Source organism: Amycolatopsis sp. NBC_01488 (assembly GCF_036227105.1).
GTDB lineage: Bacteria > Actinomycetota > Actinomycetes > Mycobacteriales > Pseudonocardiaceae > Amycolatopsis.
Genome location: NZ_CP109434.1, coordinates 462,025 through 572,465 on the forward strand (window position 1 = coordinate 462,025; position 110,441 = coordinate 572,465).

Here is a 110,441-nt window from a genome sequence, read left to right on the forward strand (position 1 = left end):
CAACAGAAGGAGCTCGTGCGTGGTGACGTCGGGGCGAAGCTCGCCTTCGCGTTTCGCGCGTTCCACTAGATGGGAACCGGCGTCGCGCATCGCGTGGCACGACGCGTACAACCGGGATGATTCGTCGCTGAGCGCGTCGGCGGTCAGCTCCACCAGGCCGCGGAACGTGCCGGTGGCGTCACCGAGCCCGGCCAGCCAGGTCTGCAGCGCGGGCAACGGCTCGGGATGGGTGAGCAGTTCGCGCGCCCGCTCGGCCTGCGCGTCGAACCGCGCGCGCAGCAGCGTTTCCAGCAGCGCCTCCCGCGTCGGGAAGTGCCGGTAGAGCGTGCCGATGCCGACCCCGGCGCGGCGCGCGATGTCTTCCAGCGACGCCTCGACGCCGTGCTCAGCGAAGGCGCGCTGGGCCTCTTCGAGGAGGCGCTCGTAGTTGCGGCGGGCGTCCGCGCGCATCGGCTTGACTTCGGTCATCGCCCTCCCGACCCTACCGGGTAGCCAATCGGAGGCTACCTCCGTATATTAACCGGAGGCAGCCTCAGATTACTGGAGGGACGAGGATGACCCTGATCGAAGACACACGAGCCCGGCTCGGCGCCCTCGGCGCCTGGCTGCCGAGCGCGCCCCTGCAACCGGCCCCGGCCGTCGAACGCGCCGCCACCAGGCGGCTCGCCGACGCCGGCTACCGCTCGATCTGGAGCGGCGAAGGACCCGGCATCCGCGAGGTGTTCGCCCACTTCGGCGACCTGCTCGCCTCGGTGCCGGACGTCGTGCTCGGCGCCGGCATCGCCAACGTCTGGGCGCGCCCCGGCCGGACCGCCGAAAAGGGCGGCGCGACCCTGGCCCACGCCCACCCCGGCCGGTTCGTGCTCGGCCTCGGCGTCGGGCACGCGTTCCAGGCGGCGAAGTACGGCGAGCAGTACCGGCCCCTCGACCGGATGCGCGAGTACCTGTCCGAAATGGACTCCGCGGCGACGGAAAACCCCGCCCCGGTAGCGTTTCCGCGGGTGCTGGCCGCCGTCGGGCCGAAGATGCTGGAACTGTCGCGCGAGGGTGCGGACGGGGCACACCCGTTCGCCCAGCCCGTCTCGCACACGCCGTACGCCCGCGAAATCCTCGGGCCGGACAAGCTGCTGATCCCGCAGCAGACCGTGCTGCTCGGCAGTCGCGAGGACGCCCGCGAGAACGTGCGGCGGCGCGTGGCGCAGTCGCGCGAAAACTCCGTCACGGCCTACGTCGCGGGCTGGAAGCGGCTCGGCTACACCGATTCCGACATCGCCGGCCCGAGCGACCGCTTCGTCGACGACCTCGTCCTCTGGGGTGACGCCGGAACCATCGCGAAACGCCTGGACGAAGTGCTCGACGCGGGTGCGGACCACGTGCTGCTGACGCCGTCCGCGGCCACGTTCGAGTCCACTGTGGACATTCTGCTGGCGCTGGCCCCGGCAGTGGTCCGATGAGCGTCGGGATCTGGCGGTTCTTCGACGGCGTCCCGATCTCCGAAGTGCGCGAGACCGCGGCCGAGGTCGAGGAGCTGGGCTTCGACGCGCTCTGGTTCGGCGAGTACGCCGGCCGGGACGCGTTCACGCAGGCGGCGTTGCTCCTGGCAGCGACGTCCCGGCTCGTGGTCGCGACGGGCATCGCGCGCTTCGACCGCCGCACGCCGATCAGCGCGGAAGCGTCGGCGCGGGCCCTCGGCGAGGCGTACCCGGACCGGTTCGCCGTCGGCCTCGGCGGCCACTTCCCGGGCGCGCGATCGCTTTCGGCGATGCGTGACTACCTGGCGGGCATGGACGACGCCGACCTGCCGGGCCTGCCGCCGCCGTCCCCCCGGCCGCGCCGGCTGCTCGCGGCGCTCGGCCCCCGCGCGCTCGACCTGGCGGCCGAGCGGACCGACGGCGCGCACCCGTACTTCGTCCCGCCGGAGCACACGGCGGCGGCCCGGGAGCGGCTCGGGCCGGGCAAGTACCTGGCGGTCGAGCAGGCGGTGGTGCTCGACGCGGCACCTTCGGTCGCCCGGGAACACGTGGACCTGTACGTCCGGCAGGCCCCGCACCACCAGGCCAACCTGCGCCGGCTCGGCTTCACGGAGGAAGACCTGGCCGACGGCGGCAGCGACCGCCTGGCCGACGCGATCGTCGCCACCGGCGAGCAGGCCGCGGCGGACCGCATCCGGGCCCACCTCGACGCGGGCGCCGACCACGTCTGCGTCCAGGTCCTGGCCCGCACGCCCGATTCCTACCGCCGCCTGGCCGATGTGCTCCACGGGGCATCACTCGTGTCCTGACGGGCATCACCTGTGATTGGCGGGGCATCACGCCGATGCCCCGCCAATCACGCGTGATGCCCCGCCAATCACGCGACAAGCCCCTGGAAACACGCGTGATACCCGTTTCCGCACGCCGGGGTAGGGTGGCGGGGCGCGGTGGGGGCCGCGTCCCGTCCGCGGAAAGGGCCGAGCCCACCCCTGCAGCACCGCACCACCAGCTCCGCACCTTCTTTCCTGCCCGGTGCCGGCGGACCACGGGCGACGAGGGAAGGAGGCATCATGGGCACGCTGCCCGCGAAACCCAGCCTGGACCAGCTCCGCAAGCGTGCGAAGGACCTCGTACGCGCCGAAGGCGTCAAGCTCGCCGAAGCGCAGTTCCGGATCGCCCGCGACCACGGGTTCCCGAGCTGGCCGAAACTGCAGGCCTACGTCCGGCGCGTCACCGAGCACGGCGAAACCCTGCAGCACCCGTACCACGAGGACGTCGAGTACTACGCCGAACGCGCGCTCGGCCTGCTCGCCTCGGCCGAAGACGACACGCCCGACGCGAAAGAGCCCTTCGCTCGCTGGGGCCAGCCACTCACCCGCGACGGCGCCCGCGTGGTCGTCGCGAGAGAACACGGATTCGGCTCCTGGAAAGCACTTCGCGCCCACGTCAAGTCTCTTGTGGACAGTGGCGAGCCCTTCGCCCGCGCGTACCGGGCGGTCGAAGCGAGGGATCTCGACGGCCTCGGGAAGCTGCTCGACGAGTTCCCCGGGCTCGTCACCGCCCGCGGCACCAACGGCAACGACCTGCTCGGGATGGCCGGCGCGACCTGCGACGAGCGGCTCAGCAAGATCCTCCTCGACCGCGGTGCCGACCCGGCGCGCGGCAACGTCCACGGCTGGACTCCCCTGCACCAGGCTGCCTACAGCAACCTGCCGCGCCTGCTCGACCTCCTGCTGGAGCACGGCGCCCCGGTCGACGTCGCGGCCCGCGGTGACGGCGGCACTCCCCTGGTCGTCGCCCTGTTCTGGGGCCACCGCGAAGCCGCGGAGAAGCTGGCGGCGCACAGCCGGGCGCCGGGGAACCTGCGCGTCGCGGCCGGGCTCGGCGACACCGGCTTCATCGACGAGCTGCTGACCTCGGGCGACCCCGGCGCGCATCGCGGTTTCTACCGCCCCCACAGCGGTTTCCCGGCCTGGCAGCCGACCGGCGACCCCGCCGAAGTCAAGAACGAAGCCCTTTCCTGGGCCGCGCGCAACGACCGCATCGAAGCACTGGAAACCCTCGTGGCACGAGGGGCCGACGTGAACGCGGACGTCTACCGGGGCACGGCGCTGACGTGGGCGGCGGCGCAGGGCAAGCTCGCCGCCGTCCGGACGCTGCTGGACCTCGGCGCCGACGTGAACCGTCGGGGCACGTTCGGCGGCCCGAACCACGGCGAGAGCGTGACCGCCCTGCACTTGGCCGCCCAGTCCGGGCACCTCGACGTCATCCGGACGCTCGTCGACAACGGCGCCGACCTCGGCGCCCGGGACGGGATCTTCCACAGCACCCCGGAAACGTGGGCCGACGTGTGCGGCCAGCCGACCGCCCGGGACCTGCTCCGATCCCTGTAGACAAACGGAGTCTATAGTCCGTATCGTCGAAGACGGACTACAGACTCCGTTTTGCTCACTGGGAGGATTCATGACCACACCCCGCGACGTGTTCGCCGCGCTGTCCGACGGCATCAGCGAAGGACGGTTCGGCGACCTTTCCGCGCTCTACGCCGAAGACACCGTCGTCGAGCACCCCCAGGCCGTGCCGCGGCCGGGGCGCATCACCGGCCGCGTCGCGGTCCACGAGCGGTTCACCGGCGCCCTCGCGGCCGCGGTCAGGCTCAAGCGCAAGAACGTCGTCGTCCACGAGACGACGGACCCCGAGGTGATCGTCGCCGAATACGACTACGACGCCGAGTCCGTCGAAACCGGCAAGACCACGCCGACGGCCAACATCCAGGTGCTGCGCGTCCGCGACGGCCTGATCGTCCATTCCCGCGACTACCACGACTACCTGCGCCTCGCCGCGATCCGCGACGGCGTCGACCAGCTCGCCGCGGCTTACGAGCAAGCGCCGCCGCGCGAGTTGTCACCGATCGGACCACGGACGTCGAGCGACCCGAAGAGCCGGCGTGGGGTGTTCGAGCGGCTCGTCTACGGCGTCTCCGACAAGCGCGGCGAGGAGCTGGCGGAGCTGTACGCCGAGGAAACGCACGTCACGCACCCGTTCCAGCCGGGGTCGGCCGTCGTCCGGACGCGCGAGGAGCTGCGGGCGCACTTCAAGCAGGCCGCGGGCTTGGGCGTCGACCTCGAGGCGACCGACCTGGTCACCTACGAGGGCACCGATCCCGAGGTGCTGATCGCCGAGTTCGCCTACCAGGGCGAGTACGGCGGCCGCCCGGTCCGCATCGCGAACATCTTCGCGATGCGGATCCGCGACGGCCTCGTCGTCGAGTCCCGGGACTACGGCGACCACCTCGGCATCGCCGGCGACACCGGGAAGATCCCGGAGCTGGCGGCGAAGCTTTAGGCCTCGGCGAGGTCCTCGGGCAGGTCGAACTCGCCGTCGCGGACGCCCTTGACGAACGCGTCCCACTCGGACGGCGTGAAGACCAGGATCACGCCGTCCGGCTTCGACGACTGCCGCATCGCGGTGTAGGTGACGCCGTCGGTGTGCTCGATGAAGGCGTACTCGACGCAGTCGTCGAGCGTGACGCCCTCCGGCTCGGCCCGGATCCACTCGGCCTTCGTAAAGTCGAGGTGGTGCCGGATGTGCGCCTTGTCGTCGACCGGCTGCTCACTCATGCCGCAAGCGTAGCGAAACGACCACCGAACGCACTGAAGGGGACGCCCGGAGCGGGCGTCCCCTTCAGCGTCTTGCGAGAAAAGACTCAGGCGGTCTCGGTGATCGGCCGGTCCACCCACGACATCAGGTCGCGGAGCTTCTTGCCGGTCGCCTCGATCGGGTGCTGGTTGCCCTGCTCCTCGAGCTTGGTGAAGTTCGGCCGGCCGGCCTCATCCTCGGCGACCCATTCGCGGGCGAACGTGCCGTCCTGGATCTCGCCGAGGATCTTCTTCATCTCTTCCTTGACCGCCGGCGAGATGACGCGCGGGCCGCGGGTCAGGTCGCCGTACTCGGCGGTGTCGGAGATCGAGTAGCGCTGGCGCGCGATGCCGCCCTCGTACATGAGGTCGACGATCAGCTTCAGCTCGTGCAGCACCTCGAAGTAGGCGATCTCCGGGGCGTAGCCGGCCTCGGTGAGCACCTCGAAGCCGGTCTGCACCAGCGCGGACGCGCCACCGCAGAGCACGGCCTGCTCGCCGAAGAGGTCGGTCTCGGTCTCCTCGGTGAACGTCGTCTTGATGACGCCGGCGCGGGCGCCGCCGATGGCCGCGGCGTAGGAGAGGGCGAGCGCCTGCGCGTTGCCGGTGGCGTCCTGCTCGACCGCGATGAGCGCCGGGACGCCCTTGCCGTCGACGAACTGGCGGCGGACCAGGTGGCCAGGGCCCTTCGGGGCGACCATGGCGACGTCCACGTTGGACGGCGGCTTGATCAGGTCGTAGCGGATGTTGAAGCCGTGCCCGAAGAAGATCGCGTCGCCGTCCTTGAGGTTCGGCGCGATGTCCTGCTCGTAGATGAAGCGCTGCTTCGTGTCCGGCGCCAGGATCATGATCAGGTCGGCCTCGGCCGACGCCTCGGCCGGGGTGAGCACGCGCAGGCCCTGCTCCTCGGCCTTCGCCCGCGACTTGGACCCCTCGGGCAGGCCGATGCGGACGTCGACGCCGGAGTCGCGCAGGCTCAGCGAGTGGGCGTGGCCCTGGCTGCCGTAGCCGATGACAGCGACCTTGCGCCCCTGGATGATCGAGAGGTCGGCGTCGTCGTCGTAGAAGATTTCCACTGCCATGGGGGTTACTGCTTCCTTTCCTGACTTACAAAGTTTTCAACGGGGCGAAGTCGCGGTGATGGAACGGGCGCCACGCCCGACTGCGACCATGCCGGACTGCACCAGCTCGCGGATGCCATACGGCTCCAGCATCCGCAGCAGCGCACCGATCTTGTCCGACGTCCCGGTCGCCTCGACGGTGAGCGCCTCCGGGGACACGTCCACCACCTTCGCACGGAAGAGCTGGACGGTTTCGAGGACCTGGCTGCGCACGGTGTTGTCGGCGCGCACCTTCACCAGCAGCAGTTCGCGCTGCACGGCGGTCGACTGCTCCAGCTCGACGATCTTGATCACGTTGACCAGCTTGTTGAGCTGCTTCGTCACCTGTTCGAGCGGTAGCTCTTCCACGGCGACCACGATCGTCATGCGGGACACCTCGGGGTTCTCCGTGGGCCCGACGGCGAGGGACTCGATGTTGAACCCGCGGCGGGAGAACAGGCCCGAGACGCGCGCGAGCACACCGGGCTTGTTCTCGACCAGGACACTCAGCGTGTGGACGCTCATCTCAGCGCTCACCTTCCCCGGCGGCATGGGCGGCTGTGTCTTCCTTGACCGTCTCGACCGAAACCTCGTCGTCGTCGAACAGCGGCCGGATGCCCCGGACCGCCATGATCTCGTCGTTGCCGGTGCCGGCCGCGACCATCGGCCACACCTGGGCATCCTTCCCCACGACGAAGTCGATCACGACGGGGCGGTCGTTGATCTCCATCGCGCGGCGGATGGTGGCGTCGACGTCTTCGCGCGTCTCGCACCGCAGCCCGGCACAGCCCAGCGCCTCGGCCAGCAGCACGAAGTCCGGGATGCGGTGCTTGTGCGTGCCGAGGTCGGTGTTGGAGTACCGCTCCGAATAGAAGAGGTTCTGCCACTGCCGGACCATGCCCAGGTTGCCGTTGTTGATCACGGCGACCTTGATCGGCGCGCCTTCGATGGCGCAGGTGGCCAGCTCCTGGTTGGTCATCTGGAAGCAGCCGTCGCCGTCGATCGCCCACACCGGGGTGTCCGGGACGCCGAACTGCGCACCCATCGCGGCGGGCACCGCGTAGCCCATGGTGCCGAGACCGCCGGAGTTGATCCAGGTGCGCGGGTGCTCGTACTTGACGAACTGCGCGGCCCACATCTGGTGCTGCCCGACGCCGGCGGCGTACACCGCGTCCGGGCCGACCAGCTGGCCGATCCGCTCGATGACGTACTGCGGCGACAGCGAACCGTCGTCGGGCCACTCGTAGCCGGCCGGGTAGGTCTTGCGCCAGTCATCGGCCTGCGTCCACCAGTCGGTGAGGTCGGGCTGGCCACCGTGCTCGAACTCCGTCGTCACCGCGGCGATCAGCTCGCCGATGATCTCCTTGCAGTCGCCCACGATCGGCACGTCGGCCTTGCGGTTCTTGGAGATCTCGGCCGGGTCGATGTCGGCGTGCACGATCGCGGCGTCCGGCGCGAAGGACGACAGCTGGCCGGTGACGCGGTCGTCGAACCGGGCGCCGAGCGCGATCAGGAGGTCGGCGCGCTGCATCGCGGCGACGGCGGCGACCGAGCCGTGCATGCCCGGCATGCCGAGGTGCTGCGGGTGCGAGTCGGGGAACGCGCCGCGCGCCATCAGCGTGGTGACGACGGGGATGTTCGTCAGCTCGGCGAGCTGCTTCAGCTGCTCGTGCGCGTCCGCCTTGATGACGCCGCCGCCGACGTAGAGCACCGGGCGGCGCGACTTCGCGATGAGCTTCGCGGCTTCGCGGACCTGCTTGCCGTGCGGGCGCAGCGTGGGGCGATAGCCCGGCAGGCGCAGCTCGGTCGGCCAGGAGAACGAGGTCATCTCCTGCAGCACGTCCTTGGGGATGTCCACCAGCACCGGGCCGGGTCGGCCCGTGGACGCCAGGTGGAACGCCTCGGCGATGGTCCGCGGGATGTCCGCGGGGTCCGTGACGAGGAAGTTGTGCTTGGTGATCGGCATGGTGATGCCGCAGATGTCGGCTTCCTGGAACGCGTCGGTGCCGATCAGCGCCCGGCTCTGCTGCCCGGTGATGGCCACGACCGGGACGGAGTCCATGTTCGCGTCGGCCAGCGGGGTGACCAGGTTGGTCGCGCCCGGGCCCGACGTCGCCATGCAGACGCCGACCTTGCCGGTGGCCTGCGCGTAGCCGGTGGCGGCGTGCCCCGCGCCCTGCTCGTGACGGACCAGGATGTGGCGGACCTTCGTCGAGTCCAGCAGCGGGTCGTAGGCGGGCAGGATGGTGCCGCCCGGAATGCCGAAGACCACCTCGGCGCCGACCGCCTCGAGCGAGCGCACGAGCGACTGGGCGCCGGTGACGCGCACCGGGGTTCCCGCCGGTGGCGCCGGCTTCGGACGTGCTCCGGGCGTTCCGGGCGTCGGCCCGGGTTTCGCGTCGCTGCGCGACGTGGCACTGGTCATCGGTTCTGCCTCGTGGGTCTCGGTGTCACTCGTTCGGGTCGGTTTTGTGCGGTGGGGCGGGGAATCTCTTCCCGTGGGCAACAAAAAACCCTCGCCGACCGTAAGGTCGCACGAGGGTTCGCGCGTCGACGCAGCGGAAAGTCTTCCCTAAGCGTCGACGCGCTTGGGAAGTACGAGGCCGGTCAGCGGTGTCACGACGCTGACGCTAGTCCGAAGGTCTCTCAGGTGTCAACTCTGCGGGACGACGTGTCCGCATCGTGGGCACGCGGCACACCCGCGCGACCCGGGTCCGGGCCGGTCCGGGCCGCGGTGCACCATTTCCGGGTGGCCGAAAAAGAGCAGGACGAAGGCCGGAAGGCCGTCTTCCGGATCCCCCGCACGTCGTTCATGGCGATCGCACTCCTGACGGTCTGCGTGACGCCGATCGCCCTCGGCGAGATCCCGTACCTGCAGTGGCTCTACCTCTTCCCGATCGGCCTCGCGGTGTTCGTGATCCGGACCCGCACGATCGCGACGCGCGAAGGCCTCGCGACCCGCACGATGTTCGGCCACCGGGACGTCCCGTGGTCGGCGTTGAAGGGGCTGGCGATCACCAAGAAGTCGCGCGTGCAGGCGGTGCTCAAGGACGACACGAAGGTGCCGCTGCCGACCGTCCGCACTCGGCACCTGCCGGTGCTTTCGCTGGTCAGCGAAGGTCTCGTCGCCGATCCGAGCGGCCTTCTGGACGCCGAGGACATCAAGCCCGCCGAGACCGAGGCGTCGCCCGGCGAATAGGCCCGCTGCCCGGCGCGCTAAATTGGTAGGACCAGTTTCGCCGGAGTGTCCCGGACCTCCGCCTGGCCCACCATCCGACCTGGGAGTTCGCCGTGCCGCCTCTCCGTTCCCGGACCACCACCCACGGCCGCAACGCGGCGGGCGCGCGCTCGCTCTGGCGCGCCACCGGCATGACCGACAGCGACTTCGGCAAGCCGATCGTGGCGATCGCCAACTCCTACACCCAGTTCGTGCCCGGCCACGTGCACCTCAAGGACCTCGGCGAGATCGTCGCCGGCGCGGTGAAGGAAGCGGGCGGCGTCGCGCGCGAGTTCCACACGATCGCCGTCGACGACGGCATCGCCATGGGTCACTCCGGCATGCTCTACTCGCTGCCCTCGCGCGAGATCATCGCCGACTCGGTCGAGTACATGGTCAACGCGCACCAGGCCGACGCACTGGTGTGCATCTCCAACTGCGACAAGATCACCCCGGGCATGCTGAACGCCGCGATGCGGCTCAACATCCCGGTGGTGTTCGTCTCCGGCGGCCCGATGGAGGCCGGCAAGGCCGTCGTCGTGGGCGGCGTCGCGCAGGCCCCGACCGACCTGATCACCGCGATCGCGGCGTCGGCGAGCCCCGAGGTCGACGAGGACGGTCTCTCGATCGTCGAGCGCTCGGCGTGCCCGACCTGCGGGTCGTGCTCCGGCATGTTCACGGCGAACTCGATGAACTGCCTCACCGAGGCGCTCGGTTTGTCGCTTCCCGGCAACGGTTCGACGCTGGCGACGCACGCGGCGCGTCGCGCGCTGTTCGAGGAGGCCGGACGCACGGTCGTCGAGCTGTGCCGCCGCTGGTACGAAAACGACGACGACTCGGTCCTGCCGCGCTCGATCGCGTCGAAGGCGGCGTTCGAGAACGCGATGGCCCTCGACATGGCGATGGGCGGCTCGACGAACACCGTGCTGCACATCCTCGCCGCCGCCCAGGAGGGCGAGGTCGACTTCACGATCGCCGACATCGACGCGATCGGCCGCCGCGTGCCGTGCTTGTCGAAGGTGGCACCGAACTCGGACTACCACATGGAGGACGTCCACCGCGCGGGCGGAATCCCGGCGATCCTGGGCGAGCTGTACCGCGGCGGGCTGCTGAACACCGACGTCCGGTCGGTCCACTCCGACGACCTCGACTCGTGGCTTTCCGCTTGGGACATCCGGGCTTCGTCGCCCTCTGCTGTTGCGCTTGAGCTGTTCCACGCGGCGCCAGGCGGGGTTCGCACGACGGAAGCGTTCTCGACGGAGAACCGCTGGTCATCCCTGGACACGGACGCGGCGGGCGGCTGCATCCGCGACGTCGAGCACGCGTACACGAAGGACGGCGGCCTGGCGATCCTGCGCGGCAACCTCGCCGAAAACGGCGCGGTGATCAAGGCCGCGGGCATCGACGAGGACCTGTGGCACTTCGAGGGCCCGGCGCGGGTGCTGGAGAGCCAGGAGGAGGCCGTGTCGGCGATCCTGAAGAAGGAGATCCAGCCGGGCGAGGTGCTGGTGATCCGCTACGAGGGTCCGGCGGGCGGCCCGGGCATGCAGGAGATGCTGCACCCGACGGCGTTCCTCAAGGGCTCCGGCCTGGGCAAGAAGTGCGCCCTGATCACCGACGGCCGCTTTTCGGGCGGCTCGTCGGGCATCTCGGTGGGCCACATCTCCCCGGAGGCGGCGGCGGGCGGCCTGATCGGCCTGGTGGAGAACGGCGACCGCATCCTGCTGGACATCCACGAGCGCCGGCTGGAACTGCTGGTGGACGCGGAGATCCTGGCCGAGCGCCGGTCGAAGATGGAGACGTCGGAGCGGCCGTGGCAGCCGAAGGAGCGCCAGCGCCCGGTGACGGCGGCGCTGCGGGCGTACGCCCGGATGGCGACGTCGGCGGACACGGGCGCGGTCCGCGACGTGAACAAGTAAGTCCTGATCAAGCCGCGAAGGCCGTCCCGCTTCCGGGGCGGCCTTTCGGCTTTTCGGGGCCCAGCCGTGAGGGGGGGCCCCCGATTTCAACGCTACCGGGGGCCACCGACAATTCCCCGACCCGGCACCGGAGTTGTCCCCAACCCCCGGCCCACACCGCCGAGTTGTCCCCAGGCCGCTACCTCGTCAAAACGATGACCACGACGGCCGCCGCGGCGGCCAGCAGCAGCGAAACCAGCCCCAGCGGCAATGGCCGCTTCCGCCAAGGCGTGTTCCGCTCCAGCGAAATCGGCCCGGCCCCGGTGAACAGCAGCCCCAGCGAGACGGCCCCCAGCAGCAGCTCGAGCTCGAAGCCCTGCCCCTGCCCTTCGAAGAACCCGCCGTGGAACTTCGCGTACACGGCGTTCGCCGCCACGCCGAGCAGGCCCGCCGCGGCCAGCGGCGTGAACAGCCCGACGACCACCAGCACGCCGCCGCCCAGCTCGGTGACGCCGGTGATCCACGACAGCAGCGTCGTCTGCTTGTGGTAGCCGAACGTCTCCAGCATCCGCGCGAACCCGCTGATGCCCGGCCCGCCGAACAGGCCGAACAGGTGCTGCAGGCCGTGGGCGCCCATGGTCGCGCCGAGCGCCAGCCGCAGGACCAGCAGGCCGAGCCCGAGCCCGCCCTGGCGCGGGGTGTCGTCCGCCCCGTCGTCCTCGACGCCCGACAGGAGGCTGGTGGGCTGCTGCGAAAAGTCGTCTCCACTGCTCACGCGCGAAGGGTAGGGGATCCGCACGGGCGTGGCGAGCCGCCGCGCTCAGTACTCGCCGTGTACCAGGTTGTCCGGTAGCTCCCCTCCCGCGTATCGCGCGATTTCGGCCGCGGCGACGGCGTACGACCGCCCCCGCACCCCGCGCACGGCCCCGCCGACGTGCGGGGTCAGCAGCAGCCCCGGCGCCGTCCACAGCGGGTGCCCGGCCGGCGGCGGCTCGGGATCGGTGACGTCGAGCGCGGCGCGCAGCCGGCCTGTGGTCAGTTCGGCGACCAAGGCGTCGGTGACGACGACGGCGCCGCGCGCCACGTTCACCAGCACCGCGCCGTCCCGCATCTCGGCGAGGAACTCCGCGTCGACCATCCCCCGCGTGCGCGAGGTCAGCGGCACCATCAGCACGACGGCGTCGTGCAGGCCGAGCAGCGCCGGCAGCTCCCGCACGCCGTGCACGCCCTCCCGCGCGGTCATCCCGACCATCGTGCACCGCGCGTCGAACGGCTCGAGCCGCCGTCGCAGGTGCTGCCCCAGGTCGCCGGCGCCGATCACGAGCACGCGCTTGCCCTGCAGCGTGTCGGTGCTCTGCCGCTCCCACCGGCCTTCGCGCTGCGCCTCGCCGAAGACGTCCAGCTTCCGGTACATCGACAGCAGCACGGCGACCACCCACTCGGCGGTGCTCCCGCCGTGCGCGCCCCGGCAGGTGGAGAGCAGGACGCCGTCGGGCACCTTGCCGACCCAATCCTCGGCACCGGCGGAGAGCAGCTGGACGAGCCTCAGGTTGGGCAGCACGCGCCACAGATCCTCGCCCGGCGGGTGCTTGCCGGGGATCAGCACCTCGGCCTTCGCGGCCTCCGGCGGCACCGGCTCGCCCCACTGGTGGCGCACGGGCAGCACCCGCGGCACCTCGGCGAGCACGGTCAGGCCCTCGTCGTCGGGCACCAGCACGGTCAACGTCATGATCCCCAACGTAATCGAGGAGTGCTAACCCATGGTTCACGCGCCGGGCCCTAGGCTGGTGAATCATGCGAACCCGGTACCGGACGACCCTGCTGGCGATCTTGGCCTGCGGCGTCCTGCTGCCCGCCGGGTGCGCGCGGTTCGACGACACCGCGGCGGGCCAGACGTTCAGCCCCGCGCCCGTGGCGAGCCCCGAGTCGCCGCCCGAGGTCCAGGGCCCCGGCGCGGACTCCGGCGGCGAAGACCACCAGGTCCAGCCCGGGCCGGCCACGCAGGTCCCGCCGCCGCAGGGCTGCAAGGACTTCGACCCGTCGGTGATCGCGACCTGCCTGGACACGGTCGCGGCGGTGGCCGGCCTGCCGGGTGACGGTTCGACGCCGAGCGCGCTCGCGGGCGAGCGCAAGAGCGGCCGGGTGCTGCTGGCGACGCCGGGCAAGGACGCCACCGACTTCGCGAAGCTCGACGTCCAGGCGGCCGGGGACGGCGGCTTGACCGGGCTCGCGCTTTCGCCGTCGTACGTCGAGGACCAGCTCGTGTTCGCCTACGTGACGACGGCGACGGACAACCGCGTCGTGCGCTTCGCCAGGGGCCAGGCAGCCAAGCCGGTGCTCACCGGGATCCCGAAGGGCGCCACCGGCAACCGCGGCACGATCAGCGCCGACAATCGCGGCGCCCTGCTCGTCGCGACCGGTGACGCGGGTGACCCGAACGCCGCCGCCGACCCGAACTCCCTGGCCGGGAAGGTGCTGCGGATCGACACGTCCGGCAAGGCCGCGGCGGGCAACCCGAACGGCGCGCTGACCGTGACGGCCGGGCTGCACGCGCCGGGCGGGCTGTGCGCGTCCGCCGACGGCGGCCGGGTCTGGGTCACCGACCGGCTCGCCGACAAGGACGTCATCTACCGGGTGCAGGCCGGGCAGCCGCTGACGACGCCGGCGTGGACGTGGACCGACAAGCCGGGGGTCGCGGGCTGCGCCGACTTCGTGGACGCGAACGGCTCGGTCTCGGTCGGGACGTCGCTGGCCGGAAACCTGCAGAACCTGCCCGTGACGGCCGAAGGCGCGATCAGCGGCAAGCCGACGGTGAGCCTCGACGGGAAGACCGGCAAGCCGCCGGAGACGTTCGGGCGGCTCGCCGGGATGAGCATGATCAACCCGCAGCTCGCGGTGGCGGGCACGGTCAACAAGGACGGCGGCACGCCGGTCTCGAGTGACGACCGCGTCGTCCTGATCACACCGGCGACCTCCGGCGGCGGCAACGGCCGGGACTGACCGGGCGACGGATTCCCTTTCGCTTCCACCGCGAGCAGCACCGCCACGACAGCGGACGTGGTCGCGGGCTGGCAAAGCAGCTGCGCATCGCCTGGCCCGGATGGGCTTCACCGTGTCCGTCGTGCCGGAGTCCGGTGACCCTTTCGGGCTGCCGTACGGCGCGCACTCGCCCCGGTTCCGCCGGGTCTAGGGCTTCAGCTCCACTCGTCGTCCCTCCGCCGACGACGCCAGCCCGGCCTCCGCGAGCTGCAACCCGCGGGCGGCCGAGAAGAAGTCGTAGCGGTGTTGCCGTCCGGCGACCACGTCGCGGACGAACTCCTCCCACTGCGCCTTGAAGCCGTTGTCGAACTCGGCGTTGTCCGGCACCTCCTGCCACTGCTCGCGGAAGGATTCGGTGGCCGGCAGGTCCGGGTTCCACACGGGCTTCGGCGTCGCCGAGCGGTGCTGGACGCGGCAGCGCCGCAGGCCGGCGACGGCGCTGCCCTCGGTGCCGTCGACCTGGAACTCGACCAGCTCGTCGCGGAAGACCCGCGTCGACCACGACGAGTTGATCTGGGCGATCGCCCCGGACTCGAGTTCGAAGATGCCGTACGCGGCGTCGTCGGCCGTCGCCGCGTACGGCTCGCCCTGCTCGTCCCAGCGACGCGGGATGTGCGTGACCGCCTTCGCCGTCACCGCGCGGACCGGGCCGAAGAGGTTCTCCAGCACGTAGTTCCAGTGGCAGAACATGTCGAGCACGATCCCGCCGCCGTCCTCGGCGCGGTAGTTCCAGCTCGGCCGCTGCGCCTCCTGCCAGTCGCCCTCGAAGACCCAGTAGCCGAACTCGCCGCGCACCGACAGGATCCGTCCGAAGAACCCGCCGTCGACCAGGCGCCGCAGCTTCCGCAGGCCGGGCAGGAACAGCTTGTCGTGGACGACGCCGTGGCAGATCCCGGCGTCGCGCGCGAGCCCGGCCAGCTCGAGCGCCGCCGGCAGCGTCTCGGCCAGGGGCTTCTCGGCGTAAATGTGTTTGCCCGCGGCGATCGCCGCCCGCACCGACGGTTCGCGCGCGGACGTCAGCTGCGCGTCGAAGTAGATCCGCACGTCGTCCAACGCCGAATCGACGTCGGTCGTCCACGCGGTCAACCCGTGCCGATCGGCGAGTTCCTTCAGCTTCGCCGCGTTACGTCCGGCGAGGATCGGCTCGAGCTGCACGCGGGTGCCGTCGGGCAGCTCGACCCCGCCCTGCTCGCGGATCGCCAGCACCGACCTGAGCAGGTGCTGCCGATAACCCATCCGGCCCGTGACCCCGTTGAGCAGCACTCCGATGGCGGTCTGGTTCATCGCCGGCCTTCCTGGTCGAGGGCGTCTTCGCCGGAGGGCGAGGTGACACCCGGGATGTCGTATTCCGCGCGGCGCCCGCACATGCCGTAGCCGTCCGGGTTCGACGGCGTCGCGACCCGGACGCCCGACTGCTCGAGGTGGCTCCCGTCGCCGTCGGCGAGAGCCTTGAGGTGCGCACCGGTCAGTTCGGCGGCCTTCAGAGCCCCGGCCTGCCAGCGCGGTACCCAGTCTCCGATTTTCGGCGACACCAGCGCGACGGCCGCCCGGTGGAAAGCCCGCAGCGGCTCCGGATCGCCGTCCAGCAGCGCCTCCCGCAGCGGCAGGTAGCCACCAATCGCCAGGTCACGACGTCGTTTGGCGGCGTCGTCGGATTTCGGCAACGCGGCGGCCTCGGCGTACGCGGCTGGGTCGGCGAGGACGTCGGGCGGGAAGGTGAACACGGCGTCGCCCGCCTCGGGCAGGCCGCTGTTCTGCATGAGGACGGTGACGCGTAGGCCGCCACGCTGCACCATCCGGTGGACTGTGCCCGGAGCGAACCACGCGATCACGCCGGCTTCGAGCGGCGTCTCGGCGTACCCGCCGGTGCTCAGCGTCTGGACGGCGCCCTCCCCCGCCGTGACGACGTAGGCCTCGGTACAGGCGAGGTGCAGGTGCGGGCTGCCGCCGCAGACGCCGTCTTCGGCCGCCCAGTCGTAGGCGCGCAGGTGCGATACGCCGATGCCGCCCGGTAGCGGGAATTCGTTCATGACCATCCGTGCCTGCCGAGGTAGTCGGTCACCTGATCGCGGTCCCAAGCGCCGTCGGCGACGACGATCCGGTAGCGGTACGTGAAGCTCTCTCCCGGCGGGAGGGCGAATTCTTCGAAGAACGCCCACGAGAAGGCCACCATGGGCGTGTCCTTGCTGCGGACGAACCAGTGCGACTCGTGGATCGCGTGGTCGTTTTCCGGCGAATGCGCGAAGACGAGCGTCGAGTGGGCGTCGACGTCGTCGTGCTCGCCGACGAAGGCCAGCCACGGCGCCTGCGCGCCCATCATGTCGTCACCGCCGAGACCACCGGGACCGAGGACGCGGCCGCCGCTGAAGTCGCGCGGGCCCCGCCAGTGCAGGCCGGTGTACCCGGCCTGCTCACGGCCGGCGGTGGTCGGGCTGCCGAACACGAGCGGCGCGTCGCGGACGTTGGTCAGCTCGATGCCCCAGTCGATCGCCCAGGCACCTTCGTCGGGCTCGACGGAGTGGACGACGATGTCGCGCCGTTCGCGCGCCCACTCGTCGCCGCGGTGGGTCACCCAGGTGAGCCGTTCGGTGAAGGTCAGCCGGTCGCCGTCGACGCCGAAGCCGGCGAACCCGTCGTGCCGCATCGAGCCGATCCGGTCGGGCAGGTCCTGGTACCAGCGGCCGGGGACGTAGGTGTGGCCACCCCAGAAGTTCTGGCCGGACAGGTGGCTCGACGTCATCTGCAGCCCCTTGTGCCACCGGTGGTCGGCAGGCCGGTACCCGCTGACGCGCCGGCCGCGAAGGGTGCGCAGCGGGTGGGTGTAGGGCTTGCGCGACTCGTAGGCGACGGGGTCGGGCTTGTACACATAGGACATCAGCTGGACCCCGGCGGCCTCGACGATCACCCGGTCGCCGTGCCGGTGGGTGACGGTGATCGCGGCGCTCATCCGGCTTTCACCCCGGCACCGGCCATGTCGCGGTAGAACGGGTCCCCGGGCCTGATCTCCCCACGGCTCACGCTCTGCCCGGTGGAGGCGGCCTTGTAGAGAGAGGCGACGAACTCCAGCACCCGCCGCCCGTCCCGGCCACTGCACGGCGGCCGCTTTCCGGCCCGATGGGCGGCCAAGACGGGCTTGAACGCGGCGGCGTGCGAGCTGCCGACGTCCTCAGCCGGCGTGGTCGGAATTTCGGCCACACGAGGCGCGGGGGTGTATCGCCAGTTTTCGGCAACGTAGCCGTAGAGGTGCGTGAGCTCGACGGTGGCGCGTTCGCAGTCGATCCGGATCCGGCTCACTTCGTCGGGCGAAAGGACACTGTTGACGACGGTGGCCAGCGCCCCGGACTCGAACCGGACGAGCGCGGCGGAGACGTCCTCGGTCTCGACGTCGTGCACGAGCCGCGCGGTCATCGCCTGGACTTCGGCCCATTCGGTTTCGCCCGCGAGCAGGTGCAGCAGGAGATCCATCTGGTGAATGCCGTGGCCCATGGCGGGCCCGCCGCCTTCGGTCGCCCACCGCCCCCGCCACGGGACTGAGTAGTAGGCGGCATCGCGGTACCAGGTGGTCTGACAGTGCGCGACGAGCGGGCGGCCCAGCTCTCCCCTCGCGAGCAGGTCACGGAAGTGCGCGGCGGCAGACCCGGACCGCTGCTGGTAGACGAAGGACGCGTACGGACCACCATCACCTTCGGCGGAGATCATGTCGTCGTACTCGGCCAGCGAACGGCAAGGCGGCTTCTCACACCAGACCCAGGCGCCGCTGTCGAGGACCTTTTTGGTCTGTTCGACGTGCAGACCCGGAGGCGTGCAGATCGAGACGAGGTCGGGCTCCTGCTCGACGAGCAGGGATTCGAGGTCGGGGTAAGGCTTGGCGTGATCGGTCGTTGCGCAGAAGGCGAGGGCCCGAGCCTCATCGACATCCGCGACGGCCACGAGGTCGACGTCGTCGCAGTGGGCCTGATAGGCGGCGAGGTGGCTGTCGGCGATGGCCCCAGCCCCGACGATCGCCACTCGCAAGCGCTTTCTCTGAGCCAATCCCGAACCGCCTTCCTCACCAAAGCCTGCGCCCCGCGGCTCCACTACCCCGTCGCCGCGCGACGCCTTCGCCTACGTACTCCCGGGTGCGTTGCGAAGATCGTGTTTTGCGACGTCCCCGCACGAACCCTCTCCGGCCGTTCCGCCATCCGAAGTCGTCTATCCTCGCCAACTCACCACTCGTCGGCTGTCTCCGGTTGCGGCCGCGCTCGCGCAACCGGTCAGCACGTCCCCTGCTGCCCCTGGATGTCGTTCGGCCCGGCGCCTCCCACCGGTCACCCGCTGCGTCACGCGGCACTCCTCGACCGTCTCAGAAAGCGCTTTCTCACGCAACGGCCGCCACCGATGTCAACGTTGTCACCACAGTCCCGCAACCGGAACGGACGACTCGCTCACACCACCGATCGCGAAGGCCCGCCACCAAGCAATCACCGAGCGAACGAGCCCGGCCACCCGACTGGCGAGTTCGCCAGAACCGGTCAGCGGCTCTTGCTACGAGGCCCGCGCTTGCGCGGCTGCCGGCTCTCGGCCCGCGCCGCCCGCATGTCCAAGAACGCGGCCACGCCCGACACGAGCGCGGCCAGCAACCCGAGGAACCGGCCGAAGCCGGGGCCGATGGCGATGCCGGCGGCGTCGAAGATGCCGCGCTGGTCGGCGTCGAACTCCCAGTCCAGTGTGAACCAGCCGATCACCATCAGCAGCAGCGCCGCCACGGCGACCACCAGCCACAGGTGCGGCAGGCCGCCGACCCGCGCTTTCCGGACTCGCCCGAAAACGACCACGACCAGCCCGGCCAGCAGCAACGGCAGCGGCGGGCACCACGCCAAGAAACTCGAGTTCCACGCGTCGCGGACGACGTCACCGTGCGGCAGTTGCCCCAGGACGACCTCGATGTCCGGCTTGTTGGTGCTCAGCGTGGTCCACGGCAGGAACGTCGAGCCCAGCGCGAGCAGCCCGGCCGCCAGGCCGAGCCACTCGCGCCAGGTGACGCTTTTGACCGAAAAGGACAACGCTACGAACCGACGCGCTCGATGATCAGCTCACGGACCCGCTTGGCGTCGGCCTGCCCCTTGGTCGCCTTCATGACCGCGCCGACGATCGCGCCCGCCGCGGCGACCTTGCCACCGCGGATCTTGTCCGCGACGTCCGGCTGCGCCGCCAAAGCATCGTCGATCGCCGCGAGCAGCGCCGAGTCGTCCGAGACGACCTTCAGCCCGCGCTTCTCGACGACCTCGCGCGGCTCACCCTCGCCGGCGAGCACGCCCTGGACGACTTCCTTGGCCAGCTTGTTCGTCAGCTCGCCCGACGAAACCAGCCCGATGACCTCGGCCACCTGCTTCGGCGTGATCGCCAGGTCGGCCAGCTCGACCTCGCGGGTGTTCGCCTCCTGAGCCAGCGTGTTGACCCACCAGCCCCGCGCCTCGTCCGGCGACGCGCCGACCTCGACCGTGGCCGCGACGAGGTCGACAGCACCGACGTTCAGCAGGTCACGCAGGGCTTCGTCGGAAAGCGACCACTCCTGCTGGATCCGCTTCCGCCGCTCGGTCGGCATCTCCGGCAGCGTGCCGCGCAGCTCCTCGACCCACTCGCGCGCCGGCGCGATCGGGACCAGGTCGGGCTCCGGGAAGTACCGGTAGTCCTCCGCGGTCTCCTTCGTCCGGCCGGACGACGTGGTGCCGTCGGCCTCCTGGAAGTGCCGCGTCTCCTGCTTGATCGACCCGCCCTCGGCGAGGATCGCCGCCTGCCGCGTCATCTCGTAGCGGACGGCCCGTTCGACGCTGCGCAGCGAGTTGACGTTCTTCGTCTCGGTGCGCGTACCGAACTCGGTCGCGTCCTTCGCCATCAGCGAAACGTTCGCGTCGCAGCGCAGCGAGCCCTGGTCCATCCGGACGTCCGACACGTCGAGCGCGCGCAGCAGCTCACGCAGCGCCGACACGTAGGCGCGGGCGACCTCAGGTGCCCGCTCGCCGGTGCCCTCGATCGTCTTGGTGACGATTTCGATCAGCGGCACGCCGGCCCGGTTGTAGTCGAGCAGCGAGTGCTCGGCACCGTGGATCCGGCCGGTGGCGCCGCCGACGTGCAGCGACTTGCCGGTGTCCTCCTCCATGTGCGCACGCTCGATCTCCACGCGCACGACCTCGCCGTCGTCGAGCGTGACGTCGAGGTAGCCGTTGAAGGCGATCGGCTCGTCGTACTGCGACGTCTGGAAGTTCTTCGGCATGTCCGGGTAGAAGTAGTTCTTCCGGGCGAACCGGCACCACTCGGCGATCTCGCAGTTCAGCGCCAGGCCGATCCGGATCGCGCCCTCGACGGCCTTGCCGTTGACGACCGGCAGTGCGCCGGGCAGGCCGAGGCAGGTCGGGCAGACCTTCGTGTTCGGCTCGCCGCCGAACTCGTTCGGGCAGCCGCAGAACATCTTCGTGTTCGTGTTCAGCTCGACGTGCACCTCGAGCCCGAGCACCGGGTCGAAGCGTTCGATGACGTCGGCGTAGTCCATCAACTCGGCCACGGCAGTCACTTCGTTCCTCCCAGCTCCGGGACCTTGTGGATGAGCGCCCCGCCGGCGGCGGCGTCGCGGGCGGCCTCGTAGGCGGCGCCGACCCGGTAGAGCCGGTCGTCGGCGAGCGCCGGGGCCATGATCTGCAGGCCGACCGGCAGGCCGTCCTCGTCGGACAGGCCGCTCGGCACGCTCATCGCGGCGTTGCCGGCCAGGTTCGACGGGATCGTGCACAGGTCGGCGAGGTACATCGCCATCGGGTCGTCCACGCGCTCGCCGATCTTGAACGCCGTGGTCGGCGTCGTGGGCGAAACGAGGACATCGACCTTTTCGAACGCGGCCGCGAAGTCACGCGTGATCAGCGTGCGCACCTTCTGCGCCGAGCCGTAGTAGGCGTCGTAGTAGCCGGACGACAACGCGTAGGTGCCCAGCATGATGCGCCGCTTGACCTCGGCGCCAAAGCCCTTCTCACGAGTCAGTGACATGACCTCTTCGGCGCTGTGCGTGCCGTCGTCGGCGACGCGCAGGCCGTAGCGCATGGCGTCGAACCGGGCGAGGTTCGACGAGCATTCGCTCGGCGCGATCAGGTAGTACGCGGGCAGCGCGTAGACGAAATGCGGACACGAGACCTCGACGACCTCGGCCCCGAGCGCGCGCAGCTGCTCGACCGCGGCTTGGAACGACCGCTCCACGCCCGGCTGGTAGCCGTCGCCGCCGAACTCCTTCACGACGCCGACCTTGACGCCCTTGAGGTCGCCGGTCATCCCCTGACGGGCGGCGGCGACCACCGGCGGCACCGGCGCGTCGATGGAGGTCGCGTCGAGCGGGTCGTGCCCGGCGATGACCTCGTGCAGCAGGGCGGCGTCGAGCACCGTCCGCGCGCAGGGCCCGGCCTGGTCGAGCGAGGACGAAAAAGCGACCAGGCCGTACCGCGACACGCCACCGTAGGTCGGCTTGACCCCGACGGTGCCGGTGACGGACCCGGGCTGCCGGATCGACCCGCCGGTGTCGGTACCGATCGCGATGGCGGCTTCGAACGCCGCGATCGACGCCGACGAACCACCGCCCGACCCGCCCGGGATGCGGGCGTGGTCCCACGGGTTGTGCGTCGGGCCGTACGCCGAGTTCTCGGTCGACGAGCCCATGGCGAACTCGTCCATGTTCGTCTTGCCGAGAATCACGACACCGGCCTCGCGCAGCTTGCGTGTCACGGTCGCGTCGTACGGCGGAATCCAGCCTTCCAGCGTTTTCGAACCACAGGTCGTCGGGATGCCCTCGGTGGTGAGGACGTCCTTGAGCGCGAGCGGCACGCCGGCCAGCGGCGACGCGGGTGCGTTGCCCCCGGCGATCCCCTCGTCGACGGCCTTGGCCGCGGCCAGCGCGCCCTCGGTGTCGACGTGCAGGAACGCGTGGATGTGGTCGTCGACCTCGGCGATCCGGTCCAGGTGCGCCTGCGTGACCTCGACCGCGGACACTTCGCGCGCGTGGATCTTCGCCGCCAGCTCCGCAGCGGTCAGCTTGATGAGCTCGGTCACTGCTCTTCCCCCAGAATCCGCGGCACCCGGAAGCGGCCGTCCTCGGCGGCCGGCGCACCGGCCAGCGCCTGCTGCTGCGTCAGCCCGGGACGGACGACGTCCTGCCGGAAGACGTTCGTCAGCGGCACGGCGTGCGACGTCGGCGGCACGTCGTCGGCGGCGACCTCGCTCACCTTGGCCACCGAGTCCAGGATCTGGTCGAGCTGGCCGGCGAAGACGTCGAGCTCGTCGTCGGTCACGGCCAGCCTGGCCAGCTTCGCGAGGTGCGCGACCTCGTCTCGGGAAATGTTGGGCACGCGGGTGACTCCCGGGTTGTGCTGTGCGGGTTGTCTCGGAAGCTGCAAGTCTATGGTGGCGACGCCGGCGGACTCGACTGGGTTACGCCCGGCGCAGGCCGGGTGCCGTCCGGCGACGCTCGCATCCCGCCCGGCGGACAGCGGGTCCCGCGCGCCGGGTGGGTCTGTCACAATCGGCGACCGGCATCAAGCGTCCCACGGCAAGGCTGGGACGCCAGAGGCGAGAGGGGCGCGTGGTGTCGTTCCTGATCCGGATCCTCCTTCCGGACAGCCCGGGGACCCTCGGCGCGGTCGCCACGGCGCTCGGCACGGTAGGCGCCGACATCCTCAGCGTGGACGTCGTCGAGCGCGGCACCGGAGTGGCGGTGGACGACCTCGTGGTCGAGCTCCCGTCAGGCCGTCTGCCCGACGCGCTCATCACGGCGGCCGAGAGCGTCGAAGGCGTCGAAGTGGACGCGGTCCGCCCCTACGCAGGCGTGCTGGACACGCACCGCGAACTCGAACTCGTCGAAGAGATCGCCGCACAGCCGAAGTCCGGGCTCGACATCCTGGCCGAGGGCGTGCCCCGGATCGTGCGCGCCGGCTGGGCGATGATCGTCGAGTACGCCGAAACCGGCGCCCTGCGGCTGGCGTCGTCGAGCGCCGCCCCGGAGACGCCCATCACCGACCTGCCTTGGCTGCCGCTCGAACGCGCGACAGTGCTCGACGGCGAGGACGCCTGGATCCCGGAGACGTGGAAGGAACTGGGCACCGAGCTGGCGGCCACGCCCCTGGGCAAGCCCGGCAAGGCACTGTTGGTGGCTCGCCCCGGCGGTCCCGCCTTCCGCGCGGCCGAGGTCGCCCGGCTGGCGCACCTCGCCGGAATCGTCGCGGTCGTCCTCGACGGCTGACGACCACGTTGCCGAAAAGGCGACGAGTCCGCGTGGGCTCGTCCCCTTTCGACAACGGCCAGGTCAGACGTCGATCTGGTAGGCGATCAGGCTGACGTGCGGGAACGGCCGCCAGTCGCGCTCGGCCAGGCGCGCGAACCCGAGACGCTCGTAGAGCCGGTGCGCGGAGTGCATCCGGTCGAGGCTGCTCAGCACCACCCTGCCCAGGCCCAGCGCCCGCGCCCGGTCGAGCACGGCCCGCGTCAACGCCTCGCCGACGCCACGACCCCGCGCTGACGGTGCCACGGCGAGCATCCGGAACTCCAGCTCCCCTGGCCGCGAGATCTCGGCATACGGCGATCCCGGCCGCACGACGGTCACCGTGCCGAGCACCTTCCCCGCCGCATCGACGGCAACGAGCACCTCGGCCAGCTCGGCCCGGCTCGCGACGTCGCGCAGCTTCGCGTCGTACCCGACGTCGTCGGCCAAGTGACCATCGACGTCGTAGGCCTGGACCGTGACCTCGCCCGCCGCGGCGTACTCCTCAGGCCGCGGCGGCCGGATTTCGACATCAGCCATCCGACTCCCCAGTCTCGCCTTCGGCGGTTTCCTCGCCGGCCGGCAGCGCCACCTCCTGCGCCGCCTCGGGCCCTTGCTCCAGCAGGACGCGGAACCCGGCTTCGTCCAGCACGGGCACCTTGAGCTGCACGGCCTTGTCGTATTTCGAACCAGGCGAATCCCCGACGACGACGAACGAGGTCTTCTTCGAGACCGACCCGGCGGCCTTGCCGCCGCGGGCCATGATGACCTCCTTGGCCTCGTCGCGGGAGAAGCTGTCGAGCGAGCCCGTCACGACGATCGACAGGCCTTCGAGGGTGCGCGGGATCGAGTCGTCGCGCTCCTCCTCCATCCGCACGCCGGCGCGTCGCCACTTTTCGACGATCTCGCGGTGCCAGCCGACCTCGAACCACTCTCGCGTCGCGTGCGCGATGGTCGGACCGACGCCGTCGACGTCCGCCAGCTCCTCCTCGGTGGCCTGCTCGATCCGCTCGATCGACCCGAACTCGCGCGCCAGCGCCTGCGCGGCAGTGGGTCCGACGTGCCGGATCGACAAAGCGACCAGGACCTTCCACAGTGGTCGATTCTTGGCCACGTCCAGGTTGGCGAGCAGCTTTCGCGCGTTCGCCGACAACTCGCCGGCCTTGGTCCGGAACAGCTCGACCTCGGCGAGGCTGTCCTCGTTCAGGTCGAAGACGTCACCCTCGTCCGCGATCACGCGCGCATCCAGCAACGCGGCCGCAGCCTCGTACCCGAGCACCTCGATGTCGAAAGCGCCGCGCCCGGCCAGGCTGAACAGGCGCTCCCGCAGCTGCGCCGGGCAGAAGCGGCTGTTCGGGCAGCGGATGTCCTTGTCGCCTTCCTTCTGGTAGGCGAGCTCGGTGCCGCATGACGGGCAGTGCGTGGGCATGACGAACTCGCGTTCGTCACCGGTGCGCGCGTCCACCACCGGCCCCAGGACCTCGGGGATGACGTCTCCGGCCTTCCGGATGATGATCCGGTCGCCGATGAGCACGCCCTTGCGCTTGACCTCCTCCTGGTTGTGGAGGGTGGCGCGCGCGACGGTCGACCCCGCGACCTTGACCGGCTCGGTGACCGCGAACGGCGTCACCCGCCCGGTCCGCCCGACGTTGACCTGGATGTCCAGCAGCGTCGTGATCGCCTCTTCGGGCGGGTACTTGTACGCGATCGCCCACCGCGGCGCGCGCGATGTCGTGCCCAGCCGCCGCTGCAGCGCCACCCGGTCGACCTTGATGACCACGCCGTCGATCTCGTGTTCGGCGTCGTGCCGGTGCTCACCCCAGTAGGCGATGTGCGCGGTCAGCTCGTCGGCCGTGGTCAAAACCTTGCTGTACGGCGACACCGGCAGCCCCCACGCGGCCAGCGCGTCGTAAGCCTCCGACTGGCGCTGCGGCTCGAAGCCCTCGCGCTTGCCGAGCCCGTGGCAGATCATCCGCAGCCGGCGCTCCCGGGTGATCTTGGGATCCTTCTGCCGCAGCGTGCCCGACGCGGTGTTGCGGGGGTTCGCGTATGGCAGCTTGCCCGCTTCGACCATCTTCGCGTTCAGCTCGAGGAAATCTTCGACCCGGAAGTAGACCTCACCTCGCACCTCGACCAGCGCTGGCACCGGGAACTCGTCGGTGCCGGTCAGGGTCTCGGGCACGTGGTCGATCGTGCGGACGTTCAGCGTGACGTCCTCGCCGGTGGTGCCGGTGCCGCGAGTGAGCGCCCGGGTGAGGTGGCCGTTTTCGTACAACAGGTTGATCGCCAGGCCGTCGATCTTCAGCTCGGCGAGGAACTCGGTGCGGCCGACCTCCTTCTCGACACGCTCCACCCAGGCCAGGAACTCGTCGCGGTCGAACACGTTGTCCAGGCTGAGCATGCGCTCGAGGTGGTCATACGCGGTGAACTCGGTCGAGAACGTGCCCCCGACCTGCTGGGTCGGCGAGTCGGGCGTGACCAGCGCCGGGTGCTCGGCCTCGAGTTGCTGCAGCTCGCCGAGCAGCTCGTCGAACTGCCCGTCGGAGATGATCGGCGAATCCAGGACGTAGTAGCGGAACTGGTGGTCACGCAGTTCCTCGGCGAGGGCGCCGTGCCGCTCGCGCACGTCGGCCGGGACGTCGGTGACGTCCTCGGCGGTCACCGCGGCGTCGGCCGCCGCGACCTGGTCTTCGGGAAGCTCGGTGCTGCTCACGGGTAGTGACCCTAGTCGGCGGGACCGACATTTTCGTCTCGGCGGAGGTCCAGCCCGCGGACCAGTTCGCGGAACTCCAGAAGGGTGATGGCACCGGCCGGCTCGGCCTCCGCGGTTTCCACGCGCCGTAACCGTTCGGCCGCGAGCCGCTCACCCAATGTCGCGTCAAGGGGCAGGAACGTCATGGTCTGCCGGGCGGTGTCGTCGAGGTCGCCGAAGCCGGGGTGGAAGACGGCGACGTCGACCACGTGCTCGTCCTCGTCGACCTGCGCGACGACCCGGACGTCGGCCAGCGCGATCCGGTGCTCGCCGAGGTTGACGGTGACCTCGGTCGGATCCGGCACGGGCGGAACCGAGTCGTGGTACTCCCAGATCGCGTCGTCCGGCGGCGCCGCGGCGCGCCACGCGTCGGTGAACGGCCGCAGCTCCGGGTCCTCCTGACCGGTCACGACCAGCGCGTAGATCGATCGACGACCACGCTCGAGCGAAAAGTGCAGCCGCGGGTGCAGCGCCTCGACGAGCTGGCAGAGCTCGTACTCGACCCGGTGCGGCTCCCCCTCGCCGAGCGCCGCGCTGACCATCGGGAGCAGGTCGTACCAGCCTCGCCAGAACGCCTCGGCGGCGGCAGCCGGGTCCTCCGGCACGTGCTGCTCGGGCCACGCGGTGCGCGGGTCGGGCGGGTCGGCGGCGGCGTTCTTGCGGCGGAACAAGCGCATGGTTACGGGTGGTCCTCGTTCGGTCGGCTACCCCGCCACGCTACTTGCCGGGTGGCGGGGACGTCGGCGAGTTGCCCGATTCACCAACCTTCCGGAGGCTCCACGAAGGCTTTGCCGAGATCGCGGGTCAGCGAGAGGGCGCGACGCATCCAGTCCGGAGTGGCGCCGGCGAGGCCGCAGGCGGGGGTCGGCACGGCGCGTTCCGCCAGGACGCTGCGGTTGAAGCCGAGCCGGTCCGCCAGCCGGAACGCCGGCTCGCCGACGTCCTTGAGACTCGGCGGCGACGCCGGTGCCGTGGTCGGAACCGCGCCCAGGAACAGCGTCGCGCCGCCGTCCCAGACTTCGCCGATTTCGTCGAGGAACGCGGCGGACGCACCGTCGAGCGCGGCGAGGTCGAAGGCGAGAGCGTCGGCGCCGGCTTCGCGCAGCAGGCCGAGCGGCGGCTTCGCGGCGCAGCAGTGCAGGATCACCGGCCGGCCGGTGATCGTCTTCGCGCCGTCGATCACCGTCGCGAGCAGGTCGCGGGCGTCGGGCTCCGGCACCGCGGAGACGTTCCCGTAGCCGGACGGCGTCGACAGGCCACCGGCCAGAACCGCGGGCAACGAGGGCTCGTCGAACTGGACGACCACGGGCGCCCCGGTCCTGGCCCGGACCTCAGCGACGTGCTCGGTGAGGCCGTCCAGCAGGGACGACGTGAAGTCCCGCAGGGCGCCGCGGTCGGTGAGCACGCGATGACCACGAGGCAGCTCGATCCCGGCGCCGAGCGTCCACGGCCCGGCCAGCTGGATCTTGAAGACCGACGGGGTGGCTCCGGCCTTCTCCCGCGCTTCCTGAACGGCGTCGAGATCCCAGCGGAGCAGGTCGACGGCCCGGCGGTGCTCGTGCCCCGGCCGCGCCGCCACCCGGTAACCGCTCGGCACGACCTCGACGGCCAGGTCCACCAGCAGCGCGGCGGTCCGGCCGAGCATGTCCGCGCCGACGCCACGAGCCGGCAGCTCGGGCAGGTGCGGGAAGTCCGGCAACTCCCCGAACACGATCGCCGCCGCTTCCGCGGGATCCGTGCCCGGCATCGAACCGATCGCCGTCGCGGCGCCGCTGGGCCAAACTCGCTCATCCACGACTGCCGATTCTGGTCGACCACCCGCCGACGACGCCGACCGGGCCACCGCACCGAGCCGCCCGGAGGCAGACATACGCCGCATTTGCCTTTGCCGGCACCGTGACGGCACCCGCGCGGATAGGCTCACCCGCCATGACGAGTTCGCCACCGCAACCGGGCTGGTACCCCGATGCGCGGGACCCCCGTCTGCACCGCTGGTGGGACGGCCAGGCCTGGACCGCCAACACCCGGCCCGCCCACCAGGCACCACCGCCGAGCGACTCCGAGCCGATCGAGCTGGACATCGAACGGGCCCACGACCCGGCCCGGATCCAGAGCCAGGTCAACCGCGCGACGCGCGGCCGGGGCGCTGGACGCACCGGCGGCGGGACGCTGTTCACCGAGCCGGTCCTGGTGGTCAACCAGCGTGCCAAGCTGATCGAGATGGCCAACGAGTTCGGCGTCTTCGACCAGCACGGCAACCGGCTGGGTGGCGTCGTCGAAGTCGGCCAGAGCACGCTGAAGAAGGCGATCCGGCTGCTGACCAACTACGACCAGTTCCTGACCCACAAGTTCGAGGTCCGGGACGCCAACCACAGCACCGTGCTGAAGGTGACCCGGCCCGCGAAGGTCTTCAAGTCGCGGTTCCTCGTGACTAGGGCCGACGAGACCCCGATCGGCGAGATCGTCCAGGAGAACGTCTTCGGGAAGATCCGCTTCGGCTTCGTCGTCGACGGCCGCACCGTCGGCGGGATCTTCGCGGAGAACTGGCGCGCCTGGAACTTCTCGATCCGGGACCACGCCGACACCGAGGTCGCCCGGGTGACCAAGACGTGGGGCGGGTTCGTCAAGGCCGCCTTCACCACCGCCGACAACTACGTCGTGGAGATCCCTCACCCGCTGCCCGATCCGCTCGCCAGCATGGTGGTCGCCGCGGCCCTGACGATCGACACCGCCCTGAAGCAGGACACCAACTGAGCGAGTGACCGGCGTCTCAGCTTCTCCAGGTGGACAGCGGGCCCGGCACGGCTCAGGGTGAATGGAGGCCGGGACGCCGTCGTCTCGCCGGGACGGAGGTCACCGTGGAACCGTTGCCGGACAGCAGCGATCGGAACTGGACCGAGCCCGGCATCTACGAGGTCTCGGCCGGCGTCTACCGGATCCCGTTGCCGCTGCCCAACGACGCTCTGCGCGCGGTCAACGTCTACGCGGTCACCGATGGCGAGAAGCTGGTCCTGGTCGACTCGGGCTGGGCGTTGACCGTGGCTCGGCAACAGCTCGCGAACGCACTGGGCGGAATCGGCGCGGAGCTCGCCGACGTCAGCGAGTTCCTCGTCACCCACGTGCACCGCGACCACTATTCGCAAGCTGTCGTCCTTCGTCGCGAATTCGGCTCCAAGATCGCCCTGGGGCAGGACGAAGAGCCGTCGCTCAAGGCTTCCGGCAACCCTGACCGGCTGCCGATGGAAGCCCAGATCGATCTGCTGGCCCAGGCCGGTGCCGGCGAAGTCGTCAAAGCCCTGGCCCGCGACTTCGGCACGGACCGGCGGCACACGGAAGCCGATCTCTGGGAAGCGCCCGACGAGTGGCTGACTCCGGGACGACGTCCGATCCTGCCCGGCCGCGAGTTCGACGTCGTCGCCACTCCCGGCCACACGGCAGGCCATGTCGTGTTCGTGGACGACACCGCCGATCTGCTGTTCTCCGGCGACCACGTGCTCCCGCACATCACGCCCTCGATCGGTTTCCAGCCCGTGCCGGCCGAACTGCCGCTCAACGACTTCATCGACTCGCTGCGCCTGGTGCGTGCCATGCCGGACCGTCGCATGCTTCCCGCGCACGGTCCGGTGTCCCCCAGCGTGCACACGCGGGTCGACGAGCTCCTGGAACACCATCGGCAACGCCTCGAGACGATCGGCTCGCAGATCGTGGCCGGCGCGAGCACGGCATTCGAGGCCGCGCGCCGGATCGGCTGGACCCGGCGCAACCGCAAGCTGTCCGAAATGGACTCGTTCAACCAGACGCTCGCGGTCCTGGAGACAGCCGCGCATCTCGACCTGCTGGTGGCCCAGGGCAAACTGACCGCGCGAGTGGTCGACGGCGTCCGGCACTACACGACCTGACGAGACCGCGGCCAGTACCGCGGGTAGCCACGTGGTAGCAGCTACGACCCACGACCGGCTTCCTGCATACTGGGCGCAATGGATGTCATCAGACGTGCCAGGGCAACGGACATCGAAGCGCTCGTGCGCATGTTCGGCGCACCGGGCGAGCCGCTGGCAGCCGCCCTTCGCGAACTCATGAACACCCCGCACGTCACGCTGGTCGTCGCCGAAGACGACAACGGCGTGGCCGGCACCGCGCAACTGACGGTGCTGCGAGGACTCGCCTGGGAAGGCGCTACCCGCGGCCTGCTCGAAGGCATCCGCGCCGCTCGTCGTGGAGTGACCAGCGCACTTCTGACCTGGGGCATCGATGAAGCCCGCCGGCGAGGCTGCAGCCGTCTCCACCTCGATTCCGGCCTCGCGCGCGCCGACTTGCGAGACTTCTACGCGCGCTTCGGCTTCGAGCACAGCTATCAAGGGTTCGCCCGCACCCTGTGATACTGGCGCCGTGACCGACTACTCCATCCGCGCAGCACGGCGTGCAGACATCGGTGCGATAGTGCGCATGCTGGCGGACGACCAGCTCGGCGCGACGCGCGACGATCCGGACGACCTCGAGCCGTACCTGCTGGCTTTCGAGCAGATCGAGGCAGATCCGAACCAGCTTCTGGTCGTCGTGACGACCGACGACGAGCCGGTCGGAACGTTGCAGCTGACGATCATCCCCGGCCTGGCCAGACGCGGCGCGCTGCGCGGGCAGATCGAGGCCGTCCGGATCCGCGCCGACCACCGGGGCTCCGGACTCGGCGCCGACCTCGTGCGCTGGGCGATCGACGAGTCCCGACGACGCGGATGTGCCCTCGTGCAGCTCACCTCGGACGTCTCGCGACTCGACGCTCACCGGTTCTACGAGCGCCTCGGCTTCGTTCCGAGTCACACCGGGTTCAAGCTCAAGCTCTGACCGCTGAATGTGTTGGCATTCAACACTTTTCCTATTGTCTACATCGGACATCGTCCGAGATCAGCGCTCCTTCCGGAATCGACGACGCACCCGCCCACGCACGCGAACCATTCCCAATGAATTCCGATACGTCAAGTCGCGAAGGGCGCGAACGGACCGTTCGCGCCCTTTCCTGCGAATCTCGGTGACATATCCCGTGAGGCCCCGTACGGTCGCGCTCATGACACCTTCGCAACCACTGCGCAAGCTCGCCCCTTCGACCGATTCCTCGAGCGGCCACGACCAGCTGCCGTTCATATTGAGGGTCGTCCGCACCGCACCGGATACGTTGCAACGTATGAAGGACGACCAAGTCGTCGATCTGATCCGCGCCGCCGACGCCGAGATCTCCAAGCTGCAGGCCCTGCAGCTACGGGCGATCGCAGACCTGAGCGTGCGCCGGAGACGGGCACCCAGCGCCGCTTCGGAAGTAGCTCTGGCCCTGTCCATCACCGAACACCGTGCCGGCGCCATGGTTTCGGCGGCGAACGCACTGACCGCCCGGCTTCCCCGCATGCTCCACCTCATGGACGACGGCCGGCTCGACCTCTACCGCGCCATGAAGGTCACCGACGCGACGGCGTGGCTGTCCGGAGACCACGTACGCCTGGTCGATGCGGCGCTCGAGGAGCGCGTACCCGGACGCAACGCCACCCAGGTCCGCCGGGCCGCGGCTTACGCAGCCGCGAAAGTGGATCCGGAGGGGGCGGCGCAACGCACCGACCGGAGCTTCGTCGAACGGCGGCTGGCCTTGCACCACCAGGACACCGGCGTGACCAGCCTGTCGATCAACAACGCTCCCACCGAGAAGGCGACTGCGGCTTACGCTCGCGTCGACCGGGCCGCACGAGCCTTGAAGACGCCTGACGAGTCCCGCACGCTGGATCAGCTCCGAGCCGACGTCGCCATGGATCTGCTGCTCAGCGGAACGGGCGGTCCCGGCGAGCGTACGGAGGTGTTCCTGCACGTCGACCTGGCGACCTATCTCGGTATGAACGACTTCCCGGCGGTCTTGGCCGGCCGCGGGCCCGTCGCGGCGTCCGTGGCCCGTCGGATCATCAGCGGCTCGGACACGACGCTCCGGCGGGTCCTCACCGATCCGCGTACCGGCCGAGCTACCGAGCTGTCGCCCACGCGCTACCCGCTGGCCCCGGCGCACGCCGAGTTCATCCGGGTCCGCGACCGCGAGTGCCGGCAGCCCGGCTGCACACGTCCCGCGCAGAGCTGCGGAATCGAAGCGACCCGCGCACAGGGCGAGGCCGCAGGTCAACCGGTCACCTACTGCTCCCGGCACCGCAGGCTGAAAGACATCCCAGGAGCTGAAATGTCAAGCCGCAACGTTCTCGGCGTAGTGCGACCAGGCGGTCGTCTCGTCGTAGAGGGTGCCGGTTTTGAGGCAGCCGTGCAGGATGCCGACGAGCCGGTTCGCGAGTTGGCGCAGGGCGGCGTTGTGGCTGCAGCCGCGGGCGCGTTGCCGGTCGTAGTAGGCGCGGGCTCCGGGCGAGGCTTTCAGCGCGGCGAACGCCTGGGCCATCAGGGTGTCGATGAGCCGGTCGTTGTGGATGAACCGCGCCAGGGCGACCTTCTTCTTGCCGGACGCCTTGGTAATCGGGGAGGTGCCGGCGTAGTTCTTGCGGGCCTTGGCGGTGGCGTAACGGTGCGGGTCGTCCCCGAACTCGGCGAGCACCCGGGCACCGAGCACCGCTCCCAGCCCGGGCTGGGAGGCGATGATCTCAGCGGCCGGGTGCCGGCCAAAATGGGTCTCCACCTGCTCCTGCAGGGTCTTGACCTGGGTGTTGAGCACGGTCAGCACCGCGATCAGAGCCTGGATCGAGGCGGCGTAGGCGGCGGCCACGACCTCGGGCTGGGTCAAGTACTCAGCGCGCAGCGCGGCCTGGATCGCCGCGGCCTTGCCGGCGATGTCACGGCGGCGGGCGCGCTGGAGCGCGGCACTGATCTGGGAGAGGCTCAACCGGGCGGCTTGGGCCGGGGTCGGGGCTTTCGCCAGCAGTTCCAGGGTGTCGGCGGCGTCGAGGTCGTCGAACGCGACCAGCGCGGCGGGGAAGTAGTCCCGCAGCGCGTGGCGCAGCCGCTGGGTGTGGCGGGTCCGTTCCCAGATCAACGTCTTGTGGGTGCGGGTCACCACCTTGACTGCCTCGGCCTGGGCGGAGTCGCCGGCAACCGGGCGCAGTTCGTGGGCGTGGGTGCGGACCATGTCGGCCAGCACGTGCGCATCACCGGCGTCGCTTTTGGCGCCGGAAACCCCCAGCCGGCGCCGGAATTCCGCTGCCTGCAACGGATTGACCGCCATCACCGTGTACCCGGCCGCGACCAGCGCGGCCACCCACGGTCCCCGGTCGGTCTCGATCCCGATCACCACCTCCACCTCGTCGTCGGGGGCCTCACCGACCTGGTCGCCGATCATGGCGTGCAGCCGGGCCATCCCGCCCACACCCTCAGGCAGCCGGGCCTTGACCAGCCGCCGCCCCGAGCCGTCCATCAGCTCGACGTCGTGATGGTCCTCGGCCCAGTCATCTCCCACCAACAGCCGCAACGGTCCTCCCGCTCTCGATGCCGATCACCGTCCATAGCCAGCGGGAGAACATCAGCGACCTAATCAAGCAGTGCTCACACCAACCGGTGGGCACGACATCCCAGCAGCGATCAACTCTCCCGGCCCACCGGCAGGGGCACTGTCTTTCAGCAGGACTCACGCGTCCGGGAAAACCGAGTGCTCACCTACCGGCCGGCTACCACCAGGAGTGTGCCTTACAGCCCACTCCCAGAACTGATTAGGCCAACCCGGTTGGACCTACGAAGTCACGCCGGACGGCACGCTGAACGTCGAGACACCAGCCGGCGAGACACATTCGACGACGCCACCATCGATGGATCCGGACCAATGGCGAGCGAACCGAAGCCGCCGGAAGCCACGGCAGTGATCGAAGGTCAGCGCGTGCCCGAGATCTTCGCGCTGCCGAGGACGATGTCCCCGCCCTCGACATCCGGCCGGTAGAGCACGACGACCTGGCCCGGGGCCACCCCGCGCAGCGGCTCACGCAGGTGCACCGTCATGGTGTCGGAGTCGACGTCGGCGACCGCGTCCACGATGCCTCCGTGAGCCCTGACCTGCACCACGCATTCCGTCGGTTCGGTCAGCGGCTCGCCACTGGGCCAGATCGCGCGATCAGCCTCGATCACCTTGATCCCGAGCCCTTCCGCGGATCCGACCTTGACGGACCCGGAAACCGGCTCGAGCGACAGGACGTACCGAGGACGGCCGTCGGGCGCCGGAGCTTCGATCCCGAGCCCCTTGCGCTGTCCGACGGTGAATCCGTGCACTCCGGTGTGCCGGCCGAGCACCGCGCCGGTTTCCGCGTCGACGAGCTCACCAGGGCGCTGGCCCAGGCGGTTCTCCAGGAACTTCTTGGTGTCGCCGTCCGGGATGAAGCAGATGTCGTGGCTGTCCGGCTTGTTGGCGACGGACAGACCGCGTCGCTCAGCTTCGGCCCGCACCTCGGTCTTCCAGGAGTCGCCAAGGGGGAACATGGCGTGGCTGAGCTGCTCGGCGGTGAGGGAAGCGAGCACGTAAGACTGGTCCTTGCCGCTGTCGGCACTACGGCGCAGCTCAGGCACGCCGTCCACCACCGAGAGGCGGGCATAGTGGCCTGTTGCGACCGCGTCGAAGCCGAGCGCCATCGCCTTCTCGAGAAGAGCTTCGAACTTGATCTTCTCGTTGCAGGTGACACACGGGTTCGGGGTACGCCCGGCGGCGTACTCGCCGACGAAGGTCTCGACGACCTCTTCGGTGAAGCGCTCCGCGAAATCCCAGATGTAGAAAGGAATTCCGAGGATGTCAGCAGCGCGGCGGGCGTCGTGCGAGTCTTCGATCGTGCAGCAACCGCGCGACCCGGTCCGCAAGGTGCCGGGCTTGGCCGACAGCGCCAAGTGCACGCCGACGACGTCGTGCCCGGCGTCGACGGCGCGCGCCGCGGCGACCGCCGAGTCCACTCCTCCGCTCATCGCGGCCAAAACCCGCATTGCCTTACACCTCTTGCTTCTGGGTCTGCTTGCGCATTCCGGCCAGACCGGCCTGACGGGCACGGGTGACGACTCCACCGATCTCGGCGGCCACCGCCTCGACGTCCGCGGCGGTGGATGTGTGGCCAAGGGAGAACCGAAGGGAGCCCCGGGCTGCCGCGGGGTCGGCGCCCATGGCAAGCAGTACGTGGCTCGGCTGAGCGACACCCGCCGTGCAGGCGGAGCCTGTCGAGCATTCGATGCCCTTGGCGTCGAGCAGCATCAGCAGGCTGTCGCCGGCGCACCCGGGGAACGTGAAGTGCGCGTGGCTGGGCAGCCGCTCGCCGTCTCCGCCGTTGAGAATCGCGTCGGGCACCTCGCGGCGGATGACTTCGATGAGGCCGTCGCGGAGCTCCTCGACACGCTTGGCGTATTCGGCTCGGGACGCGACGCTGGCTCGGACCGCGGCCGCGAACCCGACGATCGCCGGAACGTCGAGGGTGCCGGAGCGAACGCTGCGCTCCTGGCCTCCGCCGTGCAGCAACGGCACGCACGTGACGTCGCGGCCGAGCAGAAGCGCACCCACGCCGAACGGGCCGCCGAGCTTGTGCCCGGTCAGGGTCAGCGCGGCGGCGCCGCTGGCAGCGAAGTCGACTGGGACGGCTCCGACAGCCTGAACCGCGTCGGTGTGCAGCGGGATGTCGAACTCCGCGCACACGGCGGCCAGCTCGGCGATCGGATTGATGGTGCCGACCTCGTTGTTGGCCCACATCACCGTCACCAGCGCCACGCTTTCGGGATCCGCGGCGATGGCGGTGCGCAGGGTATCGGGCAAAACGCGGCCCTGACTGTCGACTTCCAGCAGCGTGATCTCGGCGCCGCAGTGCGATTCGAGCCATTCGACGGTGTCGAGCACGGCGTGGTGCTCCGCGGCGCCGACCAGGAGGCGGCGACGCTGGTCCTGCTCGTCGTGGCGGGCCCAGAAGATGCCCTTGAGCGCGAGGTTGTCGCTTTCGGTGCCACCGCCGGTGAAGATCACCTCGGAGGGGCGGGCGCCCAGAGCGTCGGCGATGGTTTCGCGGGCTTCCTCGACCATCCGGCGAGCGCGACGGCCCGAAGAATGCAACGCGGAGGCGTTGCCCACGTTGGACAGCGCCTCGGTCATCGCCGTTACGGCTTCGGGCAACATCGGAGTGGTCGCCGCGTGGTCGAGATAGGTCATCGCTCCACCAGGGTAGTCCGCTCCACCGCGTGACGAAGCCCACCCTGGCCCACGAAGTGGGCTGTCACACCTTCGACGGCCAACGTCCGGTCAGCCGGACCCCCAGCAGCGCGAGGGCCACCAAGGCGACCGTGAGCAGGGCCATCGCCGGCGCCGGGTCGAGAACCGAGCCCACCGCGCCGAGCAGGACGCCGCCCAGGCCGATGAGCAGAGCGGACCCCACCCAGTCGGCCAGCTGCACCGCCGAGGTGTTGAACCCGCGTTCGCCCTCCGGCGAGACGCTCGGTCAGGCCGCGGGCCGGGATCGCGTCGGCGACTTCGGGGCTGTCGTCGCGGACCGTGATCCTCAGCACCGGGCCGTCCTGCCGCCAGGACGCCCGCAGCCGCGTGGTCGCCGGACGGTCCAGAGCGGCGAGCACCAGGCCGCGGGTCATCGTCCGCGCGGTGTGGGCGATGTCCTGCGGGAGCGGTGCGTCGCCGATCGGGTCGACCAGGTCGACGTCGACCTCGGTGTGGCGGACCAGGTCGGCGAGCTGGCTCCTGAGCTGGGCGAACGCCGCGCCTGCCCGCTCTTCGGAACGGGCTTGGTCGCGATCGACGACACCCTTCAGCTCGAGCAGCGCGTCGGTGGCCAGGTCGACCGCGGTGCGGCGGGCGACGGCGTCGGACAGACGTCCGGAGCGCAACACGGCGAGGAGCGTGGTCAGGGTCGCCGCGTGGGTCTGGCCGAGGTCGGTGATCGCCTGCGCCCGCGCGGTGGCCGCCGCGAGGTTGCCGGCCAAGACCTCCGGACCCGGGTCGGCCGCACGCTGGCCCGCGTCCGTGCTGAGGATGTGCCACAGCCGCGCGGCAAGCTCCAGCTCCGCCGTCGGCGGCTCCGCCTGCTCCGGCACCACGGCGAGCACGGCGCCGTTGCCGACCGGCGGCATCGACGAAAAGAGGACAAGACGGCGTTCGACCCCGCCGAGCACGCCGTCGACCACCAACGCCCTGCCCGGCTCGCTGCGCTCGACCAGCCGTTGCAGCTCGACGCTCGTCACGGCGTCGGCGATCGCCTGGTCGCCGACGACCTTGAGCGGGCTGCGCGGACAGTCGCCGGTCTGCATGGCCGCCGCGCGGTGCGGAACGAGCTTCCCGAGCTCGGCGGAGAACCGGAGGAGCAGCTGCGGCCGCGGTGCCGACAGCAGCCGTTCGACGACGTCCAGCACGTGTCGCGGATCCGACCAGGAAGCGTCCATACCGTCCAAGCTAGGCGCGCCGGCGACGGCGCTGCCTGCTCGTCCGGCTAGTGAACACTGCTCGTCCGGGTGGTTCGGCGGAATAGCCGGGCGGGTTGACTCCTTGGGGAGGACATTCGAAGTCACGAATCCGAGGAGAGCAGAGAGCACCATGCGAGCGATCACCTTCTCCGCCTACGGCGGGCCGGACGTCCTGCAGCTGTCCGAGGTTCCGGTGCCGGAGCCCGGCCCGGGGCAGGTACGGCTGGCCGTGCGGGCCGCCGGGATCAACCCGATCGACTGGAAGATCCGCAACGGCTACATGCAGCAGAACTTCCAGGTCCCCTTCCCGCACATCCCCGGTCTCGAGGTGGCCGGAGTCGTCGACGCCGTCGGCGAGGGCGCGGACTTCGCCGTCGGTGACGAGGTCTTCGGCTGGTCCGAGACCGGCGCGTACGCCGAGTACGCGCTGGCGAAAACACTCGCGCCGAAGCCGGCCGGCATCTCGTGGGCGGACGCGGCGGCACTGCCGGTCGCGGGCGAGACGTCGCTTCGCGTCCTCGGGCTGCTCGACGTCCGCGAGGGCGAGACGCTGCTGATCCACGGCGCCAGTGGCACGGTCGGGCGGTTCGCCGCGCAGGTCGCCGTCGCCAAGGGGTTGACCGTCATCGGCACCGCGGGCAGCAGGAACCTCGATGACCTGAAGTCGCTGGGCGTCGTCCCGGTGCGCTACGGCGACGGCTGGCTGGACCGGGTCCGCGAGGCCGTGTCCGGGCCGGTCGACGCCGTGTTCGACGCCGTCGGGCACGGGGTGCTGCCCGGGTCGGTCGAGCTGCGGGGGACGAAGGACCGGATCGTCACGATCGCCGACGGGGCCGCTTTCGAGCTGGGCATCCCGTTCTCGAGCGGGGGCGAGCAGACGCGTGAGGTCCTCACCGGGATCGCCGGCTGGGTGACCGACCGCGGGGTCCGCATCGCGCAGGGCCGGAGCTACCCGCTCGCCGAGGCGGCCGCCGCGCAGATCGAGAGCGAGGACGGCCACCCCGGCGGGAAGCTCACGCTCGCCGTCAGCTGACTGGACGTACGCGAGACCGCCTAGGCCGCGGCACCAAAGCTCTGCCGCAAGACCGAGCCCGCCCGGGCGCCACGCCCGGCCGGTCGAATGCCGAGCCGTCGCGGCTCCACAGAGGACAGCGAACGGGCCTGTCATCGGATCACGATGACAGGCCCGCGTTCACGAGACAGCGAACGCCTCCCAACCCGGGCCTGTCGCCGGATCGCGGCGACAGGGCCCGGATCACTTCGCGGGAGGCGAAGCCAGGGGGACCGGCTGGGGACGCGGGGTCCGGCGCCGCTGCTGGGCCGGGATCTTCACCGTCCCCAGCGCCGAATGCACCGACGCCTCGGCGAGCGCCGCCAGCTCACGACGATTCTCCGCACGGCCCGGCGCAATCTCCGGGCAGATGTGGATTTCCAGCACCAGCCCGCGCAGCGCCGCGACCCGGCGCAGGGACGCGATCAGCGACTCCGGGCCGATGAACGACGGACGACTGGTCTCCCGGCCGTCCGCGAGGCGGTACCGCAGCGCGATCGGGCGGACCGGGACGCCGCCGTCGATGGCCGCCTGGAACGTCGCGGTCGTGAATCGACCAGACGCCAAGCCGCACCACGTCGTGCCCTCCGGGGTCACGCTCACCAGCGACCCCGTCCGCAGCGCGTCGGCCAGCGACGCCATCGTGGCCGGCAACGTCGTCAGGCGTTCGCGGTCGAGGAAGATGCTGCCGCCGCGGCGGACCAGGCCGCCCAGCACGGGCCAGCCCGCGATCTCCTTCTTGGCCAGCGCCCGCATCGGCCGCAGCGCGTTGATCGCGACGATGTCCAGCCACGAGATGTGGTTGTTGACCACCAGCGCGCCACGGCCGGCCGGCGCGGTCAGGAAGTCCTCGCCGCCGCGAACGTCCAGCCGGACGCCGAACGCCCGCAGCACGCCGCGGAAGATCAGCCGGACCCGGCGCTCGCGGCCCCACGACACCAGCAGGAGGGGTGCCGTCAGCAGTGCCGAAAAAACGACGAAGATCGCCGCGGTGAAGCGCAGCACCCGCCGTGGGAAGCCGACGACCGGGTCGCCGTCGGTCAGGCAGCCGTCGCCGCACGGCGAGGCCGGCATCCAGGCGTGGCTCATACCTGGACCCCGAGGAAGAACTTGAGGTAGCGCTCGTCGACGTTGTGCAGGTCCAGCACGACGAAGAAGTCCGCGACGCCGAAGTCGGCGTCGAGCGCGGGCGGTCCGTAGGCCTTGGCGCCGAGCCGGACGTAGCCCTTGATCAGCGGCGGAAGGAGCGAGCGGGCCGGGCGTTCGATCCCGGACGCGTCCCACGGGATCAGCGGCGAGACGCGCGTGGCCTCGTCCGAGTAGTGCTTGGTGCGCAGTACGTCCCACACACCGGCGGCGAACGAGCCGCCGTCCACCAGCGGGACCGACGCGCAACCGGCGAGGTAGCGGTGGCCGGAAAGCAGCATGTAGCGAGCGATCCCGGCCCAGACCAGGCTGACGACGGCGCCGCTGCGGTGGTCCGGGTGCACGCACGATCGGCCGGTCTCGACCAGCGACGGCCGCAGCCCGTCGAGCGCGCTCAGGTCGAACTCGCTGTCGGCGTAGAGCTTTCCGGCCACGGCGGCGCGGTCGGGCGGCAGCATCCGGTAGCAGCCGACGATTTCGCCCGTGTTGTCGTCGCGGACCACGAGGTGGTCGCAGAACTCGTCGAACTCGTCGACGTCGAGACCGGCGATCGGCGAATGCAGCCGCGCGCCCATCTCCTCGGCGAAAACCCGGTGCCGGAGCCTCTGCGCGGCAACCACTTCTTCGTTCGCGTGGGCGACGAGGAGGGAGTACCGGGCAGCGTCCGCGGGGAGGTCGGCACCCGCCTGATCAGTGCTGACGAGGAGCTGTGACGTCGTCATGGTCAAGGTGTACCTGCGCGGAGGAAGCCGCGGAGAGTGCCATCCGATGACCGATTAGTGCACGTTCAGTTAATTGCGGGTTCTCAGGCTTCTCTCAGGTCCCGCAACCGCGCGAAGGGCCTTCCGGGTGATCCCGGAAGGCCCTTCGGAGCAACACTCAGCCCTTGCGCTTCTCGACCGCTTCGGTCAGCTGCGGCGCGACGTTGAACAGGTCGCCGACGATGCCGAAGTCGGCGATCTCGAAGATCGGCGCCTCCGGGTCCTTGTTGACGGCGATGATCGTCTTCGACGTCTGCATGCCGGCGCGGTGCTGGATCGCGCCGGAGATGCCGAGCGCGATGTACAGCTGCGGCGACACGGTCTTGCCGGTCTGGCCGACCTGGAACTGCGCCGGGTAGTAGCCGGAGTCGACAGCGGCACGCGACGCGCCGACAGCCGCGCCGAGCGAGTCGGCCAGCTTCTCGACGACGTCGAACTTCTCCGCGGAGCCGACACCACGGCCACCGGAAACCACGATCGAGGCCTCGGTCAGCTCGGGACGGTCACCGCCGGTCACCGGCTCGACGCCGGTGATCTTGGTCGACTTCGCCGGGTCGGTGGCGGGGAGCTCGACGGTCTCCTCGGCCGCCGCGCCCTCGGCCGGCTCGGCCTCGACCGCGCCCGGGCGGATCGAGACGACCGGCGCGCCCTTCGCGGACTTCGACTTGACCGAAAACGCACCACCGAAGATCGACTGGTCGATGACGCCGTCGCCGTTGACGCCCACGGCGTCGTAGATCAGGCCGGAGCCCAGACGTACGGCCAACCGGGCGGCGACCTCCTTGCCCTCACCGCTGGCGGTGACGAGCACGGCGGCCGGGGATGCCTGCTGCGCCAGCGCGGCGAGCACGTCCACCTTCGGCGTGACCAGGTAGTTCGCAGCGTCGTCGCCTTCCGCGACATACACCTTGGCGGCGCCGTGCGACGCCAGCGCCTGCTTCGCCTTGGCGGCGGTCCCGGTCGGGCCGACGACGACGGCCGACGGCTCACCGAGCGCGCGGGCCGCGGTCAGCAGCTCGAGCGTGACCTTCTTGACCTCACCGTCGACGTGGTCGACGAGGACGAGTACTTCAGCCATGTTCTTGGTTCCTCCTCGAAGAGCCGTTGTCAGATGAGCTTCTGGCCGACCAGGTACTCGGCGACCTTGGTGCCGCCGTCGCCCTCGTCCTCGACCTTCTCACCGGCGGTGCGCGGCGGCTTCGGCGAGGATTCGGTCACGGCGGACCACGCGTTGGCGAGGCCGACCTCGCCCGCGTCGACGCCCAGGTCGGCGATGGTGAACGTCTCGACCGGCTTCTTCTTCGCGGCCATGATGCCCTTGAACGACGGGTAGCGCGGCTCGTTGATCTTCTCGCCGACGCTCACCACCGCGGGCAGGGTCGCCTCGAGGCGGGTGAGGCCGTCCTCGGTCTCGCGGACGGCCTTGATGGTCGTGCCGTCGACCGTGACCTCGCGCGCGTAGGTGACCTGCGGCAGGCCGAGCAGCTCGGCGAGGATCGCGGGGACGGCGCCGCCGCGGCCGTCGGAGGACTCGTTGCCGGCGATGATCAGGTCGTAGCCTTCGACCTTCGCGATCGCGGCGGCGAGCACCTTGGCGGTGGCGATCGCGTCGGAGCCGTGCAGCGCCTCGTCGGAGACGTGGATGGCCTTGTCGGCGCCCATGGACAGCGCCTTGCGGATGGCGTCGGTCGCGCGGTCCGGGCCCACCGAGATCACGGTGACCTCGCCCTCGCCGGCTTCCTTGACCTTCAACGCCTCTTCGACGGCCTTCTCGTTGATCTCGTCGAGCACGGCGTCGGCGGATTCGCGGTCAAGGGTGTGGTCGGTCCCGTTGAGCTTCCGCTCCGAGTAGGTGTCCGGTACCTGCTTGACCAGGACAACGATGTTCGTCATGGGTCTGCTTCGACCTCCCGGTTGTGCCCCGCGGACGACCACGGGTCAGTGCTCTACTGGCCGGTAGATTAGGGCCAATCGGCGCGCAGGACCCGTCGAGGTGACGCCATTCACCTGGATGCGCAATCTAATGGGACCATCGTCCCGGTAGTCGACCAGTTACCTCCCTCGAACAGCCGTTCGTCCGATCGGACCAACCACGGCCTACTCGCAGTGGGTGTCAGGCATTAACCTCCCCCACCATGCCCGCGCGCATCGCCGTCATCACCGACTCGAGCTCCTGCCTGCCCGACCTCGTCGCCTCCCGCTGGGCCATCGGAGTCGTCCAGATCCAGCTGAACCTGGGTGGTCACTTCGACGACGAAAACCGCTTCGACCGCGACAAGGTGATCGACGCCATGAGAGAGGGGCACGTGATCACCACTTCGCCCCCGGATCCGGGGGCGTTCTTCTGGGCGTACCAGGAAGCGGCCGCCTCCGGCGCGACGGCCATCGTCAGCATCCACATCTCGGGCCGCATGTCCGACACCGTCCGCGCGGCGCGCGAGGCCGCCCAGCAGGTCCGCATCCCCGTGCACGTCCTGGACAGCCGCACCACCGGGATGAGCCTCGGCTTCGCCGCGGTGTCCGCGGCCCGGGCGGCCGCGGCGGGCGCGGACGCCGGCCGGGTCATCGAAGCCGCCGAACGCCGGTGCATCACCAGCACCGAGTTCATCTACGTCGACACGCTGGAGTACCTCCGCCGGGGCGGCCGGATCGGCGCCGCGCAGGCGATGCTCGGCACCGCGTTCTCCATCAAGCCGCTGCTCACGGTCAAGGACGGCGAGGTCGCGCCGCTGGCCCGCGTCCCCGGCACGCGGCGCGCGCTGGCCAAGATGGTCGACCTCGCGGTCAAGAAGTCCGGCGGCTTCCGCGCCGACATCGCCGTGACCCGGTTCGGCGCGAGCGACCACGAGCTCGAGATCGGCCGGCAGATCGAACGCCGGGTCCCGGCGATGGCCGAGAACATGGTCGTCGAAGCGAGCACGGTCATCGGCGCGCACCTCGGCCCGGGCGCGCTCGGCATCACGGTGTCGCCGGTGTAGTGACCCGGCGCCCCGGAATCGCCAGCACCACGAGCGGGACCACGACGCCGAGCGCGGTCGTCGCGATGATCAGCACCTGGTCGATCCGCTCGAAGTGCGCCACGTGACCGAGGTGGTAGAGGAAGTGCGGCAGCCCGAACAGCAGGCCCGCCACACCGGCGAGCCGGGCCACGGCTGTGGTGCCGATCACGGCAACGCCGACCAGCAGCGCGGCGAGCGCCAGATTGAGGCCTCCAAAGTCGCGCAGGAGGTGCTCGTTGAAGGGCCCGTCCATGGCGACCCAGCTGGTGCGAAAACCCGGAAAGTCCTGGTAGAAGCCGCTTGGCGACACCAGTGGCCAAATTCCGACCATCGCCTCGACCAGGCCGAAGACGACGAGCAGTACGCGGGTGATTGTCCGTTGCATGACCACGGAACGAGGCGGCCGGCCCGGACGTGACACCCGCTAGGGTCGCGGAGGTGACCACCCCAGCCACCCGGGCCGAGGCGCTGCACCTGACCGGCGAACGGACCGTCCCCGGCATCGCCGAGGAGAACTACTGGTTCCGACGCCACGAGGCCGCGTACCTCGCCCTGCTCCCCCACTGCGCGGACGCGACGGTGCTCGAAGCCGGCTGCGGTGAGGGCTACGGCGCGAGCCTCCTCGCGACCACAGCCCGCCGGGTGCTCGCGCTGGACTACGACGTGCCGACCACCGAGCACGTCGCCCGCCGCTACCCCGACGTCGCCGGCGCGCGGGCGAACCTGGCGTTCCTGCCGGTGCGCGACGCCGCGGTCGACGTCGTGGCCAATTTTCAGGTCATCGAGCACCTGTGGGACCAGGCCGGCTTCCTCGCCGAGTGCCGGCGAGTGCTGTCGCCGAACGGCAAACTGCTGGTCACGACGCCGAACCGGCTGACTTTCACCCCGGACAGCGACACGCCGCTGAACCCGTTCCACACCCGTGAGCTGGCGCCCGCCGAACTGGCCGGCCTGCTCGCCGACGCCGGTTTCGACGTCGAAACACTGCACGGCCTGCACCACGGCCAGGCCGTACGCGCGCTCGACGAGCGGTACGGCGGGTCGATCATCGACGCCCAGCTCGACGTGGTCATGGGTTCGCTGCCCGGTCAGGCTGTCTGGCCGGAGGCGCTGCTCGCCGACGTCGCCGCCATCGAGGCCACGGGCTTCGACATCCATGGCGACGACCTCGACGCGAGCCTCGACCTGGTCGCCGTGGCGGTGCGCCGATGAACGAAGGCACCTTCTGCCTCGTCCTGCACAGCCACCTGCCGTGGCTGCCGCACCACGGGAGCTGGCCCGTCGGCGAGGAATGGCTCTACCAGGCGTGGGCGCACTCCTACCTGCCGATGGTCGAGATGCTCGAGCGGCTCGCCGCCGAAGGCCGTCAGGATCTGCTGACGCTGGGCGTCACGCCGGTGCTCGCCGCGCAGCTCGACGACCCGTACAGCATCCGCGCGTTCCACGACTGGCTCGGCCACTGGCAGCTGCGCGCCCAGCACGCGTCGACGCTGTGGCGAGGCGACCCGACCCTGCGGGAGCTGGCGGCGGCCGAGCACCGGACCGCCGTCCGCGCGGCCGAGGAGCTGGGCACCCGCTGGCGGCACGGCTTCTCCCCCATCCTTCGTTCGCTGGTCGACAATTCGACGATCGAGCTGCTCGGCGGGCCGCTGGCCCACCCGTTCCAGCCGCTGCTGGACCCGCGGGTGCGCAAGTTCGCACTGAACGCCGGCCTGGCCGACATGGCGCTGCGGATCGGGTCGCGGCTCGCCGGGATTTGGGCGCCGGAGTGCGGCTACGCGCCTGGTATGGAAAAGGACTACGCGGCCGCGGGCGTCCGGCGGTTCATGGTCGACGGGCCGTCGCTGCGTGGCGAGACCTGGGCGGCGCGGCCGATCGGCGACAGCGACGTGGTCGCTTTCGGACGAGACCTCGAGGTCACCTACCGCGTGTGGTCGCCGAAGGCCGGCTACCCCGGCCACGCGGCATACCGCGACTTCCACACCTGGGCACACGAGGTCGGGCTCAAGGCGTCGCGCGTCACCGGGAAGACGGTCGAGCCGCCGGACAAGGCGCCGTACGACCCGTCGCTGGCCGCGGACGTGCTGGGGCTGCACGTCAAGGACTTCGTCGACACCGTGGTGACGCGGCTGCGTTCGCTGAAGAAGCAGCACGGGCGTGAGGCGCTCGTGGTCGCCGCGTACGACACGGAGCTGTTCGGGCACTGGTGGCACGAAGGGCCGGCCTGGCTGGAGGGCGTGCTGCGCGCGTTGCCCGAGGCGGGCGTCCGGGTGACGACGCTGAAGGGCGCGCTCGACGCCGGGCTCGTCGGCGAGCCGATCGCGCTGCCCGCGTCGTCGTGGGGGTCGGGCAAGGACTGGCGCGTCTGGGACGGCGAACAGGTCAAGGACATGGTCGACGCCAACACCGCGCTGCAGCGGCGACTGCTCGACCTCGTTGCCGGTTTGGCGACCACGGCGCGCGACACCGTCGCCGACCAGGCCGTGGCCGAAGCGATGCTGGCGCTGGAGAGCGACTGGGCGTTCATGGTCACCAAGGACTCGGCCGCGGACTACGCGCGCCGCCGCGCGGCGGTGCACACCGAGCGCTTCGACGCTTTGGCCGATTTGCTGCGACGCGGCGACCGCGCACGGGCCGAAGAGCTGGCGGCGGCCTACCGCGCCGACGACGGACCGTTCGGGCACCTCGACGCCCGGGCACTGAAGCACGACTGAAGGAGACTCATGGGTATCCACGAAATTCCGGTCAAGACGCTCGACGGGACCGACAGCTCGCTGGGCGCGTTCGCTGGCAAGGCGCTGCTCGTGGTCAACGTCGCCTCAAAGTGCGGCCTGACCCCGCAGTACTCCGGACTGGAGCGGCTTCAGGAGCGCTTCGGCGCCCAGGGCTTCTCCGTGGTCGGTTTTCCGTGCAACCAGTTCGCGGGGCAGGAGCCGGGCAGCGCCGAGGAGATCCAGACGTTCTGTTCGACGACCTACGGCGTCACCTTCCCGCTGTTCGAGAAGATCGACGTCAACGGCGAGGGCAGGCATCCGCTGTACGCCGAACTGACCAAGACGGCCGACGTCGACGGCGACTCCGGCGACGTCCAGTGGAACTTCGAGAAATTCCTGGTCAGCGCCGACGGCGAGGTCCTGGCGCGGTTCCGGCCCCGGACCGAGCCCGAGGACGACCAGGTCGTCAAGGCCATCGAAGCCGCACTGCCGGCGTGAACCGACGGGTGACGCGCCGGGCCATCGCCCGGCGCGGCGCCGTCACAGGCCGAGTTGCTCGCGCCCGACCGCGTTGAGGTCGTCGAGCGTGGCGCGGCCGGTCCAGTTCATTTCGTAGTCTTCGGGCGCGAAGTCGCCCGGGCTCGCGCCGGTCAGGAACGCGCGGCCGCACTTCTCGGCGTAGGCCGCGTTCTTCGCGCAGTGCGGGCTCGCCGGGATGTACATGACGTTGCCCCAGCGGGCCGGGTTGGTGCCGTCGGCGACCGCGTGGACGATGTCGCCGTGCCACCAGACCGTGTCGCCCGGTTCGATCGCGGGGATCGAGGTCAGCGCGGGCAGCAGGTCGTCGTGGTATTTGTCGCTCACCGGCAGGGCCTGGCCGTTCGCGGCGCCACAGAGGTCGTCGTCCGGGAGGTCGTCCTGAAGCGCGCGAAGCAGTACGTACGCGATCGCCGACGGGATCGGCACCACGTGCAGCACGCCGTCGCCCTGGCGCATTTCCGACAACGCGGTCCAGCCCTGGAAGGTGCGGAAGGCCGAGCACATGACCGTCGACGGGTATTCGTCCACTTCGGTGCGGTATGCGCCGTCCCACGGGTCGTACTGGTGCCAGTTTCCGGCGAAGACGTGGCGGAACACCTGCTGGTAGGCGGGCAGCAGCCAGCGTTCGACCGAGCCGGAATCGGTGTGCGCGGACAGTCCGAGCGACGCCGAGCCGGGCGGGCGGCGGCGGATGCGGTCGGGGTAGGCCGTGTCGCGATCGGGGTCGAACCAGACGCGCCCTTCGGACTCGTGCCGCCAGAAGGAGTTGAGGAACCGCCGGACGGCGACCATGTGCTCGTGCTGGCGGGCCTGGATCTGCGGCTTCGACCAGTAGACCGGGTAGATCTGCGGCTGGCCCGACGCGAGGCCGGCGAAGACGTCGTCGGCCGGGCCCTGGTACGTGCCGGCGAAGTCGTTGTCAGCCAGGTACGCGGCCAGGTCGGCGTCCCAGGCTTCGGCCGTTTCGCGCGCGAAGGTGCCCTTGACGACGGCGCAGCCGCGGCGCCGGACGGCGTCGAGCGTGCGTTGCGGCACGGTCCCGTCGGCGATGTCGCGGTAGCGGACCACGGGGAAGGCGTCCGGGTCGGCGGCGACGGCGGCGACCTCCCGCCGCATCGCGTCGCGGACCTCGGCGAACGCGCCGGCGACGTCGCCGATCCGGGCGCGCAGCTCGTGCTTGGTCCGCGAGATGGCCTCGGACATGTTCGCGGGCAGCTCAGTGGTCGTCATCGGTGTCCTCACGATCTTTTGATTAGGACTCCTTACTAGAATGGCCCGGCTACGGTAACCCCTGTCCGTCCCCCGCCACAAGAGGTGCGATGTCCGACCCCGACCGGCCGCTTCCGCGCCTGGCGATGCTGCGGGCCATGACCGACCGCGCGGTGCTCGACCACGTTTTCGTCCACGGACGGACCACGCGCGCCGAGCTCGCCGCGACCACCGGGATCTCGAAGCCGACGATCTCCGAGTCGGTCCGCAGGCTCGAGACAGCGGGCGCGTTGCAGGCGACCGGCACCGACCAGACCGGCCGCCGCGGCCGGATCGCCACGTTCTACGAGCTGGCCGCCGACGCCGGCCGCGTCGTCGCCGCGGAGGTCAACCAGCAGGGCATCCGAACGGTGACTACCGATCTGACCGGGGCGGTCCTCGGCACTGAACGGCACCCACCCGACGACCGGCCGGTGACCGCCGCGGTCCGGGACGCCGTCGCCGCGGCGAGCGGGTCCGGGCCGGGTCCGGTGCGGGCGACCGCGATCTCGGTGGCCAACCCGGTCGACCCGGTCACGCACGAGGTCGTCGCGCTGCCGGGTTCGCCCTTTCCCGAAGGGCGGCTGCGCGCCGGCGAGATCGGGCGTGACGTTCTGCTGGACAACGACGTCAACTTCTCCGCACTCGCCGAGCGGCGGGAGGGCGCCGCACGAGAAGCGAAAAGCTTCGCTTACGTCTACGTCGGTGCCGGGCTCGGTGTCAGTCTTTATGTCGGTGATCAGCTCGTGCGCGGGGCGCACGGACTGGCGGGCGAGATCGGGTACCTGGACAGTTCGGGATCGACGCTTGCCTCGGCCATGGCCGATCAGGGTTTCGGCAGGCCGGACGCGCCTTCGCTGGACGTCGACGCGATGTTGACCACGCTCGACCAGGCGGACGGCAACGCTGTTGCCGCGGATCGACTACGGCTCCTCGGCGCGACGCTGGGGCGGGCCGTGGCCGCGATCTGCACGATCGTCGATCCGGATCTGGTGCTGCTCGGCGGCCCGGCGGGGCGCCGGGCGGGTCTCGTTGCCGAAATCCGCCGAACGGTCCACGCGGCGGCGCCGGGGCCGGTCCGGGTGGAGGCCGGCGCGGTGACCGACTCGGCGGCACTGCGTGGCGCGCTGTTGTCGGCTCTCGACCACGGTCGGGATGGCCTGCTCAGGGCCGTCGCCGAAAACTGACCAGGCGTCGCTCGGCGTCGGGACGCCAGCGCGGCCAGACCACGGTCACGACCACCTACTGACCAGCCGGCGCCCGGCGCGACTTTGTAGCCGGAATCGACCACGGCCACTCAGGCCGAACCGGCGTCGATCACCGCTCGTGCGCATTTCGCGACCACCTCCGCGTCGACCTTGAGCACCCGGCGGTCGTACGTCAGCAGGCCGTTGACCTCGTTCTCGACATCGGTCGTCTGGGTGTAGATCGCGCCGGACAGACCACGCTCCCTCACCACCCGCTCCAGAGCGGCACTCACCTCCGCGTACCGCTCGGTGAGGCGCTCGCGGGTCGGCGTCATTTCGTACGCGTTTGGCGGGCCCGGCCAGCGGTGGTCGTCCAGCACCAGGCCGAGGCCGCCGTACTCCCCGTCGACGATTGCTCGGCCGTCGACCACCGTCGGGCCGCCCGGGCCGACATACGTGTGGTCGTCGTAGACGTCGCCCGCACCGGTGTCCGGACGGGAGAAACAGCAGTTGACGCCGCTGTTCGCGATCACCAGGCGGGTCGGGTCGAGCGCTTTGACCAGTTCCGCGACACGGCCCGTGTCGAACTCGCCCCAGCCCTCGTTGAACGGCACCCAGCCGACGATCGACGGGACCGCCCGCAGTTGAGTGATCATTTCGATCAATTCTGCTTCGAACCGCTCACGTGCCCGCGGGACCGGGTCCGGCGCGATGCCGGGCGGGCCGTCGAACGACACCGTCAGCGACGGCATGTCCTGCCAGACGACCAGGCCCAGCGTGTCGGCCCAGTAGTACCAGCGCGCCGGCTCGACCTTGACGTGTTTGCGGACGAAGGTGAAGCCCAGCTCTTTGGTCTTCTCGAGATCGAAGCGCAGGGCGTCGTCGGTGGGCGCGGTCGAGATGCCGTCCGGCCAGTAGCCCTGGTCGAGCGGGCCGTGCAGAAACGTGGGGCGGCCGTTGAGCGCGATCCGGGAGCGGCCGTGGTCGTCCGGGAGCAAACCGATCGTGCGGAGACCGGTGTAGCTGCCGACCTCGTCCAGAACCGCGCCATGCCGGTCACGCAGCTCGACCCGCAGTGTGTAGAGGTGAGGGTCGTCGGGTGTCCAAAGACGTGGTTCGGGAACGTTCACACGCACCGACGTCCCGGCCGCGCCGGCGCCGCGGGCGACCTCGCCGTCTGTGGTCGAAACGACGACACCGACCTCGGAACCGCCGACGACCTGCGGGAACACGGTCACGCCGGTGAGGTCCGGCGTCAGCTCAAGTCGTTCGACACGGGATTCGGGCACCGGCTCGAGCCACACCGTCTGCCAGATTCCGGACGACGCCGTGTAGCAGATCCCGCCGGGCGCGTTGCGCTGCTTGCCGACCGGGAAGGGCTCGATGTCGGTGCGGTCCTCGGCCCGGACGGTCAGCTCCTGCGGCCCCGACGCCCGCAGCACGTCGGTGATGTCCGCGCTGAACGCCGTGTAGCCGCCTTCGTGCGTCGCGACGAGCTGGTTGTTGACCCACACCTTCGCCGTCTGGTCGACGGCGCCGAAGTGCAGGAGGACCCGCTGGCCGGACCAATCGGCCGGGATCTCGACCAGGCGCCGGTACCAGAGGACCTCGTCGCGTCGGCCGATTCCGGACAACGCCGACTCCGGCGGGAACGGAACCAGGATCCGCTCGGCGTAGCCCGACGGCCGTGGTTCGTCCGGCGACGACGGCCAGCCCGCGTACTCCCAGACGCCGTTGAGATTGAGCCAGCGCGGCCGGGTCAGCTGGGGCCGGGGATACTCGGGCAGGGCGTTGTCCGGGCCGACCTCGGCGGTCCACGGAGTGGCCAGGGGCGGGTCGAGCCGGCGCCAGCCGGTGTCCTCTGCTGAAGTCATCCCCGCCGATGGTGGCAGAGATCGCGAGACCCGCCAGTGAGTCGGATCACATTCCGAACTGGATCTGGCCGGTCGGCTGGCACGGGTGCCGCCAAGCCCTTCCGACTCGCGAGTAACCTCTGCCCATGCGTGTGCTGATGCTGTCCTGGGAGTACCCGCCAGTGGCCATCGGTGGCCTGGCCCGGCACGTGCACGCGCTCGCTTGTCACCTTTCGCGACAAGGCCACGAGGTCGTCGTCCTCTGCCGGCACGCGGCCGGCACCGACGCCGGGACGCACCCGCGCACCGACCGCGTCGTCGAGGGCGTGCGGATCATCCGGGTCGCCGAGGACCCGATGCACGTGACGTTCGAACGCGACCTCGTCGCGTGGACGCTCGCCATGGGACACGCCATGATCCGCGCCGCGCAGGACCTGCTGCGCGGCTGGCAGCCCGATGTCGTCCACGCGCACGACTGGCTGGTCGCACACCCGGCCATCGCGATCGCCGAGGCCGCGCGGGTGCCGTTGGTCGGCACGATCCACGCGACCGAGGCCGGCAGGCACTCCGGCTGGCTGTCGCACCCGCTGAACCAGCAAGTTCACTCGGTCGAGTGGTGGCTCGCGAACCGCGCCGACGCGTTGATCACCTGCTCGCAGGCCATGCGCCGCGAGGTCGCGCACCTCTTCGAGGTCGAGGCCGGCGACGTCACGGTGATCCACAACGGCATCGAGGAACGCGGCTGGCAGGTGCCGGCGAAGGAGATCGCGCGGGCGCGTGAGGTCTACAGCCCGGCCGGTGCGCCGCTGTTGCTCTATTTCGGACGGCTCGAGTGGGAGAAGGGCGTGCAGGACCTGCTGGCCGCGCTGCCCCGCATCCGGCGGCGGCACCCCGGCACGCGGGTGGTCGTCGCCGGAAAAGGACGACACTTCGACGAGCTGGTCGAGCAGTCGCGGAAGCTGCGGGTGCGGCGCGCGGTCGACTTCGTCGGGCACCTGTCGGACCGCGACCTGCGGGCGGCGCTGGCCGCGGCCGACGCCGTGGTGCTGCCCAGCCGGTACGAGCCGTTCGGGATCGTCGCGCTCGAAGCCGCGGCGGCGAAGGCACCGCTGGTCGCGTCCACGGCCGGCGGGCTCGGCGAGGTCGTGGTGCACGGCGAGACCGGGCTGGCGTTCAGCCCGGGCGACGTCGGTGCGCTGGCCGACGCGGTGACCACGGTCCTCGACGACGCGGACGCGGCAGCCGAGCGGGCGCGGGCGGCGCAGTCCCGGCTGGCCGCGGACTTCGACTGGGGCCGGATCGCCGAAGCGACCGTCGCGGTCTACCGGCGAGCGAAGGCGGGTGAGCCAGTGGAGCTGCCGCGGCCGAAGATCGCGACCGGCAACGCCTTCGAGCCGGTCGCGGCCGGGGTGCCGGTACTGTAGGTAGCCGAGTCCGGCACGATGCTGCCGCGGCGACAAGGTATCGCGGGCGGCCGCGCCTGCACGGGCGACGCAACCCGGCTAGTGCGGCACCAGGTCGAATCGGTGCGGCAGCCGCCGTGGTCCACCTGCGGACCACGCCAGGTGAGCGGTGAAGGCACCGCAGTCGACGCCACGGACCCTGCGAGAAGCCGAACTGTAGGTAGCGACCCGCTCAGAAGTGGCAGGGCCGGACGCAGTCCGAGTGCGCCGAGGTGGGCGCGGACGTGGTCACGACGGCGCCGAAAGAGAAGGACAACACGACGAACACGGTGGCGACGACAGCTCTCAACCTGCTGCTCATGGGGACTCCTCGGGAAGGCCAGCGCAAGGAAGCGCCTCGCAGCGAGCATCCGCGCCGGTTCCCGGGGAAACAATAAGCGGAACACTACGGGTCGGTACCCATTCGCCTTCCGTGATCGGTCACCGGGTTCCAGTCAAGATGCGGACGCGGACCTGTTCCCGCAGTGGTCCGTACGGCGACAACGCCGCGCGGACGCGCTCGGTGAACGCCGGTCGCTCCTCGGGCGCAGGCAGCTGGGACGGGTTCATTGCCGAAAAAACGCCACCGGCGATCTCCTCGACAGTCAGCGACGCGTCGTACGTGACGACCTGGGCGTCGACCGCGTATCCCGCCGCCGCGAGAGCGTCCGCGTAGCGCGTCTGGCTCGCGTCGTCCGTTCCGCACGTGCGGTGGACCGGTGTCCCCAAATACGACGAGACCACCTCGCGCAACGCGGCCGACCATGCCGTGTCCTGGAGCCACAGCGGCTCGCCGTTGGTCACCACCGCGACGCCGCCGCCCGGACGCAGCAGCGGGCGCGCCGCGGTGAACAGCTTCGCGTGGTCCATCCAGTGCAACGCCTGGGCCACCGTCACCGCGGCCAGCCGACGCGGACCGAGGGCCGGCGTCAGCGCGCCGATGTCGGGGTCCGCGCCCAACAGCCAGCTCACGTTCGGCAGCGAAGTCGCCTTGCGGGCCTGGTCGAGCATCGCCGGTTCCGGGTCCATGCCCAGCACCGCGCCCACCCGGGGCGCCAGCACTCGGGTGAGCTGGCCGGTGCCGCAGCCGAGGTCGAGCACGACGTCGTCGCGCGTCAGTCCGAACGCCGTCGCCAGCGCGTCCGCCACCGTGGGCGGGTAGCCGCGGCGGAATCGCTGGTAGTACTCGCTCACTTCGCCGCCGAACGCCGGTTCCGTCATGGCACGAGCATGCCCACGGCCTGGTGCGACAAGGGCCGGTTACGCCCGAAGCGGATTCAGAAGACCGGCAGCAGGACGCCGTGCTCGGACTCCGGGCGGGGGCCGAAGATCCGGCGGTCGGACGCTGCGATCGGCACGTCGTTGATGCTCGCCTCGCGCCGCCGCATCAGGCCTTCGTCGCTGAACTCCCACAGCTCGTTGCCGTAGCTGCGGAACCACTGGCCGTCGGCGTCGCGGGACTCGTACTGGAACCGGACGCCGATGCGGTTGCCGCGAAAGCCCCACAACTCCTTGCGCAGCGCGTAGTCCAGCTCGCGCTCCCACTTCGCGGTCAGGAACCTGACGATCTCCGCGCGGCCCACGACGTGCTGGTCGCGATTGCGCCACACCGAATCCTCCGTGTAGGCCAACGAGACGCGCTCGGGGTCGCGGGTGTTCCACGCGTCCTCGGCGGCCTGGACCTTCTGGCGGGCGGTGTCCTCGTCGAACGGCGGGAACGGCGGGCGCGGGGTCATGGCAGCTCCTTCGGAGACATGGAGAACGTGCGTTCTCCAGCTACCCCGGTAGAGTAGAGAACGCTCATTCTCCCCACCAGAGGCAGGTGACATGACCCTCACGGAGGCGACCGACCGGCTCCTGGAAGCCGCCGAGGAGCTCTTCTACGCCCACGGCGTCCAGGCCGTCGGGATGGACGCCGTCCGCGCGCGCTCGGGTGTCTCGCTCAAGCGGCTCTACCAGCTGTTCCCGGCGAAGAAAGACCTGGTCGAGGCCTATCTCCGGCGCCGCGACGCACGCTGGCGGGCGTCGTTGCGCGAATTCGTCCACGCCCGCGGCGACGACCCGCTCGCCGTGTTCGGCTGGCTGCGGAACTGGTTCTCCGAGCCCGGCTTCCGAGGCTGCGCGTTCATCAACTCGTTCGGCGAGTTCGGCGAACCGGCGCCGGGCGTCGCGGCGGCGATCCGCGAGCACAAGGACCAGGTCCGGGTTTACCTGCGTGGTCTCATTTCCGACGAAACCACTGCTGACCAGCTGTTCTCCCTCGTCGAAGGCGCGACCGTGCTCGCCGCGATCACCGGCGACCCGGGCGAAGCGACGAAAGCCCGCGAAGCAGCGAAGGTGCTACTGGCTCACTCACAGCAGTAGTCGAGCTGCTCGTCCCAGTCGACGCCGCGGCCGGCGGGGGTGAGGTCGAACAGGTTCCAGACCGGCTCGAGCGTGCCGAGGTGGCGCGGGTCCTGGCCGGGTTCGGCCGGCGCGTACAGCAGCTCCGAACCCCAGAAGTGCCGAACGCCGCCGTCCTCGCGCCGGAAGACGTTGACCATCGGGCGCGCGCTGCCGTCTTCGGTCTCGGCGTGGTAGTCGCGGCTGAACGTCGTGCCGGCGCAGGAGAACAGCCGCAAGCGGCGCCAGCCGCGTTCCGCCGCGAAGGTCGTCAGGTGCTCAACCGGCGCCCGGGCGACGACGACGAAGTCCGCGTGCGGCGAGACGTGCTCCACCGCGCCGTCGAGCTGATCGAGCAACGCCGTGCAGGACGGGCACGGGCCCTGGTCGAGCGGCAGCTGGGCACTGTCACCCGACGACGGACCGGGCCGGTCGTCGATCGGGTCCCGCGGGAACATGAAGTGGTAGGCGATCACCGTGTCGTTGCCCGGGGAGAACAGCTCCGACAGACGGACGGCGCCATCGCCGCCCTGGAAGACGTAATCCTCCGGCACGAGGCCGCCGGGCGGGAGGGCGCGGCGTTGTTCGGCCACCGCCTCCATCTCGTGGCGCAGCGCGGCTTCCCGGTCCAGCAGACGGTCACGCGCGGCGCGGTACTCGGGCGTTTCGCCCGGGAAGCTCAGGCTCATCCTCGAAAAGTACAACGAAACCGGCCCGGCGACGGGGAGCCGCCGTCGCCGGACCAGTTTCGAACCACACCATCCCAACCAGTGTGGATCCGGCCGCCCCTCGTCAGGTAGGGGCGGCCGGGGCTCGAAGCACTCGTTACCGCCGAGAGCGCATCGAACGCAGCCCTGCTACCGGGCGTCGGTGAGGTACCGCGCGTAGGCACCCGTCGTGAGGAAGCTCGGCAGCTTCTCGCCCAGCGCGGTCTCGGTGAAGATCTCGTACGCGTCGTCGAGGCGGTTGCCCGTACCCAATTCGGCGCGGACCGACGCGAGCTCGTCGTTCAGGTACTCGACCGCCAGCTCGCGGGTCAGGGCCGTGCCGTCCTCGAGCTTCGTGCCGTTGCGGATCCACTGCCAGACCTGGCAGCGCGCGATCTCCGCGGTGGCCGCGTCCTCCATCAGGTTGTGGATCGCCGCCGCGCCGGTGCCGCGCAGCCACGCGTCGACGTAGCGCAGCGCGACGTTGATGTTCGCGCGCACGCCCGCTTCGGTGACTTCGCCGCCGGCGCTGGCCACGTCGAGCAGGTCCTCGGCGGTGACGTGGACGTCGTCGCGCAGCTTGCCGAGCTGGTTGGGCCAGCCGCCGAGCACGCCGTCGAAGACCTCGCGGCAGATCGGGACCAGGCCCGGGTGCGCGACCCAGGAGCCGTCGAAACCGTCGCCGGCCTCGCGTTCCTTGTCGGCGCGGACCTTCTCGGCCGCGGTCGCGTTGATCTCCGGGTCCTTGCTCGGGATGAACGCGGCCATGCCGCCGATGGCGTGCGCGCCGCGCTGGTGGCAGGTGCTCACCAGCAGTTCGGTGTAGGCCCGCATGAACGGCACGGTCATCGTGACCTGCGCGCGGTCCGGCAGCACGAAATCGGCGCCGTGCGCGGCGAAGTTCTTGATGAGGCTGAAGATGTAGTCCCAGCGGCCCGCGTTGAGACCCGCCGCGTGCTCGCGCAGCTCGTAGAGGATCTCGTCCATCTCGAACGCCGCGGTGATCGTCTCGATCAGCACGGTCGCGCGGATCGTGCCACGCGGGATACCGAGTTCTCGCTGCGCCATCAGGAAAACGTCGTTCCACAGGCGCGCTTCGAGGTGGTTCTCGAGCTTGGGCAGGTAGAAGTACGGGCCGACGCCGCGGGCGAGCAGCTGGCGCGCGTTGTGGAAGAAGTACAGGCCGAAGTCGACCAGGCTCGCCGACACCGGGCGGCCGTCGATGCGGATGTGCTTCTCCACCAGGTGCCAGCCGCGAGGCCGCGCGACGATCGTCGCCGGGTCGTCCCCGATCGTGTAATGCTTGCCGGCCTCGGTGGTGAAGTCGATGTTGCGGCGGATCGCGTCGTAGAGATTGACCTGGCCGTCGATGACGTTGTGCCACGTCGGCGACGTCGCGTCCTCGAAGTCCGCCAGCCAGACCTTCGCGCCGGAGTTCAGCGCGTTGACCGTCATCTTGCGGTCGGTCGGGCCGGTGATCTCGACGCGGCGGTCCTCGAGGCCCGGCGCGGTCGGGGCGACCTGCCACGACTGGTCGTCGCGGATCTGGCGCGTCTCGGGCAGGAAGCCGAGCGGCTTCTCGCCGGACTGCAGTTCCTCGCGCCGCGTGCGGCGGGCGTCGAGCAGCTCGCGCCGGCGTCCGGCGTACGTGTTGTCCAGCTTGGCCAGGAAGTCGAGTGCCGCCGGGGTCAGGATCTCCGCGAACCGGCCGTCGACCTCGCCGGTGACCTCGATGCGGTAGTTCAGCCGATCAACCATGGGGTGCCTCCGCGAGCTGTGGGCAGGGAAGGAAGAAGGGAGGGACGCGGCCTGACGACGGAGGGGGGCGCCGTCAGGCCGCGGCCGGGATCAGTGGAACTGGGCTTCTTCGGTGGAGCCCTTGAGCGCGGTGGTCGAGCTCTCCGGGTTCAGCGCCGTCGCGACGTTGTCGAAGTAGCCGGTGCCGACCTCGCGCTGGTGCTTGGTGGCGGTGTAGCCGCGGCTCTCCGAAGCGAACTCGCGCTCCTGCAGGTCGACGTAGGCGGTCATGCCTTCGCGGGCGTAGCCGTGGGCCAGGTCGAACATCGAGTAGTTCAGCGCGTGGAAGCCGGCCAGCGTGATGAACTGGAACTTGTAGCCCATGTGGCCGAGCTCGCGCTGGAACTTCGCGATCGTCGCGTCGTCCAGGTGCTTCTTCCAGTTGAACGACGGCGAGCAGTTGTAGGCCAGCATCTGGTCCGGGAACTTCGCCTTGATCGCCTCGGCGTACTTGCGCGCCACCTCGAGGTCCGGCTCCGACGTCTCCATCCAGAGCAGGTCGGCGTACTGGGCGTAGGCCAGGCCGCGCTCGATGCACGGCTCGATGCCGTTGCGGACCTCGTAGAAGCCCTCGGCGGTGCGGCCGCCGGTGAGGAACTGCTGGTCGCGCTCGTCGACGTCGCTGGTCAGCAGCGTCGCGGCCTGCGCGTCGGTGCGGGCGACGACCAGGGTCGGCACGTTCAGCACGTCCGCGGCGAGACGCGCGGCGTTCAGCGTGCGCTCGTGCTGCTTGGTCGGGATCAGCACCTTGCCGCCGAGGTGACCACACTTCTTCTCGGACGCGAGCTGGTCTTCCCAGTGCACGCCCGCGGCGCCGGCGGCGATCATGCCCTTCATCAGCTCGAACGCGTTGAGGGGGCCACCGAAGCCGGCCTCGGCGTCGGCGACGATCGGCGCGTACCAGTCGATGTCCGTGTTGCCCTCGGCCCAGTTGATCTGGTCGGCGCGGCCGAGCGCGTTGTTGATGCGGCGGACGACGGCCGGGACCGAGTTGGCCGGGTAGAGGCTCTGGTCCGGGTAGGTCTGGCCCGACAGGTTGGCGTCGGCCGCGACCTGCCAGCCGGACAGGTAGATCGCCTGCAGGCCCGCGCGGACCTGCTGGACGGCCTGGTTGCCGGTCAGGGCGCCGAGCGCGTGGATGTAGTCCTCGGTGTGCAGGAGGTCCCACAGCTTCTCCGCGCCGCGGCGGGCCAGGGTGTGCTCCTCGACCACGCTCCCGCGCAGCTTGATCACGTCTTCGGCCGAGTAGGAGCGCTGCACGCCCGCCCAGCGGGGGTCGTTCGCCCACTGCGCCGCCAGCTCCGCGGCCGCCTGCTTGGCCTGTTCCGTCATCGGTACTCCCGGTGTTGCGAAGTTTGCGATTGCTCGCCTTGCCTGACTTGACCCTCGCACGGCTGGGAAAATTCGGTCCAGCTGTCCAACTTGCCAATTTGTGCGAAGGGTCCGTAGGCTCTTTGCAAAGGTTGCGAATCGACTGGTTCGCAACGGATCGAAAATCCGCGTTCTTGACCGTTCACGTAACCGTTCACGACCGGAAACCTTCCGGAGAGGTGGCCTCGAATGGAGAAGACTTTCGCCGGGGCGAGGTTGCGGCATCTGCGCGAAAGCCGGGCGATGAGCCAGGCCGACCTCGCTCGTGTGCTGGAGATCTCACCCAGCTACCTCAACCAGATCGAGCACAACTCGCGCCCCTTGACCGTGCCCGTGCTGCTGCGGATCACGCAGGCGTTCGGCGTCGACACCGAGTTCTTCGCGAACAACGACACGTCCCGGCTGGTCGCCGACGTCAAGGAAGCCCTGCTCGACGAGGTCCTCGGCATCGACGTCACCACCAGCGAACTCAACGAGCTGGCGACGAACCTGCCGGCGATCGCGCAGGCGCTGGTCAAGCTGCACCGCAGCTACCGCAACGCCGTCGAGAGCACCGCCGCGCTGACCACGGAAAACGGCCTGGGCCTGCACGGCAGCGCGGCGGCGCCGCTGCCGCACGAGGAGGTCCGCGACTTCTTCTACGAGCGTGAGAACTACGTCGCCGAGCTGGACGAACGCGCCGAGAAGATGGCAGCCGACATCCCGCTGCAGCGCGGGCAAGTGCTCGGCGCGCTGAAGGAACGGCTTTGGCAGCGCTACGGCGTCGAGGTGACCAACGACGGGATCGACGAATCCGCCGGTCAGCAGCACCGCTACGAGCCGGTGACGCGGGTGCTGCGGCTGGCGCCCAGCCTGCGGGTCGGGCAGCAGGCGTTCCGCATGGCTTCGCAGATCGCGCTGCTCGAGTACGACGACCTGATCACCGAGCTGGCCGACTCGTGGGCGTTCTCCGGGCCGGCCGCGCGTTCGCTGGCTCGCGTCGGCTTGGCGAACTACTTCGCAGGGGCGCTGATCCTCCCCTACGGACCGTTCCTGGCCACGGCCGAGCGGTTCCGCTACGACATCGAGCGGCTGTGCGACCACTACGGCGTCGGCTTCGAGACCGCCTGCCACCGGCTGTCCACTTTGCAGCGTCCGAAGCAGCGCGGGGTGCCGTTCTCGTTCGTGCGCGTGGACCGCGCGGGGAACATGTCGAAGCGCCAGTCCGCGGCGGGCTTCCACTTCTCCCGGGTGGGCGGCGCCTGTCCCTTGTGGAACATCTACGAGGCGTTCACCCAGCCGGGGAAGATCCTGACGCAGATCGCGACGCTGCCGGATGGCAAGAGCTACTTCTGGATCGCGCGGACGATCTCGCGCAACATCGGCGGGTACGGCAGCCCCGGCAAGACGTTCACGGTCGGGCTGGGCTGCGAACTGCGCCACGCGGGCCGGCTCGTCTATTCGACGGGCCTCGACCTGGACGAGCCGGCCGCCGCGACGCCGATCGGGATGGGCTGCAAAGTCTGCGAACGCCCGGCCTGTTCGCAGCGCGCGTTCCCGACGATCGGGAAGCAGCTCACGGTGGACGAGAACACGAGCACCTTCGTGCCCTACCCGGCGGTGCCGAAGGGCTGATCACCCGATCACGTGCGTCGTCCACTTCGCCTCGTCCGGGCCGATCAGCGTGATCCGGCTCAGCAACTCCTGCGAAGTGATGCCCGCGGCCTGCGGCTGGTCGATCGCGACGCACGCCTGCAGTCCGTTCTTCTTCGTGCACTTCGGGTCGCCGAGGCCGTCCGCGCGGCCGCCCGGGAGGGAGACCGTGATCGTCGCCAAAGCGCCGTTCGACGAGTACTGGAGCACCGCCCGCCACGGGACGCCGTCGGTCTCCAGGCGGCGCCACAGGCCGATGTCGGCGACGCGGAACGTCTCCGGCAGACCGGTGATGTGCAGCGGCAAGGGCACCGCACGATTCGCGAACGTCACCTCCCCGGCGACGCGCAGCAAGACTGCTGCTGGTCGGCGCCGAAGTAGCGCTGAACGACGGTCGCGCGCTGTCGCGCCGGCAGCCGGTCCAGCGCGGCCCGCAGGTCGAGCGCCGTGTCGAGGTCCGGGCCGGGTGCCGGTGACGGGTCGTGGTCGGCGCCGCGCAGGTCGACCCGCTTCCACCACGACGTCCGCTGCTCGGCGAGGTAGGTGTTGACCAGCGTGCGGCGCGCGTAGCCGTCGAGGTTGTCCGCGCGGGTGGCCCGTGACCAGTTCGCGTAGAGCCGGGTGATCGCCGTCTGGACCAGGTCGTCGGCCCGGTGCCAGCCACCGCAGAGCAGGTACGCGACCTTGCGCAACCAGCCCGCCCGTGTGGTCACGTATTCGGTGAAGCCGTCCACCGGCGCCCCCTGTCCTGTTCGTCACCCCTTTGATGCGCCCGGAGGCCCGGGCGGTTGCCCGGGACGCCCGAGTCGTAGATTCAGCGGGGTGCACGACATCGACACGGTGACCGCCGCGACCATCGAAAAGGCCGCCGAGCGGCTGGCCGGGGTGGTGACCCGCACGCCGCTGGAGCCGAGTGCGCGGCTGTCGTCCCGAGTGGACGCCCAGGTCTGGGTGAAGCGCGAAGACCTGCAGACCGTCCGGTCGTACAAGATCCGCGGTGCCTACAACTTCATCGTCCAGCTCGGCGAGGACGTCCGCACGCGAGGCGTCGTCTGCGCCAGCGCGGGCAACCACGCCCAGGGCGTTGCGTACGCGTGCCGGCGGCTCGGCGCGGACGGCCGCGTGTACGTCCCGGGGACGACGCCGCGGCAGAAGCGCGAACGCATCGCGACGCTCGGCGGCGCGCACATCGAGGTCATCGTCGTCGGCGAAACGTACGAAGACGCCTTCGCCGCGGCCAACGAGGACGCCCAGCGCACCGGCGCGACACTCGTGCCCGCGTTCGACGACGTCCGGACCGTCGCCGGCCAGGGCACGGTCGCGCTGGAGGTCATCGAGCAGCTCGGCTTCGTCCCGGACGTCGTGGTCGTCCCGGTCGGCGGTGGCGGGCTGCTCGCCGGCGTCGGCAGCTGGCTGCGTGAACGGCACCCCGAGGTCCGGGTCGTCGGTGTCGAGCCCGCGGGGGCGGCGTGCATGGCGGCCGCTTTGGAGGCAGGACAGCCGGTGCGGCTGCCCGAGCTCGACTCGTTCGTCGACGGCGCGGCCGTGCGCGAGGCCGGCGCGGTCACCTACCCGCTGATCCGCGAGAGCGGCGCCGAGCTGACCGCGGTCCCCGAGGGCGCGGTGTGCACCGAAATGCTGGCGATGTACCAGTCCGACGGCATCATCGCCGAACCCGCGGGCGCGCTCGCCGCGACGGCGCTCGGCACGGTCGTCCGCGTCGAGCCCGGGCAGACCGTCGTGGTCCTCGTCTCCGGCGGGAACAACGACGTCAGCCGCTACAGCGAGATCCTCGAACGCTCGCTGATGCACGAAGGGCTGAAGCACTACTTCCTCGTCGGGTTCCCGCAGGAGCCGGGCGCGCTGCGGCGGTTCCTCGAGCAGGTGCTCGGGCCCGAGGACGACATCACCCGCTTCGAGTACGTCAAGCGCACCAACCGCGAGCTGGGCCCGGCGCTGGTCGGCGTCGAGATCGCACGCTCGTCCGACCTGCCGGGACTGCTGGCGCGGATGGACGCGAGCCCGCTGCAGGTGGAGCGGATCGAGCCGGGGAGCCCCCTGTTCCACTTCCTGCTCTGAGCGCGTGGTCCACTAGGCGGATGGTGAAGGTCGACGGGGTCCGCAGTGTCGAGGCGTTGCGCGAAAAGGTCCACGAGGGTGCGGAGCCCGAGTACCTGCTGTTCTACGGGCACACGCCCACGAAGTCCGGCCGGGTGACGGCGAGCTGCCTGAGCCAGTGGTGGGTCGACCCGTTCGAGGCCGACGGCGTCGTCTACCCGACCGCCGAGCACTTCATGATGGCCGGCAAGGCGGAGCTGTTCGGCGACCACGAGAAGGCGGCGCTGATCCGGGAGACGCCCGACGCGAAGACGGCGAAGGTGCTCGGCCGCGAGGTCGCCGGGTTCGACGCCGCCGTCTGGGAGCGGCACCGGTTCGACGTCGCCGTCGACGGCAACCTGGCCAAGTTCCGGGCCCACCGCGACTTGCGCCGGTTCCTGGTCGCCACCGGCGAGGCGGTGCTCGTCGAGGCCTCGAAGAAGGACCTCGTCTGGGGCACGGGGCTCGCGCGTGAAGAGAAGAACGCGACCAAGCCGGACTACTGGCGCGGGCTGAACCTGCTCGGCTTCGCGCTGATGGAGGTCCGCGAGCAGCTGCGGGCCCGCGCCTGAACCCCGGCGCCCCGGGAGCGACCTCGCCGGCGCGCAGCCTGTGTCGAAGAAAGCGACAACGACGTTTACGCAGCTCAGCGAGCTTGGAGCGGCGCGATCTTCAGCCGAGGCCGACGAACATCGTCTGGTGCAGGCCGCGCACGTGCTTCCGTGTCACCCGGGCCGCCGCGTCCGGGTCGCCCGCCGCCAGGGCTTTGACCACTTTCGCGTGGTCTCGGTTCGACTCACGCAGCTTTCCCATCGGGTACGGCAGGTAGAACCGGTACAGCTCGGCGAGCACCGCCTTGTACTGCGCGACCGCCCCGGCCGGCCCTGTCGCGGCGACCGTCCGGTGGAACTCGGCGTCGAGCTCGTGGAACTCCGCCCAGCCCGTCGCCGTGTCCATGCGGGCGACCAACGTCCGCAGGCGCGCGAGGTCTGGTGACCGCTTCGCCACCAACTGGACCAAACCCGTCTCGAGGACCAGGCGGTGGTCGATCAGTTCGCGGACCTCCGCTGCCGACTCGCGGTACGCGCCGACCTCGCCGACTCGTTCTGTCGGCGGATTTTCGACCACGCGCGTTCCGCCGCCGCGGCCGCGGCGGCGTTCGATCAGGCCGTCGCCGACCAACGACTCCAGTGCGCGGCGGACCGTGATCTCCGCGACGCCCAGCGCCCGCGCGATCTCCGCGTTCGCCGGCAGGCGCTCCCCCGGCTTCAGCAGGCCCAGCTCCACCGCGAGCGCGATGCGGGCGCGGACGGTGTCCAGTGCGGACAGCCGCCGGATGCCGGTCAGGGCCGGGGCGCTCAGGTCTGCCGTCGCCATGACCGGACCGTACCGCACAAACTGCTCATCTTGAGCAGTCTTGTTTAAGTGTTCAAGATGGACTATTTTTCGAGCATGTCGCGACCGTTGCCGATCGCCCTGGTGCAAGCGCCACCCCGGCCCGCGGGAGACGCCGGGTTCGCGGGCGAGGTCGAGGACGTCCTCCACCGGTTTCCGGACACGCGGCTCGCCGCCTTCCCCGAGCTGCACCTCTGCGGCGTCGACGGCGAAGGCGACGAACGCACCGAGCAGCTCCGGGCCGCCGCCCAGCCGTTGGCCGGAAAACGGACCAAAGAGCTCGGTGAGCTGGCCGGGGACCTCGGGATCTGGCTCGCGCCCGGCACCGTTTGCGAAGAAGGCGACCACGGCGAGCTGTTCAACACCGCCCTGGTCTTTTCCCCGCGGGGCGAGCTGGCCGGCTGGTACCGCAAGGTCTTCCCCTGGCGGCCGCACGAGCCGTACAACCCCGGCGACCGGTTCGTCGTCGCCGATCTGGCCGACGCCGGCCGCGTCGGGTTCTCCATCTGCTACGACGCCTGGTTCCCCGAAGTGACCCGGCACCTCGCCTGGATGGGCGCCGAGCTCGTGCTCAACCCGGTCCAGACGACGACTCCCGACCGGGCCCACGAGGTCGTTCTCGCGCGGGCGAACGCCATCGTCAACCAGGTCTTCGTCGCCAGCGTGAACACGGCCGGGCCGTTCGGGATGGGCGACAGCCTGCTCGTCGGGCCGGAGGGCGACGTCCTCGGCGCGTTGCCGGGAAACGACCACGGCGTCCTCGCCCACACGATCGACCTCGACGAGGTGGCGCGCGTTCGGCGCGACGGCACCGCGGGCACCAACCGGATGTGGGCGCAGTTCACTCCCGCCGACGCGCCGCTGCACCTGCCGCTCTACCAGGGCCGGATCGACCCGGACCGCTGGCGTCCACGAGAAGGAGACGACCGATGACCTCCACGGCCGCGGCCCCGGCCGCCCTCCAGCGCCGGCTCGGCCTGCCCGGCGTCGTCCTGTTCGGGCTCGCCTACATGGCTCCGCTGATCGTGCTCGGCACCTTCGGCATCGTCGCGACGACGACCGAGGGCACCGTGCCCTCGGCGTACCTGCTCGCCCTGGTCGCCATGCTGTTCACCGCGGCGAGCTACGGGAAGATGGCCGCCACCCATCCCGTCGCCGGCTCGGCCTACACCTATGTCCGGAAATCGGTCGACGCGCGCGCCGGGTTCCTCGTCGGGTGGGCCGTGCTGCTCGACTACTTCTTCCTGCCGATGGTGATCTGGCTGATCGGCGGCGCCTACCTCTCCGCCGAGTTCCCGGCGGTGCCCCAGTGGATCTGGTTGATCACTTTCATCGCGTTGACCACGATCCTCAACGTGCTCGGCATCCAGATCGCCGAGAAGGCGAACTTCGTCCTCATGGCGTTCCAGCTGCTGGTGATCGGGTTCTTCGTCGTTCTTTCGGTCAAGCAGGTGCTGCACGTCCACGCCTCGCTCGCCAGCACCCAACCGTTCTTCCACCAGGGCAGCACGCTGGGCACGATCTCCGGCGGCGCCGCGCTCGCGACGTACTCCTTCCTCGGCTTCGACGCCGTGACGACGTTGACCGAAGAGACGACCGAGCCGCGCAAGACCATCCCCCGCGCCATCCTGCTCACCGCGCTGATCGGCGGCGGCATCTTCATCGTGCTCGCCTACTTCACCCAGCTCGCGCACCCGGGCAGCGCGTTCACCGACGAGTCGTCCGCCGCGTTCGAAATCGCGACGACGATCGGCGGCAACCTCTTCGCGTCGTTCTTCCTCGCCGGCCTGGTCGTCGCGCAGTTCGCGTCGGGGATCGCCGCGCAGGCGAGCGCGTCGCGGCTGATGTACGCCATGGGCCGCGACGGCGTGCTGCCGCGGATCTTCGGCAAGCTCCAGCCGCGGTTCGCGACGCCGGTGTTCGGCATCGTCCTGACCGGGCTCGTCGGGCTGGTCGCGCTGGCGCTGGACGTCAGCACGTCGACGTCGTTCATCAACTTCGGCGCGTTCACCGCGTTCACCTTCGTCAACGTCAGTGTGATCGCGACCTGGCTGCGCGACCGCGCCGGGAAACGCGTGCTGACCTGGGTGGTCTTCCCGGTGATCGGGGCCGTGGTCGATTTGTGGCTACTGGTCAACCTCGACGGCATCGCGCTGGTGTTCGGGCTGGTCTGGCTGGCGATCGGCATCGTCGTCCTGACGGCGATCACCCGCGGCTTCCGGCGGCCGCCGCCGGAGATGACCTTCGAGGAGTAGGTCAGGGGCAGTCGCTCTCGCCGCCGCTCCACTCGACGCAATGGGTGGGCTCCGGCGGCGGGGGCGGCGAGTGGTGGGTCTGCGCCCACCGCACCGGCGCAACCACGGCGACCACCGCGAGGCAGACGCCGTAGAACCAGGTCCAGCCCCGCCGCCGCGTCGTCGCCGAAACGACCACGCCCAGGCCAGGGATGCCCGCCCCGAGCCAGGACGCCCAGGTGAAGGTCGCGCTCGCCGCCGCGGGGTCGCCGGGACCGAGCCCGATGCCGTACGCCGTCAACGCGCCCTGCAAGAACATCAGCGGGACGACGATCAGCCACACCACCGCGCCGACGGCCAGCAGGGTGTAGGTGGCCGCGTCGCGGAGGTCCCGCCACACGGTCAGCCGCCCGGGCATTCGTTGTCACCCCCGCTGTGCTCGACGCAGTGCCGCGGACCCGGCGGGGGCGGCGGCGCGTGCCGCACGTGGTCGAGCCAGTTCAGTCCGGCGACCGCGATGGCCACGACCAGGCAGATCCCGAAGAACCACGTCCAGCCGCGCCGGCGCGTGGTCGCCGCGATGACCACGCCGACCAGCGGCAACCCGGCGCCGAGCCAAGCCGCCCAGGTCAGGTAGCCGTCGCCCGGGTGCGTGCTCGCGCCGAACACCGGGATGCTCGCCAGGATGCCCAGCAAGACCAAGAACGGGACGACGAGAAGCAAGCCCACCGCGCACAACGCCAGCACGACCGAGGCCCACGCGGTCCGGATCTCCCCCATTGGGCCAGTATGTCCGGCCCGGGGACGAAACGACTGAGTAGTTCTACTGCTCGAGCGTCTTCTGAAGCGCCTTGTTCGCCTTGCGCGCCATGTCGGCGACGGCTTCACGGCGAGCCGCGTCAGCCGCGTAGTCCTCTTCGCGGTTGCGGACGACGCGAGCCGGCGCGCCGACCGCGATCGAGTAGTCCGGAATGTCACCACGGACGACCGCGTGCGCGCCCAGCACCGAGCCGCGGCCGATGCGGGTGCCCTTCAGGACGCTCACCTTCGTGCCGAGCCAGGTGTCCGGGCCGATGCGCACCGGGGACTTCACGATGCCCTGGTCCTTGATCGGCACGTGGATGTCCGAAATGACGTGGTCGAAGTCACAGATGTACACCCAGTCGGCGACCAGCGTGGCCGCGCCGAGCTCGATGTCGAGGTAGCAGTTGATCACGTTCTGGCGGCCGAACACGGACTTGTCGCCGATCCGCAGCGAGCCCTCGTGGCAGCGGATCGCGTTGCCGTCGCCGATGTGCACCCAGCGGCCGATCTCCAGCCGCCCGTAGCCCGGCCGGCAGTGGATCTCGACGTCCTTCCCGAGGAAGAGCATCCCGCGCAGGATGATGTGCGGGTTGGCGAGCCGGAACTTGAGCAGCCGGTAGTACCGGACGAGGTACCAGGGCGTGTACGCGCGGTTGCGCAGCACCCAGCGCAGCGAGTCGGCGGTCAGGAACTTCGCCTGCCGCGGATCGCGCCGCGCGCGCCGCCAGGCCCGCACCCGCGACAGTGCGGGTGCACCCCACATCGACGTCATGCCCGTGACCGTAACCTGTGTGCGGGACGGGTTCGCAGGCAAGGGGAGCTGGATGGGCACGAAGCTGATCATCGACACCGACCCGGGCGTCGACGACGCGCTGGCGATCGCGCTGGCGGCGCTGTCCCCGGACGTCGAGCTGCTGGGCGTGACGTCGGTGTTCGGCAACGTGCCACTGGACCGCACGACCTCGAACGCGCGGCGGCTGCTGGAGCTGTTCGGCCGCACCGACGTGCCCGTGGCCGCTGGGGCGGCGCGGCCGCTGGTGTATTCGAAGCCGCGTGACGCCAAGGAGGTCCACGGCGGCGACGGCCTGTCGGGCCACTCCTACACCTTGCCCGAGGCGAGCCGGCCCCTCGACGAGCGCGACGCCGTCCGGCTCATGCTGGACATCCTCGAAGCGTCGGACGAGCCGGTGACCATCGCCCCGATCGGGCCGCTGACCAACATCGCCGCGCTGTTCGCCGCCCACCCGGGCGCGGCGGCGAAGATCGCGCGACTCGTGATCATGGGTGGCGGCGTGACGTTCGGCAACAGCACCACCGCCGCCGAGTTCAACATCTGGAGCGATCCCGAATCGGCCCGCCGGGTGCTGGTCGAAGAGGACATCCCGGTCGTGCTCGTGCCGCTCGACCTCACGCACCGCTGCGCCGTCGACGGCGAATGGCTGGCGAAGCTCGCGGCGTCCGGCCCGGTCGGCGCGACCCTCGAAGGCCTCACCGCCACCTACCGGCAGCACTACACGCGCGTCTTCGGCGAGGACCGCATGGTCATGCACGACGCCGTCGCGGTCGCCGAGGCGATCTCGCCGGGAATCCTGCACACCGAGACCTACCGCGTCGACGTCGACTGCGGGCTGGGCCCGGCGCGCGGGCAGACCCTGGTCGACCGGCGACGGCTCGGCGAGGACGATCCGCAGTTCAGTCCCGGCCGCCCGATCGAGGTCGCGATGGACACCGACCTCGACGGCCTGCGCGGCTTCGTCCTCGACCGCCTGACCGGGGCCGCGCGGTGAGCGAAGAGCCCGAGGCCGTGCCGGAGGAGACGCCCGAGCCCCGCCGCCGGAAGGCCGCCGTCGTGGTGGCCGCGGTGGTCGTGGTCGCCGCCGCGCTCGTCGTCGGCGTCCAGTTCGCGCCGAAGCAGCAGGAGACGGAGAACGCCGCCGCGACGAGCACGCCCACGCCGTCTGTCGCGAAAACGACCACGCCTCCGCAGACGTCGACGCCGCCGAAGGTGCCCGAAGCGAGCGAGTTCGACGCCTGGGCGTCCAAGACCAGCCAGTGGCTCGACATCCCGCTGCGCGCGATGGTCGGCTACGCGAAAGCGACGACGAAGCTGAGCAAGGACGTTCCCGGCTGCCACCTTTCGTGGGTGACGCTGGCCGCGGTCGGAAAAGTGACCACCGACCACGGCCGTGCACGCGGCGGGCAGATCGGCACCACCGGCGTCCTCGACAAGCCGCTGGCCACGATCGAGGTGCGCGACTTCTACGACAAGGTCGTCTCGACGGCGAACGCCGCCGGGCCGATGCAGCTCTCCCCCGCGCTCTGGGCGAAGTACCAGGCGAGCTACGCGGGCGGGAAGCCCGATGTCCAAAACATCGACGACGCCGCGCTGACCACGGGCCGCGCGCTGTGCGACGGCGGCGCCGACCTCTCCCAGGGCCAGCCGTGGTGGGACTCGGTCGCGAAGCTGCAGTCGGCGCCGCTGTTCCTGCACCGGACGCTGGCCACGGTGAACGTCTACGGCACGGTCGGCCAGGCCGCGGCGCCGCCGAACCCGGCGGTGCTGAGCGCGGTGAACTTCGCCATCGACAAGATCGGCCTCCCCTACATCTGGGGCGGCAACGGCACCGGCGGCAGCGACCCGGGCTTCGACTGCTCGGGCCTGACGACGGCGGCGTACGCGAGCGCCGGCGTCAAGCTGATGCGCACGGCCGACACGCAGTTCCGGAGCGTCCCGCACGTGACCGACCCGCAGCTGGGCGACCTGATCTTCTACGGCGAGCCGTCGACGAAGATCCACCACGTCGGCCTCTACATCGGCAACCAGCAGATGATCGACGCACCGCAGACCGGCCAGGCCGTGCAGGTGCACACCTACCGCAAGGACGGCGACGACTACGCGGGCGCCGGCCGCCCGACGGCCTGACCCAGGTCGCCGGGATAAGGATTGGACGGCGCGACGCCCGGGCTTGTAGCTTGCCCTGGATCGTGACACCGCCCGAGGAGGTGAGACCCATGAACGCTGTATCGCTGTGGGTGCTCTCCCTTCCCGTCACGGCCGGGCGATCGACGTAGGTGTCGCCGGGAGCGCCTCGACCCCAAGGCACTCCCGAAAGGCACCACCATGGACTCTTCGCGTTTCCCCGCCGAGCCGTCGTACGACGTCGTCATCGCCGGGTGCGGGCCGACCGGCGCGATGCTGGCTGCCGAACTGCGGCTGCACGACGTGCGGGTACTCGTTCTGGAGCGGGAAACCGAGCCCGTTTCGTTCGTCCGCATCGTCGGCCTGCACATCCGCAGCATCGAGCTGATGGCCATGCGCGGTCTGCTGGACCGCCTCCTCGAACGCGGACGGCAGCGTCCGGCCGCCGGCTTCTTCGCCGCCATCGGCAAACCCGCGCCGCGGGACCTGGATTCCGCGCACGCCTACCTGCTGGGCATCCCGCAGCCGGCCATCGTCGACCTGCTCGAAGACCACGCGACCCGCCTGGGCGCGCAGGTCCGGCGCGGGTGCGCGGTGGCCGGCTTCGAGCAGGACGACGAGGGCGTGACCGTCGAGCTGGGCGACGGCGAACGGCTGCGGACCCGCTATCTCGTCGGCTGCGACGGCGGGCGCAGCACGGTCCGCAAGCTGCTCGGCGTCGGCTTCCCCGGCGAGCCCTCGCGGACCGAGACGCTGATGGGCGAGCTGGAAGTGACCGCGCCGCAGGCGGAGATCGCCGCCAAGGTCGCGGAAGTCGGCGAGACCGTCAAGCCGTTCTGGCTCCGGCCCTTCGGCGGCGGGGCCTACAGCGTCGTGGTGCCCGCCGGCGAAGTCGGCGATCGCGCGGAATCGCCCACCCTCGAGCATTTCCGGACCCGGCTGCGCGCCGTCGCCGGAACGGACTTCGGCGTGCACTCCCCGCGCTGGTTGTCGCGATTCGGCGACGCCACCCGGCTGGCCGAGCAGTACCGGGTCGGGCGGGTGCTGCTGGCCGGCGACGCGGCGCACATCCACCCGCCGACCGGCGGACAGGGCCTCAACCTGGGCGTCCAAGACGCCTTCAACCTCGGCTGGAAACTGGCCGGCCGGATCCGCGGCTGGGCACCGGACCCGTTGCTGGACACCTACCAGGCCGAACGCCATCCGGTCGCCGCGGACGTGCTGGACAACACCCGGGCCCAGATGGAGCTGCTGTCCCCCGAACCGGGTCCGCGGGCCGTGCGCCGGCTGCTCACCGAGCTGATGGACTTCGACGAAGTGAACCGCTACCTGATCGGGAAGATCGCCGCGATCGACATCCGCTACGACTTCGGCGACGGCCCCGACCTGCTCGGCCGCCGGCTGCGCGACATCGACGTCGAACAGGGCCGCCTCTACGGCCTGCTGCATCGCGGCCGCGGCCTGCTGCTGGACCGCACCGAACGCCTGACCGCCGACGGCTGGGCGGACCGCGTCGACCACCTCGCGGATCCCACCGCGGCCCTGGACGTCCCGGCCGTCCTGCTGCGCCCCGACGGCCACGTCGCCTGGATCGGCGACGACCAGCGGGACCTGGACGACCACCTCGCCCGCTGGTTCGGCGGTCCCGTCGGCTGAATCCGGTGATCGGGTGCGTCCCAGCGGGGAGAACGGCCAGGATGGGACGCACCCGTACCGAGGAGAACCACGATGGCCAAGTACCTCCTGCTCAAGCACTACCGCGGAGCTCCGGCGCCGGTGAACGACGTGCCGATGGGCCAGTGGACGCCCGAAGAGGTCTCGGCGCACCTGAAGTACATGGAGGACTTCGCGGCCCGGCTCCAGGAGACCGGCGAGTACGTCGACCACCAGGCGCTCGCCCCCGAGGGGACGTTCGTCCGGTTCGACGGCGAGGGCCGCCCGCCGGTCACCGACGGGCCGTTCGCCGAGACCAAGGACCTCATCGCCGGCTGGATGGCGATCGACGTCGACAGCTACGAGCGCGCCCTCGAACTGGCCGGGGAACTGTCGGCGGCGCCCGGCGCGGGCGGGAAGCCGGTCGCGGAGTGGCTGGAGCTGCGGCCGTACTACGGTTCGACACCCACGACTATCAAGTGACCCACGTCACAGTCGAGCTGTGTCGAGACGCCGTCCGCAGCTGCGTCCCGGGCACGAAGCACAGCCGATCCGACGAGGAGACCGACATGCAGCAGCGCACCATCGACGAGGTCCTGAACCGCCCGTACAGCCAGGAACTCCTGGCCAGGGACCTGACCCGGCTGGCCTACACCGCGCTCGACGGCACGCCCCGCGTGATCCCGATCGCGTTCACCTGGAACGGCTCGCAGATCGTCCTGTGCACCCCCACGAACGCCCCCAAACTGCCCGCGCTGCGCCGCAACCCGGCGGTCGCCCTGACGATCGACACCGAGGTGCACCCGCCGAAGATCCTGCTCATCCGCGGGCGGGCCGAGCTGGACGTCGTCGAGGGCATCCCGGACGAGTACCTGCAGTTCAACGGCACCTACGAGATGACACCGGAGCAGCGAGTGGAGTGGGAAGAGGGCGTGCGGTCGCTTTACGACGGCATGGTCCGGATCGTCGTCACGCCGACCTGGGCCAAGCTGATCGACTTCGAGACGACGCTGCCCACCGCCGTCGAGGAACTGGTGCGGCGGCGCGACGAGCGTCAGGACGCCTGAGGAGGGAAATCACCATGGAGAACAAGACCTTTCCGCGACTGGAACACCTCGGCGTCGTCGTGCGGGACCTCGCGGCCGCGACGGCCTTCTTCGTCGAGCTCGGGCTCGAGGTGGAGGGCGAGGCGACGGTCGAGGGTCCCGCGGTCGACCGCATCAACGGCCTCGACGGCGTGCGGTCGGACATCGTGATGCTGCGGCCGCCGGACGGCCACGGACGGCTCGAGCTGGCCCGCTACCACACGCCGGCCGGCCCGGAAGGCGACCCGCGGGCGCCCGCGAACACACCCGGCCTCCGGCACGTCCTCTTCGAGGTCGAAGGCATCGAGGACGTTCTCGACCGGCTGCGGCCGCACGGCGCCGAGCTGGTCGGCGAGGTGGTGCAGTACGAGGACAGCTGGCGGCTCTGCTACGTCCGCGGCCCCGAGGGGATCATCGTCGAACTGGCCGAACGGGTCCGGTGACGCGTGGACGAAGTGCTGCTCCGGAGCCTGACGCCGAACGTGCTCGGAATCCTCGTCCGGCGCGGCGCCGACTTCGCGGCGGCCGAGGACGCCGTGCAGGACGCGCTGGTCGAGGCCCTCCGCGTCTGGCCGGCCGACCCACCGCGTGATCCGAAGGGCTGGCTGGTGACGGTCGCGTGGCGCAAGTTCCTCGACGCGGCCCGGTCGGACACCGCGCGGCGGCGGCGTGAGGACCTCGTCGACGTCGAGCCGGCGCCCGGGCCGGCGTCGGCCGAGGACGACACGCTCCAGCTGTACTTCCTGTGCGCGCACCCGTCGCTGACGCCGTCTTCGGCGGTCGCGCTCACCTTGCGCGCTGTCGGCGGATTGACCACGCGCCAGATCGCGCAGGCGTACCTGGTCCCCGAAACGACCATGGCGCAGCGGATCAGCCGGGCGAAGCGGACGGTCGGGCAGGTGCGGCTGGACCAGCTCGGCGACGTCGCGACCGTGCTGCGCGTCCTCTACCTCGTGTTCAACGAGGGTTACTCCGGCGACGTCGACCTGGCCGCCGAGGCCATCCGGCTGACCCGGCAGCTCGCGGCCGCGACCGACCACCCCGAGGTCGCGGGGCTGCTGGCGCTCATGCTGCTGCACCACGCCCGGCGCGCGGGCCGGACCGCGGCCGACGGCAGCCTGGTGCCGCTCGCCGAACAGGACCGCGGCCGGTGGGACACGCGGGCGATCGCCGAGGGCGTGGGGATCCTGCAGACGGCGCTCGCCCGCGACCGGCTGGGCGAGTTCCAGGCGCAGGCGGCCATCGCGGCCCTGCACGCGGACGCGCAGACCGCCGAGGAGACGGACTGGGTGCAGATCGTCGAGTGGTACGACGAGCTCGCGCGCCTGACCGACAGCCCGGTGGTCCGGCTCAACCGCGCGGTGGCGGTGGGCGAGGCCGACGGGCCGCGCGCCGGGTTGACGGCCCTCGCGGAGCTGGACGAGACGCTCCCCCGCCACACGGCGGTGGCGGCCTACCTCCACGAGCGCGACGGCGACCTGGAGACGGCGGCGCGGTTGTACGCCGAAGCGGCTCTCAAGGCGGCCAACCTCGCTGAACGCGACCATCTGACTCGGCAGGCTGCGCGGCTCAACACCCACCTGCGTGGCTGACGACCGGCGACGCTGTCGGCCGTGGTCGGCTCGAGGGCAACGCGCATGGTCGAGGCCGACCCGACGCTCGTCGAGTCGCGATCGACTGGACGAGCGGGTGGCTCGCGACCAGCCTGCGGGGTGCCGAGCCGTGGTCGACTGACGACCACAGGCGCGGCCGAGAACCGACCCGCTGCGCCACGCCCGTGGTCGACTCAACGACCACAGGCGCGGCCGACGACCAAGTCCGCAATACGCCTAGCCGTGGTCGCCCCGAAGACCACAAGCGCGGCCCGAGGAGCGACCCGCGATGTGCCAGCCGTGGTCCACCCAACGAGCACAGGCGCGGCCGAGGACCAACCTGCCACGCAAGCCGTGGCCGGCTCGACGACCACTGGCACCGATGGCAGCGGCCCGAGCCGCGTCGCCGGGCGGTCGTCAACCCAGGTGGTCGTTCGCTCCGCCGGCCCACGCGATGTAGCGCTCGGCCGACCGCCTCACCGCCCCCTTCGCGTCGCCGAGGATCTTGCCGCCCAGGAGGCCGTAAAGGCGGTCGAACTCGTACGGCTCCAGCCGGTCCACGATCCGCCGCACCAAGCCCGGCGAGAGTGGGATCTTGTTCGGGTAGCTGCGCATGAACGTCACCCAGCCGGCCGCGGCCACCGGGACCATCGTGTCGCCGACCAGCAGCACTCCGCCGGTCTCGGTGGCGATGTGGGCCACCGCCGCGCCTGGGAAGTGGCCGCCCGCCTCGATGAGCGTCACGCCCGGGAGCACCTCTTCGGTACCGGACCACGTCCGGATCACCGGGTCCTCGCGCCGCACCCAGTGCCGGTCCGCCGCGTGCACCAGCACCGGGATGCCGCCGAGCCGGTGGCTCCAGCTGACCTGGGAGCCGTACATGTGCGGGTGGCTGGCAACGATCACCGCGGCCCCGCTCAGCTCCTCGATCTTCGCCACGAGCGCCGCGTCGAGGTGGTTCGGCGGGTCCCACAGCAGGTTTCCTCCCGCGGTCCGGGCCAGGTGCGTCCACTGGCCGATGCCGAACGGCGGTTCGCGGTTGAACCGGTGCAGCCCCGGTTCCAGCTCCTCGTGCACGACTTCGTGGCCGTCGGCCGAAAGCTTGGCCAGGGTCGTCCACACCTGGCCCGAGGCAGGTACCCACTGGCGGTCGTCGGCGCAGATGGCGCAGGTGCCGGCCGGGGGCCGGTCGGTGTCGGGGTGCTCGACCCCGCAGGTTCCGCAGATCCAGATCGTCATGACGCCAGTCTTGAGGCTCCAGCGAGGTCGAGGTCAAGGAACTCCTTCAGCAGCGGGACCAGGACGTCCGGCCGGTCCAGCGGGACGATGTGGCCGCAGTCCTCGACGACGTGGGCCACGAGGTCGTCGGCGACCGGCCGCAACTGGCGCGCGAGGGTGTCGCCCACCGGGTGCGCGCCGATCGCCATGGTGGGCACGGTGAGCCGTCCGGCCGCGACGGCGTCCTCGATCTGCCGGGCGCTGACCGGCATCGCGCGGTAGTGGGCGAAGGCAGCGCGTAGTGCGTCGCGCCCCGTGTAGGAAGCGACGAAGTGGTCGCGGATCTCGCGTGGCACCCCGCAGCCGCGAGTGCCCGCGTTCAGGAACCAGTCGACGTACTCCGCTTCGTGTCCACTGAGGACGGTCTCGGCGAGTCCCTCGACGGCGTGGAACCCGAACCACCAGGGTGGTCCGCCGGCCAGGAAGTCCTCGGCGCCGGGCAGCCGGCCCAGCAGCGATTCCACCAGGACGAGCCGCCGGACGCGCCCGGGACGTCGCATCGCCAGCAGGAACGCCGGCGGTGCGCCCGCGTCGATGCCGACCACGGCCGCCGTCGACTCCCCGAGCGCGTCGAGGAGCGCTTCGGCGTCGGCGGCGAGGGTGGCCGCGTCGTAGCCGCTTTCCGGACGCTCCGACTCGCCGAGCCCACGCAGGTCCGGCGCGATGACCCGGTGGCGCGAAGCCAGGTGCGGGACGACCTCGGCCCAGAGCCGCCGGGTGTGCGGAAAACCGTGCAGCAGCAGGACCGCGGGCCCCTCCCCGGTGACCGTGACGCCGACTTCGATGCCGTTCACCCGCAGCATGACTCTCCCTTGCGGTTACCATTGGTTACCAGAAAACCGTAAGTAACTTCGAAGCCGCGGCCAAGACGGCACTTTCCCGACAGGTGGTGAGCTCCAGGTGACCCCCTCCCCGCGCGGCGACCTGTTCGACCCGGCGTGCCCGACGCGCCGGCTGCTCGACCGGATCGGCACGAAGTGGACGTCGATGGCGGTCAAGGTGCTGGCCGAGGCGGACCCGCGCGAGGTGCGGTTCGCCGAGCTGCAACGGCGGATGCCGGGGGTGTCGCAGAAGATGCTGTCGGTGACGTTGCGCTCGCTGACCCGCGACGGCCTGGTCGCGCGCCGCGTCGAGCCGACGGTGCCGCCGAAGGTCCACTACCGGCTCACGGACCTGGGCCGGTCGCTGGAGATCCCCTTGGCGGCGCTGCGGAACTGGGCGGAGGAGAACATGGCGGCGATCGACCGGGCCCACGTGGCCGCGGAGGACTAGCCACGCGGTAGCGCGGGCGGCCAAGACCGGTGCGGTCCTGCCGCCGGTGCTCGACATCGGTGCCCACCTCGGCACGGCCGCCGTCGCCGGACCGGCTCAGGCCGGCCCGGCGAGGCCGATCAGGTTTCCCTCGGGGTCGGCGAAGTGGGCGACGACCAGGTCCCGCCCCGGCGCGTGGTCCGGGCCCATCCGGCGGGTACCGCCGAGGCGTTCGGCCTCCGCCAGCGCCGCCTCGACGTCCGGGACGCCCACGTAGAACACCACGTGGCTCTCGTGGCCCACACCGCCGCCGACGCCGCCCGGGATGCCGGCCGTTTCGACGAAGCCGTAGTTGCCCGCTTCCGACACCTGGTCCGACACCGGCCCCGACGTGTCGAACGACCAGCCGAACAGCTCGCCGTAGTACCCGCGCAAGCGCGCCGGGTCGGTGCCGATGATCTCGAAGTGCACGACCGGATTGCCCATGGCGGCCACCGTACGCCTTTGTAGTTGTTAAAAACAACCTCGGAGTTGTAGATTGGTACCATGCCGACGAGCCGCAGCTACGGAGACGCCTGCGCCACCGCCCGTGCGCTGGACGTCGTCGGGGAACGCTGGGCGCTGCTCGTCGTGCGCGAGCTGCTGCTCGGGCCGCAGCGGTTCTCCGACGTCCGCCGCGCGCTGCCGGGCGCCAGCTCGAACCTGGTCACCGACCGGCTCCGCGAACTCGAAGGCCACGGCGTCGTGACGCGCCGGAAGCTGCCGCCCCCGGCGGCCTCGACGGTCTACGAACTGACCGAGTGGGGCCGTGAGCTGGAGCCGATCCTGCTGGCACTCGGCGCGTGGGCCAGTCGCGTCCCGCTCCCCCGGCCCGCGACGCTCGGCGCGACGTCCGTGCTGCTGTTCCTGCGCGGCTCCGCCCGCCCGCGCGGGAGCGCCTGCTACCGCGTCGAGCTGGACAGTCGCGTGTGGACGGTCCGCACCGAGCCGGGCCTGCTGACCGTCGAGCCGGGCGAACCCACTGCCCCGGACGCGACGATCCGGACCGACCCGCCGACGTTGAACGCCTTGCTCGAGAAGCCGTCGGACCTGGAGGCGGCGATCGAGGACGGGCGGATGGCCGTCGAGGGCGACCGGAAGGCCGTCCGCCGGTTGCTGCGGGACCACGAGGGGTGAGTCAGGCGAAGTCCTCGGCATGGTCCTCGGCCCACTCCGCGAAGGTCCGCGCCGGCCGCCCGGTGACCTCCAAGACCGTCTCCGTCGTCGGCTGCGGCCGGTCCACCAGGGCGGCCAGCCGCCGGATCCGCGCTTCGATCACCTCGGCCGAACCGACGCGGCCGAGCCCGCGGGCCTCGAACGCCGCGGTGAGCTCACGACGGTAGTCGTCGAGGTCCTGGGTCTCGACGCGGACCGGACGCCCGGCCACTCGGCCGATTGCCGACACCTGGTCCCGGACCGTCAGCGATTCGGCCCCGGTCAGCGTGTGCGTGGCACCGATGTGGCCGGACGACGTCAAAGCACGCACGGCGACGGCGGCGATGTCCGCTTCGTGGATCAACGCCGCGTGGGAGTCCGGGAACGGGTCGCGCACGACGCCCTCACGGACGGAGTCCGCCCACAGCAGCCGGTTGGCCGCGAATCCGCCGGGGCGCAGGAACGTCCACGGGATCCCGGCATCGCGCACCGCCTGCTCGGCTTCGCCGTGGGCGCGGGTGATGGCGTCCTCCGACGCGGGATCCGCGCCCAGCGCGGACAGGAGCACGACCTGCGTCAGGCCGCCCGCACGGGAAAGGAACCCGCCGAGCCCGTCCGTGCCCGCGTAGAGGAACGCCTTCGTGACGCCGTCCAGGGCCGCGTCCCAGCTTTCGGGCCGGGCCAGGTCGGCGGCGACCACCTCGACCCCGCCGGGCAGCCGGGTCCGGCCCGGATCGCGGCCGGCCGCACGCACGTCGTGGCCGCCTTCGAGCAATTGTCCCACCAGCGCGCGGGCGATGGTCCCGCGCGCGCCGGTCACCAGAATCGTCATGGGTGAAGGTTCGTCCCGCGTGGCCGGACCGGGGTAGGCACTGGCGGTACCACCCCGGCGCGGGGTGATGATGGAAGCGTGGACAGGGTGGAACTGAGCGGGTTCCTGCGCAGCCGGCGGGACCGGCTGCAACCCGCCGACGTCGGCTTCGCGCCCGGCGGGCGGCGGCAGACGCCAGGGCTGCGGCGCACGGAGGTCGCCTTGCTGGCCGGGATTTCCGTCGACTACTACGTGCGGCTCGAGCAGGGCCGTGGACCGCGGCCGTCGGAGCAGGTCCTCACCGCGCTCGGCCGCGCGCTGCGGCTGACCGAAGACGAGCACGCGTACCTGCGACGGCTGGCGCGTCCGGCCACCCCCGGTCCGCGGCCGGTGCCCGGCAACGTCCTGCGGCTGCTCGACCGCCTCGGCGACGTGCCGGCGATGGTGATCGACGCGGGCTACGACCTGGTGGCCTGGAACCGGATGCTCGTCGCACTGATCGGCGACCCGGCCGCGTGGCCGCCGCGGCGGCGCAACCGGCTGCGGCGGCTGTTCGACACCGGGGACGCGGTCACCGGCAACCGCCTGGACCTGGCCCGGCTGTGCGTCGCGGACCTGCGGGCGAGCGGGCGGTACCCGGCGGATCCCGCTGTTCGCGCGCTCGTCGACGATCTCCTCGACGAGAGTCCCGACTTCGCCCGGCTGTGGGCGGACCGGGAAGTCGTCGTGCAGCGGACGCTGACGAAGCGGACCGTGCACCCGGTCGTGGGTCCGCTGGAGCTCGACTGCGAGATCCTCGCGATCCCGGGCCACGAGCACCGGCTCCTCGTCTACACGGCGGCGCCGGGCACGCCGTCCGCCGAAGGGCTCAAACGACTCATCGCGTGAGCGCCGCCTCGCGCACTCGCAGCGACGGCGCCAGGAAGACGATCGCGAAAGTGACCGCGACCGCCGACGACAACGCCCAGTGCAGCCCGATCCACGTGGCCAGTGCGCCCACCAGCACCGGTTCCACCAGGAAGCCCAGGTACCCGCACGCGGCGACGGCGGCCACCGCGCGACCCGGCGCGTCCGCCTGCTTCCGGCTCGCCACGCTCCACGCGATCGGCACGATCCCCGCCACGCCCAGCCCGACCACCGCCGCACAGCACGACGGCCGCGCGGCTGCCGATCCGGGTGAGCAGCGCACCCGCGCCCACCAGCGCGACCACCGAGCCCAGCGCGAGCCCGAAGAGCCCGGTCGCGAGCCCACCGGTGGTCAGCCCGAGCTGCTCCTGCACCGCCGGCATCCGCGCCAGCCACGTCGCGAACGCCGCGCCGAAGACGGCGAAGACGACGGAAACTCCCTGGCGAGCGCGTTTCAGGTCTTCGGCCACTTCGGCGATTATCCTGATCTCCATGGCCGGCGGGGACGACGTCGAAGCGCTCGGCGCGCGGGCGCCCGCCGGGCCGGTGCTCTGCGCCTACGTGCCGGACGTCGGCGTCAAGGACGCGCTGATCGCCGACGACCCGGCCGTGTTCTTCACGACCCCGCACTTCCGCGGCTTCCCGGCGATCCTCGAAGCGGCCGGCGAAGATGTGGGCCGGAAAATCGGCGAACCATGTAGAGAACGCGGACCGGACTCCGTCCTTTCCGGTGAACGCGCCGCCGGGGCGCGAGAAGGAGCCGATCATGGCGAAGTACATGCTGCTGATGAGCTACACCGGAAGCGCCGCGTGCGACCTCCCGATGGGTGAGTGGCCGCCGGAGGACCTCCGCGCGCACATCGACTTCCAGCACGCGCTCGACGCCGAACTGCGCGACAAGGGCGAGCTCGTCGACGCGCAGGGCCTGGCCGGGCCCGACTTGGCGAAGACGGTCGTGTCCGACGGCCGGACCAGCCCCGTGGTCACCGACGGGCCGTACCCGGAAGGCAAGGAGCTGCTGGCCGGCTACTGGGTCGTCGACGTCGAGAGCGAGGAGCGCGCGCTGGAAATCGCGGCGAAGGCGTCGGCCGCACCCGGGCCGGGCGGGGTGCCGATCCAGCAGCCGATCGAGGTGCGCCAGGTGATGAGCGCGCCCGCCTGATGGCCGGCGTCGGGGTCGAGGACCTGCTGCGCACGCTCGCGCCGCAGGTCCTCGGCGTCGTCGCGCGGCGGTTCCGCGACTTCGGCGCCGCGGAGGACGCCGTGCAGGAGGCGCTGCTCGCGGCGGCGCGGCACTGGCCGTCCGGCGGGTTGCCGGACAACCCGCGCGGGTGGCTGATCCAGGCCGCCGTCAACCGGCTGACCGACCAGCTGCGCAGCGACCAGGCGCGTCGCCGACGGGAGGACGCGGCGGCGTTCGAACCACCTCCGCCGGACGTCCCGGACCGCGACGACACCCTGGTCCTGCTGTTCCTGTGCGGTCACCCGGCGCTGACGCCGGCGGCGGCGATCGCGTTGACGCTGCGCGCGGTCGGTGGCCTGACCACAGCCGAGATCGCGGGGGCGTTCCTGGTCCCGGAAGCGACGATGGCGCAGCGGATCAGCCGGGCGAAGGCGCGGATCAAGGCGTCGGACGTGCCGTTCCGGCTGCCCGCCGCCGACGAGCGCGACGCCCGGCTGCGATCCGTGCTGCACGTGCTCTACCTGGTGTTCAACGAGGGCTACACGAGCAGCGGGGGCGGCCGCCTGCACCGCACCGAACTGTCCGGCGAGGCGATCCGGCTGACCCGGCTGCTGCACGCGATGCTGCCGTCGGACGGCGAAGTCACCGGCCTGCTGGCGCTGATGCTGCTCACGGACGCGCGGCGCCCGGCGCGCACCGGGCCGTCCGGCGAGCTGGTGCCGCTGGCCGAGCAGGATCGGACGAAGTGGGACCGCGCGCAGATCCGCGAGGGTGTCGCGCTGGTCACCGAGGCGCTGGCCCTGGGCGACGCGGGCGAGTACCGGCTGCAGGCCGCGATCGCCGCCGCGCACGACATCGCGCCGCGCGTCGAAGACACCGACTGGGACCGGATCCTGGCGACCTACCGGCTGTTGGAGCGACTGACGGACAACCCGGTGGTGACGCTGAACCGCGCGATCGCGACGGCGATGGTGCACGGTCCCGCCGCCGGGCTCGCGCTGCTGGACACCCTCGAGCTGACCGGGCACCGGCCCGACGCCGTCCGCGCGCACCTGCTGGAGCTGGCCGGGGACGTCGCGGGTGCTGTCCGGCACTACGACGCGGCGGCCGCGCGGACGACCAACACGCCGGAGCAGCGCTACCTCCTGACTCGTGCCGCGCGACTGCGGGAAAAGTCGCGGAGTTGACCCGATTCTCCGGCTAGAATTCGGCGTTCGCCCCGCATCAGCGGATTCGAGGAGGCCGGATGCTGCTCCGTGTGCTCGCCCTTTCTGCCGCGTTGCTGGCGGGTACCGTCGCCCCGTCGGACGCGTCGACCCGCACGGTCACCGTTGACGGCGCTGTCGCCACTCCGGCGTCTTACCGCGCTTCGCAGCTGAAGGCCTTAGGCGGCGACCTGGTCAAGCTCGTCGCCGCCGCGGCACCGGTGCTGCCACCCGGGAAGAACACCGCCCTGCGCGTGACGGTGACCGTCTCCGGGGCGGCGCACCGGGCAGTCACGTTCGCGCTGGCCGAGCTGGACCCGGCGTTCGGGAACCACCCCGCCGTGCTGACGACGGACCACGGGATCGACCTGGTCGTGCCGGGCGACCGGGACCGCAGCCGCGACGTCCGGGACGTCCGGCGGGTGCGGGTGGCCGTTTCCGCCGCGACCGCCGCCGAGCGCGCCGTGCGGATCACGACCGCGTTCCGGTCCGTCACGCTGCCGCCGTCGCTGCTGGCGCACCTGCCGTCCCGGACCGTGACGGCGTCCTTCGCTTCGGGGACCGGCCTGCAGACGCGCACCGAGACCGGGCCGTCGCTGGCGCTCGTCCTGCGGATCGCCGGCGTGGTCCCGCGGCCGGACACGGCGGTCGTCGCGGTCGGCGAGGACGGTTACGGCGCCGCCGTCACGCTTGCCGAAGAGCGCACCGGCGGTCGCCCGCTCCTGCTGTCCACAGTGGAGGACGGCGTCCCGCTCGCGCTGCCGCGACTCGTCCCGCTGGGCGACGTCAAAGGCGGCCGGTACGTGTCCGGGGTGACCGCGCTCGACGTGCGCTGACCAAGTGCGCCACGCGCTCGGCAGGCGCTGCTTGACGAGCGCCGTATAGTCGGTTCCGACTGATAGGGAGCGACTAGTGCCACCTCGCAAGATCCGCAACACCCTCGCGCTGGCCCTGCTCGGCCTGCTGCTGGAACGCCCGATGCACCCGTACGAAATGGCGTCCACGCTGCGCGAACGCTTCAAGGACAGCAGTTTCAAGATCAACCCCGGCTCGCTCTACGACACCGTGGAGTCACTGGCGAAGCACCGGTGGATCGAGCCCGTCGAAACGGTCCGGGAGGGCAACCGGCCGGAGCGGACCGTCTACGCCCACACCGAACTCGGCCGCCAGGAGTTCGTCGCGTGGCTCGACGAGCTGGTCCGCGAGCCGGTCGCGGAGTACCCGAAGTTCGTCGCGGCGGTGAGCTACCTCGGCGCACTCGGCCCGGAGCGCGCCGCCGACGCGCTCGAGGAACGCGCCCGTCACCTCGCCGACCGCATCGACGGCGCGAACACCGCCCTCGACGAAACCGTCGGCAAGGGGGCGCCGCGACTGTTCATGATCGAAGTCGAGTTCGTGCGGCACGCGTGGCAGGCCGAGCTCGACTGGGCCCGCGCCACCGCGGCCGAAATCCGCTCCGGCTCCCTGTCCTGGCCCGACCACTTCTGAGGGGAAACTCGTGCTCGAAACCGATGTCCTCGTCGCCGGCGCCGGTCCGGCGGGCTTGCTCCTGGCCGCGGAGCTCGCGCTGGCCGGCGTCCGCACCACGATCGTCGAACGCCACCCTTCGCGGCCGCCGTACTGCCGCGGCTTCAACCTCAATTCCCGTTCCCTGGACTTGCTGGCCCGTCGCGGGCTGGCCGAGGGCCTGGTCGCCGAGGGCCACCAGGTGCCGCACGCGCCGGTCACCGGCTTGCCGGGGCCGCTGCCGCTGACGGACGCGGCGACCGACCACCCGTTTTCGCTGGGGATTCCGCAGACCCGCGTCGAAGAGGTCCTGGAAGGGCGGGCGGTCGACCTGGGCGTCGAAATCCTGCGGGGCCACGAGCTGCGGTCGTTCACGCAGTCCCCGGAAAGCGTGTCCACAATCGTCCACAATGGACAATTCGGCCGGACGATCTCAGCGCGTTTCCTGGTGGGCTGCGACGGCGGGCGCAGCACGGTGCGCAAGCAGGCCGGGATCGACTTCCCGGGTGTCGACGCGCGCTGGTACGCGCTGCTCGGCGACGTCGAATGCGAGCTGCCGTACGGGATTTCGGCCGGGCCGGACGGCCGCACGGTGTTCGTCATCCCGCGGCCGGGGTACGTCCGGATCATCGTGCGTGAGGACGACCCGCCGGCCGACAAGTACGCGCCGGTGACGCTCGAACGGCTCCAGGCGCAGGTGGACGCGGTGCTCGGCCGGCACGTCGAGCTTCGTTCGCCGCGCTGGCTGACGCGCTTCGGCGACGCGGCGCGCTTGGCATCGAGCTATCGCGAGGGCCGGGTGCTGCTGGCGGGCGACGCGGCACACATCCACCCGCCGGCCGGGGCGATCGGAGTCAACGTGGCGCTGGACGACGCGTTCAACCTGGGCTGGAAGCTCGCGGCAACGGTGCGCGGAACTGCCCCGGAGGGCCTGCTGGACACCTACCACACCGAGCGGCACGCGGCGGGGTCGCGAATTCTGGCGAACACGCAGGCGCAGGTGGCGCTGGGCGAGGCCCCCGACGAGCCGCTCGCGGACCTGATGCGCCGGGTCGCCGCGCACCCGGCGGGGAACCGGGCGCTGGCGGAGATCATCACGGGCCTGGACGCGTGTTACGAGCCGGGCGGCCACCCGTGGCTGGGGCGGCTGGCGCCGGACGTGCCGCTGGTGGTGTCTTCCGCCGAGACGCACTTGGCTGCGTTGCTGCACCCTGGGCGTCCGGTACTGCTGGATCTGGCGGGGACTTTCGCCGCGTGGTCGCCGTCGGTCGAGGTGGTCGCGGCGTCGAGTCCGTCCGTTTCGGACATCGACGCGCTGTTGCTGCGGCCGGACGGGCACGTGGCCTGGGTCGGGGCTGCCGGCTCTGGCGACGAGGGGCTGGCGGAGGCGGTGCACCGGTGGATCGGCGACGTTGCGATTCCGGTGCGCTGCGCGTAGCTCTTCGCCCATGGGGACGGCAGGCGTGGTCCGTTGCGGCGACGAGTCCACTTCGGACACCCACGCGCTGTTGCTGCGCCCGGATGAGCACGTGGCCCGGGTCTGGGCTTCCGGCTCGGATGACGACGGACTGGCAGAGGCGGTGCACCGCTGGATCGGCGACACGGCACCCCCCGCCCTTCCCTTGGGGGGCTGCCCCGAGTCCAGTCTATCGGTGGGGTAGGTCGGAACCGGCCGGATCGCCCCCTGGGCACTCCGGTTGTCCACATTCGGGGCGGGCTGTGGACAGGTCAGCGCGGGCGGTCCAGGACCGCCCGCTGCTCGACCCTTCCGTCCAGCGTGAAGCGGCTGTGCGGGGTGAACCCCAGCTTCTCCACCACCCGGGCCGACGCCTTGTTCGCCGGCTCGTACACCGCCAGCAGGCGATCCGCGAACCCGGACGAGAACATGTGGTCGCGGACCGCCGTCGTCGCCTCCGTCGCATAACCCCGGCCCCAGCCCGAGGGGGCGATCCACCAGCCCATCTCCACCGCCGGTAATCCCAGGCCGGACTCCGTGGGGCTGCGGCTGACCAACGAGACCACGCCGTCGAACGAACCCGGGGCCGCCGAAACCGCGAACCAGCCGAAACCGTGGGAAGCCCAATGCGCCAGCGTCGCCTGGTGCTTGGCCAGCGTGTACTCGTGGGACCACGGCTCGCCGGTGCCGACATACCGGACCGTCTCGGAAATCCGGGCCAGCGCGAACAAGCCGTCGAAGTACTCCTCGGCCCACTCGTGCAGCGTGAGCCGTTCCGTGGTGATCAGCACCAGCCGAAGTCTAGGCCGATTACCGCCGGTCACCGGGGTAGCCCGATCGGCCTATGGTCCGGACCACATTAATGGTCTATACCAATCATGTCCGGAAATCCCGCCGCCGCGCTCGTCGTCGTGGAGGTTCCACCATGCGTCTCCGTTCCCTGCTGGCCGGACTGGCCGGCCTCGCGCTCGTGAGCACCGGGCTCGGCGCCCCCGCCGAAGCCGCCGCCGGGTCGCCGATCCCCGTCGGGCCCTACGTCGACATGGGCGCCTGGCCCACGCCCAGCCTGTCCGCGATGTCCGCCGCGAGCGGCGTCAAGGGCTTCACGCTCGCCTTCGTCAACTCCTACGGCTGCAAGGCCAGCTGGTTCGGCGCCTACGACCCGCGCACGGCCTGGCAGAAGGACGAGATCACCAAGATCCGCAACGCCGGCGGCGACGTCAAGATCTCCTTCGGCGGCGCGTCCGGCATCGAGCTGGCCCAGGCGTGCAGCACGTCCGCGCAGGTCGCGGCCGAGTACGACGCCGTCGTCAAGGCGTACGGCCTGAAGTACGCCGACTTCGACATCGAAGGCGCGGCCGTCGCGGACCCGGCGTCGATCACCCGCCGCTCGCAAGCCCTGAAGACGCTCCAGAACAACAACCCCGGCCTGAAGATCTCGCTGACGCTGCCGGTGCTGCCGACCGGCCTCGACGCGAACGGGCTCAACGTCGTCAAGGCGGCCAAGGACGCCGGCGTCACCCTCGACCTGGTCAACATCATGGCGATGGACTACTACCAGGGCGCCGGCGACCAGGGCGCGAAAGCGATTTCCGCGGCCAAGGCGACGCAGGCGCAGCTGAAGTCGCTGTACGGGCTGAGCGACGCGGCGGCGTGGAAGAAGGTCGGCGTGACCCCGATGATCGGCGTCAACGACTCACAGAACGAGATCGTCTGACAGCGAAATGCGCTCTGACCTGGGGATCAGCACCCCGATTCATGGGGTACCAGTAGTCCAGGCCGTCACCAGGCCGTCAGGCCGTCTCTTCGGCTTCTCCGGTCACCTTGCGCGGCTTGAACATCTCATCCGCAGCAGCCCGCGCCCGGTCGTGACTCGACGGCATCAAGTGCGTGTAGACCTTGAGCGTGAAGCCCTCGTTGGTGTGGCCGAGGTAGGCCGCCAACTCCTTGACGCTCACTCCTCGCGCCAACATCGATGACGCGAACAGGTGTCGGAGCGCGTGCATCCCGTCATCCCGGTCCTCATAGGACAGACCAGCAGCCTTGAACGCCGGTTGCCAGATGACGTAGTTGAACGCCGTCCGCTTGTACAGCTCGCCATGCTTGTTGACCATGAGGACGTTGACCGTCTCGAACGCGCGCCCGTCCCGCTCTGCCCACGGCAGCGTGATCGACGTAGGCGGGAACCGCTCGGCGTACGCATCGAAGGCATCCAGGACGCCCCGTCCGATAGGAATCGTTCGTGTCTTGTGGCCCTTCGGGAGCTTGAACTTCCGCTCACTGCCAACGGTCACCATCTGCCGCGTGCAGTGGTAGACCATCTCGCGTCGATCGACATTGTCGAGACTGAACGCGAACATCTCACCCTGCCGCAGACCCAGCCCAGCACCCAGCGGGATGCACGGCTTGAACCGCTCCGGCAGCGCCAGTTCTATGCGTCGCAGGCGAGAGTCAGGCCACGGAACCACCTTGCGCTGAATCCGCTTCGGGGCCTGGATCGAGGCGTCACGACACGGGTTCTTCTTGATCTTCCCATCAGCTACCGCAGCATCCAGGATCGACGACACAAGGTCGAAGAGCGTCCGCTGGTAGGTTGCCGAAGTCTTCCGATCCTGCTTGCGAAGCCACGCCAGCCACTCCCGAATCGGTTCGGGAGTTTTAAATGACGAGAGGAGCTTGTTGCCAAGAAACGGATAGACCTGGTTCTCAAGTCGCGACTTTTCAATGTAGACCGTTGACTCATCTTGCGATCGGCCGGCCATCACCGTTTCCGCATACACGCGGAACTTTATTTTTCCCGCGTTGGGATCGGAGTAAGTGCCCGCGTACACGTCATTTTCCATCTTGGTCAGGAACTCACGCGCGGCAGTGAGCTTCCCGTCCGGGAACGACCGCGACCGTTCCACCTTGTCCGGGTCCAGGTAGCGAACCTTGTACCGCAGCCCCTTCCCGTACAGCGAAGTTCGCTCCTGGACCGGCTTGCCCTTGGCGTTGAGCACCGGCTTCCCGGTCTCGGGGTCTTCCTCGTCCCGAAACCACCGATCTTGAATATGTCCCATCCCACTCTCCTTTCTTCGCAACCGATTGCCGAAACATCGAGCCTGTTACGCGACACCAAGCTCGGCGACCCAAGCCCGCACGGCCACCGGGTCATAGCGGACGTGCTTGCCCAGCTTGAGGAACGGCGGCCCGTAGTTCTTGAGCCGCCAGTCGCGCAGTGTCTTCTCCGGAATTCCGAGGAACGCCCCAAGCTCCTCCGGCCCCCACAGCCCTTCTAGCTCGACCACCCGAATCCGCACCGTCATCCCCGTGTCCTCCCCTCCACGCTGGGTCAAGCAGCCTCCCGAACCGCAGTTGCCGAAGTTTCTTGCCCTGGTGGTCCGGCAGCCGCGAGCATCGCGGCCGAGTACTCCGCTTGCCAGGTGATCCGCTCGGAGATCGCCCGCATGACCAGCTGATCCCTAGGCGGGCAATGGGTGTCTCCGGGCTCGACTTTGCGCCACACGAACCGATCCGGAGCCGGTTCCGGCTTACTGATCCCGACCGCCGCCAACGCAGAGAGCACGAACCCCCGCCGGTCGGCCTTGTGATCGGCCACCGTCTTGCCCGACCACTTGCGCGACACCAACACACGCCGCCCCGGAAGTCCAAGCGTCGAACGCCGGTGAGCGCGTCCCTTGCAGTGCCCTGGAGTGGTCTTCCCGTTGGCTCCCTTCGGATTTACCCCGTACAGCAACCACACCGCACAGCGCGGCGAGCACGGCGTCACCGCCAGGTGGGCGTGAAGTAGGTCGTGGTGATCCCGCTGCCCAGCGGTGTCGGCCTCCACGACCTCGCCCGTCGACTTCGTCAGGTACTTCGTGAGATAGCCGATGTGACGCCCCGCCTCTTCGGTGCCGCCAAGCAGACCCTTGGAATGCACCTGGGCACCGAAGGTCACGACATGCGCGGGCTCCTCCGCAGCCTCCACCGCGTCATCCCAGGCCGTCAGCGGCTCCCGCGTTTCCGGATCCACAAACGACCGAGAATCCGCGTCCCACAACGGTTTCCGGTCCGTATAGACGACCTCGTCATGAGCAGGCCACCACACCTGGTGATAGGTAGCCTCCGTGACCAGACGGATGGTCTCGTGCGAGATCGCGCCCCGCAACGCCGCGTGCAGATGCGGGGCTGCCCGACGCTGTGGCTCCACCGTGGCGAAGTACTGCACGTCCCAGCCGACGACGCGGCGCAGGTTCTGCCACCACCGATCCATCAGCGCGGCGAAGTGCACCGCATCCCGCGCCGCCCGCCGGTAGTCATACGACGCCGGGTCGACCGGGGACCCATCCGGGCGAACCCGTCCGTAGGTGTCGCAGGTCAGCGTGACGAACATCGACGGCCGGAACTTCCCCGCGAACTCCCGCCCCACCGTCGCCTTGCTCACCTTCCGCCGAGGCAGGTTCGGAGCGTCCTGCCGCCGCTTCGTCGAGCGCTTCACCGCCTTCCGCTCCACCTCGTCCAACGACGGAAGCCGACCAGTCACCCCCGACGCCCGCAGTTCGCCGTCCACGGTCGCCACCTCTGCCCGCAGCTCCTCCGCTTCCGCCTCGTCCCCGGCCGCCATGACGTCCCGGTAGTGCGCGGCCAGGTCAGCCCGGTAGGTCAGCAGCTCGGTTTGCGTCTCCGACACCGGCTCACGAGTGATCACCGGCTCTTCTGTCATGTGCCACCCTTCCCGGCATTGGGCCTGCCGCAACGCTTTTGCCTTCCGCGCACACGGCAGGCACTGCGACTCCACAGTGGACCCACACGGCACCGGGACGTAGCGGATCTCCCCGGTGTCGGTGTCGCCGACCTCCATCGTGAACGGCCGGACACAGACGCCGTACTTCTCCGCCGTTGCCTTCACGACCTCCGCCGACAACGCCCCGCGGATTCGTCCGACCGGGTGAGCTGGCCGATTCTCCACCGTCGCATCCGGGCTGGTCACAGCCTCACTGGTGGCGTTCATGCCGACCTCCCTTCGTCCGTGCGTCGATCGGCCAGGCTGACGACCTGGGCTCCGCCGTTGGTGACGTAGTTCTCCAGTTGCTTGATCGTGTGATCCGGCACCCATCCGGCGCGGACACGCAGCGGTTCGCGGATGCCTTCGCCCCAGACGTAGCCGACACCGGCCGCCGATTCCGGGATGCGGTTGGCCCACGCGCCACGCTCATACGCGCCGTCACCGAGGACCATGGGAACCTGCGTCTTCGAGGTGAGCCGCATGGCGATGCGCCGGGGCAGCAGCTCCCGTACCGGCACCGTGTCCTTGGTCGGCTCCTGCACGTAGCCCCGCACGGTGAACCCGAGCGCCCGGCCTTGGGTGGTCAGGATCGCCAGCTTCTCCACGATCAGCTCACGGGTTTTGCGGTCGGTGTACTTCGTCAACGCCCCGATCTCGTCGAACTCCAGCAGCTCCACCGGATACTCCGTCGAAACCGGCACTTCCCGCGTGTTCCCGGCGAACGTCCGCTTGCGCTTCTCCAACTCCTCCAACAGCGCGTCGAGGACGTCGAGGGCTTCCTTTCCGGACTGGCCGTAGCGAGCGAAGATCCCGCGCCCATAGGACAGCTCCATGGCCTTCGGATCGATCCCCGACACCCGGACGACACCGGCGCGGATCGCTGACGCTGCCGCCACCAGCGGGCACCACATGACCGAGTTCTTCCCCGACCCCGTCGCCCCGGCGACCAGCGTGTGTGACCCGGTACCGACCAGCGGGAGCCGCCACGGCTTGCCGTACTCCGTCGACCCGGCGAACACCGCCCGCAGATCGACCCCCGTCCCGTCGACTGACACCAGGTCCGGCACCGGCAGACACGTCACCGGCGAGGCCAGCAGGTCCCTGCGCATGAAGTCGATCGACACCACGTCGGGCTCGACCTCCCGAATCTGGCAGCGAGTGACCTTCCGGGCTACTGCCAGCGCGCGAGCAGCGTCGTCGAACTCTTCCGGGGTCTGGCCGGCCACCAGCCGCACCCGCACCTCATCCCACGAGGCCCCCGACCGCACCGACAGCAGCTTGGGCACCGCCACCGCGCCTGAGCGGTTCTCGCTGCGCGACACCGAGTTACGCCGCCGTCCGATCAGCGACACCGTCACATCGACCGGCACCGACCCGTCCCGGACCACCAGGCCGCAGGCGGTCAGCCAGCCGCCGAGCTTCTGCCCGTAGAGCGCCCAGCGCAGCCACCACGAGCGCACCCACCGCCCGCACCACTGGTCATAGCCCGTCGCGTCCAGCCGCCACCACACGAGCTGGACCAGGCCCAGCACCGCCACCGTCAGGGCGAGGGAGACCCAGCCCAGCCAGTGCCACCACGCCCAGAGCGCCACCACGGTCAAGCAGGTCCGCCAGCGGGTGACCAGTTGCCGAACAATCCAGATCACCGCCCGCAGCAGCCCCCACAGGGCCACGGCCACGAACGCGAGCGCGGCCAGCAGCTCCGCCATCCGAGCCAGCGCGTGACCGACCTTGGCCAGCACCCACAGCAGCACCGCCAGGCCACCACCGACCAGCGCCAGCATCATCACCGCGTGTGCATCCATCAGCGACCACCCCGCACACCGGCGGTCGGCAGCACCAGGACCAGCGGCAGCATCCCCAGGCATGGGGCGCACCGGTCTTCACCCGGCATCAGCCGAGCGAACTTCTTACATTCTGTGCAGCGCATCCGAGTGACCCCGGTTGACTGCCCTTGGTTGTCATCATTTATCGTAGACATTGTTCGCTTACTCCAGTGAACAGGCGCAGAACCAGTCCGGAAGGTTTCCTAGGCCCAAGAGGGCTGGTTCTGCGCGCCAAAAAAACAGGACGATTTATGCACGTGAGGACGCGTTTATCCATCACGCGTCCCCACGTGCGTAACTACTTCCAATATTCAGTTAACGTGCCGCTGTCAGCCTTCCGGTATCTCCGGGTTCGCCCCGCCCGCGTAGTCCTCCTTCCACTCCGGACGCCGGGTCAGCCGCTCCAAGCACCTCAACTGGACACCGTGATTGGCCAGTGCCTCCCACTTGTGGTCCGGGTCCGTCTCGGCCATGGACTTGAACATCCGCGCGTTGTAGCGGTGGAACTCCACCCACGCCGACAACGGCGAATCGCCCCTGGGCATCCGCGCGAAGATGTCCATCTGCGCGTCACGCAGCCTCAAGGGATACTGCGGGGTTTTCGCCGTCGAACCGCGATTCACAGCGCCTCACCTCGCAGCGATAACTCCTCCCGCTCCACCTCAGACACCACCCAGTCGAACAACTGCCCTCGCGGAATCATCAGGACGTCCGCTAGCCGCACGATCGTCGGCACCCGACGTACCGGCCGCGAACCCGCTTCGACGCCACCGATGAACGACGGCGAAAACCCCGATTTGTCGGCGACCTCGAACTGTTTCCAGCCCCGCAGGTCCCGTACCCGCCGCAGGAGGACGCCCACCGGCACGAAGACGCCGGACTCGACGTCGTCGAATCGCACCGGCTCCACCACCCCAGCCATCAAGCACCCCGCCCGTCGCGCCGAGGCCGGATCGGCGCAGGGTGTAACCGCCGCCGCTGTACCGGTACCGGCCTCTGATCCAGCACCGCCGGGTGGCCGGCCAGCACGGCCCAGTCCTGCGCCGCCTCCGTCATGGCCTCTGCCGCAGCCGCCAGCGCCGCCACGGCCCACCACTCCAGGCCCGCCAACGCCGACAACTCGTGCCACAACCGAGCCACCCGCCGAGCCGCGTACGACACCCGCTCCGCCAGGTCCGGCCGAGCCGGGTCCTTCGCCGCCGCCCGATACGCCATGTGGTAGTCGGCATAAGCGTGCTGCCACTCCTGGTTCAGTCGCTCATACGACGCCGGGTCCGGCTCGCTCCCAACAACCACCGTCAGCACCCCTAGGCCGCCTTCGAGCCATCAGCAGCACCCGCCGACGAACCCGAGCCCGAGCGGGACGACTTGCCCGCCGCCGCCGAGTCGGCCGCCTTGAACCCCGTCGCCCGGAACACGTACGACTGGTACTTGTACTCGCCCTGACCAGCCACCTTCGGCTCCGCCGTCAAGCCCTCCAGCTCCACCGGCCGCATCCCCGGCATCACCTCCGACGCCGACGGCACCGGCTGCACATCAGCCAGCAACGTCACCTCGAAGGACGCGCGCTTGGCCCGTGTCTCACCCAAGTCAGTCGCCAGAAACTTCCACTGCCGCTTGCCCGTCGACTCGTCCACACGCTGCCGAACCGGCCGACCGGCCGCCTTGTCCTCCCGTGACTGAAACTCGTTGTCGGGCGACACCTCGCCCACCATCACAAGGCCCTGCGGGAACGCCTCATCGAACGCAACCGCGAACCGGTGACCCTTTTCGATAGCCATTGAATTAGCCCTTACTGTAGTTGACCCTTGTTTGATGAATTTTCACGATCTACGTCGTCGGCCGTGTCCATCAGCATTCGGCCAATCGTTCGCGCCTCATCGGCTGATAACGTCAAATCTCGTATGCCTGGAATGGAAAGGATGACAGCCGCGCCTTCGCGGAACGCCCACATGTACCTCTCCGCTCCCTCGTCGCCATCCTCACTCGGACGAGAGCCGGTGCGTCGCACGCGCTTCGCCATGTAACAGCCCTCTCACTTCGCGGCCTCCCTACGTGCTCGGCTTGTCGAACAACTACTACAATCGGCCAAACAGGCGGGTTCCGAAACAAAGGGCGGGCATACGAATACGGCAGCGCGCACGGAATATTCCTCCGATGCATATCACCAGGTTAGAGGCGTGCCAACGTGCTACACTCGATGCATACGACATCTTCAGGGGGTGACCAGTTGAGCGACGATGTCACAGCAGTTGCACCAGACCTTCCGGCCGACTTCTGGGAACAGGCCGAGATACGGTCGCCGCTGCTGAGTCAGCACTTCGGGCGCTTCCTCCGCGCTTATCGATCCGCTCAGAGCCCGAAGGTCAAGCAGGCCGACCTAGCCGCCTGGCTCGGCATCACCCAGGGCCAGCTCAGCAAGCTCGAACGGTCCCCCGCTGCCATTCATGACCTGGTCAAGCTACAAAAATGGGCCGAAGCCCTACATGTGCCAAGTGATCTCTTGTGGTTCGGGAAGCCGCACGAAGAGGCTGGCCAGCCGGAAGCGACTTCGGCCAAGGCGACCGATCAAGAGCTGACGCACGTGCCCCGCCGCAACCTGCTGAAGGGCGCGGGTGTCTTGGCTGTTTCGGCCGCAAGCTCCGGATTGCTTGCGAATGCGCCATGGCAACGTCTGATGGATTCGGTCGAAAACGACCGTCCTGTTGATATGGCCACCGTTCAGCTCATGCAAGACCGGACGGCGGACTTTCATGACAACGAACACACCGTTCCCGCGCGCCAGCTACTTGAAGGCTTGCTGCGCCACCGCACAGTGATATCCGCATTACTCACCAACGCTCGAACGGAAAACATCCGCAACGAACTTGTTCGCACTTTCGGCGAGACCGAAGCGCTCGTTGGATGGCTGCATTTCGACCTTGGGAATGCGAACGAAGCGGTACAGTCTTGGCGGAAGACACTGAAAATTGCCAAAGACTCAGGTGACGGCCCTTTGGCCGCGTGTGCGCTTTCCTACTGGAGCTACCTAGCATCCTCGCGAAACGACACCGTCCCGGCCGTACGGCTACTACAGCAGGCAGAAAGCTACGTGCCCGGAAACACAGCTCCGGCCACCCGGTCGTGGGTAGCAGCGCGCGAGGCCGAGGAGCTGAGCCGTCTAGGCAATGAGACAGAGGCCATGCGCGCGCTCGAACGGGCTTTCACAGCGTTCGACTTCGCACACCCGCGCACGGAGCGCCATTGGACAACGTTCTTCACGGCGAACAGGCTGGGAAGCCTCACGGTGTCGACCTACATGGGACTTCAGCACAAGGATGCTCCTGCCATCGCAGATTCCTTGCTTGCGTCCTTGCCGCCGACCGTTCGGAAGCAGCGCGCTTTAGCTCTCACCGACTTGACGACGCTTTGCGTCCGGGCGAACGACTACGACCGAGCGCGCGCACTGGTGGACGGCGCAATAGATTCAACGATCCGCACTGAAAGCAGCTTGTCACGACAGCGATTGCTCACGCTCTCTTCCGAGCTTGCGTCAGCGAAGAAGGGCAGCCCCGGAAACACCATTCGGGACAGGATTCGATCAGGCTTGCATCGGTAGCCGTTACGCTGGCCGAGTCTCGGCCGTCAGCCAAGCAAGGTAGTCTTCGCTACCGGTTTCGATCGGCTGCGCGACGATGTCGGGCACGTCGTAATGGTGATTCTCTTTGATGTGAGCGAAAAGCAGGTCAAGCCGGTCACCGTCAGTCTTGACCAGGCACTGCCACTCCTGCTCATCATGAATGCTGCCTTGCCAGCGGTAGAAACTCCGGACCGGCCCGGTCACCTGAGCACATGCACCGAGACGCGCCTCTACGATGCCGCGAGCTAGCCGCGCTGCGTCATCTGCGCTGTCCGTCATCGTGACGACCGTGTAGTAGCTCCGCGACAACGTGTCCTCCTCCGGTCCGCACCTGCCCAGCCAAGTTTACTGCCGAATTTGGCTCTATGGGATCAAGGCGCCGCCTGCGGCGGCGCGTACAGGTCACCTTGCGTACGTCGGACGCCGCCCTTGGCGGACCGGCCTCCCGCTCCGCTCCGGCCGGCCGCCGGGCGCGCCCGCCGACGACTCGGCACCCATACGCGCGCCGCCGCCACACTGAACGCAAGACTCATTCGGCACCACTCGCTGTTCCGCTCGACCAGAAGCGACGCGACGCTGCTCAGCTACCCGCAACGCCGCCTCAGCTCGGCTTAGTCGTGCCTGCGCACGGTCAAGCGCTTCCCCAGCGGCCTTGAGCCGTCGATGCGCCTGTTCGACGTGCAACCAAGACTCAAACTTCAGGTGCTGGCCCAAGGCGTCCAACCGAACTCGCTCGGAAGACGCCCTGCTTGCGCGCTCATCCAGATCGTTGTCACGCCCGTCGGGCAGTTCTTCGTGTTCGTCCATGTCGTCCCGAGGCCCGTGGTGACCGCTCCTCGCGAGCGATCGTTTAACACCGGGCCGCCGCCATCAAGGGCGCCTACGGCGTCGCTGCGCGATGAGCTAAAGCTCCCCCTTGACAACGACGACCCGGCGCTAACTTGCCGCAGGGACGAGGAGGACGGGGGCGGTAAGCCACCACCGCACCAGTACCCGGGCTACGACAGACTCCCGGCTGCTGGCTGAACCGGGCCGCCTGCCGCTCTTCGCCTACCCGCACTGTCGACGCGTAAACGTTCACTCCGAATTTTCGCCTGACACTTTCCGAAAGGAAGCAGCCGTGCCCGTGCCCAGCCGCCGACTCAGCCCGAACCAAACCGCTTTGTTCAGTTGCTACGAACTCACCCTCTGGACCGAGCAGGGCCGGGCCGCCAGGCCGTCACCAGGCCGTCAAACGATCGGACCGGACCGGACCCAACCGGACGCAACAAGCACAAAGCAGCAGGTCAGCGGCACGTCACGCCGCCGACCCGCTGCTAGAACGCGCAAGCTCGCAGAACGAGATCTTCTACCAGAAGGACGCGAAGGCGCTGGTGGCGTTCGCGAAGACCGTCCACCTGGGCATGCTGTCGTTCTGGGAGGCCGGTCGCGACGCCAACGCGTGCACCGGCGCGCTGTACAAGTGCACCAACGTGCCGCAGTCGAAGTACGAGTTCGCGAAGATCTTCGCGGGCTACACCGGCTGAGTCACCACCGGGCGGCGTCCGCGAGCAGTGCGTCCCGCACCGCCGCGGGCCCCGCCCGGCAGGGCTCGGCGCGAGTGACCACGAACAGCGTGTTGATCGGCGGCTCCTCCGGGTCCAGCAACGCGATCACCGAGCCGGAAGCCAGCTCGGCCGCGCACAGGTACCGCGGGAGCACGCTGACGCCGAACCCGGCCAGCACGCACGTCAGGACGCCGCGCAGGTCGGGGACCACCACCGCGGGTCCGGCCGGTGGCCGCACGCCCAGCACCGAACGCCAGTACCGGCGGATGATCGGCAGGTCTTCGGCGTAGGCCACGAGCGGCGCGGTACGGGGGTCACCGGAGAAGCCGCGGGGGCCGACCAGGACGAACTCCTCGTCCGTCAGCGGCGACGCCGTGAGACCGCGGCCGCGCGGCCGGATCGTCGAGAGGACCAGGTCGAACCGGCGCTGAGAGAGGCCTGCCAGAAGGTCGTCGGCCAGGCCGAACGTCACTCGCAACCGCAAGCCCGCCGCGACCAGGCCGGACAAAGCGGGCAGGACCCGGAGTGTGGTCAGCTCGGCAGGGCCGGCCAGGTGGACGGGCGCGGCGAAGGGATCGGACGGGCCGAGGACGACGTCGGAAAGCGCGTCGACGTGCGGAGCGACTCGCGCGGCCAGCTCGTCGGCCGCCGGGGTCGGGGTGACGCCGCGGGCGCGCCGGACGAACAGCTGCCGGCCGAGCTCTTCTTCGAGGGCTCTGACCTGCGCGGTCACCGTCGGCTGGGACAAGCCCAGCGACGGCGCCGCGCCGGTCAGCGATCCTGCCCGGTAGACGGCCAGGAACGTCCTCAGCAGATCGAGGTCCAGGTCAGTCCTCGACCAGTTCGATCGAGTCCACGACGTTCGGGTAGAACGCGACGTGGTCCTTGATCGGCGCGACCGCGTCGTACGGCTTCTCGTACGTCCAGACCGCGTTTTCGCCCTTCACGTCACCGGCGTTCAGGCTGTAATAGGCGCTCTCGCCCTTGTACGGGCAGTACGTCTCGTGGTCGGTCCGCTCCAGGACGCCGAAGTCGACGTCCTCGCGCGGGATGTACTGCACCGCCGGGTACGACGCCTCCTGCAGGGTGAGCGCGTTGCGGCTGTCGGCCACCACGCGCCCGCCCGCCTTGACCACCACGCGCGCCTTGGTCGGCTCGACGGTGATCGGGTGGTCCGGGCCCGGTACCAGCACCTTCTTCTCCGGCATGTCAGCTCCTCGAGAAAGTTCGCTTACCAGGAGCAGCACTGCGGGCCCGGCCGTTATTCCGGCTCAGGGCAGGTAGTACATCGGGTTCGGCAGCTTCGTCGGGTGCAGCGCGTAGCCGCCCTCGAGATCGCTGAACTGGTCGCCGACGTTCAGCACGATCTTCGCGCCGGTCGCCTCGATGTGCGCCCGCGTAGGTGACCTCGGACGTGTCGTCGACGTCGAGCACGATCGCCGGTTCTTCACCCGGCCCAGCTGCTGCTGGAGAAAGCGCTTCGCGTCGGAGACGACCCGGTTGCTGTCCTTCACGAACTGGCTGGTGTCCGAGTAGTGGTGCTTGCCCGCAGCGTCGAGGTAGTCGCCGTAGTACGCCTTGACGTCCAGCTTGACCCGGCCGATGTTGGCCGGTTCCTTCGCGCGGGCAGCCGTCGCGTCGTCCGAGCCGGCGAGCGCGGTGGCCCCCGAGGCGCGGTGGCGCCGATGGCCGCCGCGGCGGCGAGCTTGACGAGACGTTCACCTGGAGTTCCACCCTTCGAAAGTTCCCGTTCACCTTTCGGCGCGGCAGAGGAACGCGACCGGCGAACGCCCGATCCGCGTCAGCACCACCGAAGCTTCCGCGTCACCACGGGGTTTCAGCCGCCGCCGCAGCGCGTCCGGATCGACGTCGAGGCCGCGCACGAGGATCTCCAGCCGCCCGACGTCGTGTCGCTTGAGGACGGCTTTCAGTGACTTTTCGCTGTAGGGACCGTGCTCCAGGACACGGAAGGCCCGCACGCCCGGTGGCGGGGTGTCGCCGGTCAGGTACGCGATGCGTTCGTCCAGCTGCCACAGCCCGTGGCGGGCCGCGTAGTGGCGGACCAGCCCGGCGCGGACCACGGCGCCGTCCGGGTCGACGATCCACTCCCCTGGCTCGCGCGTGGGCAGCTCGTCCGGTTCCGCGTCGGTGACCGTCCACTGTGTCCCCTCGGAACGCAGCACCGTCGCACGCCGGGTGACGCCGGTGCCCAGCCCGCGCCAAAGGCAGGACTCGCGGACCTGGCCGTCGAGCGACACCAGCTCGACCTCGTCGGCCCACGGCGTCAGCGCGAAGTCGAGGCCGGGCGCGCACTTCACGGACAGCGCGCGGCCCGGGTAGGCGTCGACCAGCCCGTCCAGTGGCGGGGCGAAGTCCGCAGGCTTCCACGCTCGCCGTCCGGCAGAGTCACGGCGAGCGGGATCCGCGACGACGACCGCGGCACGGCTCACCGGGCGCAGCGCGTCGGCGCGGACCAGTCCGAACGCGACACCCGCCGCGGTTCCGTTGTGCCGAGCCATCTCCAGCCGCACCGGGTCCAGGTCGGACCCGAGCGCGCGCCGCGCCACCCGCGCGATTTCGACGAGATCGGCGCCGACGGAACACGTGACGTCGTGGACGTCGAGCCCGGCCAGCCGGGCCGCTCGGTGGCGCGCGACGGACGTGGCGCTCGCCTGCTGGAGCGCGTCCGAGGTGAACAGCCAGCCAGTCGCGTCCACTTTGGACACCGCTTTCCGGCGCAGCAGCACGGTTTCCAGGACGGCCGCCGCGTGCTCGTCACCCACCAGACGGCGGACGGCGGCGACGGAGGCGATCCGGTCGGTCAGCGGCAACGAAGAAACCTCGGCGAGCGCCGCCTTCCCCGCGCCGGAGCGCAGGTAGGCGACGTCGCCGAGGCTGAACGAATAGCCCAATTCAGGACGGCCGCTTGGTCCCGGTGATCATCACGTTGTAGAACAGCTCGCGCGGCAGGATCTTCGCGAGGACCTTCTTGTCCACAGCGGACAGCCGCAGCCAGAGGCGGTAGGCGAACATCCGCCAGCGCACGGTCAGCTTCTCGGCGGGCACGGCGGCCTCGAACGTCCGGATCGGCCAGCCCGCGAGCGCGGCGGCGAACTCCTCCGTGACGGCGTGGACGTCCTGGGCGCCGGCCCCGCGGGCCCAGGACTCCAGCTCCGACGGGTCGAAGGTGTGGATGTCGACCACGGCTTCCAGCGCGGCGGCCCGCGAAGACTCGTCCAATTCGGACTGCGGACGGCGCCAGCCGCTCAGCACGGGCAGCTTCGTCACGCGAGTCGTCAGGAACCAGGTGAACTGGCCGAGCTTGCGGGCGTAGAAGTCGCCGATCTTCGTCGGCTCGCCGGCGAAGACGAACCGGCCGCCCGGCTTGAGCACGCGCAGCACCTCGCGGAACGCCGCCTGGACGTCCGGGATGTGGTGCAGCACCGCGTGCCCGACCACGAGGTCGAACGTGTTGTCGTCGTACGGGATGCGCTCGGCGTCGGCGACGCGGCCGTCGACGTCGAGGCCGAGCTTCTCGGCGTTGCGCAGCGCAACCTGCACCATGCCGGGCGAGAGGTCGGTGACCGAGCCCTTCTTGGCGACGCCGCCCTGCATGAGGTTCAGCAGGAAGAACCCGGTGCCGCTGCCGAGTTCCATCGCGTGCTGGTAGGGCTGGCCGTCCTCGCCCGCGACGGCGTTGAACACGTCGGTGGCGTAGGAGATGCAGCGCTCGTCGTACGAGATCGACCACTTCTCGTCGTAGGTGCCGGCTTCCCAGTCGTGGTAGAGCACGTTCGCCAGCTTCGGGTCGGCGTAGGCCGCCTGGACCTCTTCGGCGGTGGCGTGCGGGTTCGGGGCCGGGTCGTTCACGTCGGTCAAGGCGTCATTTCCCTTCGAAAGTGGCCTTGCCGGGCCCGTTTTCGATGAACGACTTCATGCCGTTCCGCTGGTCTTCGGTCGCCCACAGCGCGGCGAACAGGTGCGATTCGAGCTTGAGCCCGCTCGCCAGGTCGGTGTCGAGGCCGCCGTCGATGGCCGCCTTCGCCGCGCGCAGCGCGACCGCCGGGCCGTTCGCGAACTGCGACGCCCATTTGTGCGCGGCCGCGTAGACGTCGTCGGGGGCGACGACCTCGTCGACGATGCCCAGCCGCAGCGCCTCTTCGGCCTTGACGAACCGTCCGGTGTAGACGATGTCCTTGGTCTTGCTCGGGCCGATCAGCCGGGCGAGACGCTGGGTGCCGCCCGCGCCGGGGATGACGCCGAGCTGGATCTCGGGCTGGCCGACCTTGACGTTGTCGCCGGCGACCCGGCGGTCCGCGGTCAGCGCCAGCTCGAGGCCGCCGCCGAGGGCGTAGCCGGTGATGGCCGCGACGACCGGCTTCGGGATGTTCGCGATGGCCGCGAGGGTGCCGGTGAGGGTGGCGCCGAACTTCGCGATCTCGGGGTAGGTGCGGCTGGCCATCTCCTTGATGTCCGCGCCGCCCGCGAAGGTCTTCTCGCCGCCGTAGAGGATGACCGCGCGGACGTCGTCACGCTCGGTGGCCTCCTTCGCCAGCTCGGCGAGTTCGGCGGTGACCTGGGCGTTCAGCGCGTTGACCGGCGGCCGGTCGAGCCGGATCGTGCCGACCCCGTCCTTGACCTCGAGGGTTACGAACTCTCCCACGCCACTCCTCCTCGTTGAACAGGTGCCAGCAGGCTACCGGCCAGTAAGCGCCAGCTTAGCGACGGCGGGCGAAGAAGCGATCCCCGGAGCGCTCCAGCACGAGGTCCTGGTCGAACGTCTTCGACAGGTTTTCGCTGGTGATGACGTCGTCGACGAGCCCGGACACCACCGCGTGGCCGTCGCGGAGAAGCAGCGCGTGGGTGAACCCCGGCGGGATCTCCTCGACGTGGTGGGTCACCAGCACCAGGGCCGGCGCGTCCGGGTCGAGCGCCAGGTCGGACAGGCGCGCCACCAGGTCTTCACGGCCGCCCAGGTCCAGGCCCGCGGCCGGCTCGTCGAGCAGCAGCATCTCGGGGTCGGTCATCAGCGACCGGGCGATCAGCGCGCGCTTGCGCTCGCCTTCGGACAGCGTGCCGAACGTGCGCTCGGCGAGCTGGCCGATGCCCATCGCTTCGAGCAGCTCGGTCGCGCGGGCGGTGTCGAGGGTGTCGTATTCCTCACGCCAGCGGCCGAGCACCGCATAGCCGGCGCTGACCACGACGTCCTTGACCAGCTCGTCGCCCGGCACGCGCTGGGCGATGGCCGCCGAGGTGAAGCCGATGCGCGGGCGCAGGTCGAAGATGTTGACCCGGCCGATCCGCTCGCCGAGCAGGTCGACCTCGCCGGTGGTCGGGTGCAGCTCGGCCGCGGCGAGGCGCAGCAGCGTGGTCTTGCCCGCGCCGTTCGGCCCGAGCACCACCCAACGCTCGTCCAGTTCCACGGACCAGTCGAGGCCGGCGAGGAGGTCGTTGGTCCCCCGGCGGACGCCGACACCGGCCATCCGGACCACGAGGTCGTCAAGTTCGCTGGGCTGGATCGGCTCGCTCACGAGGCCCATTCTGTCTGCCGTCGCGCGCGCGTGCGCACCCGCCCGGGTGAGTGGGCGATCCGGCAGGTCGGAGAGTGTCCACGACGTGGAACGTCGCACCGCGGGAGAGCAGCTCGCGCCGGAGTTGTGGCAGGATCGCCGCATGTCCGCCGACGCGCCCGTGACCCCGGTGACCCGGGGCTCGTTCTGGCGCCGTCGCGCGATCGACCTGCTCCTCGTCGCTTCGGCCGGGTGTACGCGGGCGCGGCGCCGCTGACCTTCTGTGCGGTACCGCGCTGCCTCGCGTCCTGATCACCTTCGCGTCCGAGGAGCACCCGCGTTGACCACTTCCCTGACCCGTCCCGCCGTCGAGATCCACCCGCAGCTGACCGACCCGCTGCTGCCCGAGCTGCTGCACCCGTCGCGGCTGCTCTGGACGCCGCGCGAGCTGGCGGACCTGACGGCCACCATCGTCGGCGAACTGACCACCGGCCTGCGGGGCATCCTGCGGTTCGACGAGGACGGCCGCTGGTGGGCCCGGCTGGCCCTGACCGACGGCGTCGAGCTGTGGCTGCTGTCGTGGCTGCCCGGCCAGCACACCAAGCCGCACGACCACGGCGGCGCGTCCGGCTCGTTCACCGTCCTGCAGGGCGAGCTCGGCGAGGAGTACCGCTACCCCGGCGGCCCGATCCGGCGGCGCACGCACGTCGCGGGCGAAGGACTCGGCTTCGGCGCCGGGCGCGCGCACCAGGTGACCGGCATCGGCGACGTGCCCGCGGCGAGCGTCCACGCGTACTCGCCGCCGCTGGTGCCGACGCGCGAGTACGCGTCGCTCGCCGACGTCCCGGCCGAAATCCCGCCGCTGCCCGCTATCGTCCACGGATGAGCGCCATCGATTCCTTCCTGGAGCAGGCACGGTCCGGATTGGCCCGGGTCGACGCGGCCCGGGCCCGCGAACTGCAGAAGGCGGGCGCGCTGCTGGTCGACATCCGACCGTTCGCGAACCGGCAGGCCGAAGGAGAGATCCCGGGCGCGGTGGTCGTCGAGCGGATCCACCTGGAGTGGCGGCTGGCGCCGGACAGCGAGTGGCGGCTGCCTTCGGTGACGCCGGAGTCGACGGTGATCGTGCTGTGCAACGAGGGGTACTCGTCGAGCCTGGCCGCGGCGGACCTGCAGCGGCTGGGGTTGCGCAACGCGACCGACCTCGAAGGCGGGTTCCGGGCCTGGGCGGCCGCGGGTTTGCCGGTGCAGACCGGGGGGAGTCCGGCGGTTCCGTAGGGACCCGGCGCAGGAAGGCGAGCACCGGCCAACACACCCCCGCCCTCCCTGGGGGGCGGCCCCGCTTCCAGCGTATCGGGGTGCACCGACGGAAAGCCGGGAAAAGCCCTGACCGGAGCCAGGTTGCCCACATCTCGGCGCGCCTGTGGACAACCCGGCTCGGGCGTCAGGCGAGTGCCGGGGCGACCTTTTCGGTGAACAGGTCGATGCCGGACCGGTCGTACGCGGCTTCCGGGAAGTTGAAGATCGCGTGGGACATGCCCAGCTCGCCCAGCGCGGCGAGCTTCTCGGTGACCTGCTCGGGCGTGCCGGTGGCCGGGCTGTTCGCGAAGACGCCGTGCCACCGCTCCGCCGCGTCCGCCGGGACGTACTTGTCGAGGTGGGACTTGAGCCACGCCAGCTTGTCCTCGACGTCCTTCTCGGTCTCGCCGAGGACGACGTTGTGGTTGACCGAGCGGACGATCGCGTCGTAGTCGGTGCCGACGTCCTTGCAGTGCTGCGCGAGGATCTCCGACTTGCGGGTGAACGTCTCGGGGTCGCCGGCGAAGTTCGTGTACTTCGCGTACTTCGCGGCGATCTTGAGCGTCTTCTTCTCGCCGCCACCGGCGATCCACAGCGGGATGCCGCCTTCCTGCGGCGGCAGCGGGCGCAGGATCGCCCCGTCCGTCCGGTAGTGCTTGCCGTCCAGTGTGGACGTTCCGGTCGTCCAGAGGTCGCGCATGATCTGCACGCCCTCGTCCAGCTGGCCGAGCCGTTCGCCGGCGCCGGGGAAGCCGTAGCCGTAGGCCCGCCACTCGTGCTCGTACCAGCCGGCGCCGATACCCATCTCGACGCGGCCGCCGGCGATGGTGTCGGCGGTGGCCGCGACCTTCGCGAGGTAGGCCGGGTTGCGGTATCCCATGCAGGTGCACATCTGCCCGAGCCGCACGGTCTCGGTCGCGGCGGCGAACGCCGAGATCAGCGACCAGGCCTCGTGCGTGGCCTCCTCGGTCGGGACGGGCACGGTGTGGAAGTGGTCGTAGACCCAGATCGATTCGAAGGGCCCGGCCTCCGCGTGTTTCGCGAGGCCGAGCATGGTCTTCCAGTGGTCCGCGGGATCGATGCCGGCGAGGTCGATCCGCCAGCCCTGCGGGACGAACATTCCGAAGCGCATACGCCCAACCTAACGCGGCCGCCGCCCGCGCGCGCCGTGATTTCCGCCCGTCGCGAGGTGGAGTAACTCCAGGTCAGTCCGGTTTTTCCGGAGCCGCTCCAGCTCAGGCCGGTCGCGCGAAGAACTCCAAAACGGCGTCCGAGAGGTCCTGCACGTACCGCGGGTCACCGAACTGCGGCACGGTCCCGTCCCGGTGCTCGGCCGCGGGCACGCGCGGCGGCGCCGCGACAGCCGATGGGGCGGGTGCGGTAGCCGTGACGAGCTCGGGCAGTGCCGTCCGGATCGCCTCGAACTCGCCGGTGGCCGCCCGCCACGCCGCTTCGAGGCGCTCGGCGGCCTCGACCCGTTGCTGCTCCAACCGGGCCAGGCCGTCGGACGCGGTTTCGTAACGCCGGTGCAGGGCCAGCTCGGCGAGGACCCGGACATAGTCCTCCGTGGCCCCCGCCGCCACTTCGTAAGCACCGGCACCCACGCGGCACTGCTGGGCAAGGCGGTCACGCAGTTCGCCATAGGCGTCCGCTGCCCGGCCGGCCCAGCCTTCGGGCGCCACCGACCGAAGGTCCGAGGCGAGGTCGTCGAGCATGGCCGCGATGTCGGCGAGCCGGACTGCTTCGTCCTGCAGCAGCTTGACGGTCCCCGGCGACCACGCCTGCTCCGTTGTCATGTCTCCCCCGCTCAGCTCGCCACGTGCGTGTCACGGGCGATCCGCTCCAGCCGGTCGCGGACCTCTTCCTGGTACTCCGCGTACCGGCGAGCCGAGGTCTCCAGCCGTCCGCCCAGCTCTCGGGCGTCGGCCAGGCAGGTCACGACCGCGGCGACCGACGCGCGCTGCAGGTCTTCGAGCGCCGCGGTCAGCAGCACGTCCCCGATGAGCTCGGGACGGGCCGAGTACCGCAGCGCCGCCCGACCGGCGGACTCCCTCGCCGCCGCGAGAAGCCGGCTCGCGGCGGTGCGCAGCAGTTCGGGGTCGGCTTCGAAGCCGTTCATTCGTGACAGGTCCTTTGTCGTCGTCAGCGGCGCACCGTGATCAGCCCGGCGAGCACGGAAGGCGGGAGAGCGAACGACTCCGCAGTCCCGGTACCCCGCCGCTCGCTCGGGTTGACGAGGATGCCGGCGGGCTCCGGCCGGACGAGGGCGGCGCCGACCAACTCGCGTCCTTTGCGGACGATCTCCGCGGGCCAGGGCGCCCCGGTCGCCGCACGGTAGCCGGCCAACCTGGCCGGGGAGTCGAAGACGCAGACCCAGGGTCCTCGTGCTCCGAGCGCGACGGTCACCGGATCGCCGTCCCGGCCGGCCGGCGCGCACCAGGAATTGACGGCGAACGAGCGAACGAAACAGTCGACGTCACTCCGCGGAGCAATGAGCGTGGCCGCCCCGATTTCGCCATGACCGGATTCCCCGGTCGGCACGCGCGGTTCGAACCGGCGTTGCGCCCGGCGGACTTCTTCCGCGTCCAAGCGCACGTGGGGCTCGGCCAGGCTCCTCGCCAGCGCTTTTTGGTATGGCACGAGCCTTCGGTCGCACGTCCGCGGCGACGGACCGGTACCGGACAGGGTTTTCAGCCGGTCCCCTTTGTTTCCGGCCAACGGCTGCGGGCCCGTGTTGTACGCGGTCCGGACGATCGTCCCCAGGCTCGACCGGCCGACCCGATCGAGCACGGCCTCGAGCCGCAGGAACACGATCGCGGCCACGCGCGACGGCGGATCATCCTCGGCGATGTGCCAGATGCGCCGAAGTTCCGGCCCCAGATCGCCGTGGAGGTCAAGGCGCCGGACTCCGTCCCCCTTCTGCAAGCCCGCGACCCTGACCCTCATTGGAGTGAACATCAGAAAGGACCGTTCCGGCTTTTGCGCACCGCGTGTTCGGTTCCGTGGACAGATTAGGTAAACCGCCTCACCTGCGGTTTTGCCAAATCATGGACAGCCTTCGGACGGGCGCAGATCGATTACACCGTGACGCGTTTTCTCGCCGCGACAAATCGTACGTCCGTTCGATGACATATTTTTGTCCGAAAGCGCTGATCAGAGGCCGGAATGGCGGCACGTGCCTACCGTGGTTTCGGGAGCCGGGAGAAACCATGGAGAACACGCTGATCGTCCTCGTCACCGCACTCGCCTTCCTGGCGGGCGGCCTGACCGCCACGATGGCCGCCACGTGGTGGTCCAGGCACCGGCACGACGAGGCACGCCGCGAACCACCGCGCGGGGATGCCTTGTGCCCGCGATCGAGCACCTGCTGCTGCACCGCGATTCACCGGTGAGGGACGGCCGTGCTGGCGGCGTCAGGCCAGGACGACGCGCGCCAGTTCCGCCGGCGCCGCCAGCAGGCCGTGCTTGGGCAGCACCCGGACCGTGTACCCGATCGACCCCGGGCGGGGCAGCTTCAGCCGGGCGGCGAACGCTCCGATGCCGTCGTCGGTCATCGGGACCGTGACCGCGTCGCGCAGCTCGTCGTCGTCGGCTACCTGGCCGACCACCGCCTGGATGTCCACTTCGGACGGATCCAGCCCGGCCAGGTCGATGCGCGCCCGGATCGTCACCTCCGTGCCGACGACCAGTGGCTCGGCCGCCTCGATCAGCAGCTCCGAGTCGAAGATCCGCAGCCGCGGCCACGACACCTCGAGCTTCGTGCGGTAGTCCGCCAGCGACAGCGCGCCGCGGTAGCCGTCGCCCGTCGCCGCCGCGACCATGCGGGACGCCGGGAGGTAGCCGTTGTCGACGTACTCGCGGACCATCCGGGACGCCTGGACGCGCGGGCCGAGCGTCTCCAGCGTGTGCCACACCATCGACAGCCAGCCGGTCGGGACGCCGTCGGCCGGACGGTCGTAGAACAGCGGCGCGATCTGCTGGCCGAGCAGCTCGTAGAGCGCCGCGGCCTCGAGGTCGTCACGGCGCAGGGGGTCGGTGACGCCGTCCGCGGTCGGGATCGCCCAGCCGTTGCTGCCGTCGTAGCACTCGTCCCACCAGCCGTCGCGGATGGAGAGGTTGAGCCCGCCGTTGAGCGCCGACTTCATCCCGGACGTCCCGCACGCCTCCAGCGGCCGCACCGGGTTGTTCAGCCAGACGTCGCAGCCGCGGTAGAGATACCGCGCCATCGACATGTCGTAGTCCGGCAGGAAGACGATCCGGTGCCGGACGTCCGCGCCGTCGACGAACCGGACGATCTGCTGGATCAGCTGCTTGCCGTTCTCGTCGGCGGGGTGCGACTTGCCCGCGACGACGACCTGGATCGGCCGCTCTTCGTGCAGCAGGAGCGTGCGCAGCCGGTCCGGGTCGCGCAGCATCAGCGTCAGCCGCTTGTACGTCGGGACGCGGCGGGCGAACCCGACGGTCAGCACGTCCGGGTCGAACACCGAGTCCACCCAGCCCAGCTCCAGCGGCGACGCGCCGCGCTGCAGCCACGCCGCGCGGACCCGGCGCCGGACCTCGTGCACCAGCTTCTCGCGCAGGTCGCGCCGCAGGCCCCACAGCTGCGCGTCGGAAACGCCGTCGCGCAGCGGTCCTTCGCCGACGTCGAGGCCCCATTCGCGGCCGAGCAGTGTGCTCAGCTCGCGGGCCACCCACGTCGGGCCGTGGACGCCGTTGGTCACCGACGAGATCGGCACCTCGTCGTGGTCGAACCCGGGCCACAGCCGGGAGAACATCTTGCGCGTGACACGCCCGTGCAGCTGCGAGACGCCGTTCGCGCGCTGCGCCAGCCGCAGGCCCATGTGGGCCATGTTGAACAGGCCGGGGTTGTCCTCGGCGCCGAGCGCGAGCACGCGCCGCGGGTCGACGTCCGGCACCAGGCGGCCGTCGGCGAAGTAGCGCTGCACCAGGTCCACCGGGAACCGGTCGATGCCCGCGCTGACCGGGGTGTGCGTGGTGAACAGCGTCCCGGCGCGGACCGCGGGCATGGCTTCGTCGAACGCGAGGCCGTCGGCCTGGACGATCTCGCGGGCGCGCTCCAGCCCCAGGAAGCCCGCGTGTCCCTCGTTCGTGTGGAACACCATCGGCTGCGGGTGGCCGGTGATCTCGCAGTACTTCCGGACCGCGCGGAACCCGCCGATGCCGGCCAGGATCTCCTGCCGCAGCCGGTGGTCGGCGTCGCCGCCGTAGAGCCGGTCGGTGACGCCGCGCAGGTCTTCGTCGTTGGCCTCGGTGTCGGTGTCGAGCAGCAGCAGCGGCACCCGCCCGACGCGGGCCTGCCAGATCTGCGCGCACAGCTCGCGCCCGCCCGGCATCGCGACGCCGATCAGCACCGGCCGTCCGCCGACGGTCAGCAGCTCCAGGGGGAACGCGTTCGGGTCGATGACCGGGTAGTGCTCGACCTGCCAGCCGTCCAGCGACAGCGACTGCCGGAAGTAGCCGTTGCGGTAGAGCAGCCCGACGCCGACCATCGGCACGCCCAGGTCGGACGCGGCCTTGAGGTGGTCGCCGGCCAGCACGCCGAGGCCGCCGGAGTAGTTCGGCAGCGCTTCGGTGACGCCGAACTCCATCGAGAAGTAGGCGACCGCGGGCGGCAGGTCCGCGTCGTCACGCTGCTGGTACCAGCGCGGCTCCGACAGGTAGTTCTCCAGGTCCGCGGCGGCATCCCGGGCACGGGCGAGGAAGTCGTCGTCGACGGCCAGCTCGTCGAGGCGCGACGGCGGCAGCGCGGTGAGCATCCGCAGCGGATCGCGCACCGCGTTGAACAGCTCGGCGTCCATCGACGCGAACAGGTCCCGCGTCGGCGGATGCCACGTCCAGCGCAGGTTGGTGGCCAGCGCACCCAGGCCGGACAGCGACTCGGGCAGGCTGGCGCGGACGGTGAACCGGCGGACTGCACGCATGGGAAGCGACGATATCGGGCCGCGGCCCGCGATGCGCAGGGAGTGAGGCTTGTTCTGGTCAGGCCGCCGCGCCCCGCCCGCACACCGCCGATCAGCGCGAAAGTCATGCGGCGGCCGACGGCTGAACAAGTCTCATCAGTTCGGGGATAACCTGCACGCCCCGCGGATGCCCTGGGTAGGGTCCTGCGCGTCGGGTACCGGGTGGGCACGAGAGCGAGTGAACAGCATGATCCCAGGGGGAGGACGGCGTGCGCTGGTGGCGCTGCTCGCCGTCGCGGCGGTCGCCGTGAGCGGGTGCGGCGGCAAGAGCGGCGGGCCGGTCCAGGACACCGGCGCCGGGTCCGTCGCCGGGCTGCCGGTGACGCACTTCGAGAGCGGCCTCAAGCCCGGCGCGCCGACGCCGAACGTCGACGTGAAGAACGCCGACGGCGGCGAGGACGACAAGCTCGCCACCGCCGCGATCGACGACGTCCAGACCTACTGGGCCGAGCGCCTGCCCGCCGACTTCGGGCAGCAGTTCGAGCCGGTGAAGTCGCTCCTGTCCTACGACTCGCGCAGCGACTCCGAGCAGACCGGCTGCGGCAGCGTGAAGAAGCTCATGAACGCGTTCTACTGCTCGGTCGACGACTCGGTGGCGTGGGACCGCGGCGTGCTGCTGCCGATGCTGCGCCAGCGGTTCGGGCCGATGTCCGTGGTCGTCGTGCTGGCGCACGAGTTCGGCCACGCCGTGCAGTACCGGCTCGGCGACAAGGCCAACCTGACCA

At 70.3% G+C, this 110,441-nt stretch carries 118 protein-coding genes and 2 pseudogenes (2 of these 120 only partly in view); 51 read left to right on the plus strand and 69 right to left on the minus strand.

The genetic code is table 11. The annotated features are described in order from the left end of the window. Window positions 1-468 carry the 5' portion of a TetR/AcrR family transcriptional regulator gene (locus OG738_RS02165; RefSeq protein WP_329050770.1) on the minus strand. It extends 96 nt beyond the left edge of the window, so the window shows 468 of its 564 coding nt (coding positions 1-468); its start codon is at window positions 466-468; its stop codon lies off the left edge, out of view. An 86-nt stretch (window positions 469-554) separates the two neighbouring features. On the opposite strand from OG738_RS02165, the gene OG738_RS02170 reads away from it, so the two are divergent. From OG738_RS02170 to OG738_RS02185, 4 genes are all read left to right on the plus strand, one after another. Beyond that, a complete protein-coding gene (locus OG738_RS02170) occupies window positions 555-1,454 on the plus strand; it encodes a TIGR03620 family F420-dependent LLM class oxidoreductase (protein WP_329050772.1) in 900 nt (299 codons plus the stop codon). Continuing rightward, window positions 1,451-2,281, plus strand: a complete 831-nt coding sequence (locus tag OG738_RS02175; protein ID WP_329050774.1) for a TIGR03620 family F420-dependent LLM class oxidoreductase — start codon at window positions 1,451-1,453, stop codon at window positions 2,279-2,281. The genes OG738_RS02170 and OG738_RS02175 overlap by 4 nt, the downstream gene beginning before the upstream one ends. A gap of 261 nt (window positions 2,282-2,542) precedes the next feature. Then, a complete protein-coding gene (locus tag OG738_RS02180; RefSeq protein ID WP_329050777.1) occupies window positions 2,543-3,865 on the plus strand; it encodes an ankyrin repeat domain-containing protein in 1,323 nt (440 codons plus the stop codon). Between the two features lie 70 nt (window positions 3,866-3,935). Further along, a complete protein-coding gene (locus OG738_RS02185; RefSeq protein ID WP_329050779.1) occupies window positions 3,936-4,817 on the plus strand; it encodes a nuclear transport factor 2 family protein in 882 nt (293 codons plus the stop codon). Here the strand turns inward: OG738_RS02185 and OG738_RS02190 are convergent. The 4 genes from OG738_RS02190 to OG738_RS02205 all read right to left on the minus strand — a co-directional run bounded on the left by OG738_RS02190 (window position 4,814) and on the right by OG738_RS02205 (window position 8,635). Beyond that, the gene (locus OG738_RS02190) at window positions 4,814-5,092 is read right to left on the minus strand and encodes a DUF397 domain-containing protein (RefSeq protein ID WP_329050781.1); all 279 of its coding nucleotides are present in this window, start codon (window positions 5,090-5,092) and stop codon (window positions 4,814-4,816) included. The two genes, OG738_RS02185 and OG738_RS02190, sit on opposite strands and share 4 nt — an antisense overlap. An 86-nt stretch (window positions 5,093-5,178) precedes the next feature. Continuing rightward, on the minus strand, window positions 5,179-6,192 hold the full coding sequence (ilvC, locus tag OG738_RS02195) for a ketol-acid reductoisomerase (RefSeq protein ID WP_308670322.1): 1,014 nt from the start codon (window positions 6,190-6,192) through the stop codon (window positions 5,179-5,181). Window positions 6,193-6,228: 36 nt separating this feature from the next. Next, window positions 6,229-6,735, minus strand: coding sequence for an acetolactate synthase small subunit (gene ilvN / locus OG738_RS02200; RefSeq protein WP_003080760.1), 507 nt, complete (start codon window positions 6,733-6,735; stop codon window positions 6,229-6,231). A gap of 1 nt (window position 6,736) precedes the next feature. Beyond that, on the minus strand, window positions 6,737-8,635 hold the full coding sequence (locus OG738_RS02205) for an acetolactate synthase large subunit (protein WP_329050787.1): 1,899 nt from the start codon (window positions 8,633-8,635) through the stop codon (window positions 6,737-6,739). 324 nt (window positions 8,636-8,959) lie between these two features. Between OG738_RS02205 and OG738_RS02210 the strand changes: the two genes are divergently transcribed. Both OG738_RS02210 and ilvD read left to right on the plus strand, forming a co-directional pair. Continuing rightward, a complete protein-coding gene (locus tag OG738_RS02210; RefSeq protein ID WP_329050788.1) occupies window positions 8,960-9,409 on the plus strand; it encodes a PH domain-containing protein in 450 nt (149 codons plus the stop codon). 92 nt (window positions 9,410-9,501) lie between these two features. Continuing rightward, a complete protein-coding gene (ilvD, locus tag OG738_RS02215; protein ID WP_329050789.1) occupies window positions 9,502-11,346 on the plus strand; it encodes a dihydroxy-acid dehydratase in 1,845 nt (614 codons plus the stop codon). A gap of 178 nt (window positions 11,347-11,524) precedes the next feature. Here ilvD and OG738_RS02220 read toward each other — a convergent pair whose 3' ends face one another. Next, window positions 11,525-12,100 (minus strand): DoxX family membrane protein, encoded by a 576-nt coding sequence (locus OG738_RS02220; protein WP_329050790.1) that lies wholly within the window; start codon window positions 12,098-12,100, stop codon window positions 11,525-11,527. 45 nt (window positions 12,101-12,145) lie between these two features. After that, the gene (locus OG738_RS02225) at window positions 12,146-13,054 is read right to left on the minus strand and encodes a 2-hydroxyacid dehydrogenase (protein ID WP_329050791.1); all 909 of its coding nucleotides are present in this window, start codon (window positions 13,052-13,054) and stop codon (window positions 12,146-12,148) included. 65 nt (window positions 13,055-13,119) lie between these two features. Between OG738_RS02225 and OG738_RS02230 the strand changes: the two genes are divergently transcribed. Then, on the plus strand, window positions 13,120-14,325 hold the full coding sequence (locus tag OG738_RS02230) for a PQQ-dependent sugar dehydrogenase (protein ID WP_329050792.1): 1,206 nt from the start codon (window positions 13,120-13,122) through the stop codon (window positions 14,323-14,325). Between the two features lie 186 nt (window positions 14,326-14,511). Here the strand turns inward: OG738_RS02230 and OG738_RS02235 are convergent, their stop codons facing one another. The 8 genes from OG738_RS02235 to gatC form a co-directional block, all read right to left on the minus strand. Then, window positions 14,512-15,648 (minus strand): Gfo/Idh/MocA family protein, encoded by a 1,137-nt coding sequence (locus OG738_RS02235; RefSeq protein WP_329050793.1) that lies wholly within the window; start codon window positions 15,646-15,648, stop codon window positions 14,512-14,514. Further along, entirely contained in the window at window positions 15,645-16,394 is a 750-nt protein-coding gene (locus OG738_RS02240) for a cupin domain-containing protein (RefSeq protein WP_329050794.1), read from the minus strand. Before OG738_RS02240 ends, OG738_RS02235 begins: the two co-directional genes overlap by 4 nt. Then, complete coding sequence (locus tag OG738_RS02245; protein WP_329050796.1) at window positions 16,391-17,311, minus strand: PmoA family protein; 921 nt, start codon at window positions 17,309-17,311, stop codon at window positions 16,391-16,393. The genes OG738_RS02240 and OG738_RS02245 overlap by 4 nt, the downstream gene beginning before the upstream one ends. Beyond that, a complete protein-coding gene (locus OG738_RS02250) occupies window positions 17,308-18,372 on the minus strand; it encodes a Gfo/Idh/MocA family protein (protein WP_329050797.1) in 1,065 nt (354 codons plus the stop codon). Before OG738_RS02250 ends, OG738_RS02245 begins: the two co-directional genes overlap by 4 nt. 503 nt (window positions 18,373-18,875) lie before the next feature. Next, the gene (locus tag OG738_RS02255; protein WP_329050798.1) at window positions 18,876-19,406 is read right to left on the minus strand and encodes a hypothetical protein; all 531 of its coding nucleotides are present in this window, start codon (window positions 19,404-19,406) and stop codon (window positions 18,876-18,878) included. Window positions 19,407-19,408: 2 nt separating this feature from the next. Continuing rightward, on the minus strand, window positions 19,409-20,914 hold the full coding sequence (gatB, locus tag OG738_RS02260; RefSeq protein WP_329050800.1) for an Asp-tRNA(Asn)/Glu-tRNA(Gln) amidotransferase subunit GatB: 1,506 nt from the start codon (window positions 20,912-20,914) through the stop codon (window positions 19,409-19,411). Beyond that, complete coding sequence (gatA, locus tag OG738_RS02265) at window positions 20,911-22,428, minus strand: Asp-tRNA(Asn)/Glu-tRNA(Gln) amidotransferase subunit GatA (protein ID WP_329050802.1); 1,518 nt, start codon at window positions 22,426-22,428, stop codon at window positions 20,911-20,913. The genes gatB and gatA overlap by 4 nt, the downstream gene beginning before the upstream one ends. Next, window positions 22,425-22,724 carry an Asp-tRNA(Asn)/Glu-tRNA(Gln) amidotransferase subunit GatC gene (gatC, locus tag OG738_RS02270; RefSeq protein ID WP_284743223.1) on the minus strand — a complete coding sequence of 100 codons (300 nt, stop codon included), beginning with the start codon at window positions 22,722-22,724 and terminating at the stop codon, window positions 22,425-22,427. Before gatC ends, gatA begins: the two co-directional genes overlap by 4 nt. A 236-nt stretch (window positions 22,725-22,960) precedes the next feature. On the opposite strand from gatC, the gene OG738_RS02275 reads away from it, so the two are divergent. Continuing rightward, entirely contained in the window at window positions 22,961-23,614 is a 654-nt protein-coding gene (locus tag OG738_RS02275) for an amino acid-binding protein (RefSeq protein WP_329050804.1), read from the plus strand. Window positions 23,615-23,677: 63 nt separating this feature from the next. Here the strand turns inward: OG738_RS02275 and OG738_RS02280 are convergent, their stop codons facing one another. The 4 genes from OG738_RS02280 to OG738_RS02295 form a co-directional block, all read right to left on the minus strand. Further along, on the minus strand, window positions 23,678-24,172 hold the full coding sequence (locus OG738_RS02280; RefSeq protein WP_329050805.1) for a GNAT family N-acetyltransferase: 495 nt from the start codon (window positions 24,170-24,172) through the stop codon (window positions 23,678-23,680). Further along, complete coding sequence (gene ligA, locus OG738_RS02285) at window positions 24,165-26,345, minus strand: NAD-dependent DNA ligase LigA (protein ID WP_329050806.1); 2,181 nt, start codon at window positions 26,343-26,345, stop codon at window positions 24,165-24,167. Before ligA ends, OG738_RS02280 begins: the two co-directional genes overlap by 8 nt. An 11-nt stretch (window positions 26,346-26,356) precedes the next feature. Then, on the minus strand, window positions 26,357-27,061 hold the full coding sequence (locus tag OG738_RS02290) for a hypothetical protein (protein WP_329050807.1): 705 nt from the start codon (window positions 27,059-27,061) through the stop codon (window positions 26,357-26,359). A gap of 80 nt (window positions 27,062-27,141) precedes the next feature. Then, window positions 27,142-28,179 (minus strand): methionine synthase, encoded by a 1,038-nt coding sequence (locus OG738_RS02295; protein ID WP_329050808.1) that lies wholly within the window; start codon window positions 28,177-28,179, stop codon window positions 27,142-27,144. Window positions 28,180-28,313: 134 nt separating this feature from the next. On the opposite strand from OG738_RS02295, the gene OG738_RS02300 reads away from it, so the two are divergent. The 5 genes and pseudogenes from OG738_RS02300 to OG738_RS02320 all read left to right on the plus strand — a co-directional run. Beyond that, on the plus strand, window positions 28,314-29,138 hold the full coding sequence (locus OG738_RS02300; protein ID WP_329050809.1) for a phospholipid scramblase-related protein: 825 nt from the start codon (window positions 28,314-28,316) through the stop codon (window positions 29,136-29,138). 104 nt (window positions 29,139-29,242) lie between these two features. Continuing rightward, window positions 29,243-30,283, plus strand: coding sequence for an MBL fold metallo-hydrolase (locus OG738_RS02305; RefSeq protein WP_329050810.1), 1,041 nt, complete (start codon window positions 29,243-29,245; stop codon window positions 30,281-30,283). 78 nt (window positions 30,284-30,361) lie between these two features. Continuing rightward, window positions 30,362-30,763 (plus strand): GNAT family N-acetyltransferase, encoded by a 402-nt coding sequence (locus OG738_RS02310; protein ID WP_329050811.1) that lies wholly within the window; start codon window positions 30,362-30,364, stop codon window positions 30,761-30,763. 10 nt (window positions 30,764-30,773) lie between these two features. Then, window positions 30,774-31,226 carry a GNAT family N-acetyltransferase gene (locus tag OG738_RS02315; protein WP_329050813.1) on the plus strand — a complete coding sequence of 151 codons (453 nt, stop codon included), beginning with the start codon at window positions 30,774-30,776 and terminating at the stop codon, window positions 31,224-31,226. A 337-nt stretch (window positions 31,227-31,563) separates the two neighbouring features. Then, window positions 31,564-32,388, plus strand: a pseudogene (locus OG738_RS02320) (DUF222 domain-containing protein); the annotation flags it as partial. A 204-nt stretch (window positions 32,389-32,592) separates the two neighbouring features. Here the strand turns inward: OG738_RS02320 and OG738_RS02325 are convergent. The 4 genes from OG738_RS02325 to OG738_RS02340 form a co-directional block, all read right to left on the minus strand. Beyond that, the gene (locus OG738_RS02325) at window positions 32,593-33,813 is read right to left on the minus strand and encodes an IS110 family transposase (protein WP_329056519.1); all 1,221 of its coding nucleotides are present in this window, start codon (window positions 33,811-33,813) and stop codon (window positions 32,593-32,595) included. Between the two features lie 401 nt (window positions 33,814-34,214). Then, window positions 34,215-35,306, minus strand: a complete 1,092-nt coding sequence (mnmA, locus tag OG738_RS02330) for a tRNA 2-thiouridine(34) synthase MnmA (RefSeq protein WP_329056521.1) — start codon at window positions 35,304-35,306, stop codon at window positions 34,215-34,217. A gap of 4 nt (window positions 35,307-35,310) precedes the next feature. After that, the gene (locus OG738_RS02335; RefSeq protein ID WP_329050814.1) at window positions 35,311-36,507 is read right to left on the minus strand and encodes a cysteine desulfurase family protein; all 1,197 of its coding nucleotides are present in this window, start codon (window positions 36,505-36,507) and stop codon (window positions 35,311-35,313) included. Further along, complete coding sequence (locus OG738_RS02340; RefSeq protein WP_329050815.1) at window positions 36,504-37,745, minus strand: helix-turn-helix transcriptional regulator; 1,242 nt, start codon at window positions 37,743-37,745, stop codon at window positions 36,504-36,506. Before OG738_RS02340 ends, OG738_RS02335 begins: the two co-directional genes overlap by 4 nt. A 151-nt stretch (window positions 37,746-37,896) precedes the next feature. Between OG738_RS02340 and OG738_RS02345 the strand changes: the two genes are divergently transcribed. Continuing rightward, window positions 37,897-38,799 (plus strand): NADP-dependent oxidoreductase, encoded by a 903-nt coding sequence (locus OG738_RS02345; protein WP_329050817.1) that lies wholly within the window; start codon window positions 37,897-37,899, stop codon window positions 38,797-38,799. A 222-nt stretch (window positions 38,800-39,021) separates the two neighbouring features. Here OG738_RS02345 and OG738_RS02350 read toward each other — a convergent pair whose 3' ends face one another. From OG738_RS02350 to OG738_RS02365, 4 genes are all read right to left on the minus strand, one after another. Next, window positions 39,022-39,906, minus strand: a complete 885-nt coding sequence (locus OG738_RS02350) for a lysophospholipid acyltransferase family protein (protein WP_329050819.1) — start codon at window positions 39,904-39,906, stop codon at window positions 39,022-39,024. After that, window positions 39,903-40,685, minus strand: a complete 783-nt coding sequence (locus tag OG738_RS02355; protein ID WP_329050821.1) for a GNAT family N-acetyltransferase — start codon at window positions 40,683-40,685, stop codon at window positions 39,903-39,905. Before OG738_RS02355 ends, OG738_RS02350 begins: the two co-directional genes overlap by 4 nt. Before the next feature lie 157 nt (window positions 40,686-40,842). Then, window positions 40,843-41,802: an electron transfer flavoprotein subunit alpha/FixB family protein gene (locus OG738_RS02360; protein WP_329050822.1), complete on the minus strand. Its 960-nt coding sequence runs from the start codon at window positions 41,800-41,802 to the stop codon at window positions 40,843-40,845. 29 nt (window positions 41,803-41,831) lie between these two features. Next, on the minus strand, window positions 41,832-42,617 hold the full coding sequence (locus OG738_RS02365) for an electron transfer flavoprotein subunit beta/FixA family protein (RefSeq protein WP_329050824.1): 786 nt from the start codon (window positions 42,615-42,617) through the stop codon (window positions 41,832-41,834). Between the two features lie 242 nt (window positions 42,618-42,859). Between OG738_RS02365 and OG738_RS02370 the strand changes: the two genes are divergently transcribed. Continuing rightward, window positions 42,860-43,702, plus strand: coding sequence for a DegV family protein (locus tag OG738_RS02370; protein WP_329050825.1), 843 nt, complete (start codon window positions 42,860-42,862; stop codon window positions 43,700-43,702). On the opposite strand, the gene OG738_RS02375 is transcribed toward OG738_RS02370, so the two are convergent. Then, window positions 43,683-44,108: a hypothetical protein gene (locus OG738_RS02375; RefSeq protein WP_329056523.1), complete on the minus strand. Its 426-nt coding sequence runs from the start codon at window positions 44,106-44,108 to the stop codon at window positions 43,683-43,685. The genes OG738_RS02370 and OG738_RS02375 overlap by 20 nt on opposite strands. Window positions 44,109-44,161: 53 nt before the next feature. On the opposite strand from OG738_RS02375, the gene OG738_RS02380 reads away from it, so the two are divergent. From OG738_RS02380 to OG738_RS02390, 3 genes are read left to right on the plus strand one after another with little or no spacing between them, the layout of a single operon-like run. Further along, complete coding sequence (locus tag OG738_RS02380) at window positions 44,162-44,935, plus strand: class I SAM-dependent methyltransferase (protein WP_329050826.1); 774 nt, start codon at window positions 44,162-44,164, stop codon at window positions 44,933-44,935. Further along, a complete protein-coding gene (locus OG738_RS02385) occupies window positions 44,932-46,437 on the plus strand; it encodes a glycoside hydrolase family 57 protein (protein ID WP_329050827.1) in 1,506 nt (501 codons plus the stop codon). Before OG738_RS02380 ends, OG738_RS02385 begins: the two co-directional genes overlap by 4 nt. Before the next feature lie 9 nt (window positions 46,438-46,446). Beyond that, complete coding sequence (locus OG738_RS02390; RefSeq protein WP_329050829.1) at window positions 46,447-46,935, plus strand: glutathione peroxidase; 489 nt, start codon at window positions 46,447-46,449, stop codon at window positions 46,933-46,935. Between the two features lie 42 nt (window positions 46,936-46,977). On the opposite strand, the gene OG738_RS02395 is transcribed toward OG738_RS02390, so the two are convergent. Next, window positions 46,978-48,207, minus strand: a complete 1,230-nt coding sequence (locus OG738_RS02395) for a YbiU family protein (protein ID WP_329050830.1) — start codon at window positions 48,205-48,207, stop codon at window positions 46,978-46,980. An 89-nt stretch (window positions 48,208-48,296) separates the two neighbouring features. Here OG738_RS02395 and OG738_RS02400 point away from each other — a divergent pair, with 89 nt between their 5' ends. Continuing rightward, window positions 48,297-49,412, plus strand: coding sequence for an ROK family transcriptional regulator (locus tag OG738_RS02400; protein WP_329050832.1), 1,116 nt, complete (start codon window positions 48,297-48,299; stop codon window positions 49,410-49,412). A gap of 110 nt (window positions 49,413-49,522) precedes the next feature. Here OG738_RS02400 and OG738_RS02405 read toward each other — a convergent pair whose 3' ends face one another. After that, the gene (locus tag OG738_RS02405) at window positions 49,523-51,286 is read right to left on the minus strand and encodes a glycoside hydrolase family 2 protein (RefSeq protein ID WP_329050834.1); all 1,764 of its coding nucleotides are present in this window, start codon (window positions 51,284-51,286) and stop codon (window positions 49,523-49,525) included. 125 nt (window positions 51,287-51,411) lie between these two features. Between OG738_RS02405 and OG738_RS02410 the strand changes: the two genes are divergently transcribed. Next, window positions 51,412-52,689 (plus strand): glycosyltransferase family 4 protein, encoded by a 1,278-nt coding sequence (locus tag OG738_RS02410; RefSeq protein WP_329050836.1) that lies wholly within the window; start codon window positions 51,412-51,414, stop codon window positions 52,687-52,689. Window positions 52,690-52,900: 211 nt separating this feature from the next. Here the strand turns inward: OG738_RS02410 and OG738_RS02415 are convergent, their stop codons facing one another. The 3 genes from OG738_RS02415 to OG738_RS02425 all read right to left on the minus strand — a co-directional run bounded on the left by OG738_RS02415 (window position 52,901) and on the right by OG738_RS02425 (window position 54,443). After that, entirely contained in the window at window positions 52,901-53,029 is a 129-nt protein-coding gene (locus tag OG738_RS02415; RefSeq protein ID WP_329050838.1) for a hypothetical protein, read from the minus strand. A 119-nt stretch (window positions 53,030-53,148) separates the two neighbouring features. Then, window positions 53,149-53,928: a class I SAM-dependent methyltransferase gene (locus tag OG738_RS02420; protein WP_329050840.1), complete on the minus strand. Its 780-nt coding sequence runs from the start codon at window positions 53,926-53,928 to the stop codon at window positions 53,149-53,151. 56 nt (window positions 53,929-53,984) lie between these two features. Beyond that, on the minus strand, window positions 53,985-54,443 hold the full coding sequence (locus tag OG738_RS02425; RefSeq protein WP_329050842.1) for a nuclear transport factor 2 family protein: 459 nt from the start codon (window positions 54,441-54,443) through the stop codon (window positions 53,985-53,987). 91 nt (window positions 54,444-54,534) lie between these two features. Here OG738_RS02425 and OG738_RS02430 point away from each other — a divergent pair, with 91 nt between their 5' ends. Next, a complete protein-coding gene (locus tag OG738_RS02430; RefSeq protein WP_329050844.1) occupies window positions 54,535-55,071 on the plus strand; it encodes a TetR/AcrR family transcriptional regulator in 537 nt (178 codons plus the stop codon). Here OG738_RS02430 and OG738_RS02435 read toward each other — a convergent pair. The 3 genes from OG738_RS02435 to aceA form a co-directional block, all read right to left on the minus strand. Continuing rightward, window positions 55,056-55,778: a DUF899 family protein gene (locus OG738_RS02435; RefSeq protein ID WP_329050846.1), complete on the minus strand. Its 723-nt coding sequence runs from the start codon at window positions 55,776-55,778 to the stop codon at window positions 55,056-55,058. The two genes, OG738_RS02430 and OG738_RS02435, sit on opposite strands and share 16 nt — an antisense overlap. A 168-nt stretch (window positions 55,779-55,946) precedes the next feature. After that, window positions 55,947-57,554 (minus strand): malate synthase A, encoded by a 1,608-nt coding sequence (aceB, locus tag OG738_RS02440; protein ID WP_329050847.1) that lies wholly within the window; start codon window positions 57,552-57,554, stop codon window positions 55,947-55,949. Window positions 57,555-57,644: 90 nt separating this feature from the next. Next, window positions 57,645-58,925 carry an isocitrate lyase gene (gene aceA / locus OG738_RS02445; RefSeq protein WP_329050849.1) on the minus strand — a complete coding sequence of 427 codons (1,281 nt, stop codon included), beginning with the start codon at window positions 58,923-58,925 and terminating at the stop codon, window positions 57,645-57,647. A 228-nt stretch (window positions 58,926-59,153) separates the two neighbouring features. Between aceA and OG738_RS02450 the strand changes: the two genes are divergently transcribed. Next, window positions 59,154-60,578 carry a short-chain fatty acyl-CoA regulator family protein gene (locus OG738_RS02450; protein ID WP_329050850.1) on the plus strand — a complete coding sequence of 475 codons (1,425 nt, stop codon included), beginning with the start codon at window positions 59,154-59,156 and terminating at the stop codon, window positions 60,576-60,578. Here the strand turns inward: OG738_RS02450 and OG738_RS02455 are convergent, their stop codons facing one another. Then, complete coding sequence (locus OG738_RS02455) at window positions 60,579-60,950, minus strand: hypothetical protein (RefSeq protein WP_329050851.1); 372 nt, start codon at window positions 60,948-60,950, stop codon at window positions 60,579-60,581. Continuing rightward, window positions 60,926-61,330, minus strand: coding sequence for a sigma factor (locus tag OG738_RS02460; protein WP_329050852.1), 405 nt, complete (start codon window positions 61,328-61,330; stop codon window positions 60,926-60,928). The genes OG738_RS02455 and OG738_RS02460 overlap by 25 nt, the downstream gene beginning before the upstream one ends. A gap of 88 nt (window positions 61,331-61,418) precedes the next feature. Here OG738_RS02460 and ilvA point away from each other — a divergent pair, with 88 nt between their 5' ends. Both ilvA and OG738_RS02470 read left to right on the plus strand, forming a co-directional pair. Then, on the plus strand, window positions 61,419-62,675 hold the full coding sequence (gene ilvA / locus OG738_RS02465) for a threonine ammonia-lyase IlvA (RefSeq protein ID WP_329050853.1): 1,257 nt from the start codon (window positions 61,419-61,421) through the stop codon (window positions 62,673-62,675). Between the two features lie 20 nt (window positions 62,676-62,695). After that, on the plus strand, window positions 62,696-63,265 hold the full coding sequence (locus tag OG738_RS02470; protein WP_329050854.1) for an NADAR family protein: 570 nt from the start codon (window positions 62,696-62,698) through the stop codon (window positions 63,263-63,265). 100 nt (window positions 63,266-63,365) lie between these two features. Here OG738_RS02470 and OG738_RS02475 read toward each other — a convergent pair whose 3' ends face one another. Beyond that, entirely contained in the window at window positions 63,366-64,070 is a 705-nt protein-coding gene (locus OG738_RS02475) for a FadR/GntR family transcriptional regulator (protein ID WP_329050855.1), read from the minus strand. 75 nt (window positions 64,071-64,145) lie between these two features. On the opposite strand from OG738_RS02475, the gene OG738_RS02480 reads away from it, so the two are divergent. Next, entirely contained in the window at window positions 64,146-65,021 is an 876-nt protein-coding gene (locus OG738_RS02480; protein WP_329050856.1) for a carbon-nitrogen hydrolase family protein, read from the plus strand. Continuing rightward, window positions 65,018-66,343: an APC family permease gene (locus OG738_RS02485; protein WP_329050858.1), complete on the plus strand. Its 1,326-nt coding sequence runs from the start codon at window positions 65,018-65,020 to the stop codon at window positions 66,341-66,343. The genes OG738_RS02480 and OG738_RS02485 overlap by 4 nt, the downstream gene beginning before the upstream one ends. Window position 66,344: 1 nt before the next feature. Here OG738_RS02485 and OG738_RS02490 read toward each other — a convergent pair whose 3' ends face one another. From OG738_RS02490 to OG738_RS02500, 3 genes are read right to left on the minus strand one after another with little or no spacing between them, the layout of a single operon-like run. Continuing rightward, window positions 66,345-66,740, minus strand: coding sequence for a hypothetical protein (locus OG738_RS02490; protein ID WP_329050860.1), 396 nt, complete (start codon window positions 66,738-66,740; stop codon window positions 66,345-66,347). Next, on the minus strand, window positions 66,725-67,102 hold the full coding sequence (locus OG738_RS02495; protein WP_329050862.1) for a hypothetical protein: 378 nt from the start codon (window positions 67,100-67,102) through the stop codon (window positions 66,725-66,727). The genes OG738_RS02490 and OG738_RS02495 overlap by 16 nt, the downstream gene beginning before the upstream one ends. Before the next feature lie 43 nt (window positions 67,103-67,145). Then, window positions 67,146-67,898, minus strand: coding sequence for an acyltransferase (locus OG738_RS02500; protein ID WP_329050863.1), 753 nt, complete (start codon window positions 67,896-67,898; stop codon window positions 67,146-67,148). Between the two features lie 52 nt (window positions 67,899-67,950). Here OG738_RS02500 and OG738_RS02505 point away from each other — a divergent pair, with 52 nt between their 5' ends. From OG738_RS02505 to OG738_RS02535, 7 genes are all read left to right on the plus strand, one after another. Continuing rightward, entirely contained in the window at window positions 67,951-68,913 is a 963-nt protein-coding gene (locus OG738_RS02505; RefSeq protein ID WP_329050864.1) for a nucleoside hydrolase, read from the plus strand. A gap of 17 nt (window positions 68,914-68,930) precedes the next feature. Continuing rightward, on the plus strand, window positions 68,931-70,049 hold the full coding sequence (locus tag OG738_RS02510) for a C40 family peptidase (protein WP_329056525.1): 1,119 nt from the start codon (window positions 68,931-68,933) through the stop codon (window positions 70,047-70,049). 198 nt (window positions 70,050-70,247) lie between these two features. Next, on the plus strand, window positions 70,248-71,702 hold the full coding sequence (gene rox / locus OG738_RS02515; RefSeq protein WP_329050865.1) for a rifampin monooxygenase: 1,455 nt from the start codon (window positions 70,248-70,250) through the stop codon (window positions 71,700-71,702). 72 nt (window positions 71,703-71,774) lie between these two features. After that, entirely contained in the window at window positions 71,775-72,182 is a 408-nt protein-coding gene (locus tag OG738_RS02520) for a YciI family protein (protein WP_329050866.1), read from the plus strand. A gap of 86 nt (window positions 72,183-72,268) precedes the next feature. Further along, complete coding sequence (locus OG738_RS02525) at window positions 72,269-72,766, plus strand: pyridoxamine 5'-phosphate oxidase family protein (protein WP_329050868.1); 498 nt, start codon at window positions 72,269-72,271, stop codon at window positions 72,764-72,766. A 14-nt stretch (window positions 72,767-72,780) separates the two neighbouring features. Further along, the gene (locus OG738_RS02530) at window positions 72,781-73,227 is read left to right on the plus strand and encodes a VOC family protein (protein WP_329050869.1); all 447 of its coding nucleotides are present in this window, start codon (window positions 72,781-72,783) and stop codon (window positions 73,225-73,227) included. 3 nt (window positions 73,228-73,230) lie between these two features. Then, window positions 73,231-74,376 carry an RNA polymerase sigma factor gene (locus OG738_RS02535; RefSeq protein WP_329050870.1) on the plus strand — a complete coding sequence of 382 codons (1,146 nt, stop codon included), beginning with the start codon at window positions 73,231-73,233 and terminating at the stop codon, window positions 74,374-74,376. Between the two features lie 417 nt (window positions 74,377-74,793). Here OG738_RS02535 and OG738_RS02540 read toward each other — a convergent pair whose 3' ends face one another. Both OG738_RS02540 and OG738_RS02545 read right to left on the minus strand, forming a co-directional pair. Continuing rightward, on the minus strand, window positions 74,794-75,615 hold the full coding sequence (locus tag OG738_RS02540) for a hydrolase (protein WP_329050871.1): 822 nt from the start codon (window positions 75,613-75,615) through the stop codon (window positions 74,794-74,796). Continuing rightward, window positions 75,612-76,457: an alpha/beta fold hydrolase gene (locus tag OG738_RS02545; protein ID WP_329050873.1), complete on the minus strand. Its 846-nt coding sequence runs from the start codon at window positions 76,455-76,457 to the stop codon at window positions 75,612-75,614. Before OG738_RS02545 ends, OG738_RS02540 begins: the two co-directional genes overlap by 4 nt. Window positions 76,458-76,554: 97 nt before the next feature. Between OG738_RS02545 and OG738_RS02550 the strand changes: the two genes are divergently transcribed. Further along, window positions 76,555-76,926 carry a winged helix-turn-helix transcriptional regulator gene (locus OG738_RS02550; RefSeq protein ID WP_329050875.1) on the plus strand — a complete coding sequence of 124 codons (372 nt, stop codon included), beginning with the start codon at window positions 76,555-76,557 and terminating at the stop codon, window positions 76,924-76,926. A gap of 96 nt (window positions 76,927-77,022) precedes the next feature. Here the strand turns inward: OG738_RS02550 and OG738_RS02555 are convergent, their stop codons facing one another. After that, complete coding sequence (locus OG738_RS02555) at window positions 77,023-77,391, minus strand: VOC family protein (protein WP_329050877.1); 369 nt, start codon at window positions 77,389-77,391, stop codon at window positions 77,023-77,025. A 60-nt stretch (window positions 77,392-77,451) separates the two neighbouring features. Here OG738_RS02555 and OG738_RS02560 point away from each other — a divergent pair, with 60 nt between their 5' ends. Next, window positions 77,452-78,081 carry a winged helix-turn-helix transcriptional regulator gene (locus tag OG738_RS02560; RefSeq protein WP_329050879.1) on the plus strand — a complete coding sequence of 210 codons (630 nt, stop codon included), beginning with the start codon at window positions 77,452-77,454 and terminating at the stop codon, window positions 78,079-78,081. A gap of 1 nt (window position 78,082) precedes the next feature. On the opposite strand, the gene OG738_RS02565 is transcribed toward OG738_RS02560, so the two are convergent. Further along, window positions 78,083-78,931 carry an SDR family oxidoreductase gene (locus tag OG738_RS02565; protein WP_329050880.1) on the minus strand — a complete coding sequence of 283 codons (849 nt, stop codon included), beginning with the start codon at window positions 78,929-78,931 and terminating at the stop codon, window positions 78,083-78,085. 78 nt (window positions 78,932-79,009) lie between these two features. On the opposite strand from OG738_RS02565, the gene OG738_RS02570 reads away from it, so the two are divergent. Further along, the gene (locus tag OG738_RS02570) at window positions 79,010-79,798 is read left to right on the plus strand and encodes a helix-turn-helix transcriptional regulator (RefSeq protein WP_329050882.1); all 789 of its coding nucleotides are present in this window, start codon (window positions 79,010-79,012) and stop codon (window positions 79,796-79,798) included. Here OG738_RS02570 and OG738_RS02575 read toward each other — a convergent pair. Beyond that, window positions 79,788-80,048, minus strand: coding sequence for a hypothetical protein (locus OG738_RS02575; protein ID WP_329050884.1), 261 nt, complete (start codon window positions 80,046-80,048; stop codon window positions 79,788-79,790). The two genes, OG738_RS02570 and OG738_RS02575, sit on opposite strands and share 11 nt — an antisense overlap. A gap of 260 nt (window positions 80,049-80,308) precedes the next feature. Between OG738_RS02575 and OG738_RS02580 the strand changes: the two genes are divergently transcribed. From OG738_RS02580 to OG738_RS02610, 7 genes are all read left to right on the plus strand, one after another. Further along, window positions 80,309-80,647 (plus strand): hypothetical protein, encoded by a 339-nt coding sequence (locus OG738_RS02580; RefSeq protein WP_329050885.1) that lies wholly within the window; start codon window positions 80,309-80,311, stop codon window positions 80,645-80,647. After that, on the plus strand, window positions 80,583-80,978 hold the full coding sequence (locus tag OG738_RS02585; RefSeq protein WP_329050887.1) for a YciI family protein: 396 nt from the start codon (window positions 80,583-80,585) through the stop codon (window positions 80,976-80,978). The genes OG738_RS02580 and OG738_RS02585 overlap by 65 nt, the downstream gene beginning before the upstream one ends. After that, complete coding sequence (locus tag OG738_RS02590) at window positions 80,978-82,186, plus strand: RNA polymerase sigma factor (RefSeq protein WP_329050888.1); 1,209 nt, start codon at window positions 80,978-80,980, stop codon at window positions 82,184-82,186. The genes OG738_RS02585 and OG738_RS02590 overlap by 1 nt, the downstream gene beginning before the upstream one ends. Window positions 82,187-82,245: 59 nt before the next feature. After that, window positions 82,246-83,040 (plus strand): hypothetical protein, encoded by a 795-nt coding sequence (locus OG738_RS02595; protein ID WP_329050890.1) that lies wholly within the window; start codon window positions 82,246-82,248, stop codon window positions 83,038-83,040. Window positions 83,041-83,116: 76 nt separating this feature from the next. Then, a complete protein-coding gene (locus tag OG738_RS02600) occupies window positions 83,117-83,692 on the plus strand; it encodes a PadR family transcriptional regulator (protein ID WP_329050892.1) in 576 nt (191 codons plus the stop codon). A gap of 10 nt (window positions 83,693-83,702) precedes the next feature. Beyond that, window positions 83,703-85,148 (plus strand): FAD-dependent monooxygenase, encoded by a 1,446-nt coding sequence (locus OG738_RS02605; protein WP_329050893.1) that lies wholly within the window; start codon window positions 83,703-83,705, stop codon window positions 85,146-85,148. 10 nt (window positions 85,149-85,158) lie between these two features. After that, window positions 85,159-85,371, plus strand: coding sequence for an aromatic-ring hydroxylase C-terminal domain-containing protein (locus OG738_RS02610; protein ID WP_329050894.1), 213 nt, complete (start codon window positions 85,159-85,161; stop codon window positions 85,369-85,371). Between the two features lie 67 nt (window positions 85,372-85,438). Here OG738_RS02610 and OG738_RS02615 read toward each other — a convergent pair whose 3' ends face one another. Continuing rightward, window positions 85,439-85,957, minus strand: coding sequence for a GNAT family N-acetyltransferase (locus tag OG738_RS02615; RefSeq protein ID WP_329050896.1), 519 nt, complete (start codon window positions 85,955-85,957; stop codon window positions 85,439-85,441). 134 nt (window positions 85,958-86,091) lie between these two features. Between OG738_RS02615 and OG738_RS02620 the strand changes: the two genes are divergently transcribed. Beyond that, the gene (locus OG738_RS02620; protein WP_329050897.1) at window positions 86,092-86,883 is read left to right on the plus strand and encodes a chitinase; all 792 of its coding nucleotides are present in this window, start codon (window positions 86,092-86,094) and stop codon (window positions 86,881-86,883) included. A 76-nt stretch (window positions 86,884-86,959) separates the two neighbouring features. Here the strand turns inward: OG738_RS02620 and OG738_RS02625 are convergent, their stop codons facing one another. The 8 genes from OG738_RS02625 to OG738_RS02660 form a co-directional block, all read right to left on the minus strand. Then, window positions 86,960-88,225, minus strand: a complete 1,266-nt coding sequence (locus OG738_RS02625) for a tyrosine-type recombinase/integrase (RefSeq protein WP_329050899.1) — start codon at window positions 88,223-88,225, stop codon at window positions 86,960-86,962. Between the two features lie 45 nt (window positions 88,226-88,270). Continuing rightward, on the minus strand, window positions 88,271-88,453 hold the full coding sequence (locus OG738_RS02630; RefSeq protein ID WP_329050900.1) for a helix-turn-helix transcriptional regulator: 183 nt from the start codon (window positions 88,451-88,453) through the stop codon (window positions 88,271-88,273). Between the two features lie 44 nt (window positions 88,454-88,497). Further along, entirely contained in the window at window positions 88,498-90,159 is a 1,662-nt protein-coding gene (locus tag OG738_RS02635) for a replication initiator (protein WP_329050902.1), read from the minus strand. Next, entirely contained in the window at window positions 90,156-91,739 is a 1,584-nt protein-coding gene (locus OG738_RS02640) for an FtsK/SpoIIIE domain-containing protein (RefSeq protein ID WP_329050904.1), read from the minus strand. Before OG738_RS02640 ends, OG738_RS02635 begins: the two co-directional genes overlap by 4 nt. A gap of 350 nt (window positions 91,740-92,089) precedes the next feature. After that, complete coding sequence (locus tag OG738_RS02645) at window positions 92,090-92,383, minus strand: AMED_5909 family protein (protein WP_329050906.1); 294 nt, start codon at window positions 92,381-92,383, stop codon at window positions 92,090-92,092. Next, the gene (locus OG738_RS02650) at window positions 92,380-92,673 is read right to left on the minus strand and encodes a helix-turn-helix domain-containing protein (RefSeq protein WP_329050907.1); all 294 of its coding nucleotides are present in this window, start codon (window positions 92,671-92,673) and stop codon (window positions 92,380-92,382) included. The genes OG738_RS02645 and OG738_RS02650 overlap by 4 nt, the downstream gene beginning before the upstream one ends. 8 nt (window positions 92,674-92,681) lie before the next feature. After that, window positions 92,682-93,065 (minus strand): MbeD/MobD family mobilization/exclusion protein, encoded by a 384-nt coding sequence (locus OG738_RS02655; protein WP_329050908.1) that lies wholly within the window; start codon window positions 93,063-93,065, stop codon window positions 92,682-92,684. A gap of 2 nt (window positions 93,066-93,067) precedes the next feature. Continuing rightward, window positions 93,068-93,541, minus strand: coding sequence for a hypothetical protein (locus OG738_RS02660; RefSeq protein ID WP_329050909.1), 474 nt, complete (start codon window positions 93,539-93,541; stop codon window positions 93,068-93,070). A 449-nt stretch (window positions 93,542-93,990) separates the two neighbouring features. Here OG738_RS02660 and OG738_RS02665 point away from each other — a divergent pair, with 449 nt between their 5' ends. Then, on the plus strand, window positions 93,991-95,358 hold the full coding sequence (locus OG738_RS02665; RefSeq protein ID WP_329050910.1) for a helix-turn-helix domain-containing protein: 1,368 nt from the start codon (window positions 93,991-93,993) through the stop codon (window positions 95,356-95,358). A gap of 3 nt (window positions 95,359-95,361) precedes the next feature. Here OG738_RS02665 and cutA read toward each other — a convergent pair whose 3' ends face one another. Then, window positions 95,362-95,658, minus strand: coding sequence for a divalent-cation tolerance protein CutA (gene cutA, locus OG738_RS02670; protein ID WP_329050912.1), 297 nt, complete (start codon window positions 95,656-95,658; stop codon window positions 95,362-95,364). Between the two features lie 1,094 nt (window positions 95,659-96,752). Here cutA and OG738_RS02675 point away from each other — a divergent pair. Beyond that, entirely contained in the window at window positions 96,753-96,905 is a 153-nt protein-coding gene (locus OG738_RS02675) for a hypothetical protein (protein WP_285999220.1), read from the plus strand. Between the two features lies 1 nt (window position 96,906). On the opposite strand, the gene OG738_RS02680 is transcribed toward OG738_RS02675, so the two are convergent. The 7 genes and pseudogenes from OG738_RS02680 to OG738_RS02710 all read right to left on the minus strand — a co-directional run bounded on the left by OG738_RS02680 (window position 96,907) and on the right by OG738_RS02710 (window position 102,466). Beyond that, a complete protein-coding gene (locus tag OG738_RS02680; protein ID WP_329056526.1) occupies window positions 96,907-97,752 on the minus strand; it encodes a LysR family transcriptional regulator in 846 nt (281 codons plus the stop codon). Between the two features lies 1 nt (window position 97,753). Next, window positions 97,754-98,134 (minus strand): DUF427 domain-containing protein, encoded by a 381-nt coding sequence (locus tag OG738_RS02685; protein ID WP_329050916.1) that lies wholly within the window; start codon window positions 98,132-98,134, stop codon window positions 97,754-97,756. 63 nt (window positions 98,135-98,197) lie between these two features. Beyond that, window positions 98,198-98,613: pseudogene (locus tag OG738_RS44580) on the minus strand (HAD family acid phosphatase). A gap of 64 nt (window positions 98,614-98,677) precedes the next feature. Beyond that, entirely contained in the window at window positions 98,678-99,838 is a 1,161-nt protein-coding gene (locus OG738_RS02695) for a class I SAM-dependent methyltransferase (protein WP_329050920.1), read from the minus strand. Between the two features lies 1 nt (window position 99,839). Then, window positions 99,840-100,805, minus strand: coding sequence for a class I SAM-dependent methyltransferase (locus tag OG738_RS02700; protein ID WP_329050922.1), 966 nt, complete (start codon window positions 100,803-100,805; stop codon window positions 99,840-99,842). Between the two features lie 4 nt (window positions 100,806-100,809). Continuing rightward, window positions 100,810-101,589, minus strand: coding sequence for an enoyl-CoA hydratase/isomerase family protein (locus tag OG738_RS02705; RefSeq protein ID WP_329050924.1), 780 nt, complete (start codon window positions 101,587-101,589; stop codon window positions 100,810-100,812). A gap of 55 nt (window positions 101,590-101,644) precedes the next feature. Then, complete coding sequence (locus tag OG738_RS02710) at window positions 101,645-102,466, minus strand: ABC transporter ATP-binding protein (RefSeq protein WP_329050925.1); 822 nt, start codon at window positions 102,464-102,466, stop codon at window positions 101,645-101,647. Window positions 102,467-102,542: 76 nt separating this feature from the next. Between OG738_RS02710 and OG738_RS02715 the strand changes: the two genes are divergently transcribed. The 3 genes from OG738_RS02715 to OG738_RS02725 all read left to right on the plus strand — a co-directional run bounded on the left by OG738_RS02715 (window position 102,543) and on the right by OG738_RS02725 (window position 103,714). Then, on the plus strand, window positions 102,543-102,713 hold the full coding sequence (locus OG738_RS02715; RefSeq protein WP_329050927.1) for a hypothetical protein: 171 nt from the start codon (window positions 102,543-102,545) through the stop codon (window positions 102,711-102,713). Window positions 102,714-102,776: 63 nt separating this feature from the next. After that, window positions 102,777-103,322 carry a cysteine dioxygenase gene (locus tag OG738_RS02720; protein WP_329050929.1) on the plus strand — a complete coding sequence of 182 codons (546 nt, stop codon included), beginning with the start codon at window positions 102,777-102,779 and terminating at the stop codon, window positions 103,320-103,322. Next, entirely contained in the window at window positions 103,319-103,714 is a 396-nt protein-coding gene (locus OG738_RS02725; protein ID WP_329050931.1) for a rhodanese-like domain-containing protein, read from the plus strand. The genes OG738_RS02720 and OG738_RS02725 overlap by 4 nt, the downstream gene beginning before the upstream one ends. A 166-nt stretch (window positions 103,715-103,880) precedes the next feature. Here OG738_RS02725 and OG738_RS02730 read toward each other — a convergent pair whose 3' ends face one another. The 4 genes from OG738_RS02730 to OG738_RS02745 form a co-directional block, all read right to left on the minus strand. Beyond that, window positions 103,881-104,867 carry an LLM class F420-dependent oxidoreductase gene (locus OG738_RS02730; RefSeq protein WP_329050932.1) on the minus strand — a complete coding sequence of 329 codons (987 nt, stop codon included), beginning with the start codon at window positions 104,865-104,867 and terminating at the stop codon, window positions 103,881-103,883. Between the two features lie 103 nt (window positions 104,868-104,970). Further along, window positions 104,971-105,531, minus strand: a complete 561-nt coding sequence (locus OG738_RS02735; RefSeq protein WP_329050933.1) for a putative T7SS-secreted protein — start codon at window positions 105,529-105,531, stop codon at window positions 104,971-104,973. Between the two features lie 11 nt (window positions 105,532-105,542). After that, window positions 105,543-105,854, minus strand: coding sequence for a hypothetical protein (locus OG738_RS02740; protein ID WP_329050934.1), 312 nt, complete (start codon window positions 105,852-105,854; stop codon window positions 105,543-105,545). A 23-nt stretch (window positions 105,855-105,877) separates the two neighbouring features. Continuing rightward, window positions 105,878-106,141, minus strand: a complete 264-nt coding sequence (locus OG738_RS02745) for a hypothetical protein (protein ID WP_329050935.1) — start codon at window positions 106,139-106,141, stop codon at window positions 105,878-105,880. Window positions 106,142-106,944: 803 nt separating this feature from the next. Between OG738_RS02745 and OG738_RS02750 the strand changes: the two genes are divergently transcribed. Further along, window positions 106,945-107,127, plus strand: a complete 183-nt coding sequence (locus OG738_RS02750) for a hypothetical protein (RefSeq protein ID WP_329050936.1) — start codon at window positions 106,945-106,947, stop codon at window positions 107,125-107,127. Between the two features lie 21 nt (window positions 107,128-107,148). On the opposite strand, the gene glgP is transcribed toward OG738_RS02750, so the two are convergent. Next, a complete protein-coding gene (gene glgP, locus OG738_RS02755) occupies window positions 107,149-109,677 on the minus strand; it encodes an alpha-glucan family phosphorylase (protein ID WP_329050938.1) in 2,529 nt (842 codons plus the stop codon). Window positions 109,678-109,903: 226 nt separating this feature from the next. Here glgP and OG738_RS02760 point away from each other — a divergent pair, with 226 nt between their 5' ends. Then, on the plus strand, window positions 109,904-110,441 hold the 5' end (the start) of the coding sequence (locus OG738_RS02760; protein ID WP_329050940.1) for a neutral zinc metallopeptidase. Its footprint extends 887 nt past the window's final position; 538 of the gene's 1,425 nt are visible here — the first part of the coding sequence; it begins with the start codon at window positions 109,904-109,906; the stop codon falls past the right edge of the window.

Coding starts and splice junctions, on each gene's coding strand:
- OG738_RS02170 (WP_329050772.1), top strand. CDS start 555: ATGACCCTGATCGAAGACACACGAGCCCGGCTCGGCGCCCTCGGCGCC.
- OG738_RS02175 (WP_329050774.1), top strand. CDS start 1,451: ATGAGCGTCGGGATCTGGCGGTTCTTCGACGGCGTCCCGATCTCCGAA.
- OG738_RS02180 (WP_329050777.1), top strand. CDS start 2,543: ATGGGCACGCTGCCCGCGAAACCCAGCCTGGACCAGCTCCGCAAGCGT.
- OG738_RS02185 (WP_329050779.1), top strand. CDS start 3,936: ATGACCACACCCCGCGACGTGTTCGCCGCGCTGTCCGACGGCATCAGC.
- OG738_RS02190 (WP_329050781.1), bottom strand. CDS start 5,092: ATGAGTGAGCAGCCGGTCGACGACAAGGCGCACATCCGGCACCACCTC.
- ilvC (WP_308670322.1), bottom strand. CDS start 6,192: ATGGCAGTGGAAATCTTCTACGACGACGACGCCGACCTCTCGATCATC.
- ilvN (WP_003080760.1), bottom strand. CDS start 6,735: ATGAGCGTCCACACGCTGAGTGTCCTGGTCGAGAACAAGCCCGGTGTG.
- OG738_RS02205 (WP_329050787.1), bottom strand. CDS start 8,635: ATGACCAGTGCCACGTCGCGCAGCGACGCGAAACCCGGGCCGACGCCC.
- OG738_RS02225 (WP_329050791.1), bottom strand. CDS start 13,054: ATGACGTTGACCGTGCTGGTGCCCGACGACGAGGGCCTGACCGTGCTC.
- OG738_RS02230 (WP_329050792.1), top strand. CDS start 13,120: ATGCGAACCCGGTACCGGACGACCCTGCTGGCGATCTTGGCCTGCGGC.
- OG738_RS02235 (WP_329050793.1), bottom strand. CDS start 15,648: ATGAACCAGACCGCCATCGGAGTGCTGCTCAACGGGGTCACGGGCCGG.
- OG738_RS02240 (WP_329050794.1), bottom strand. CDS start 16,394: ATGAACGAATTCCCGCTACCGGGCGGCATCGGCGTATCGCACCTGCGC.
- OG738_RS02245 (WP_329050796.1), bottom strand. CDS start 17,311: ATGAGCGCCGCGATCACCGTCACCCACCGGCACGGCGACCGGGTGATC.
- OG738_RS02280 (WP_329050805.1), bottom strand. CDS start 24,172: ATGGCTGATGTCGAAATCCGGCCGCCGCGGCCTGAGGAGTACGCCGCG.
- OG738_RS02290 (WP_329050807.1), bottom strand. CDS start 27,061: ATGCGCTTGTTCCGCCGCAAGAACGCCGCCGCCGACCCGCCCGACCCG.
- OG738_RS02300 (WP_329050809.1), top strand. CDS start 28,314: ATGACGAGTTCGCCACCGCAACCGGGCTGGTACCCCGATGCGCGGGAC.
- OG738_RS02310 (WP_329050811.1), top strand. CDS start 30,362: ATGGATGTCATCAGACGTGCCAGGGCAACGGACATCGAAGCGCTCGTG.
- mnmA (WP_329056521.1), bottom strand. CDS start 35,306: ATGCGGGTTTTGGCCGCGATGAGCGGAGGAGTGGACTCGGCGGTCGCC.
- OG738_RS02335 (WP_329050814.1), bottom strand. CDS start 36,507: ATGACCTATCTCGACCACGCGGCGACCACTCCGATGTTGCCCGAAGCC.
- OG738_RS02340 (WP_329050815.1), bottom strand. CDS start 37,745: ATGGACGCTTCCTGGTCGGATCCGCGACACGTGCTGGACGTCGTCGAA.
- OG738_RS02345 (WP_329050817.1), top strand. CDS start 37,897: ATGCGAGCGATCACCTTCTCCGCCTACGGCGGGCCGGACGTCCTGCAG.
- OG738_RS02350 (WP_329050819.1), bottom strand. CDS start 39,906: ATGAGCCACGCCTGGATGCCGGCCTCGCCGTGCGGCGACGGCTGCCTG.
- OG738_RS02355 (WP_329050821.1), bottom strand. CDS start 40,685: ATGACGACGTCACAGCTCCTCGTCAGCACTGATCAGGCGGGTGCCGAC.
- OG738_RS02360 (WP_329050822.1), bottom strand. CDS start 41,802: ATGGCTGAAGTACTCGTCCTCGTCGACCACGTCGACGGTGAGGTCAAG.
- OG738_RS02365 (WP_329050824.1), bottom strand. CDS start 42,617: ATGACGAACATCGTTGTCCTGGTCAAGCAGGTACCGGACACCTACTCG.
- OG738_RS02370 (WP_329050825.1), top strand. CDS start 42,860: ATGCCCGCGCGCATCGCCGTCATCACCGACTCGAGCTCCTGCCTGCCC.
- OG738_RS02375 (WP_329056523.1), bottom strand. CDS start 44,108: ATGCAACGGACAATCACCCGCGTACTGCTCGTCGTCTTCGGCCTGGTC.
- OG738_RS02385 (WP_329050827.1), top strand. CDS start 44,932: ATGAACGAAGGCACCTTCTGCCTCGTCCTGCACAGCCACCTGCCGTGG.
- OG738_RS02390 (WP_329050829.1), top strand. CDS start 46,447: ATGGGTATCCACGAAATTCCGGTCAAGACGCTCGACGGGACCGACAGC.
- OG738_RS02395 (WP_329050830.1), bottom strand. CDS start 48,207: ATGACGACCACTGAGCTGCCCGCGAACATGTCCGAGGCCATCTCGCGG.
- OG738_RS02400 (WP_329050832.1), top strand. CDS start 48,297: ATGTCCGACCCCGACCGGCCGCTTCCGCGCCTGGCGATGCTGCGGGCC.
- OG738_RS02405 (WP_329050834.1), bottom strand. CDS start 51,286: ATGACTTCAGCAGAGGACACCGGCTGGCGCCGGCTCGACCCGCCCCTG.
- OG738_RS02410 (WP_329050836.1), top strand. CDS start 51,412: ATGCGTGTGCTGATGCTGTCCTGGGAGTACCCGCCAGTGGCCATCGGT.
- OG738_RS02415 (WP_329050838.1), bottom strand. CDS start 53,029: ATGAGCAGCAGGTTGAGAGCTGTCGTCGCCACCGTGTTCGTCGTGTTG.
- OG738_RS02420 (WP_329050840.1), bottom strand. CDS start 53,928: ATGACGGAACCGGCGTTCGGCGGCGAAGTGAGCGAGTACTACCAGCGA.
- OG738_RS02425 (WP_329050842.1), bottom strand. CDS start 54,443: ATGACCCCGCGCCCGCCGTTCCCGCCGTTCGACGAGGACACCGCCCGC.
- OG738_RS02430 (WP_329050844.1), top strand. CDS start 54,535: ATGACCCTCACGGAGGCGACCGACCGGCTCCTGGAAGCCGCCGAGGAG.
- OG738_RS02435 (WP_329050846.1), bottom strand. CDS start 55,778: ATGAGCCTGAGCTTCCCGGGCGAAACGCCCGAGTACCGCGCCGCGCGT.
- aceB (WP_329050847.1), bottom strand. CDS start 57,554: ATGGTTGATCGGCTGAACTACCGCATCGAGGTCACCGGCGAGGTCGAC.
- aceA (WP_329050849.1), bottom strand. CDS start 58,925: ATGACGGAACAGGCCAAGCAGGCGGCCGCGGAGCTGGCGGCGCAGTGG.
- OG738_RS02450 (WP_329050850.1), top strand. CDS start 59,154: ATGGAGAAGACTTTCGCCGGGGCGAGGTTGCGGCATCTGCGCGAAAGC.
- OG738_RS02470 (WP_329050854.1), top strand. CDS start 62,696: ATGGTGAAGGTCGACGGGGTCCGCAGTGTCGAGGCGTTGCGCGAAAAG.
- OG738_RS02475 (WP_329050855.1), bottom strand. CDS start 64,070: ATGGCGACGGCAGACCTGAGCGCCCCGGCCCTGACCGGCATCCGGCGG.
- OG738_RS02480 (WP_329050856.1), top strand. CDS start 64,146: ATGTCGCGACCGTTGCCGATCGCCCTGGTGCAAGCGCCACCCCGGCCC.
- OG738_RS02485 (WP_329050858.1), top strand. CDS start 65,018: ATGACCTCCACGGCCGCGGCCCCGGCCGCCCTCCAGCGCCGGCTCGGC.
- OG738_RS02490 (WP_329050860.1), bottom strand. CDS start 66,740: ATGCCCGGGCGGCTGACCGTGTGGCGGGACCTCCGCGACGCGGCCACC.
- OG738_RS02495 (WP_329050862.1), bottom strand. CDS start 67,102: ATGGGGGAGATCCGGACCGCGTGGGCCTCGGTCGTGCTGGCGTTGTGC.
- OG738_RS02500 (WP_329050863.1), bottom strand. CDS start 67,898: ATGACGTCGATGTGGGGTGCACCCGCACTGTCGCGGGTGCGGGCCTGG.
- OG738_RS02505 (WP_329050864.1), top strand. CDS start 67,951: ATGGGCACGAAGCTGATCATCGACACCGACCCGGGCGTCGACGACGCG.
- rox (WP_329050865.1), top strand. CDS start 70,248: ATGGACTCTTCGCGTTTCCCCGCCGAGCCGTCGTACGACGTCGTCATC.
- OG738_RS02520 (WP_329050866.1), top strand. CDS start 71,775: ATGGCCAAGTACCTCCTGCTCAAGCACTACCGCGGAGCTCCGGCGCCG.
- OG738_RS02525 (WP_329050868.1), top strand. CDS start 72,269: ATGCAGCAGCGCACCATCGACGAGGTCCTGAACCGCCCGTACAGCCAG.
- OG738_RS02530 (WP_329050869.1), top strand. CDS start 72,781: ATGGAGAACAAGACCTTTCCGCGACTGGAACACCTCGGCGTCGTCGTG.
- OG738_RS02540 (WP_329050871.1), bottom strand. CDS start 75,615: ATGACGATCTGGATCTGCGGAACCTGCGGGGTCGAGCACCCCGACACC.
- OG738_RS02545 (WP_329050873.1), bottom strand. CDS start 76,457: ATGCTGCGGGTGAACGGCATCGAAGTCGGCGTCACGGTCACCGGGGAG.
- OG738_RS02555 (WP_329050877.1), bottom strand. CDS start 77,391: ATGGGCAATCCGGTCGTGCACTTCGAGATCATCGGCACCGACCCGGCG.
- OG738_RS02560 (WP_329050879.1), top strand. CDS start 77,452: ATGCCGACGAGCCGCAGCTACGGAGACGCCTGCGCCACCGCCCGTGCG.
- OG738_RS02565 (WP_329050880.1), bottom strand. CDS start 78,931: ATGACGATTCTGGTGACCGGCGCGCGCGGGACCATCGCCCGCGCGCTG.
- OG738_RS02580 (WP_329050885.1), top strand. CDS start 80,309: ATGGCCGGCGGGGACGACGTCGAAGCGCTCGGCGCGCGGGCGCCCGCC.
- OG738_RS02585 (WP_329050887.1), top strand. CDS start 80,583: ATGGCGAAGTACATGCTGCTGATGAGCTACACCGGAAGCGCCGCGTGC.
- OG738_RS02590 (WP_329050888.1), top strand. CDS start 80,978: ATGGCCGGCGTCGGGGTCGAGGACCTGCTGCGCACGCTCGCGCCGCAG.
- OG738_RS02595 (WP_329050890.1), top strand. CDS start 82,246: ATGCTGCTCCGTGTGCTCGCCCTTTCTGCCGCGTTGCTGGCGGGTACC.
- OG738_RS02610 (WP_329050894.1), top strand. CDS start 85,159: ATGGGGACGGCAGGCGTGGTCCGTTGCGGCGACGAGTCCACTTCGGAC.
- OG738_RS02620 (WP_329050897.1), top strand. CDS start 86,092: ATGCGTCTCCGTTCCCTGCTGGCCGGACTGGCCGGCCTCGCGCTCGTG.
- OG738_RS02625 (WP_329050899.1), bottom strand. CDS start 88,225: ATGGGACATATTCAAGATCGGTGGTTTCGGGACGAGGAAGACCCCGAG.
- OG738_RS02635 (WP_329050902.1), bottom strand. CDS start 90,159: ATGAACGCCACCAGTGAGGCTGTGACCAGCCCGGATGCGACGGTGGAG.
- OG738_RS02640 (WP_329050904.1), bottom strand. CDS start 91,739: ATGGATGCACACGCGGTGATGATGCTGGCGCTGGTCGGTGGTGGCCTG.
- OG738_RS02660 (WP_329050909.1), bottom strand. CDS start 93,541: ATGGCTATCGAAAAGGGTCACCGGTTCGCGGTTGCGTTCGATGAGGCG.
- cutA (WP_329050912.1), bottom strand. CDS start 95,658: ATGACGGACAGCGCAGATGACGCAGCGCGGCTAGCTCGCGGCATCGTA.
- OG738_RS02685 (WP_329050916.1), bottom strand. CDS start 98,134: ATGCCGGAGAAGAAGGTGCTGGTACCGGGCCCGGACCACCCGATCACC.
- OG738_RS02710 (WP_329050925.1), bottom strand. CDS start 102,466: ATGGGCCTCGTGAGCGAGCCGATCCAGCCCAGCGAACTTGACGACCTC.
- OG738_RS02725 (WP_329050931.1), top strand. CDS start 103,319: ATGAGCGCCATCGATTCCTTCCTGGAGCAGGCACGGTCCGGATTGGCC.
- OG738_RS02730 (WP_329050932.1), bottom strand. CDS start 104,867: ATGCGCTTCGGAATGTTCGTCCCGCAGGGCTGGCGGATCGACCTCGCC.
- OG738_RS02735 (WP_329050933.1), bottom strand. CDS start 105,531: ATGACAACGGAGCAGGCGTGGTCGCCGGGGACCGTCAAGCTGCTGCAG.
- OG738_RS02740 (WP_329050934.1), bottom strand. CDS start 105,854: ATGAACGGCTTCGAAGCCGACCCCGAACTGCTGCGCACCGCCGCGAGC.
- OG738_RS02750 (WP_329050936.1), top strand. CDS start 106,945: ATGGAGAACACGCTGATCGTCCTCGTCACCGCACTCGCCTTCCTGGCG.
- glgP (WP_329050938.1), bottom strand. CDS start 109,677: ATGCGTGCAGTCCGCCGGTTCACCGTCCGCGCCAGCCTGCCCGAGTCG.